Below are 114,059 nucleotides of genomic sequence, written 5' to 3' on the forward strand. Positions count from 1 at the left end.
TCCCCGATCGTGAAGAGGAGTGCCGGGACATCCGGCCCGATATGGACGATCTGCACACTTACATCCTCTCTGAACAATCCGGGAAGAACAAGCCAGTCGCCGGCACCAAATTCCCTCCAACTCTCACCTTCAAGGAAAAAATTCGCTGTCCGATCCACGCCATCCACAAAGATTCTGGTCTTTTCAAAAAAGAGCGTATCCCCTCCACGGTTGATCAGAGTCAGGTTCCCGGAATCATTATGGATATCCACCCGGAGCGCCGGCACCTCCGCTGGAGGTCCCTGGGAGAGGAGGGCTACCGAGACGATCCCGATGACGAGAATGATGAGGGATGTGAGGATCAGCGTGCCGACCAGTTCTGAGGCAGCGGTGGTCGAGACACTATTTCGGGATTGCATCATCTTTCATCGGCATTTATGGGTAAATAGTCGTTGTTCCCTCTTTAATCTCATCTACTTTCCCTATAAACCGAATTGGCTTACCCTGCTCTGAAGGAAAGTTCAGAATAAGTAACGTCGGCTCTGCAGGCCTGATATTAATAAACTCATAATTATTATTGTTGACCTGATCTACCTTGGTTTCGTTCTCGACAATCAGTCGTGTCTGGCTGCCTCCCCCTGTTCCAACTGATTTAAATCTGAGTGTTGACTGGTAATTGGTAAATGATGTGATCCAGCTGTCAACAAGGTATCCTGAAACGAGGATATTATTAACATAGATTTCCGTTGCATCGCCTGAGAACGACCATCCCTTATTACCGACAGAGAAGATATCCGCAGATCCCTGATTGACATTCCTGAAAAATATCGATACGGCATCTCCAAGATTGAGATTCATCTTCCCGGTTGTACTGCGTATGAGATAGGAATTCGTACTATTGATGGTGATATTAACCCATCCGGTAATATAGGTCTGTCCGGTCGGACCCCGTTCCAGCCGTGTAAAATAGACCGCATCATTATCAAGCTGGTCAGAGAAATAATCAACATAATTATCCTCCAGGTATTCCTGGGCGTATTCATCGAGCTCCTCCTGTGTACACCCTCCTCCCGGACCTGGTGTCGGTGCTGGTCCCGGTGTGATTGGGGGGGCGCCGGGAATAATCCTGATTTCTCGAATCAGATTCTTCTGCCCTCCCCGAAGGGAAATAAGTTGTATCCTTTCAGGCTCCTCATTAATACCTCCGATACTTCTCCTTTCACCTATTCTCCAGAGCGGCTGCACTTCTTCGAAGTCTTTTGGATCTGGATCGTTATCTAGCAAAATCTGAAACTCACCACCCACCATATCATCCCCACCATCATGGTAAAGATAGAGTGTGCCATTATCGTAGCTGGCAAGTACATTTAGCTCCTGAAGTTGGACAGGGGGTGGCTGGGAGAGAAATCCGACCCCAATAATTGCAACTGCAAGGACAACCAGGGAAACGAGAAGGATTGAGCCTACCAGTTCTGATACCGCATCACTCTTTCTCATCATTCTGCTCCAGTTGCAACAGACTGTAATGACACGTTATAACGCACTGTTCTATAATGTATTCCGGTGGTCAATTGTGGGTCAATACTGACAATTTTGATGCTTTGGTCAAGGGTAATGGGACATTCAGACTCTGTTAATCCAGCCTGAATCCGCTCCTCCCGAAGAGTTTTCCACCAACCTTCTGCATCCTTCAGATCCGTGAGGTAGAACTCAATCCTTACATCCGAATTTGATAGAGGCTCATACTCAATAACGGAATCAAGCTCTGTGTCAATTCGCACGGGCCCCTGGCCACTGATTCCAGCCCTGCCGCCTTCAACAACCTGAATAACTGTGATGTAAATATCAATCAAGCCGGCATCTTTTTTAAAGTTAATTAACGGGGCAACACGGCTAACCGTTCCAATATTTGGCTGTTTTAAAAATACGCCCCCCATTTGATAGTAATATGTTTGTGAAACCCAGTAATTATTCGCAGTTTCATACTCCAGTCTTCCCAATGAAAAATTGATTGATTCACCATCAACATGTATCTCAATACGCTCTTGCCCGCCGTCTGCATCATAATTCCGAACCGCAATCCCCCCCGTCGATCCTATCGGGCGCATCAGCGGCATAAATAACCCCCCTGCCTGTGTCGCCCCCCCCTGCGACCCGAGCACCAGGGAATTTGAAAAGGTCATCCCGGTCAGTGCCTTATCCTCCCCATGATTGATCCAGAGCGAATCTGCCGTCACCTTATACTGCGTAAACCAGTCACGGACATAATTCATATGCTCGATCTCCTGCTGCCGCCCCTCTGCCGGGATGACATACGTCATCCAGATCGAGAGAAATATCGTTATCAGCGCGAGGATCAGGATAAACCCGATAACCTCTGAGAGGGCATCATCTGCATGTCGTCTATCGGACCGGTTCGGTCGCCTCAGCATAAAGGTAGATGGCATCATAATTATTAATAATCTACTCATCAGGGCCATCAACCAATTGCCTCGCCGGTTACTGTTTTACTCCCCGGCGCACAATAGTAATGAGAACTTCATGAATCCATCTCCGACAGACCACTATCCAGAGAATCCATCCGAAAACATCATCCCTGATCTCCCAAGTGAGGGCTGCATCCTCTGCCACCATGGTGCCAAGCTCGTCCTCTTCATCACCGGCCTATGTGACCGGACCTGCTGGTACTGCCCCCTCTCAATCGAACGAAAAGATCTCGATGTCATCTTTGCAAATGATCGGGAGGTTTTCTCAGATGCCGGAATCATCGCAGAAGCAGAGGCGATGGATGCCCTTGGCACCGGGGTGACCGGAGGTGAGCCGCTCCTTGTCCGTAATCGTGTCGTCTCATACTGCCGGCTCTTGAAAGACCACTTCGGATCCGATCACCAGATACATCTCTATACCGGCCGTGCCCCGACAGAAGCGGACCTCTCTGCTCTCTCAGGAATTGTCGATGAGATCCGGATGCACCCGCCGTATGAGGTCTGGGATCATATCATGGAGACCGATTACCCACAATCCGCACGCCTCGCAAAAGAGATGGGATTTGCCATCGGCATTGAGGTACCTTCCCTTCAGGGGATCGGCAATCTCAAACCGATGCTCCCGCTCCTTGACTTCTTCAATATCAATGAGCTCGAATGGGGCGAGACCTGTGCCGATGAGATGCGACGGCGGGGAATGGAGCCGACTGATGATCTTCATAATGCAATCGAGGGTGCTGCCGGGTGGGCAGAAGAGATCACCGGCGATCCAAAGGTCCATTTCTGTTCATCAGGGTTCAAGGACTCTGTCCAGCTTCGGATGCGTCTCATCCGGATCGCAACCATGACCGCCCGCCCCTTCGATGATATCACCGAGGATGGCACCATCACCTATGGGATCATCAGATCTGATCGAGACCTGACAGAGATCATCGCGGAGTTTGATGATGAGAGTTATGAGATGCAGCAGGATGGCAGTTGTGAATGTGCATGGTGGTTACTGGATGAACTTACAGAGGTCTCAGGACTTGATCTCTCTATCATCGAGCGGTATCCGAACAAGGGGATGATCGTTGAGGTGAACCCACTGTGAGTCTCCGATCACTCCTGGAGCCGGTCTACTATCGAATCCTCAGGAATAGCCTTACCCATATCCCAAACCATATCGCCATCATCCAGGATGGAAACCGGCGGTATGCAAAGGAATTAGGACTCAAAAATGGCTATGGGCATCGTCAGGGTGCGAACACAACCGAGACGATGCTTGACTGGGCACGGGAGTTTGGGATCAGACATATCACTCTCTATGCCTTCTCAACTGAGAATTTTAAGAGAAGCGAAGAAGAGCTCGCTGAACTCTTTGCCCTCTTCAAGGATCGTTTTCTGAAGGTCCTCACTGACGAGCGTGTGCATAAAAATAAAATCCGTGTCAGGATGGTTGGTGATAGGTCACTCCTGCCTGATGATCTACTTACATGCATAGAAAATGCAGAAGAAGCGACAAAAGAGTACAGTAATCACTTTCTGAATGTTGCTGTTGCCTATGGTGGGAGAAATGAGATCGTCCATGCTGCCCGTCGGCTGGTTCAGCGGGTGAAGGAAGGGGGGCTGAGACCTGATGAAATCACCCCGGCCATGGTTGAGGCAAATCTCTATGGGGGTCTGGGGCTTCCGCCGGTTGATCTCATCATCAGGACGGGGAACGATTTCCGGACATCCAATTTCCTCCCCTGGCTTGCTAACGGCAATGAATCGTCCGTCTATTTCTGTGCCCCGTACTGGCCGCAGTTCCGAAAGATTGATCTCCTCAGGGCAATCAGGGTCTTTGATCAGCGGAGGAGCTCATGCTCCAAATCTTCTTGTTCGTGACTGGTAATCACGGAGTGCCCGTAGAAAATCCGTCTTTCTGAAGAACTTCCAGTTCATATCAAGGAAGAATAGTTCTGAATAGACTGACTGCCAGATGAGGAAGTCGGTCAGATGGCTCCCCCCGGTCTTGATAATGAGATCTGGTGCACATCTGAAGGTGAGGTGCTCCTCGATCATCTCCTCGGTGACATCGCATGGATCCACTCCCTCTTCTGCTATCCTCCGGATACTCTCGGTCACCTCCCATCGACCACTTTTCCCGATGACGACCATGACACAGAGCCCTTTTCCAGCCTCAACATACTCTTCATCCTGGTGAAGGTGAAGATGGGCGATCTGTGAGATCTTTCTGATCTCCTCAATAAATGGCTCACAGGATGTGGGATCCTCAGTATCGATATGAAAAGTCACCATCCTGATGCCTGTTACTTCAAGAGACCATGAGACGATATCATAGATCCGTTCCGGGGCTGATATGAGATCATCGATCGTGAGCATGAAGCAGATCTCGGATGGAGCCGTTGTGAGATTCTTCAGGAGCAGATATTCATAGATTTTATGTATCATCGGCAGAAGTCCATCAGTTCATTAATTGATTTGGTATTCAGAATATCATCAGCCCTGCACCATCCCCTCCGTGCCGTCAGTACCCCATAACGCATATGTGCATATTCCAGAGGTCGGTGGGCATCAGTTCCTATGGCGATCGTAACTCCTAACTCTATTGCATTCTTCAGATAAATATCATCAAGGTCGAGCCTGTAAGGTGAGGCGTTCAGCTCCAACGCCGTCTCCGTATCCCTGGCAGCTGCAAGTATTCTGGGCATATCAATGGAGGACGGTTCTCTCCTCCCGATGAGCCGGCCGGTCGGGTGACCGATGATATCGACATGCTCGTTCTCCATCGCTGTGATCATCCGCCTGGTGATACTATCTGTATCCTGATGGAGCACTGAATGGATTGAGGCGATGACACAGTCGAGATCAGAGAGTACCGCATCCGGAAGCCCAAGGCGCCCGTCTGATAGAATATCCACCTCGATCCCCTTCAGGATCTGGCATGTATGATCCCTGTTGACAATCTCAATCTCATGATCCTGTCTCTTCAACCCCTCTGGTGAGAGGCCGCGTGCAACGCCGAGAGATGCTGAATGATCTGAACAGAGGATATATTCATAGGAGAGTTGATCACCAAGCCCTGCCATTTCGCTGATGGTCATTGTTCCATCCGATCCGGTCGAATGTGCATGAAGATCTCCTCGAATGTTCTTCAGCTCGACAAGAAACGGAAGTGTATCAGATTCTGCCCTGGCGACCTCCCCACGGTCCTCGCGAAGTTCAGGGGGGACAAAGGAGAGGCCGAGCCTTCTGAAGACCATCTCCTCGTCAGGACACTTGATGAGTTCCTTTGTTCTCTGGTCAAGGAGGCCGTATTCATTCAGTCGAAGCCCACGGGAGATTGCCCTTTCCCGAAGCCGGATGTTAAACTCTTTCGATCCGGTGAGGTAGAGGAGTGTCGCACCATACTCTGCAGGGTCTGCAAAACGGATATCGATCCTCTTTCCTTTAAAGAAGATCGAAGTCTTTTTCATACCCTCATCGATCATCTCTGAAGCAATCTCTCTCAGCCTGGGGTTTACGGATACCGCCGGATTGGTCGTGACAATGTCGATATCTCCTATCGTACTCCGTCCTCTGCGGAGCGATCCCGCAAATGAATACCTTCCAGGGGGGAGGACTGAAATAATCTCTTCTCCGATCGCTTCTGCTTCTGAGAGGAGCATTCTTCCGGATCTGTTTTTATGGACGGCGATAGCACGGAGAATCTCTTCTTCCTTCTTATCACCGAGCCCTCTGATCGTCCGTATCCGGTGACTCCGGGCTGCGGCCTCCAGCTCCTGAATCGAGGTGATATTCAGATGTCTCCAGAGTTTCTGGACAGTTTTTGGGCCAATTCCATCGATCTCAAGAAGCTCCGGAAGCTGTGGGGGAATCTTCTCCATCAATGATTCAAGCTCATTGCAGGTACCGGTCTCAACGATCGAGATGATCGCATCAGCGATGCCTTTTCCGATTCCTCTGACCTGCAGGAGATCAGCCCGGCTCATACTGCTGATCGGCTGAAGTGACTGCCGCACCGCTTCCGCCCCCCTCTGATATGCTCGGATTTTAAAGGTGTTTTCATCCATGATGAGGAGCAGCTGCGCAATCTGCTCAAGCTGATCGGCGACTCCGGCGTTCTCACCCCGTCCCATGATGGGTAATTGACAGTTTTAATTAATAGAATCATCCATTTGACGTCCGTTCAACATAAGATGATATGTCAATATGCGATTCGATAGAGAATTTCTATGGTCGCTTATTCCGTTCTCTTCAAAAGGTTTGTTAAAGATTGAATAGTATACATTCATCATCAAATGTACAGCTACCAGTTTGGTATCCCGGCACTGGATGAACAACTCGGTGGTCTTGTATCTGGTGCGAATGTCCTGATACTCGCTCCCCCGCTCTCCGGTGCTGAGAGAATTGCATATAATCTCTCCTTCCCTGCAAAGGGTGAATACTGCGTTCTGTTATCTGCGGATGAACGGGCCGCCGAGGTTGCGAACTACTTTAAACTGAATGGAACCGAGAGACGATCACTTGCAATAATTGACGCTATTACAAAAAGCGATGCCCCGAATGTTCCTGATACCGAAAGGATGAAGTTCATCGCCAGCCCGGTTGACCTCACCGGGATTAGCATTAAGATGAGCAAGGTCTTCTCCGGCATTGTGGATGAGAGCCTGAAGAACCCGACTCCGGGTGTTTTTCCCCCGCCGATACGGTTCTGCATTAACTCACTCTCGACGTTTCTGATGTACCGAAAGCTTGAGGTGATGTATCAGTTTCTCCATGTCATCTCAGCAAAACTGAAAAAAAATGAGTGGATTGGATTTTATGTCCTGAATAATGAATCATTTGATGCACGAACCATCTCAGTCATCAAGCAGCTGATGAATGGTGTTGTTGAGGTGAGGGAAGGAGAGAAGAGTTTTGAACTTCGGGTGATTGGTCTTGGGGGGCGAATGACCCCGTGGCTGCCCTATACATTTGATCCCAATGGGAAGCTGGTGGTGGAAGGATGATATATACCGGTATAGACGCGCTTGATGGGCTATTGGAGGGGGGTGTACAAGATGGAAGCCAGGTCCTCTTTGCAATAGAACCGGAGGCGGATGGTCAGCATTTTATGATCACCATGCTTCATACAGCAGTTGTTGCAGGAAAAAAAACACTTGTTGTAGCTCCATTCACACGTAAAGACGCTTACCTTGTTGAGGTCGCTGCCCAGAGCCGGTATCACCTCGACTGTTACAAGGACCTCATATGGTACATTGATATGACTGAGGTCGAAACGATCACAGAGTCACATCCGGATCCAGAGGGTCGAAAACAGGTCTGGATTGATAGGATCCAGAATCTTGTCAATCAGGAGAAGATTGAAGTGATCTTTGTGTATCTGGATCTCCTCTCGGATCAGTTCGGGTTTGACGGTGCTGTCTCCATATTTCAGACAAAACAGTTTGATCATCCTGTCACTGTCATTTTTGAATATTTCAATCTTTTCGGGACAGAGATGCTGGACACCCTGATCGATGAGACCCCTTTCAATCTTGTCGTCACCCTTCATGCCGGATCCGGCATCGTCTCATTCTTTAACTTCTTCTCAATCCATACCGTCTCATGGCTCTCGCTCCCGTCCCGTTCCCTCCCCTATGTCGCAACTGAGGGCCATATCATCCCATATATTCCAAAGATCGTCGTCACCGGCCCTCCGGATACCGGGAAATCCACATTTGTCAGAAATGTCTCAGAGGCGGGGATGTCGGTCGATCGCCTTGGCCTCCTCGGAACGCCGACAACGGTTGCCCTTGATATCGGACATATGGCAAGTAAGGGTTTTGACATCAACATCTATGGCACCCCTGGCCAGGAACGGTTTGATCCGATCATCCCGCAGCTTGCCAGGAATGCGATGGGGGTCATCCTGATGGTCGATGTCACACGACCTGATCTGATGCCCCGGGCCAGGGAATTAAAAGGAATTGTCGAAGGGAATACTGTTGTTCCGATCATCGTTGTTGCAAATAAGGCGGATCTCACTTATTCGGTGACAGAAGAGATGATACGATCAGAACTACAGATTCGGGATGACACACCAGTATTCTTTATATCTGCCATCGAGCGAAAGCAGTGTCGTGATGTCATCAACTCGATGGTTGATCAGATAACGAAATTTTCATTCTGAGGGTATTCAATGTTGACATTCATCGGACTCGGGCTCTATGACGAAAAAGACATCTCCTGTAAGGGTCTCTCTGCAATCCGTACAGCCGACGCGGTTTTTCTTGAGTATTACACATCCCGGTTGATGGGAACCGATATCCCTTCGATGGAGGCACTCTATCAGAAAAAAATCCACCTCCTCTCCCGGGAGGATGTCGAACAGCATCCCGACCCCATCCTCGATGCTGCTGCAGTGGGATCTGTTGTCTTTCTGACAGGAGGAGATACGATGGTCTCAACAACACATGCTGATCTCCGGATCCGTGCTGCGGAGCGGGGGATCCCCACGCAGATCATCCATGGAGCTTCTATCTCAAGTGCTGTCTGCGGCCTCTCCGGCCTTCAGAACTATCGCTTTGGAAAGTCCTGCTCTCTCCCCTTCCCCCATGGAAGATGGATGCCGACGACACCCGTTGAGGTGATTGCCACAAACCTCGCCCAGAATCTTCATACCATCGTCTATCTTGATATCCAGAATACGCGGTACATGCAGATACCTGAAGCGATTGTGATCATCGAGGAGATAGCTGAAAAGAAAGGGATAGAGATACCGCTGTATGTCGGGATAGCCCGGGCAGGGTCTGATAATCCGGTTGTCCTGGCCGGGGGAGCTGATACGCTCGCCTCATCCGATTTTGGTCCCCCCCTCCATATCCTGGTGGTTCCAGCTGAGCTGCATATGATGGAGCGTGAGTTTCTGGAACGGTTTGCCGGTCTTGCCCCATCACCATGACCTCCCCTCTTCTCTCTCTCTTTGAAAGGTATACGCAGGCACTTGAAGATGCAGAGCCTCTTCCGCCCTCTTCATCTCCTTACAGGGTTGTTGCAGATCAGATTCTGGAGATGGCCTTGGCGTACCAGAGTGATGGGAAGATCTTCCTTCGGTCCGATGATCCGGTTAATGCGCTTGCCGCCTGGTGTTATGGTTACGGATGGCTCGATGCAGGCCGGTATCTTGGTATTATATCAGGATCTGATTTATTTCCGGAGATCAGCCTCCTGCATGGGACCATACCAACATCAGATCATGACAAACTCGATGAGAAGCGATCACGGTATCAACGTATGATCGCTTCTGCGCTCACCTCAATTGAGCATGCTCCGGATGAATCAAGCTTTTTATCGTCCGTATCCGCTGATATAAACACAATTGCAATAGAGTGGTTAAAGGCAGGAGAGTTGTGTATTATTGAAGGAAAATCTGAATCAGCGCTTGCTGCCTTCAGTTACGGGTATGGCTGGCTTGATGTCGGCGTCCGGGCCGGACTTTTTCGGATTACCGGAGATCGACATCTTTTCACAGCCTGAATTCAGAAGATGTTTTTACTTTGTCGCCTAATCGTTGAGGAAGACATTCGATCATTTTGGTAATGATACATGAATCAGCAGCATAAAAAATGGATCTGGATCTCTGTCGGCCTCAGCACCGTCTTCCTTCTGGGCTTACTGTACTTCACTTATGATGAATCGACATTTATCGCTCTCCAGAACCTTAGTCTGACGATCCTTCTGCTGGCGCTCTTCTGTCATCTCCTGGCCCTGCTCTGCTGGTCACTTCGTGTCAAAATGATGAGTTATTCTCTTGGCTATCATGTCGGCTTCCTCCATTGTTTCAATCTTGTCTGTGCAAATCTTCTTGTGGCGGCCATCACCCCGTCCCAGGCAGGAGGCGAGCCTGTCCGGATTCATGAACTCTATCGGGCTGATGTCAAGCTTGGGGATGCAACGGCAATTGTGATCATGGAACGGGTTCTTGATGGGATCGTCCTTGGTCTGGGTGGTGTCATCTCTCTCTTCCTTCTTGGCAGTGTCTGGCAGTCAATTGATCTCCCCCCGGCTCTTACCACGCTGATATATCTCAGCTGGTTCCTCGTGACGATATGTCTCGTCATCTTTGTCATATCTGTCAGAAATCCGTTCTTTTTGAAACGCCTCATCAGGGGTATCTCCCGTCTCCTGACGAAAAAGTGGGATCTGGCACGTGTCGAGCGGTTTCTGGAGAAGGTCGATCGAGAGGTTGATAACTTTCACTATAGCCTTGGTAAATTTATTGGACGAGGAAAATTTGGTCTCTTCATCGGTCTCATCATGACCTGCTTCTTCTGGTTTTTCCAGTTTATCATCGCTTCCATTCTTCTCATCGGACTTGGAGTCGGGCCCCATTATCTGGAATCTTTCGTCTCACAGCTGATCATTGCCGTCATCATGATGATTCCTCTGACTCCTGGTGGCGCCGGTGTTGCCGAGGTCTCCATCTCAACGGTGTATGGCCTCTTCATCAGCACGTCTGTTCTCGGTGTTTTCGTCCTTCTCTGGCGGTTGATCCTCTATTACCTGAATATAATCCTTGGTCTTGTTGCAAGCCTCATCATTGTGAGGCGTGAAGTTGGCTCAATAGAGGATGACCAACAACTTCATAATACCTGACCGCATCTGAGACGGTATGGAGCTGGTCACCTGTCAGGTTCAGGGAGTCTATTTCGCAAGTAGCGAATTTGGGGTGGCTCCGGTTGTTCTTCTTGAAACTCCCGAACATCTCTATATACCCATTTTTATCGGAATATATGAGGCAATATCTATCAATAACGCACTCAACGGGCCACGCTCTGCCCGGCCGATGACGCATGATCTCTTTGCCGACACCCTCCAGCAACTTGGGGCTACAATTCGGGAGGTTACAATTGATACGCTTGAAGATGGTGTCTATTATGCAACAATCTCCCTGGATTTTGGATCAGGGGATCTCTCTATTGACTGTCGCCCAAGTGATGGGATCGCCCTTGCCGTCCGGTTGCAATCTCCGGTTCTGGTGGATGATATGCTTTTGAAAGATGCAGCAGTACCATCTGATATGTTGCCGGAGATGCGTGATATCGACGCAGGTTTTGGATAAGAAAAAGAGAAGATGATCTCAGTGGATCATATCAGTCATGAAGATTCATTCCGGCTCTTCGTTTTGATAATTCTTCTTTAATCAGGTCAAAATGTATGTCTGCCGCCTTGAGGCTCACCATAAGGTGAAATATGAGATCCGCCGCTTCTGAAACGCTCCGTTCGGCATCACCGTTTTTAATGGCAAGGATATATTCGACTGCCTCTTCTCCTACCTTCTCGAGGGGTTTGTCAATGCCCTTTTCATGGTAAAGGAGAGTTCGGACGTATGATCGTTTCTCATCTGAACCTGCCGCCCGCTCTTCTATAACCTTCCAGAGCTCGTCAAAGATATCAGGCTGCATGCTCTTCCTCAACTGATATCTCACCGTAATCTGGTCCAAGGAACCTACGGGTGATAATCCGGGCTTTTTCTATAGTGCAGCCTCCTTTACCAATAGCAATACCGACATCACTTTTACTTCTGACGGTGATACCAATTCCATTATGCTCATTTTCTGAAAGATGTACAGCGGTCACTTCTGCTGGTTTGAAGATGTTTCTGATAAACTCAGTCGGATCTTCTGTATACTCGACCATTTCAATCCGTTTACCAAGTACTTTCTGCATTTTTCTGATATTGTCGCCATGCTTTCCAATAGCGATCCCCATATCCCCCGGTTGTATAATATATATCACGCGATCAAATCGGTCATCGATGATACAGTCGATTGCAGTTGATTTGGTGAGGATACGGAGCTCTTCTATATAACGGCGTTCTTTAAAACTTATTGTACGCTCCATTGTTCTATCCTGGTTTTTCTATTGAATAGGTACCTATTGTAGATCAGAGCCATTAAGCATTTGTATTCATCTGGTGCTATTCGATGGTATATCACACCACATTAACTATGGTTTTCACCATGAGCAGATTCCTTCAAAAATAGGGAGAGGGGTGGACAAATACCCAGCTCTTTAACAGAGATATGTTATAGAGACAGTCGCTGTAACCTTCACTTCACCGGGTTCAATCGGAGTTTCTGCCCTCTCCACTGCTCCTGCGGCCATCATACTGTCGTACATCCGGTTTGCAACCGGGTAATATCCCCCACCAATGGTCACTTCCTTCACATCCCGGACAGTAAGGCCGAGTGCCGCTGCAACAACATCAGCGTCGGCACGTGATTCAGCAACCGCATTCTGCAGGGCTGCAGCTCTCAATGCCTTCTCCTTCTCGTCACTTAACGTAAATGAGATATAATTTACATTATTTGCCCCGTTCTCAACGGCAATATCGATGATCTCGCCTGCACGGGTAGTATCCTTCAGTGTCACGAGGAGTGTATTTGTGACCCGGTAGACCTCAATCTGTTCTTCAGCAGGGAGGCGCATCCCTGTTTTGGGATCGACGCTCTTGCTCACCTTATAGATCGAATACCCGGTTGTTTTCATATCCTCACTTGTCAGTCCCGCACGCTCCAGTGCATCCATCGCGCTGCTCATCTGGTTGGCGTTATCACGCTGGGCTACCCTGACATCGGCATGCTCGGTTATGACGGCAAGGGATATCTCCACACGATCCGGGGTGGTGACCACCTCACCGTTACCCTGAGTGTGGATGAGACGTTCGTTCGAATCGACTGCCGCAGTTACCGGCAGGGTGACAATACTGATCACCAGAAGGATGATCAGCACTGGAACTAATGACTTCAGCTGCATAGCGATCATACAATCAACGGCTCTCGTATATGATATAGGTTCCTTATACTGCGAATAAATTTGAAGTTAAATGCGGAAAAAGACATTAAATGGGCTTATTTCTCTTCTGCTATCAGTATGATGATCTATATTCATCTACAAGAAGATAAACGTAATAAGCAGAGTCATATGCAGGATCTTATCGCTTTCTTCACTCTCGGTCTCATCATCGGGCTGACCGGAACCCTTGCTCCAGGCCCCACATTGATCGGCACCATCAATGAGGCGGTTGCATCAGGATGGCGCGCAGGCCCCCTCGTTACTATTGGCCATGCGATCGTCGAGATCGGAATTGTGCTTCTTATCATCGGAGGTCTTGGCTCGTATATCGGTTCAGTGACAGGACTTATCAGTCTCTTCGGTGGGCTGGCCCTCATCATCTTCGGGTACCTGACGCTGACTTCTGCACGGATGGCTGTCATACCCACAGCCGATGCCGGGATCAGCACCGGCCGGCCGATCATTGTTGGGATGCTGACGAGCATTTCTAATCCCTATTTCTGGATCTGGTGGCTCTCCATCGGGGCGGCTCTTCTCTGGAGCTCACTTGAAGCAGGTCTGATAGCGGGGGTCTTGTTTATCGCCGGCCACTGGGTGGCGGATATCGGCTGGCTGACACTCGTATCAGCAAGCATACATAAAGGAAGATTCTTCCTTTCAGAAAGAGAATATCGTCTGATCCTCTCAGCATGTGGTTTTTTCCTGCTGATCTTCGGATTCTGGTTCCTCTTCAGTTTCTTTACATTGCCTTCCTCCGGCTAAGTCCGAAGGAATTCCTGCATTGTTGAAAAAAATGTGGAATTAATGGTACATGCGGTACAGTTCCCACTCATCGATGACAGTCCCGTTTGGAAGGATAGCAACGCCATACTCGCCATCAGGCCCTGATCGTATCTCATATTCGTAGCCGAGTTCTTTTACAAAGAGTGCGGCAGGGTTTGGCATTCCAATCATTCCACTCGCTGCCTCTTCGATGGAGATGATGGTGATTGGCTGGCCCCACTGCTGGATGGTGACGATATCCCGCTCAATGGTGCCGGTAAAGGAAACATGTAATCCATCCACCTTATGTTCATCGGCAAGATTCAGTGGGAGATACTGCCCCCCTTCATCTGCGATGATCCCATAAAACCCGCCTTCAAGATCAATATAGGTGATTGTACCTGTTCCTGCGATGATATCCTCAGACTCATGAAGAGATATCGCGATGATCTCAACCGGTTCTCCCCACATATAGATCGTTGCTACATCCTGTGGCTCTGCTTCAAAGGAGACCATGAGTCCATCCACCTCAAATCCTTCATCAAGGTTCAATGGAAGATACTGTCTGCCATCTTCAGCGACGATTCCATAGAAGCCACCCTCAAGATCAATATAGGTGACAACACCCGTCGTTCTGATGTACTGCTCTTCCTCCTCTTTGACGATACTGGTGATCCAGAGTGGCGTTCCCCACTGCTGTATCGTTACCAGATCATCTCTTATCTCCCCGGCAAAGAGGACGTCTGTTCCATCAACTTTGAGCTCCTCAGGGAGGTTTGTGGGGAGGTACTCTGTTCCATCATCGGCAATGATTCCGTAGAACCCGCCTTCAAGATCGATGTATGTCACAACACCGATACCACTGACCTCAACGGGCGGCTCTTCTGTGACACAGCCTGAAGCAAGGAGGAAGCAGGCTGCCAGAACCACAACCGCTCCAACAATAATTTTTCCTCTCATATCTATCATGAGGAGGATGGTTCTTCTGATAATAAATATATGCCTTTAACTGCGACCATTTCCGCAGTTATCCGCGTATATTCAACGAATTACAAAATTATAACTCATTTGTTGTATCAAATCCTCTCCACAGTCCATAGCTCCTGGCAGTCATGAGGGCATCATCAAACTCTTTCGGGGTTATCCGGCGCTGAAGAGATCGATACCTCTGATCCATGCTCTCCACCCGGAATGCCGGTCGGTACTGTGGCATGATATTCAGATATGCATCTGGTGAGATCTCTTCTGCGATGAAGGCGACCACCTCCCGGGTCCCGGCGAGATCATCGGGGAGTACCAGGTGCCTGATAATCATGCCCCGCTCAGCAATGCCGTCTCTGATGACGAGATTCCCCACCTGCCGATGCATCTCTTTCAGCGCCTCATGCATCTTTTCAACATAATCCGGTGCTCCTGAGAGATCATTGGCAATCTTCCCCTCTCCATATTTTGCGTCCGGCATATAGATGTCAATGACACCATCAAGGAGTTTCAGGGTTGTTACCGCATCATACCCCCCGGTATTATAGACGATGGGAATCGTCAGTCCATGACCGGCAGCGATATCAATTGCTCCCAGAATACCTGTGACCTGGTGTGTCGGTGAGACGAGGTTGATATTATGGCACCCCATCTCCTGAAGTTTCAGCATAATCCCTGCGAGTTCTCCGGGGGATATTTCATACCCTCTCCCTTCCTGGCTGATATCATAATTCTGGCAATAGACACAGGCAAGATTACAATGGGTAAAGAATATCGTTCCTGAACCTCTCTTTCCGACGAGCGGCTCTTCTTCCCCGTAATGGGGGGAGAAACCTGAGACGATGAGCCTCTCTCCGGTCCTGCAGAACCCTCTCTCCCCAGCCGTCCTGTCAACATGGCAGGCATGTGGGCAGAGGGTGCAGTCTTTGAGTATCTCTGCTGCTGCCTCTGCTCTCCTCTTCAGAATACCTTCATGGTGAAGATCAGGATATCGTTTCTGCGTCTGGGTATGGATCATCTCTTTCTCCAGGTTTTTGGCCCCTCAATGGTATACCACTACTTTCAGGATGGCTTCTTCAGCTCTTCGTATATCCTCGTTGTATCGATTGCATATATCTTCCTGTGGTGTATACGAAGGTGAATTTTCGTATCTGATGAATTTTTATTGATGATAAGCGTTAATCAACAGAAGATGAACGACTGCGTCAGACAGCTCACCCTGAGAAACAGAAGTACCCGTCGATTTCGTGAGGATCAAAGAATACCGATCGAGATTCTTTACCAACTCATCGATATTGCCCGTTTCTGTCCGTCTGCCAGAAACCACCAGCCACTCAGATATCTCCTCTCTGTGGAGGAGAAAGAGACGATAAAGATACGTTCCTGCCTCTTCTTTGCCCTTGATCTCCCGGAATGGGATGGACCGGCAGAAGGGGAGCGCCCGGCAGCCTATATTACCATAATCGCCGCTAAGGATGCACAACCGGATCCATCAATCGATCTCGGTATTGCCGCGCAGACCATTCTCCTGGCCGCTGCCGAGATGGGCATCGCCGGGTGCATCTTCGGATCGATCAGGCGAAAGGAGCTTGCATCTCTCCTTCGAATCCCGAAAGGCTTTCGGATTCTCCTTGTCATCGCCCTTGGTTATTCGGGTGAAGAGATCCGGATCGAGGAACTGGGTGAAAATGGTGATACCCGGTACTGGCGGGATGACAGGGGTGTCCATCATGTTCCAAAACGTCCCCTTCGGGAATGTATTCTAATGGCGGGTTCTGGCAATCATGTTCCATGAGGGGGAGCTCTATGGTCAGGAACGACAGAAGATGTGTGATGGTCCTGCATCTGTTGCCCGGTGGGGTAGTTTATTAAACTTTATTTTCTAAAAAATATACATCCCAGACAGGTATGGTTTAATTAAAATAAATATTTTATTATAAATGATATCCGGTTAATGAAGTGTTTCCATGAAGAAAGCGGGTCTTCTCATCATCATTCTCAGTGTTATGGTCGTCACCTTTGTCGTCTTAACCAGTGCGCTCCCCACACAACCGGATGGTAAAACAATCTCAAATGGCGATATACAGGAAGATCGTGATCAGTCTCCAGAAGATACCTTCAATCTCACTTCCGTCCTGAAGAAGCTTTTTGGACGAGAGAGCGGAGATGAGAAGAGAACCAACTCATCTGGTTATCATGAGGATATAGATATCTCCCTTACTTCGGCCGAGGTGTCTGATGATGATCGATTTCTTCGGATCATTGGAGAGAAAACATTTTCTTTTCATGTTCTTGCTCTCCACACAATAATCGCTTTAGATCAATCTGATAGTGTTGTGGTTTGGAACAATGCAGAGAAACTCGAATCTCAGGCGATCGAGGTCTGTGACGAAGTTGAAACACTCAGTCTTCAACCATCAAACCTCGATCGGCAGCAGGAATTTGTCCAATGCATGCAGGATTTCATAGCCATCTCGCAAAGTTTGCAGGAGGGAGTGCCTCAGACGGTTCCTGCCAGGCGCGAGATCATTGAAAAACTGTCCGAAACTACGAAGCGGCTCCATACTGTCGGTTCGCCTGCTGATGATATGGTTCAGATGGAAGATAGCGATGATCAGGTATATCACCTCACCTCTCTGGCATCGGTTGCGTCTCCTCTGAGACGTCCGGATGACATCATTGATTGTGGATCTCCATACACCTACCTTGATACGAAAAAGAGCAATGAAATCTCTCTTGTTCCCCGGTACTCGCGGTTTGCTTCAAGTCTCTGGTATGAGACGGTAGCGGGAACAAAGCACCAGAATGCCCCTCCAGGGAAGACATATCTTTTTGTCTTTGTTCATATTGTCCATATGGGGAACTTTGATGGAAAACATTATACCATTCATACCCCGGCACCGTCTGCCTATACACTCCATGGACTTCATGGGACATATAAGCCGCTATTGACCCCAACGTATACTTCTCTGGGAGAGATGTATGTACAGAGAACCCTCAACCGGAAGGAGAACTACCAGAGTTTTCTCGTCTTTGAGGTGCCGGACTCACTCTCACTCTCGGATTTTTATCTCTCGGTATTTCTTGGATCTGAATACGGGACTGTTTCGTGGAATATTACCTAGGGATATCCACAGTCTTCTTTTATCCATGGATAGTGCTAACTGAAGTCTTATATATTACCATGATATATTACTCTCCATGAGCGAAGGGAAGAAGGAGATTCGTGATAAACTCCGTCATAAAAAGGAGATGCTGACCCCTGACGAACGGTTTGAGAAGAGCAGGGCAATTTGCAGCCATCTTATGGAGCTTATTTTACCTGGCGAGACGGTGATGGTCTATACCTCGAAAGAGAAGGAGGTCAATACCGTTCCACTCATCACAATGCTGTTATCATATAGACATCCTGTCATTGTTCCCATCATCCAGAGCGAAGATGTCAGTCTGAGGCTTTCATATCTGGAGAATATGATGGTTCTCGTTCCAAGTACCTTCGGCGTTCCTGAACCGATAGGGAATGAGATACCGGCAGATGGTGCGGATGTCGATACGATCATCCTTCCGATGCTCGGCTTTGACAGGAAAGGGGGACGAATCGGGTATGGTGCCGGATATTATGATCGGTTCCTTGCTCAGTATCCGGATATCAGGAAGATTGGAATTGCATTTGGATGCCAGGAGGTTGATTCGCTTCCTCTGGATCCCCATGATGTCGTCATGGACGCTATCGTGACCGAGGAGGGCGTCGTCTACCGGAGGGTATAATTGATGAAGCTTGGGGAGACGGTGATCCTTGATACATTTGCAGAGGCATTTCCTATCTGGGTATCACGAATCATCATTACTGCAGATACCATTGAGTGGGCGCTTGCAGCTGCACAGGAAGCGACCGGCTTTGCAACCTCTAAGATCTTCTGCCCATGTGAAGCCGGGATTGAAGGGATTGTTCATGATACCCCGGATGGACGGCCCGGCGTCTCAATCCTCATCTCTGCTGAGAAGAAACAGATGCGATCCAATGTGAGTGACCGGATATCGCAATGTATTCTCCCAGCTCCTACGGCATCGGCATTCGATGGCCTCCCTGATGCCGTCGATCGCTTCTATACCCGTATGCACTATTTCGGGGATGGCTATGAGGAAAGATGTATCATCGGTGGGAGAAACTGCTGGCGGATCCCTGTGATGGAGGGGGAGTATATCGGAGAGGAACGCTATGGCACGGTGAAGGGGATCGCCGGAGGCAACTTCCTTGTGATGGCAGAGGATCGGTCGACGGCCCTTGTTGCAGCCGAGGCCGGGGTCCGGGCTATTGACCCTCTCCCTGATGTCATCACCGGCTTTGCCGGGGGTATCGTCGGCAGTGGATCAAAAGTCGGATGCAGAAACTATCGTTTCCCGATGCCCGCAAGTACGAACCATGCCTGGTGCCCGACACTGAGAGGTACAATTCCCGACTCCGAGGTTCCTGAAGGGGTGAACTCTATCTATGAGGTTGTCATCAATGGAATTGGTGAAACTGCTGTAAAAACGGCGATGAAGGCAGGGATTGAATCGGCTGTCGGAGCTGGCGGGATTCTGTATATCGGGGCATCGAACTTTGGCGGGAAGCTAGGGCCGCACCGGTTCAGGCTTCACGATCTCTTCTCTTCAACATAGTGCGCCCCCATCCCCTTCTTCTTTCAAGGCCATATGATGCGATCATTCCGATCACAAATGCCGGGGTGATCCCCCAAATGAGAGCGATGACTGCCATCAGGATCGTCACCGGGTAGGATGGTGACTTGGCCCCATGCTTGCCAAGCTCGATTGCAACAAAGACAAGAAGACCCCCGAAGATGCCATATGGAATTAATGTCAGTACCTCTGGTGGTGCAAATGCAACTGCAAAACCAAGGATAAGAAGGCCGGCAATAATATTTGCCCCACCTGTCCGGGCGCCGAAACGGTACTGTGCGGCAAGGCCCCCGGCTCCATGGCACATTGGAAACCCTCCAAGAGGTGATGAGACGAGGTTCATCACGCCGATCGTCTTTGAAAGTGTGTCCGGTTTCACCTCCCGCCTCAAGAGATCGATGGTTAGCAGTGAGGTCGCAAGGATGGCGTTTCCGAGGGTGAGTGGCATCTGTGGAATGGCAAGATGGATCGCAGCAAAAAGCCAGTCTCCGGTTGCAGGGATGATCAACTCAGGGATTGGGATGCTCCTGAATGGTGGCATCCCCTGAGCCATGACTCCGGCAACCAGTCCGATTCCAATGACGATAAGCGATGATATGTCCGGCAGTCCGCTTCGTGATGAGGCAATGAAGAAGAAGATGACGATCCCGATTGCAACCGCTCCAAAAATAAGATCACTGATGATATATCCAAGAGCGGTCCTGATAAGAATAAGGGCAAGGCCGACCTGTATCCCCCGGATGACACTCTCCGGGACCCATCTCTGTATCCTCTCCATCCCTTTAAGATGGCCGATGATGAGGAAGACAAGACCGATGATGATCCCGGATGCGGCTATCTCTCCCCCAGTCAGCCCTTCTGCTATGGCAATCGCTCCAATTGCCTTCATTGGCTCGATCGGAATGGGGAGACCGTAATAGATACCGGTGATGATGAACCATAGACCTATAAAAACGAAGGCATAGCTGACGTTAATTCCTGTTGCAATCCCTGCGCCGAGGATAATGGGAAAAATTGTCCCGAAGTCCCCGACCGACCCGGAGAGTTCGCGGAGCGAAAAACGGATTTTTTTTGTTGCCTTGGGATCTGGTTGTAATCCGTTATTCGTGGTGTTATCTGCCACATTCTGATATTGTGTGGTGACATGAAAAAGAGTTCGTTATCACCGGGCGGTGCTGGGTATTCAGGTTTTTAAAGGGATAGAAGCCCTCAGTACCTCCATCATCTCCTGTGGAAGTATGTCCTGAGCCATTTCCTGATAGTTTTCATCAATTAATGTAAGGATTATCATGGTTCCTTTTGATGTTGTCGATATCCCCACGCGTTCCACCCGTGTGATCAACCCGTCCCTCTCCATTGAAGCAAAGAGTGGCAGAATGTAATAATGCGGAATTTCGAGATACTCGGCTATCCGTCTTGTTGGTGGGAGATTGATAGACGTGCAATTCCGGGAGAAGCTGATCGTAATGCGTTTCTCCTGTCCAAGGAGGATTTGTATAACTGCATCCAGTATCGTACACTGCTCTTCTGTAATCATAAAAAAAGGTCTGATAGGATGAATCAGGGGCTCTGCCCTATTTCATTTTTCCATGGCTTTCATCCGGCATCTCTTCAAGGTAGACGATTGTTGCTCCAGCATCAGCTGCAATCTGTTCAAGCTCAGTCTTACGGAAATGAGTACCCTCAACCTTGAGCTGGCGCTTGTCTTCTGCCTCCGATGTCACGGCAACCACTCGGAAGCGGGGTTGTTTGACACCCGTTCCGACCTTCTGTCGTTCACGAACATAGATCTTCATTTTTATCACCTCATATCAGCTGATATAACAACTGATATACATTAATGGTATTTATATTTATTTGTATATGGTTGAATATGGGTTGTAGTAATTAATTATTTATATTAATTTTAAGATGCCATGTAAATGTTAAATTTGTTAAATAAACTATATTTACATTTGATGGTTATTTATGGTAGAAGATCAAATAGAATCTCCTCTTCAAGAGAAACAGGAGTACTACAATGACCATCTACATTGGTATTGATGACACCGATACAGAGACATCACGTGGAACTGGACGGCTTGCCCGGTCTATTGCCGATGAACTGGCCCCTGATTATCAGATCATTGGTGTAAGCCGACACCAGCTCTACGTCCATGATGACATACCATACACATCTCACAACAGTGCCGCCGTCATCCATATGGAGAGTCAGGGAAATGGATCGATAAGGAGACTTCATACTCTGGTTAGAGACCTGATGATGTCGGATTTTATAGAGGGGAGCGATCCAGGCCTCTGTATCATTGAGCGATCACGGATTGTAGATGATATCATCTCATTCGGGGGAAGAGCGAAGACCGGAGTGCTGACACAGGATGAAGCCCGTTGGCTCGCCTCCGGGCATCAGATTATCCTTGAAGGTCTTGGTGGGACCGAAGATGGTGTCATCGGGGCGCTGGCTGGTGTTGGCCTTGCCGCTTCGGGAAATGATGGAAGGTACGTTATGAAGGCAAAGACCCGTACAATGACCGGGTCAAGAACTGTCGGGGAACTTCTTGATTGTGGAATCGATAGGATCATCACCGAAGAAGGGGCTCTGATAACGGAGGGGAGGGTTTCAATGAGCAAATTCCCAAAACCTGCTCTCGTTGGCGGACAGGCGGTCTTAATTGTATCCGGATCAGATGGCGTTTATAGGGATCTTGTAGTCGGATGATCACTGCATCTGGTTACACCCCCTCCTGATATTACACAGATCTATATCGGGTCAAGTACCCGGATTGCTGCCTCTGGTATAAGAATGGTAATCAGGTCTCCTTGTTTGACTGCTCCATTCTGTATTAATCCGGAAGGGATATCTGCATGAATCCTGTTACCAGGAAACGATCCTATCACTTCTATCAGGGCGCCATCCTTTCGGATAGAATCAACATTGCAGTCAATAGAGATCGGATTTTGAAGACTTCCATTTTCAAATCCCTTAATACTCATATCTTCTGATCGAATGCCCAGAGCGATCTTCTCACCAGTAAGCCGTTCTGTCTGAATCCGAAGATCATTTCCCCCGAGTCTGATGAGCCCTTTTTTTCCATCTCTCCCTGAGATGACACAATCAAAGATATTTTCATATCCCACAAATGAAGCGACAGTCTTCGTTGTAGGATGATACATCACTTCTTCCTTTGTTCCCTCCGCGATAAGCTCTCCGTCATTGAGCAGGATGATCTGATCGGCAAGGTTTCGGGCTTCACTCCTGCTGTGTGTAACCTGAATGATCGTTACATTCTCTTTCTCCCGAATTAATTGGAGGTCCTGAATGAGCCGCTTTTTTGTGGGTGGATCAAGCGCAGAGAATGGTTCATCAAGGAGGAGAACCTTTGATTCAACTGCCAGCGCCCGAGCAATTGCCACTCGTTGTTGTTCTCCTCCTGATAATGTGGCAGGGTACCTTTCTTTGAGATGGCTGATGTTTAGGAGCAGAAGTAGTTCAGAGACGATCTCTTCAATCTCTCCTTTGGTCTTATGTAGTACTTTGAGACCATATCCAATATTTTTAAAGACGGTCATATGAGGGAAGAGTGTGCTGTCCTGATACACAAGTGCCATATTGCGCTTCTCCGGTGGAAGATCTGTCACATCTCTATCATTACATACTACTCTGCCTTCAGAAAGGATATGCAGACCTGCAAGAGCTTCAAGAATTATGGTCTTTCCGGCCCCGGATGGACCTATGATGAAACACCACGAACCCCTGTGGACCGAAAATGTCACTTTTTTGAGGGAAAAAGCTCCGAGTCTGAGCGTAACCTCTTCACACGCGATCATCGTACCTCCCAAGGAACCTGGTTACACTCCTGACCAGAAGGAAGATCCCAAAACAGATCACAATCATAAGAAATGCAAGACCCTGTGCCTCTGCAATTCCCCCTGTTGTGAATCGATAGTAGATAAGTGTCGAGATAACCATTGGATAATACGCTATTATGATAACTGCAGCAAACTCCCCGATACTTCGCCCCCATGCGAGCAGGGCACCATTGACGATCTCCCGTGTAGCAAGGGGGAGAGTTATTGTTACAAACGCATAGCTGTGTGTTGCTCCAAGAGTTCGTGCGGCGTTCTCCAGATGGACAGGGACTTTTTCAAAACCCTCTCTGACAGCATTCACATAAAATGGAGCGGAGACAAATGTCATGGCTGCGACAATTCCCGGAAAAGCCTCTTCAAAGATGATGCCCACGGCAGACATGGGTGCACCGATTAATCCTTCCCGCATAAACAGGAGGTAAACAAGAATCCCCGCAACTGTATGGGGGAGGATAAGTGGAATATCGACGATACTTTCAATGATGCCCCGAAACCGGGACTTCGTCCGGGCAAGATAATATGCAAGCGGCGTACCAATGAGGCTCAGAATCATGACAGCACACATTCCTGCAAAGATTGTGAGAAAGAGTGCATGGAGCACTGCATGATCTCCAGCAATCCGGAGAAATCTTTCAATATCGTTTATCTGAATCACGGTCAGTGTACCGAGAGCCAGAATAGTAACCAGTATGATTGTAGATCCTGGGATCAAAAATGGTATGAGCGATCTGTCATAATGTCTTCGCCGATGTGGATTACGTTCAACCATCCGGACACCTTTATTGTATTGGTTCAGGCCATGCTTCTCTACCTGTACTGAATGCATCCACCATGAAACCAAGGAATCGTACGGCTTCCTCCTTATTAGGTGCGGTTGAAGGGATGGCTGCAGCATAGACGATTGGCTGTCCTGTCCTGTCCATACCTATGGAACTGAACCGTTGAAAGCCGAGATGAACGGTTACAACCCCATATTCTTCATCATACATTTCAGACGAGAGATCGATCTCCGGGGGCAGATCAATCCAGTGGAGTCCATGCTCCTCTGCTACACTCCGATACTCAAATGCATAATCGATTCCGCCTGTTTCAAGGAGAGAGAGGAGAAAAATACTCCCGTCTCTGATTCTGACTTTGTCACCATCCGGTTGGATCATCTCCGGGAGATGGATGGTAGTTCCAGAGGAGGTTGTTATGATTCTGGGTGGGGGATGAATATGATTTCCAAGCATCTCATCGAATATCTTCTCATCATGATAGTAGTTCTCAGCAAGTTTTACCACCATCAATGCACGATACCCACAGGCATCAAGCATCGGATTTGAAAAACCGATCCGTACATCCGGTCTTCTGAGAATGGTATGCCAGTTCTCATCAGTTATCTCGTCTGCATAAGCGCTTCGCTCCGTATATGCGATTACGATAGCCCCTGTTGCAAAAGGGTAATATTCCTCGGTGAAGTTCCCCAATCCCTCCCCCATCGGTTGAAACATCATATCAGGGATGAGTGATTCGTCCGCAACGACAACAAGATCAGCCTGGCGGCGAAGATCAGTAACCTGGCGAATGACCTGGATACTCCCATGACCATGGATCTGTACATCCACCATCGGGTAAATCTCCTCATATTCCGCTTCAATTGTGGCGAGTGGTCCAAGAGCACTGCCTGCTGCAAATACTCTCAGAGTCGTTTTTTCATCCTGCACTCCGGTACAACCGCTAATCAGAACAATAAAAACCATGAGAAGGAGGATATACCTCATCATCTTATCTTCTCCGGATTTCTATCCTGTCAACCCATTTAACCCAGGAACTTCCTTCGGTTATGACATCGCTGGTATCACTGGTGATGATGAGTCTCAACGGGCCGCCATCATTATATGTGAGTGGTTTTCCATCCTGTTCATATGCGATGATGACACGGAGTGGAGGTGAAGGTATTTCCTTGAGATCTGTGTTAAAAGTGAGGAATCCCGATCCTGAAGCCTGTTCCGTATCAAAAACCCAGAGATACCCATCAGGAGCTGATATATAGAGTAGATCATTTTCGCCTGCTCCTCCGATCAGGTCGAGGAGATCAAGAATATCGACTCCCTTGACTCTGTATGGGCCATATCTGATTCCAACTGTCGAGACGGCGTACGCATGTCCGGTTACAGGCTTTAAAGCCCGAATATCCTCCATTGATAAGAGTATTGTTGATTCTCCATCGGTAAGTGTCAGGTTCCAGGGGATCTCCTCTTCCTGTTCATCCTGATGATCGAGACACCCGGATACAAAGATGGCTCCCAGAACAATGATGATGGTGATGATGAGGGAATATCTCATCTCATCCCTCGTCGTGTATAGAGGATACTGCATCCTGTTATTGCTATGAACACAATGAGAGAACTCATCGGGCTTTGTTGAGCATCATGGCCTGGTTCGCTCTGCAATGACTTGGCAAGAAGCCCCTGCTCGCCCTTATATCCCCCTGAATAGACCCGTATCTCATCCACCCACTTGACTGTGAAGCCATTTGTTGATGGGTAGAGATCATAGAAGTGATGAACCGATTGTGGCATTGTCTTTTTCATGTCATCATTTCCATAGACATGGAGCCCGTCGGTATTTGTTGAGGTATCAGCAAAGAAGACGATCCTCATGCCCGAATAAAAGTCTGGGGGGTACCCGGTTCCCTGCCGCTCACCAACGTCCGGATCAGCTCCGTTATACCAGGTGAGGACAATGGGACCTTGTCGGGGTTCGGGATGATAGACGTTTTCGTACGGAAACTCAACATGATATCCATCCTGTGCACGTACCATAATCTCATCACCCGGAGCTGCCCCCCCGACAAGGTCGCAGAGATCACGAATATCTGTTCCCTTGACCGATCCTTTATCCTTGAAATTTGTGGTCTCCTCCGGATCCCATTTATCTCCATCAAAGACGGGTCCCTGATGATAATATCTTGTTATTCCATCACCGTGGACAGGGAGGTTCTCTTCCATCCATTGGTATGTCACAGTCGTTCTGCTCATTATTTCGTCAGTTTCACTGTTGATCTTTACAACCGTTACTTCGGTTGTTGGCGCTGCCAATGTACCTGTCATACAGAGGGATAGGACAAGGAGGGTTACAACAAGCATTCGATAGATTACTTTCATCATCTTTTTTCACTCCGATTTGTTCGTACAAAGATGCAGATAGCTGTGAGAAGTGCAGCAACAGCGATCCATCCACCAGATGGTGCTTCTACTGCCTTACTCTCCTGTGAGAGGGTAAACATTTCAAAAGTTGTTCCCTCAGGATAGATTTCGAGAATATCTTTATTATCAGGGGAAATGCGGGCAACAGGAACAAAGGCCGCCGTCATCGTCTCTTCAGTTACTGCAATCCGCAGATACCCGAGGGTATGTTCAAGACTGGTGATGTGGCCATCTTCCTTCTCTTCAGTAAGAGAATAGGTTGGTGCTCCACCGGTTCCAATGACGATATACTGTGTATTGTTTATGATATAGCGCTCATATGCATGGACATGAGCTGATACCACCATATCAACGCCATGAGAATCAAATAGTTGTCCCCATTGGTTGCGTATAGCAAGATTTCCTCCCGGGTGGCGTCTGTCGGATGTGTGGGGTGGATGATGGAAGCTGATAATTCTCCACGTAGCCGGCCCCGTTAACTCTGATCTCAGCCACTCAGTCTGTTCGTCCATAACCGGCCATGCCCAGTCATTACTATCAAGAACGATGAGATGGACACCTCCAGCATCGACTGAATACCATTCGGGGATTCCGAAGATATCACGAAAGCGGCCTGGTGGCCCGTCATGATTTCCTATAGTTGGGATGAGTGTCGTTCCGCTGAGATAGGGTTCTGCTACATGGAAAAATTCATTCCATCCATCAGTGTCAGCCTCGTGATCATTAATGAAGTCCCCGGTATGAATGACAAAGAGCAGATCGGGTTCTGAAGCAATTCGTTCCGCAACAAGTCTGTGCCGTTCCATCTGAGTAAAAAACGGTCTCTGAGCCCGTGTATCCCCATAGATGATGAAGGTGAACTCATCATCACCAAATGTTCTGAACTGGTATCCGGGAGAAATTTTATGAGGTGTGCCGATTCGATAATGGTAGGTTGTTGCCGGAGTCAGGTCTGAGAGTAGTACCCGGTAAATCCCATCTCCCACAACGGTACTGTTCTGGCGATGCCATGATCCCGAGAGTGGCTCCTTGGTATATTCAAGCCTGAATGTTTCCTGTTCATTGCTCATCCATGAGATTACTGCCTCTTTTTCGGTCGTTCCTGTTACAAAAGGCCCATAAATATCAGGATTATTATTTGTTAAACCCATAACCGGAACAGTGCATACTATCAGCAAGGATATAATAACGAAGATACAGGTCTTTCTTTTCATTGCGAGTCTCCATTATGCGCCATACAAAGGCTTATTTCTCCTGGCATAACCGTTACATCCCTGATCTTCTCCTTCCCATCATCCCAGACAAGTTTCACACTATACGTTCCAATTCGCATATCGGTGAATGTGTGTGGTGTTCGCTCTCCGGTAAAACGTTCATAGAGGAAGATTCGTGCACCCGGAGGGTCGCTCTCGACACGAAGTGATCCGGATGTATATGGTTGAAGTGACGACCGTATAACTCCTGCAGAATCTCCTTTCATTCCTTTGTAAATCCGAATGGTGCCTTCTGCAGGGATATACCCTGGATTTGAGAGGAGGAACCGGTGTTCACCCTCAGATAATCCTTCAATGGTGGCAGGTGTTGTATGGCCGGTCGGGTTCCCGTTAACGAAGATGGAAGCCCCTTCGGGAGAAGATGCAATGTGAACAGAGTAGAGCCGGGATTCTGGCTTACTTATGACAAATGTTTCACCATCATTAATTTTATCAGGGAGTGTCATGGAGTAATGTTCATCATCAATATTGAGGACAATGAATACCTGTGCTCCTTTGATCTCTACTGTTGCCGGGATGGTGTATGCCGGGTACCGACCGTTCACTGTGAAGGATTTCCCCTCATATTCATCTGATACAAGCGTGATTGTCCTTGTCCGGGTGGGTGCTATGCCATCGATCCTGATTGTATTTATCGAATCAGGATATACCCAGACGAACTGCCTGCCATATAAATCATCAGCTCTTGTTGAACCCTCGGAGGATGAGGGGAGAGCAAGGCTGATTGTATGAGCCCCTTCGCGGAGCCCGTAGACGATGGATGGCGTTATTTGATTTGTTTCTCTGTTGTTGATGAGGATTTTTGCCCCGGGTGGATGGGATTCAATGTAGACTCCTCCGGTTCTGTTTGGCCGGATGATCCCAGATCTCTGCAGGTCTCTGTCATGATTTGCATCGATTGCTGGTTCCTCATGCAGATCGTTCTCAGTTCGATTCTCCTGTTGAATACGATCCTTTCTCTCATCATCAGCGGTTCCGAAGAAGAAGTGAATTATCCTTTGAAAAAAATCAATGATACCTGCGAAGAATCCTGATTCCCACTCTTCTGGTTTCTCCTCTGCTATATCATTCTGTGATGGTGGTTCTCTCAGGGGATCAATAGTTGGTGAGGGTATACCGGTTTGATTGGCTGCCAGTACATCCTGATGTACTGTTTCTGTTGTGTTTATCCTGACATGAAGTGCAATGAAGAGCAGTTCCTCATAATCATCTTCAACAACAACCATCTCCGTGACATTTTCATACCCTTTGAGCATCAGGGTAATATTCTGTTCTCCGACCGGGATGTTTTCAAGAGTTGCCGGGGTCTGCTTCCCTGTACTATTATCATTGAGTATGATCGTTGCGTTTGAGGGTGTGGATCTGATCGTTATATACCCTGACTGGCGCAGAAGATCGAAGTGAATCTGCTCTGTTTGTTTTGCTGCGATCCTGACCCATGCATCATCAGGGCTTGCATACCCCTCAAGTTCAACACGTACAGGAATGTAGCCGACTTCGATGCTATCGATCATTGCCGGAGTGGTGTAACCTGTCGGCATATCATCAACAACGATCAATGCCCCCTCCGGATACGATGTGACCATGATGCTCCCGGTGGGTTCCTGATTGCTGTTGATGATGATCTCACTGATGTACTGGACAGAGAGGCCGGTTGTGGTCGGGTAGATGCCGTTGAAATAATACCAGTACTCCTCAGGAAAGGCGGCTCTCATATCAGAAACCCCGAATGCATGAACGCCCCATGGATTCGTTGATGTATCTGCAAAAAAGATCAGCCGCATACCGGTTCGATAGTCTGGCACATATCCATCCTCTGCATGGTACCATGTAATTCCCATGGGTCCCTGTCGTGGTTCCGGATGGTAGATGTTTCCATATGGAAATGTTCTGCGAAGTCCATCCGATGCCCGGAGTGTTACTGTTTCTCCTTCGGAAACTCCCCCTATGAGGTTACAGAGGTCCCGGAGATCTGTCCCTTTCACTGCCCCCATATCTCTTTCAAGGACATTCGTATCTTCCTCCGGGTTCCATCGATCTCCTTCAAAGACCGGACCCTGATGGTGATAATGGGTGGCACCATCGCCAAGAACCGGCAAATTTGCCTCCATCCAATGAAAATCTACTGTCTTCTCATCGAGTATGGTAAAGCCATCTGCAGCATACCGGGTAAGTTTCACTTCTGTTGTTGGGGCTGCTGATATAACAGTAATCAGTCCTAGGCAGAAGAGGATGATGATATAAATCTTCAGGGAGTTTTTTTCCATTATTCAAAGCTCCAAAAAAAGGATTTATCTCTTCTTCATAATGAAGAAAAGTCCTATGACAGCAATGGCAATTCCTGCGATTATATAAGGAAGCGGAAGATCTCTGCCGGTGGGTTCTGACCCTGATTCACTATCTGGTGAGGATACTACTGGCAGAGGTGTTGTCTCCTGAGTCCCCGGAGTGGGCTGATCCTCAACTGGAACCGGACCCGGAGTGATCGTTGCCCCGGGAGTGAAGACAAAATCTGAGGTTGCCTGTGTTGATGAACTTCCTCCTCCTCCCGTTGGCGGGGATGGTGGTGATGGGGATCGGACTCCGGTTAATGCGAAGATTGAAAGTCCTTCAGGTGAATCTGCCTCAAAGATATAATTGCCGCCTGGATCGTTTCCAATGTACCGCGTCATCAGTGATGAGGTTGACCCTGTATCTGATCTTCTCATGATAACAACATTATCAACACCCCCCTGTGCAATAACCCATGAAGGGCTCACAACCATCCTTATTGTTGCGGATGTTATTGTTCCCCCATCCGCTACGTTATCGATACCTGTCTTCTGGATATTAACAACAAATGCAATATCATTAATCTCTTTAGCGGCATTTTGAGCTGTGAGCAGAAAAGCGCTATTGGCGGCGGGATCCGGGTTTTTTGAGATGGTTCTGGTTATCTGTGCTGTCGGATCAGGGAATTTCTCCATTCCAATATCAAAATCGATGCCCGCAATCTCTCCATCCAGCGATGCTGTTAAACGGCTGCTGACCGCTCGTACATCGGTTATCGTTCCTCGAACGATCGATCCACTTACCTCCGGTGGTTCGGCTGTCTGTAACCTGATGCTCTCCCATCCGCCACCAGGATTCTCCAGAAGAATTGCATTTCCATCAGTCGTTACAGTTCCTGTTGTGGTTTGTTGATTGATCGCAACAATCTGTTCCCCTCCTGACTCTGTTGTTTCAATTGTGCCGATCTGAAAGGAATTATCCCCTGAGCCGACAGGTGGTACCTCTCCACCGGAACTATTGAAGGTCAGGGCAAGCTCCATCACTTCCCCGCTGCTGAAGGGTATCTCCTGGCTGGCTTTGAGGTCTCCTATCCAGAATGTAATTAGAGGATTAATTGTAGCGATGAGATCTTCTTCAGTTGCCGCAACGATCAGACGCTCACCAAAAATCCCTGTCTCTCCAAAAATACCTCCTTGTCTGGTTGCGATCGATCCTCTCTCATTATAATTGATTTTTGCGGTAATCAGTTCCTCTTCAGGTACAGCTATTCCGTCAAGTGTTGCTGTTCCAAAAAATTCCACAGGTTTTGGTGGAACTGCACCAACTGTTCCAATCAGTGTAAGAATAAAAAAAATGGTGAGGATTGTTTTTAGATCCATGTTTGTCCGTCCTATGTTGAGATTGCGGCAAGTTCGCCACTACTCTTCAGATAGATCCAGTATCCGTTCGTCGGATACAGGAGCCGGCCATCGCTGTAGCTTCCAGAACCCTCTCTGATGATCGCAGTAGCATATCTCTGTTCGCCTGCATCGTACCCGATGGTCTGTGTCCATGCGTCTCCGAGGGAGAGGAATGTGTCACGAGCGGTAGCCGGCTCAATATCGGTAAAACCAACTGCGTTCCACCCTTTCTGAAGCTCTATCGTTGGGGGTGTCATGAGTGGCTGGTTCATGAAGGTGAGCGGGATCTCTTTCCCCTGTGTGCTGTAAATCCAGTACCCTTTCAGTGGTGTAATAAGATCTGTCTCGCCCAGCGCCTTCCAGGTTTTAAATACTGCATCATATTCAAAGATACTGTGATCTCCTGTGTCTACCTCAGCAAAGATCGATGCTGTGTTGTTTCCCGAATCAAGGCGTTTTGGTACAGAGATGAAGTTCCACCCTTCCTTGAGATGAATAACAGCATCTCCTGACACTGGTTCGGGGAAGGTGATTTCAATCTCATCGATACTCCCAACTCTCTGGCGACCGGATGTCAGATCTGATCCGACGAGACGGAGTGGCCAATATTGATCTGAGAGTGGCTGGCCATTTATTTCATCAGCGACGATGATATTGTTGTTCCGAGCAACGACCGTGCTGTGGAATGTTGCAGAAAAGTCATCCTCAGTACCTTTTACTCCATCGGGACCATAATCTATGACGGTGACATCATATCCAGCTACCGCAAGATCGTCGCGGAATGGATCTGATCCATAATCATGTTTATTTTCATCATCAACCCACCCGACAAGTGTCCAGAGAGGCATACCCGACCATTCGTTCCCATCATTATCGATCCATGTGGCGAGGTGTGAATCCCCGGCCATCGCACAGGCCTTTCCTGCTTCAAAGTATGCTCTTTCAATGGTGTCGGTGATGGCCCCCGTCAGGCGGAGTGTCCAGTCTTCACGTGTTCCGGTGTGAATCTCTATCGTGACAATATTCTTATTCGAACATCCGGCTGCGGATGGATACTGGATTCCACCACTCCAGAAGTAATGCCAATATTCTTCTTTCAGGGTAGCCCGCATGTCATCCGCACCAAATATACCATCTGGTGTGTTGAAGAAGAGCCGGTATCCATCTTTATAGTCCGGCACATACCCCTGACGTTCGGTCCACCAGGCGACGATTGCCTCACCCTGTCGCTCCAGCGGAGAGTTGAGGTTTGTATCATCGAGTTTCATCACATATCCATCAGATGCTCTGAGGATAATCTCGCTTCCTTCCGGTGCTCCTCCGACGAGATCGACGAGATCTTTAATCGATGTTCCCCGAACGACCTCATCAACCTTGTTTGGATTTTTATCTTCAGCGGGGTTCCAGAGATCATCAGGATCGAAGGTTGGACCCTGGAATCTGAGTTGGACACCGTCTTCTCCGCCATATACATGAAGGTTCTCCTTCATCCAGAGATAGTCCTTTGTAACATCATCCAGAACGGTGACACCATCTGCTGCATACCTTACAATCCTGATGGATGGTGCTTCTGTTGGTGGTTCAAATGCTGTCAGTTCGATTGTTTCAATATTCCCGACACTTAAACTGCCGGTTGCCCCCTCGCCAACGAGCCGAAGCGGATAGCTGTTTCCTTCGATCGGCTCGCCATTGAGGAGATACGCAACGATGTAGTCATTCTTGTTATTTGCGATATTCTGACTTGTGAAATCCTTGCTGTATGGGGATGCTCCTCCGGATGAGACGATAATTGTATATCCATCTGTGGCAAGCCCTTCATTGAAGGCATTTGTGCCAGTCATCAGGTCATCATCAACGATACCCGCGAGCCTCCAGAGCGGAATACCTGTCCAGATATCCTCTCCATCACTCCAGGTTTCGCTCATCGTCTCAGCCATTTCAGTAAAACTGCTTTCTGAGATCCTGGCTGAAATCTTATCCCCTTTCAGGGTTAGTACCCATTCATCCTCTGCCGGCTCCTCCGGAAGGCCATTGATGGTGATGGATGCAATCGAACCTATACGTTGCCCGCCACTTGTCAGGGCTGAGCCCTGGAGCCGGAGTGGAAAACCATTATCCTCGGCAAGGGGTGCGGCATTCATCATATTGGCAACGATAAATCCATCACTTCGTGCAATATCAGCACCATTGAACTCCCTTGAAAAACCATCCTGAGCAGTGATAGTTACAGTATAGCCGGAGGCACGCTCATCATTGAATCTCCAGTGATTCGCGCCATTGTAGTCATCAACGACGGCAAGAAGATACCAGAGTGGCATCCCGGTCCACACCTGATCCTGAGTGTCGGTATACATTCCGGCATGGCCGCAGGCAACTCCCTCTTCAAACTCTGACTGAGAGAATGAGCGGCTATATGCACCATTCAGGGTGATTGTCCACTCTGTGGTTGGAACGGGCAGCCCGATAAGCTCGATGGTAACTATATTTCCAATCTTCTGGCCGCTTGAGACGTCAGATCCAACCAGCTGGAGTGGGAAACAGGGTTTTGCCTTCTCTCCAATAGTTGCAGGGAGTGGCTCGCCGTTTAATGTATTTGCAACGATGATATTATCGTTCCGTGCGACTGTGGCACTCTGGAAGTTGATCGAGTATCCGTCGCCTGCAATAACCTTGACTGAATAGCCTTGAGCTGCAAGCTCATCATTGAACGCGTCACTGCCATGTGAATTTTCATCATCGACATATCCTACCAGCCACCATAATGGCATTCCGGACCAGACGTTCCCATCATCGTCAGTATAGGTTGCGACATGAGGGTTTGTCTGACAATCTGTTCCTGCCTCGAAATAGGTTCGATGAATGATCTCTTCCCGAGCTCCTTTCAGAGTGAGGATCCAGTCTTCTGCTGGTGGCTCATCGACAGAGATCTCCATCCGGATGTATGCTTCAGCTGTTTCAAAAGAAAGTGGCCTGACACCGTAAAAAAACTCGACGATATCTCCATCTTCAAGAGAATAGATGTTAAGTCCGTCGTTTGCGGAATTACCCCAGTCATCGAGTGTGTATCCATTGACGGCACATTCCCAGGTTCTGGTCGGTCCGTCATCAGGTCTTTCATAGAGATAATCTTCTATTCCATCAAGAAGAAGGATTCCTCGGCTGCTGATTGCACGATCGTTGATAGTAAGGGGAAATCCGGTTGCTTCAAGTGCGCCAAGTGGTGTCAGCCTGCTAATCTCGTATGATTCTCCTGATGTTGCACGTACATTCACCGACTCGTCTGAGAGCTCCATTGTTCCATCAAAGAGGATATCAGTTTCATCATCCGGTGGAGCTTCTTCATTGCTCATAATCCGGATTTCACTGATATATTTCACTGAGAGTCCGGTTGTTGTCGGATAGATGTCAAAATAATGCCAGTACTCCTCGGGGAATGTCTCCCGCATATCATTTACACCAAAAACGGTATCATCTGCGAAGAAGACAAGCATCATTCCGTCACTAAAGTCCGGAACATATCCGTCACCTGCACGGTACCATGTAATACCTATCGGTCCCTGCCTGGATTCCGGATTATAGACGTTGTTATATGGGAAATCCTTGGAGAACCCGTCGAATGCACGAACCCTGACGGTTTCACCATCGCTCATACCTCCGGCAAGATCGCAGATATCAGCGAGATCGGTACCCTTTACCGCTCCCTGATCCCTGAGGTTGACATCCTCCCCGGGATTCCAGGGGTCCCCATCAAATACAGGCCCCTGATGGAAGTAACTGGTCTCTCCATCTCCAAGTACAGGAAGGTTTGCTTCCATCCATTCATAATCGACGACCGTTTCGTTGATGATCGTCGTTTCGTCAGCTGCATACTTGATAACCCGCAGCTCGGTCGTTGCTGCCGTGACAGGTGCGATGATCAGCCCTATCATCAACAGAATCAATAGTATTCTGTAACGATTCCCAAAATCAATCATTTCATCACCAGACTGTCTAATATGACCTTTTGAGGGTCTTTTTTTAGATGTTTAATTGAATTATAGATCGGATGATTTAAATAATTTTTATTAAATTAATTAATTTTGTAAATTTAGTTAACTTAACATATTATACTAAATAATATGTTTACGTTTTTATTCAAATATATTCCTACAACACCGAGCGGGTTATTCATATTCAAAACCTAATGAGTACTAAATCGAGGTGATCAGGTATGCATCGAAGACGTGAAATTGAATCAAAACTGAAGGGTGAAACCCTTGGGCGAAGAGGATTGCTCAGGAGATATGAAGGGCGTGAGCAACTCAGGATAGCACCGAATGTGAATGTTGTTAAGATTGGAGGACATGGCATCGTCGATTATGGAGCACCGGTTCTAAAGCCCCTTGCTTCCGAGATCGGTGCACTTTCCCGTGATCATCAGATGCTAATTGTGACCGGTGGCGGAGTGCGGGTTCGGCATATTCTGGATATCGGTCTCGATCTGGGGATGCCGACCGGTGTTCTGGCCGAACTATCCGGTAAGGTAAGTGAGCAGAATGCCATTATGATGTCCGTTCTTCTCTCTGAATATGGGGGTGCCAGAATTCATTCCCCTGATCTTCTTGAGCTTCCAATGCTCCTGAAGATGGGGATCCTTCCTGTAACGCATGGCACTCCACCCTACGGACTATTTGAATCTCCCCCGGACATTGGAATGATCCCTCCCCACCGGACAGATACTGGTGCCTTCCTCATTGCCGAGGTTCTTGGGGCAAAATCCTGTATTCTCATGAAGAATGTTGATGGACTCTTTACAAGCAATCCACTGACTGACCCTCATGCAGAACTGATCGAAGAGATACGTGCATATGAGATTCTTGATATGGAGATGGATGATCTTGTCCTTGAAGAGAAGGTTGTTGAGATGCTTCCGCATGCAAAAGCCGTTCGTGAGATCCAGATCATTAATGGGCATCTCCCAGGTATGCTGACACGGGCACTGAAAGGGGAGCGTATCGGGACTATCATAAAAGCATAAAATAATTATCATTTTTTAAATCATTAATACTGCCGTTAAAGGTAATTTAGTTTAATTAATTTGATGTACTCTATCAAAAATAACAATCTTTATATTATTGTTACTTCTAATACATTCTCGTTCACCATGAATTGTAAGGGTTTTATACTTATAGGTGCCTTGATTATTTCCGGGCTCCTTGTTGCAGGATGTGTTGACAGCGAGACACAGCCCGGAGTGCCCGAAGAGCTCCGGATCGCAACCACAACCAGTCTCTATGATACCGGGCTCCTTGACCATCTCCAGCCGATCTTTGAGGAGAGATACAATGCAAAACTGCTGATCGTCTCTGCAGGGACCGGCAAAGCACTTGAATACGGTATGAGAGGCGATGTTGATGTGATGATGGTTCACGATCGAGCCCGTGAAGATACCTTCATCGCAGAAGGCCATGGTGTGGAACGCCGTGTCATCGCGTACAACTACTTCGTTATTCTCGGCCCTGAGTCAGATCCTGCCGGGATTCGTGGAACATCACCCGAAGAAGCATTCCGGACACTTTTTGAACAGGGAACTGCCGGAGAATCAGGTATTGCTTTTGTCTCCCGTGGAGATGAGTCAGGTACTCACGCAAAGGAGAAGGCGATCTGGAGATCTGCCGGATATGACTATGCAACCGATATCCAGAACTCCGGGATATGGTATGTCGAGGCAGGACGTGGAATGGGCGAAACCCTGGTGATGGCAAATGAGAAGGAGGCATATACCCTTTCAGATAAAGGAACTTTCCTTGCATACAAAGGAGATCTTGGGATCGTTCCGGTCGTCGATGAAGGGGAGATCCTTCTGAATGTCTACTCCACCATGCTGATCAACCCCCAGACACACACCGGGATTGATACCGATCTTGGAAAAGCATGGATCAACTTCCTCATCTCAGATGAGGCTCAAGAGGAGATTGCGACATTTGGTGTCTCCGAGTATGGAGAACCCCTCTTCTTCCCTGCACAAGGCAACTGGGAGAGAATGGGTGTTCCACAGTCTGAAGTGACAGAGCCGGTGCTCTGATAACACTATCTTTTTCTTTGCCATCGGCGTAGTAAACAGGGATTACCTTGTATGAATGAGATCATCAGCGGTTTCCTCACCGCTCTTCACCTGATCATCACACTTGACCCCGGGGTTATCGAGATCTCGATCCGGAGCATCCTGATCTCGCTCTCTTCAACGCTTATTGGAGCCTTGATTGCAGTTCCTATCGGGGCGACAATTACCTTCTCTGAATTTACCGGGAAGCGTTTCCTTGTCAACATTATTCAGACCCTCTATGCTCTCCCAACGGTTCTTGTCGGCCTATTTGTCTTCCTGCTGATATCACGTGCTGGTCCACTGGGATTTATGCGCCTTCTCTTCACCCCGGAAGGGATGGTAATTGCCCAGACAGTTCTTATTCTGCCAATCCTGGTTGGCCTGACGATATCTGCTTTAAAAGGTCTCGATACGACGATTCTTGATACTCTTCGGTCTCTTGGCGCAACAAAGATACAATTTCTGCGTTCAGTTGTAAAAGAAGCACGTTATGCTATTATGGCCGCTGTTGTCCTCGGTTTTGGTCGCGCTATCTCTGAAGTTGGTGCCGCGATTATGATCGGTGGAAATATCCGGGGACATACCCGTGTCCTGACGACCGCGATCTCACTTGAGACATCCATGGGAAACCTGGCCGTCTCTATTGCCCTGGGTATTATTCTTCTCATGATAGCACTTGTGATCAATCTCCTCCTTGCAGTTGTGCAAAACCGGTGATACCATGCTTGAGATACATAATCTGTCAAAGCAGTTTGGTGATTCAGAGGTGCTGAAAGGGGTCTCGCTGAAGGTTCCGAAAGGAGAGATATTTACCATCATCGGACCTTCCGGGGCCGGGAAATCAACACTTCTTCGCCTGATAAACCTCCTTGATACCCCGACCGAAGGAACCATCCTTCTCGATGGTACGGATATTCATAAAGAGAAGAATATGGCGGTCAGACGGCGGATGGGGATGGTCTTTCAGAAACCGGCGATCTTTAACCAGTCCGTTTATGAAAATGTCGCTCTCGGTCTTCGTTTCAGGCAAATTGATGAAAGGGTTATCCGAAAGAAGGTTGCTGATGCGCTTGCGATCGTCGGCCTCACCGGTTTTGAAGAGAGGAAGGCAAAAACACTATCCGGGGGTGAGATGCAGCGGATCGCTCTTGCACGTGTCCTCGTCACCGATCCTGATGTTCTTCTTCTGGATGAGCCTACCGCAAATCTTGATCCCGTCTCTGTCAGGGTTATCGAAGAGCTTGTGCAACGGATTCATCATGAGTTTCAGACGACGATTATCATGTCAACTCATGATATGTTCCAGGGACAGAGACTTGCCCATCGTATCGGGGTGATGATAGATGGAAAATTCGCACAGTTCGGCACACCACGCGAGATCTTTACAACTCCGAATGACAGATTTGTGGCACGATTCGTTGGTATTGAAAATGTCATTGAGGGTAGAATCATCTCTAAGGATAGGGGCATAGCATTTATTCAGGTTGGGCGAATCACCATTCAGGCACTATCTCCTCTCCCAGTCGGAACAGATGTCACCATCTTCTTCAGACCTGAGGATGTTGCGATAAGTTGTTCTTCATCCCATGCAGAAAGTGTACGTAATGTATTCCCGGGGCAAATTGTATCCATTACGCCCATGGGCCCATATAATCGCATTATTGTTGATTGTGGGGTGAAGATCATTGCGATGATAACGTACATGGCAACTGAGGATCTCGGTTTGAAGGAAGGATCTGATGTCTGTGTCTCATTCAAGGCAACAGCGCCTCATATTCTTGCAGCAGAAGAGTGATGAATAATCAGCCCTTTTTCCTCAGGATATAGTATCAGTACTCCCTACCCACGAATCGATATATGCTTATCTTAGAAGATGTAGGGTGAAGGGTTATATAATCTACAAATACATTTCTTTATATCAATGAAACGATACCCGTCATCCAATTGGATTGATGATTTCCCTTACGATGCCGTGATTTGGTTTTGCAAAGGGTTAGGTATCATACCTTCGTGTGTACTTTCAGTCCTGATGGACTCCCATACAGGTCTGACCAGTACCTGGTGTCAAAAAACTACGATATTATCTTACTGATGAAAGAGAGGAGATTGTGGATGGCAGAAAAAAAAGTCTGGATAGTGGAAGATGAAGCGATAATCGCAATGGATCTGAAGAGGCGCCTTCAGGGGATGGGGTATACCGTTCTTGGAATATCCGGGTACGCCGAAGATGCCATCGAGAAGATACGGGAATATACACCCGATCTTGTCATGATGGATATTATCCTGAAAGGTGAGATGGATGGTATCACTGCGGCAGAGATCATCAGACGTGAATTACATATTCCTGTTGTCTATCTGACAGCATATGATGATGAGAGCACGGTTCACAGGGTTGAAGAGACAGAACCCTTCGGCTATATCATCAAGCCTTTTGAAGAGCAGAATCTCAGGATGGTCATTGAGATAGCTCTTCATAAGGAGGTCGAAAAAGAGCTTGAGTTCTTCGCCCAGGAGGTTAACCAGTACGCTCAGGAGCTCCAGAATACAACGAATCTTCTCTCGTTTTCAAACAGGAAACGTACGGTCATTTCCGAGATTACCCTGCATGATATTCTCAATAAGATCATGACAATCCAGGGCTGTCTTGATCTGGCTGCGGATAAGAAGGTGGATAGTGAACTTGCCGGATACCTCAATGAGATGCAGCAGGCGGTCACCGACATACAGAAACTGATCCGCTTTACCCGGGAATACGAGAAGCTCGGTGCAGAAGAACGCACCTGGGTTCCGGTCTCAGATATCATAACAACAATCTCCGATGAGCAGCTCCCCATCCGGAACCACTGTTCTCCCCTCTCAATCTTCGCAGATCCGATGCTGGAGATGGTCTTTGCCAATCTGATGGATAACACCCTCCGGCATGCCGAAGGGGCAACTGAAGTGAATCTCAATTGTGAAACCAATGATGAGGGGCTGCTGATCATCTGGGAGGATGATGGAACCGGTATTCCGGAGGATCAGAAGGAGAAGATCTTTGAGAAGGGTTCTGGAAAGGGAGATGGCTTTGGGCTCTTCCTCGCCCGAGAGATCCTCTCGCTCTCCGGTATTACAACAAATGAAACCGGGATGCCTGGAAAAGGGGCAAGATTTGAGATTATGGTTCCAAATGGGGCATGGAGGATTGAGAGCGGAAATGAATAGGGGTTTTCATCCCTCCCTCTCTATGGGATAAAATGAATTCCATGTTGTAGCAGTTAACGAAAGGTGCGCTTCATGACAGGATACGGGCTGCATGACTGATCCGCCGTCAGCTCCCTTTGAAGATTGCTTCTGGCATTCCTGGCTCTTGTAGGATCCTCTTCTGGAAACTCCCACAACGGACCACCGCTAACAAATGTCAAGGCGCAGCCTTTAATGAGGAAATACAATGAAAATAAGGAAGCCTCAGCCGTGATTTGAACACGGGACCTGCTGATTACAAATCAGCCGCTATGCCGGGCTAAGCCACTGAGGCAAAAGTGCCTACAACAATAGTCCTTCCTCCTTAAAAAGTCCTTCGATACGGGACTATCCGATGATGGAGAATATCAGGATCGATAGGACGAATGCGAGGATCAGCATCCCGAGGCTGAGGGGTGGAATGAAGATGAGCAGGACGTTGACGGTACTTGCAAACTGGACGATCCGTTGTGATCCAAAGATATTCAGCTTCTCACACCAGGTCGTCGCCCCGGCCACTTCAGCGGGTGTGAGGTCCGCAATCGCCTCGATAACTGCTGCCCGGACATGTGGTATCACCAGATCCGAAGGCACCGCAAGTCCGATCGGGTTCTTTCCACTGATTGTATTGACGACATGGGAGTCTGTTGTCATGATCTCGGCATCATCCACAAGATCAGTAATTGCGGATTGAATCTCCTCCCGCGCCCCTTCATGCATATTATTCCCATCGAAAAGTACATACGCGGTCTTTTGATTACCAACTGCTGTTATGAGTACCTGGACACCCAGGTCCCCAAACCCCTCCTCTCTGCTGAATGGAAGGTCTTTATGCGATATTCCAACTGATAGTGGTTCCATTGGCAGGCTTGCTGCCTCTTCAAGTGCAGCGAGTGCAGCACGATAATACTCTGTACCGATGAGGGTCGCCGGAAGGACCGGGGAGGAGAGATCGGTCATACAGTTATGGGCATCCACAAAGACGACGTCCCGGAACCAGCGGTGCCCCTCTGCCATGATCGCAATGCCGATATTATAATCAATATCTTCCGTTCTCTCCGGTGAGCGGGTGCTCACCATCATCACCGCGTCAGTGAATCGCTGCGTCAGGATCTCGACACTCCCATGCCTTGTCCGCAATGATTTCGATGCTCCCTCTGCGAAGGTGAGGTCGCGGAACGAACTCTTTAATGCCGTTGCAATCTTGGCAGCTTCATCCTCAGAGACGAGATTGAAGTCATGAGTGGCGCACCCATGGGTGATGAGGACCTCCTCATTAAAACTGTCATGGAGCATCTTTGGGAGGTTTGCACTTCCTATCTCCCCCATCGGGCCGGGATGGACATTGGGGGCGGTAATAACTGCATTGGGACGTCCCGACCGCGAAAAAATGATACTCGCCTGGGGGACCGTCACTTCTTCTCCGATATCCCGGAAGAACCCCTCAAGTGTCTTTGATCCATCGGTCATGTGCGCAATCAGAGCATTGAGAAAACTGAGTCCTGATACTCCGAATGATCGTTTTAGTGGATGGTCGATGAGCCAGATGAAGATTGAGCTCCCAATCCCGAATATCAGAAGAAGGCTGATTGCCCACCAGAGGAACTCAGATCCGAAGTACAGATATCCCGCACCAAGCCCTGCAAGACTCTGGAGCGCTGAAGGCACAATCATTCTGTGAAGCCGGTAATCAGCAATAGCAACGAGAACAGGCATCCTGAGTGAGAGGACAACTCCCAGGCTGCCGGCATACGTTATAGGAAGGAGAAAGCCGGATTCAGAACCGATTGCGGCAAGAGCAGTGACAATAATGCCAAGAATAACCGATGCGAACGAGAGGAGGCCTGATCGGTTCCAGCTGAGCTCCTTGCCGAGGAGCCGGACAAGCGGTCGTGTCGTGAGGAATGCGACGACGGCAGGTAACGTAAAGGCGATGGTTCCAAAGAATAATATAGGCTCTTTTGTTCTGAGAAGGGCAAGGTCGATCAATAGCCCAAGAGCAATGATGATAACAAGAGATCGTGGCCATGAGGGGGCGGTAAAGATAAACCGTGATAACCGCTCCATGCGGATGTCTCCCCGCTCCCTCATCTTTACCACAATCCGTCCAGAATAAGTTCACTTCTGCCAGGAGAGATGTGCCGCTCCTCCTCTTTCCAATGGATGGGTTCGGAGTAAAACGGTGCATTGAGGGTGAGTGTCTCGTACTCTCCCCCTTCTCCGGCGATGTGGATTCTGTTCTTCGATGAAATCCTTTTAAGGCGAGCTATCATTGTATCGTCGATATGTACCCCAAGGAGATCGTCACCAAGCCCATCTGCGGCGCAGACGACGATGATCGCATCCAGTCGCTTTGCGACCTGTTCCATGATCCACTCGGGATCTCTCTGCCAGAGTGGAGCGAAGATCTCGAGGCTGAGCGCCGACGCGATCTCCCCGACTCTCTCATACTGGTACCTGGATGCTATTGCACCTGCGATCAGGCCGGTGATTGGGAGTTGTTCAAGACCACTCTTCAGATCCGCAAGCTCCTCCTCCTTCCGCCCATGTGACCGTATCTCAACATACTCCATCCGACCCCGTTTGGCAATCAGCCTGACTGCATCAAGATTTGATGAATGGAACATATAGGAGTCGGGATTCTCAGGTCTGACACAGACGATATAACCGACATCAAACCCTTCATCAATGGCCATCTGGATTGAGAGGACCGAATCCTTTCCACCTGACGTCAGCGCCGCATACATGGAGACTCACCCAAAGTAGGTTCTGTATCGTTCTTGCATTCTATCCCATGTGGGAAGATTCGTCTGGCATCCGGCAACTTCAATAACAAATGAAGAGCAGACTGTTCCAATCCTGCAGCAGTCAGCAAGTGAGTGTTTCTTCTGGTATGCCGTCAGGAATCCTGCCCGGTATGCATCTCCGGCACCGGTTGGATCAACAAGCTGAACAGGGACAGATGGTATCTCAAGCATCCTGCCATCCTCATAGAGCCTGCTCCCTTCTTTTCCTCGCGTAAAGATTGCAATTGGTACGCGGGAGGCCAGCTCCTCCTCGGAATGGGAGAGCACCTCTCCCATAATCTCCGCTTCGAATCGGTTTGCGAAGAGAATATCAATCGAGTTGAGGAGGTCTTCAAACTGCTCGGCAGTATACTTGTGAATATCCTGACCTGGATCAAAGGATGAAAAGCCTGCACGCCGGGCAACCCTGACATTGTATGACGGATCAGCGGTAGCCATATGAACGAAGTCAAATGAAGGGGGATCTGCTGTTGTAAAGGCTTCTGATGCCCCCCATTCAAAGAAGGTTATCTGATCCTCATTTTCATCAGTGAACATACAGGCAAGCGGGGTATGGGTCTCCTCCTCGATATAGAAATACCGGCCGACCTTGTGTGCATCCAGCCATGTGTCATACTCTGATCCTGTGAAGTCTCCTCCAACTGCAGATACAAGGGTTGCTTCCTCGCCAAGTTTTGCGATACCTACTGCGATATTTGCAGCTCCGCCTCCGAAGAAGATCTGGTGATTCTGGATCTGCGTCGATGTATTTCTATCCGGGAGACGGGAGACACGAAAGATATGATCTGTTGCGGTATGGCCGACAACATGAATCATATCTCTATCACATCCACAATCTGGAGTGGAATCTCACGGAGTGCCTTTCCGATAGTTGACTTCGCTATCCGTTCGGCATGCTGGCGTGACTCCGCCTTGAAGACCTTCATATCAAGAGTCAATCCCACAAGTGCAGTATTTGCAACCATCAGGGCGTTATTAAGTTCTTCCTCACAATTTGGACAGGAGGTTGCACCAATCTCGACTTCGACAAACTTTGCCGTCGGATTGAGTCGCTTTCCTGCTTCACTGATGGCAATTCCGATCGCATCATCGATGGTCTTTACATCCTTAACGATCCATGCCGATTCGAGCATCACATGATAGTCTGCCATGATATTATCTCCATTACCAAAAATCTTCATGCAGGTGTTCGTGAGGAGGCATCCGCTCAGGAGATCCTGCCTGCTCCCGTGCCTCCCCGATCAGGAGCAATCCGATGGGGCGGGCGTGTTGCGGAATGCCGAGGAGTTCACGCACCTCATCTTCATCGAATGCCCCTATCCAGCATGTTGCATATCTGAGTGCATGTGCTGCAAGCATCATGTAGGTTCCTGCAATTGTTGCATCCTGTACCGCATAGAGGATCCCCCGTTCACCATAGCGGGACATTGATCTGACATAATTGGCACAGATGACAATGACAGTTCCCGCTTCTCTGATGAACTGCTGGTCAAATGCAGCATCCGCTAACGCTTCGAGGAGATCTTCCTGCTGACATACGATCAGATCCCATGCCTCACGATTCCCGGCGGTTGGGCAGGTCGTTGCCGCTTCAAGAAGATATCCAATCTCCTCCCGTGAGATCTTCTTCCCGGTATAGCTACGGATAGAACTTCGGGATTTTAAAAATCCAAGGAATTCAGAGGACTCCATGTTTACTGAGTACTTCCCATGCACTCTGGGCTACTGTCGTTGCTGCTGAGATACCTTCACCTGCCCGCTCGGTTGCAAGACCAAACTGGCTACTCTCGGTGAGGCTGATCATCTCTGAGAGTGCATTTGCAACTTTTTTAAATTCATTATTTCCTGTTGCCGCAGCAGCAGTCTGTGCATCTGCACGAAATTCTTCAATCACTGCGATGAGCATTCTGCTTGCACCCGCTCTTTCTTCTTTTGGATAGTCCGGCAGGCTCATGAGCATCTTTGAGATCGAGATTATCCCTGCCTTCTGACGCTCAGCATACTGCCATGAGAGAACTGCTTTCCTGAGATCCATATGGATATACAGGTGACAAAAGAATATAAAAAGGTAGGTAATCTAAAATTACCGTCTGGATTTCTGTTTTGCGCCCATCATCGTCTTCTTCGAGCGACGAATGTGACGGCGGACACGTGGATCGGCAAGTTTTGGTCCTCTCCCACGGCGTCCCTGCTGTGCGGTATTCTCCATCCTCTGCTCAAGCTTCTTGACGATTGCGTTCCTCTTAAAGCGCTGGTTTGGCCCTGGCTTCTTCGCCTCACCACTCTTCTGCGGAACCAGTCGGATCTGGCCCTGGTTTCCTTTTATCTGGTGCCAGTTAATACTGCCTGTCTTTCCCATGTGAAACTCCCTATAATCATCGTTTGGTATTTTGATAAAGATATCCCTTTACAACATCTCTTGTATGGATCGCTTCAGAACATCCGCAACGACCTGCCCATCGATCCTGCCGCGAACCTCTTTCATAACCACACCCATCACCGGACCGAGTGCAGCATCTCCACGCTCACGGATGAACTCCTGCCTCTCGTCGACGATCCGCCTGACGATCTCTTCAAGATCAGCGACTGAAAAGACAGGGCCGACCGAGGCAACAGCGCCCTCCAAATCTGCTCCCCCTGCACGTGCACGCAGAATATCGGGCATAGCCTCCTTTGCAACGGATCCAGCATCCACACGCTTCAGGAGCTCGAGGATCTCCTCATCCGGGATCCCTCCACAGTCGACTCCGTCCCTGGAGAGCTCCCTGAGGGTTCCAAAGAGTGTTCTCGCCACAAGTGATGGTTTGATGCCGGTCCCGACCGCCTCTTCAAAGAGGGTGAAACGTTCAGAGAATGCAATCTGCCGCGCAACCGCTTCGTCGATACCATACTCATCTGCATATCGTCGTGCCTTCTCTGAAAGAAGTTCAGGAAGGGTGATTCCATCCACCATTTCGCTGGTGATCTCCAGGGGCAGAATGTCTGTCTCAGGATACATTCTGGCTGCCCCGGGAAGCGGCCGCATATATGCAGAACTGCCTTCAGGGAGCATCTTTCGCGTCTCCTCCGGAATGCCTTCGCATGCCATCCGGGCACGTTTCAGTACAAGGCGTATCGCACAGGATGCCTGGTCGTGTGAGCCGGAGACGATGACGACGCAGTCATCCGGCCCGGCTCCACACCTCTCCCGGAGGGCTGCCACTTCTTGCTCAGTGACACCATATGCCGGCAGCTCGTCGGTATGGAAGATCCCTCCCACACCACACTTCTTTGCATAATCCGACATCTCGCTCCCAAGACGCCGGCCGGGCTGGATCTCCCTGCCGACCAGCCCTGCGAATCCGGTGAGGCTCGCTCCCATGATACACGCTGCCTTCTTCAGGATGGATGACTTCGTGGATCTGAAGAGGTCGGTGAGATCGATACCGTCCTCAGGAATCGCTGCACCGCGCCTGATCAGCTCATCACGAATTGCAAGAAGATGCACCTGCCGCTGCACCTCACGGGATACCACCTCAGGGATGAGATCGAGCTCCTGAACACCTTTGATCTCGATCCGTGCACCTTCCCGTATCGATATGTTGACATCCTGCCGAATTGTGCCTAATCCTCGTTTCACCCTCCCGGTGGAACGGAGGATCATACCGATATATGCAGCCACATCCCTGACCTCCTCCGGGGTATGCATGCAGGGGGCTGTTGTAATCTCAACAAGCGGTATGCCCAGACGGTCAAGGGAGAAGGTTGCAGCTGTCACCCGTTGAGCCGCCTCTTCTTCAAGGCAGAGAGATTCGATCTGACAGGTGCTGCCAGCGACCCCATCAACGGCGATAAGCGCTGTTCGCTGGAATCCTGTTGTGTTCGACCCATCGATGACCATCTTCCTCATCGTGTGCACCTGCCTGATCGGTGTCATCGAGAGGAGTCTGGCAATGGTGAGTGCTATCTCAAGCGCCTCCGGGTTCATCGGCGTCGGTGGCTCATCATCATTTTCAATGAGGCAGGTGCTATCATATGTATAATATCGGAAGAAGCGCATCTGCTTCATCTCTTCTTCTGCAGCACGATCGATAGTTCCCATCTCAGAGACCGTTGCTCTCAGATACCGCTGTATCTCTCCATTTCTCTCTTCAACATTTCGAAGAAGTGTTGGACAGCGGCAAAAGAGCTTCTCTTCTGTGTTGAGCTGCTGATGGATCTCAATCCCTGCCTTCAGGCCAAGAGCTTTATAATCCATGAGCTGACCTCCTGTTGATCTCACCTTTCAGATTTGCCTGCATCATCCTCTTAATCTCATCGGGTTCATCGGTCTGACCAAGAACCCACATCAGCTTGACGAGGGCGGTCTCCGGGAGCATATCCTCCCCTTCGATCACACCTGCAGCCATAAGATCTCTTCCGGTATCATAGACACGATCACAGACACGGCCCCGGAGGCACTGTGTTGTCATGACAACTGTCGTGCCGTCTTCAATGAGTTCCCGAATAATGCCGATCAGCTCAGTACTGGTATGGCCAAGCCCGGTCCCGGTGATAATAATCCCCCGGCAGGAGCGGTACCCTTCAAGGATCGCCGGTGACATTCCTGGATGAAATGAGATGAGGCTGCAACGCTCTTCGAGCCTGTCTGCGAGAGATGCCTCATTCGAAGCACGTCGTATGGCATCACGGTCTGTTGATACCAGAAGGTTCGGATACGTTACTGTTGCAATCGGAGGGATGCCGATGCTCTGGAATGCATCCCGACGTGAGGTGTGCATCTTCCGAACGCGTGTCGCACGGTGAATGGCACAGATATCATCGTTTGCTGTTGCATGCATACAGACGGCAACCTCCCCGAGATCTGCACCTGCAGCAGCAACGCTGCAGAGCATATTCATTATATTGTCGCTACTTGGGCGATCTGCTGAACGCTGTGATCCAACGAAGATGACAGGTACCGGGGTGGTGAGCATGAAGCTCAGAGCTGAAGCCGAATACGCCATTGTGTCCGTTCCATGGGTGACGATGACACCGCGTGCCCCGTTGGTGATCTCCTCATAGACCGCACGCGCAAGATCCATCCACATTGATGGCTGGATATTCTCTGAAAGTGTCGTGAATGGTTGCCTGGTGCGATACTGGCCGAGTGCTCCGAGTCGTGGAATTGCCCGGATGATCTCTTCAGCATTTGACTGGCTCGTCACTGCACCGGTCCGGTAATCAACACGGGATGCAATCGTTCCTCCCGTTGATATGATGGAGAATAACGGAAGGTTCGGATTCTGGATTACATCAGGGGGCGATACTCTGTTCTGATCACCTGCACCGATGAATTGTATATCTGATGCCGTCACTCCGATATTGTACCCGGACTTCAGTTTCACAACCGCCATTCCCTCTCTTTCCGCGATAAAGATACCCTCAGTCTCTTCTCTCCCTGGGGAGCAGAGAACCCGATCTCCGGCCTTCATTCTCCAGCCAGCCTCCGTATTATTGTCATCAGCTTCTCTTCTGCCTTGTGTAGTGCATTCGTATGCATGGTGATCATCTTTTCACTCTCTATGAGGGCCTCTCTCCGCCTGAGGATTGCCTCCTTTATAACACCCGGGGCTGGGCCGCCGGGAATCTCTTTTGCAGCGACTACCATATCGGGATCGAGGGCCTGGCTGATCCTCTCCCCGGATAACCCTCTCTCAATAAGGGAGATCCCTCCCATCTCGCGACCTGCTTCTTCCAGTGTTGCAAGGGTGATCTCACCAGAGCGGACTGCACGGCCGACGATGTTGTGAGCAGTCCGGAATGGCAGGCCAAAATCCCGCACAAGCGTATCTGCAAGTTCTGTTGCCGTGGAGAAACCACGGTCGCTCTCCTCCCGCATCCTTTCCGTATTGAAGGCTGCGGTCTCGATCATCCCGGCGAGGAGATCAATACTTACAGCAGCATCGTCGATCCCTCTCCAGAGATGGGGCGTCAGGGTCTGGAGATCACGGTTATAGCTCATTGGAAGTCCTTTGACGGAGACGACCACTGCCTGAAACGCTCCGGCAACCGATCCTGCATGGCCTCGCATGATCTCCGCACAGTCCGGATTCTTCTTCTGCGGCATGATGGAGCTTGTCGAACAGTAGGTATCGTCAAGCTCAACAAATCTGACGAAGGCGCTGCTCCAGAGGATCAGTTCTTCGCAGAAACGGCTTACATTTGTCATCATCACCGTCAACGCAGCGAGAATTTCAAGCGCAAAATCCCTTGCAGATACGGCATCCATCGAGTTGCCGAGGATATCATCAAAACCAAGGAGATCAGCCGTCATATATCGGTCGATTGGAAAACCGGTCGATGCAAAGGCCGCAGATCCAAGGGGTGATCGGTTTACCCGTCGGTATGCATCCGAAAGCCGCTCAGCATCCCTGGAAAAGGCCTCTTCATATGCGAGGAGGTGGTGGGCGAGGGTCGTGGGCTGGGCATGCTGAAGATGGGTGAACCCCGGCATAACTGTTCTGGTATGCTCTTCTGCAATTGTGATCAGGACCTTCCTGAGCATCGAGAGTGAGTCAAGAATTTTCAGTAGATCTTGTCGTGAACGAACCCTGAGACATGTTGCAACCTCATCATTTCGTGAACGTGCCATATGAAGGCGGCCACCGGCCTCGATCCCTGCTTCAGCTATCAGTTCCCCTTCAATACCTGCATGAATATCCTCAAACCGCTCATCGAATGCCTCTTGTGGAATTCCATTCCTCTTCATTTTCAGGAGAGATCGGGCAATCATCCCTGCCTGTTCTTCTCCAATCAGATTCTGTCTGACGAGCATGGCGAGATGGGCCATATCGACGAGGAGATCTGCATGAGCTATTTTTCTGTCAGCATCCATTGACGAGAGATAGCCGGCAATCTGATCATTCCGTTCACCAGAGAGCCTTCCTTCCCGTATCTGGTCATGTCGCATCCTGTTCCTCCTGTAGAAAGATGGATCGTTGGATCTGATTATCTCTTCGTACGGATTATATCTCAGGGATTCAGGCTATATGGACGTATATGGGTCATATAATGTCTTTATGTATAATTTATGATCATTATTGTGTCTTTTAAGCACTATTATTCCTCAATAGCAATATATTATATAGTCCTCTTTACGATTCCTATATATGAAGCAGATAATGCTTGTATCTCTGGCGGTGCTTCTCGGATTGACACTTCTTATTACAGGATGTGTTGATGAAGCGCCGGTGCAACCTCCAAACGGAGCAAGTGAAGTCGGTATTATGTATACCGCAACCGGACAGATGCCTGTTCTTCTCTCAACAGGCCAGATCGACGGGTATATGGTATGGCAGCCATTCGTCTCGGTTGCCGAGGTCTCCGGCATAGGGACTGTCGTCAGTTATTCTCAGGATCTTCCGCCTGCCGGAACCTGGACAGATCACACCTGTGATGCCCTCTCTGCACGCGAGGACTTCATTGCTGCAAATCCTGATCTTGTAAATGCGATTGCCGCACTGCTCATCCTCTCAGGCGACTATGTCCAGGAGAACCCTGATCGTGCCGCCGAAGTCTCTGCCGACTGGCTTTTTGGCGGTGGAGATATGACTTTTGGCGATGTCAAGGTCAGCTCACAGGATGTACTGGCCCACTCCATACCAACGATCCGGTTCTCGACCGAGCCATCTGAGGACTGGCTGCAGAGCAATGATCGGTTCATCGAAGCTCTCCGGGATATTGGGTATCTGACAGGAAGCCTCAAAGACGCATCACCTGGTGAGGTCCGTGATACACTGTATGACTTCTCCCATTACGAAGCCGCACGGGCGATGGTCGATGCAGGCGAGATCACAACTCCGGAAAAGCGTACCAGACCTATGTCAATAGGCTACCTCCCATCTGATCATGATGCACCCCTCTTTGTAGCTATCAAGGACTGGGAGCATTTTCATGAGAACTTCGGCATCGCCCTGAAGCCACGGACAACGGCCCCCGGTAAGGTTGATGTCGCGGATCTTATCGTCAATGGCGAGATCATCACGGAAGTCAGGCTCGTTCAGGGTGAAGGTGGGGCCCAGCTGATGACCCTCATGGGAACAGATGCTATTCAGATGTCCTATGCAGGCACCCCACCGACCATCTCTGCCGTCGACAAGGGAATGCCTATTAAGATCCTGCTTCCAACACAGAATGAAGGATCAGGGCTCGTTGTTGCGGCATCTGCTCCGGTCGATGACTGGGATTCGTTCATCGCATGGGCTGATGCACGATCCGCTGAGGGTCGGCCACTCAGGATCGCCGCACCAATCCGTGGCTCGATCCAGGATGTGCAGATAAAATATGCACTCCAGGACAGTGGTTTGGTGGTGAAAGAAGTCTGATGAGATGGTATCTAAAAGTAATACCCCCCCTTTTTCTTCTCCTTGCATGGGAAGTCGCATCGATTCTGATCAACAATCCGTTCATCCTTCCAACGCCCACATCTGTTGCTTTGGTTCTTCTTTCACCAATGGCAGATATCCTTGGAAGCGGGAGTATCATCGATAATGCACTCCTATCGATATGGCGGGTTATTCTCGGTTTTGGTCTTGCCGTTCTCTGCGCGGTACCGGCAGGGATCATCATCGGACGGTACAGAATAATAGATGAGCTTGTCAACCCGCTTATTCAACTATTTCGTCCAATCCCTCCCCTTGCCTGGGTACCGCTCGCCCTTGCATGGTTCAAGATCGGCCTTGCCTCGATCGTCTTCATCATCTTCATCGGCTCATTCTTCCCGGTTTTGATAAATACCATCGATGGTGTGCGTCGTGTGAACAGGACATGGATCGAGACGGCCTTGATTTATGGTGCCAAGGGGTGGAAACTCCTTGTCTATGTCATCATTCCCGCCGCCGCTCCGGCCATATGGACCGGTCTTCGGGTCGGTTTTGGTGTTGCATGGATGTGTGTTGTTGCCGCAGAGATGTTGCCGGGCACAAACTCAGGAATCGGTTACCTGATCATGTACTCCTACAACTGGGGGCAGGTGCAGGTGATCATAGCAGGAATGATAGTCATCGGTATCATCGGAATTGGTGCAGATCTCCTCTTCCGAACAATTGAAAAGAAGAAATTCCAATGGCAGGAGATGAACAGATGACCGTTGTTATCCAGGATGTCGGGAAGATCTTTGAGACACGCACACGGGAACCTGTTACTGCACTTGGTGGCATCACGCTTGAGATTCAGAAGGGTGAGTTTGTAGCTATCCTTGGCCCCTCCGGCTGTGGGAAGACGACCCTCCTTCGTATGATTGCCGGCCTTGATACGCCGACCACGGGGTCGATCCTTGTTGAGGGGAAGCCGGTTACCGGGCCGGACCCCCGGCTTGCCATGATATTCCAGGAGTACTCACTGTACCCCTGGCGCACCGTCCGCGCAAATGTAGCTTTCAGCCTCCAGATGCGTGGAGTGGCGAAAGAAGAACGCGATACGATCACCGATCGCTTCATTCGGCTTGTCGGCCTTGATGGGTTTGCAGATAGCTATCCATATGAGCTATCAGGGGGAATGCGTCAGCGTGTTGCGGTGGCACGGGCGCTTGCAACCGATCCTGCTGTCCTTCTGATGGATGAGCCCTTCGGAGCCCTTGATGCCCAGACTCGAAACCGGATGCAGAAGGAGCTTCTGGAGATCTGGGAAAATACCCGGAAAACCGTCGTTTTTGTTACTCACAGCGTGGATGAAGCGGTGTATCTTGCCGATCGGATCATAGTCCTTTCTCCCCGGCCAGGTCGTCTGTCGGCGATATTTGATGTACGTTTTTCACGGCCTCGTGACAGGACAAGCGTTGAGTTTGCATCGCTCCGTCGTGATGTCCTCGAATTGATCGATCAGCTTGAGGAGAGTCAATAACTTTTATACCTTATACCATCCATTTTATTAAGCACGTTCTGATAGCGAGGAGTTTTTTAGCATGGTACGAAAGCCAGCAAAGATGTACAGGTCGATCTCAAAGAAGGCATATACGCGCAGGAAATATATGGGTGGTGTCCCAGGTCTTAAGATCGTCCAGTTCGATATGGGCAATCTTAAAGAAGAATTTCCAATTGCCCTTCACCTCGAGGTGGAGGAAGCATGCCAGATTCGTCACACCGCACTTGAGGCGGCACGTGTCAACATGAACCGCCGTCTGATAAAGGAAGTGGGTAGGAGCAACTTCCACCTTAAGCTCCGTGTCTATCCGCACCATGTTCTCAGAGAGAATAAGCAGGCGACAGGAGCCGGTGCAGACCGTGTTTCGGAAGGAATGCGTCTTGCCTTTGGGAAAGCTGTTGGAACAGCAGCACGTGTTCAGGAGAGGCAGCGTGTCTTCACTATCTGGACATCACCCCAGCATGTGGACAAAGCAAAGTATGCCCTCCTTCATGGTGGACACAAACTCCCCACCCCTATCAGGGTGGTCATTGACAACTAACCCTAAATCATACTTTTTTCCATCCATTCTGTTTTATCTTCTCTCCCGTTGATATTGCGGTATGGATGCCCATGGAGTGGAGACGCTCAGAAAAGCCTTAGTGGATGCAACTCTTGCCTGTATCCATGATGCTGAAGTTCTTCTGCCAGCTGATGTGAAGAGGGCGATTGATGTTTCATACGAGGCAGAAACCGATCCGGTGGCCCGTGGAGAACTTGAGAATATCCGCGCAAATATACAGACTGCTGAACGTTTGGATCTTCCTCTCTGCCAGGATACGGGGATCGCCGTTATCTATGTAACAGTTCCTGAGAATTTCACACTATCACGGGCAGAGCTATCTTCTGCCATCAGGGAGGGAGTCCGCAAGGCGACCGAAGCGGTACCTCTTCGGCCAAACGCAGTTGATCCGCTCACCCGGGAGAACAGTGGTGACAATACCGGGGTTGAGATCCCGCCGATTCATTTCAGTGAAGGCCCTGAACTTACCATTACCGTCCTTCCAAAAGGGGCAGGCTCAGAAAATGTCTCAAGGATCGGAATGCTTCTTCCCTCTGAGGCAGGTAAGGTTATTTCATTTGTTGTTGAAACTGTCCTCCTTGCCGGCGGGAAGCCCTGCCCGCCCGTTGTGGTTGGCGTTGGTATCGGCGGAACCTTCGATCTTGCTGCAGCATTGGCTAAGGAGGCGCTTCTCCTCCCCATTGGGATGATGAACTCTTTTGAATCAGAGATCTGTGATGCTATCAACACGCTTGGAATCGGCCCGATGGGGCTTGGGGGAGATACGACTGCCCTTGCGGTGAAGGTGAAGAAGGCCCACTGCCACACCGCATCGCTTCCGGTTGCGGTGAATATTCAGTGCTGGGCGTGCCGGAGGGCGACACGGGTGGTGACCCCATGAATTTGAGGACACCACTTGGAACGGAGGTTCTCTCGCTTCATGCGGGAGATCGGGTCTTCCTCTCCGGAATCATCTATACAGCACGGGATGAAGCCCATCTCAGAATGATGGAAGAGGGTATTCCCTTTGATCCAAAAGGCGCAGCGATCTATCATTGCGGCCCGGTGATACAGGGGAAACAGATCATTGCAGCCGGGCCGACGACATCCGCACGCATGAACCGTCTCACCGGATTCCTTCTGGATTCCGGTGTCCGGTGCCTCATCGGGAAAGGTGGGATGGATTCCGGTGTCCGGGATGCACTTCGCGGCCGTGCAGTCTACCTCGCATTCACGGGTGGATGTGCTGCTCTTGCCGCCTCCCATATGAAGCTTCAGGGGGTACACTATCCGGACCTCGGCATGGCCGAGGCGGTCTGGATCATCGAAGTGACCGACCTTCCGCTCGTTGTTGGCATTGATGCGCATGGTGGGGATCTCTTCTCAAGGATCGGTGATCGTGCAGGTATGCGTTTTGAGGAATGGAAGAAGAGTTCCCGGTTGCAGGGATGAGTACCGGGGGCAAGTGCTTATTGATAATCATTAACAATATATACAGGAGGATTCCGTCGCATGAAACTGGTCATCGATGATGTACGATGTAAAGGGTGTAACCTCTGCGTGATGGTCTGCCCGTATCATATTTTCCAGGAGGGACGGCGGCCAAACCGGCGGGGTGTCTTTGTTCCCGAACTCGACCGCCCTGAGCGATGTACAAACTGCCGTCTCTCTCAACTTTACAAACGCCGCCTCTGTGGTGTCTGCCAGACGATCTGCCCTGATCAGGCGATCAAATGGGTCCCGGAGGCAAAACATGAACCTCACAAGGTGGTGATTGAGTATTGACACGTGTTGATTTCATGCAGGGAAACATCGCATCTGCAGAAGGTGCACTCGCCGCGGGATGCCGCTTCTTCGCCGGATACCCCATCACACCGTCATCTGAAGTGGCTGAGCATATGGCACGACGCCTGCCGAAGGTTGGTGGGCGGTTTATCCAGATGGAAGATGAGATTGCGAGTATGGCAGCGGTTATCGGTGGTGCATGGACGGGTGTGCGATCGATGACAGCGACGAGTGGTCCGGGCTTTTCACTGATGATGGAGAATATCGGGTATGCAGCCTTCACCGAGACACCTTGTGTTGTCGTGAACATCCAGCGTGGCGGTCCTTCGACCGGACAACCGACATTGGCTGCGCAGGGTGATATGCTCCAGTGCAGGTTCGGCTCCCATGGTGACTACAGCACCATCGCCCTTGCTCCATCCAGCGTTCAGGAGATGTTTGATCTCACCGTCAAGTCTTTTAACCTGGCAGATCGGTTTCGGGCTCCGGCTTTTCTGATGGCCGATGAGATCATCGGACATCTTCGGGAGCGGGTTGAGTTTCCCGATACCGTCGAGTGTACCCCTCCACGGCCGATCCGCGAGGGTATGCTTCCGTTCGAACCCGAGGAGGATCTTGTGCCGGGTTTCACACCATTTGGCCATGGTCACCGGGTGCATGTCACCGGCCTGACGCATAACGAAAAAGGATACCCGGCATCGACCGACCCGGATCTCCATGAGAGACTTGTTATGCGGCTTATCGAGAAGGTGGAACGTGCCCGCCATGAGATTGCAGACTATGATATCGAGAACCCTGATGCCGAGGTGGTCTTCATCTCGTACGGGGTTCCGACACGCTCTGTGCGTCAGGCCCTCCTGGATGCCCCTGAGGGTCTCTATGGGCACCTGAATCTCCGGATTGTCTGGCCATTCCCAGAGAATCTTCTGAAGAAGTTCCCGAACGCCCGTGTATTCCTTGTCCCTGAACTGAATATGGGGCAGATGGCACGTGAGATAGTACGTCACTGTGATCAGCCGGTCATCTCTCTCCCCCGGCTGGGTGGCGAACTTCATACACCACAATATCTGCTTGATCGCGCGGAGGAGTACCGATGACTGTTGAAGACTGGTTCCGGCATGATCGCCTGCCACACATCTTCTGTGCAGGCTGTGGCAATGGATCGATCATCAACAGCACCCTTGAGGCCGTCGACTCGCTCAACTGGAAGGTAGATGAGACCGTCTTTGTATCAGGAATCGGATGTTCCTCAAGGGCACCTGGTTATATCGTGACCGATTCACTCCATACAACACATGGCCGGGCACTTGCATTTGCGACAGGTGTGAAGATGGCAAATCATGATCTGAACGTTGTTGTCTTCACAGGCGATGGTGATCTCTCCGCAATTGGTGGAAACCACTTCATTCATGCCTGCCGAAGAAATATTGATCTCACCGTCATCTGCATGAACAATCAGATCTACGGGATGACGGGCGGCCAGGGCAGCCCATGTACACCCACGGGAGCCCTCTCAACAACGACACCGTACGGAATGGATGAACCCGCCTTTGACCTCTGTGACCTCGCCACGGCAGCAGGGGCCAACTTTGTCTCCCGCTGGACATCATATCATGTCAGGGAACTGACCCGATCTATCAAACTCGGTCTGCAGAAGCCGGGCCTCTCCTTCATCGAGGTCATGGTCCAGTGCCCCACCAACTATGGCAGGAGAAACAGGCTCCGCGATGTTGAGGCGATGGTCTCAAAGATGCGGGATCATGCCCTCCTAAAAGAGAAGTATGATCGCCTCGTTGCAGAAAGAAAACCGATTCCTGAAGGGAGCTTTGTTGTGGGAACACTGACCGATCGAAACCTCCCGGCCCTTGGAGTGAGACGATGAGACATGAAGTGAAGTTTACCGGCTTTGGGGGGCAGGGTATCATCCTCTCTGCCGTTATCGTTGGTCGTGCAGCAACGATGTATGATGGAAAGCATGCTGTTCAGTCGCAGAGCTATGGTCCTGAAGCACGGGGCGGGGCCTCCTCAAGCACGGTGATCATCAGTGACGAACCGATACAGTATCCGAAGGTTCTTGAACCGACGATCTATGTCATCATGTCGGAGGCAGGTTTTCTGAAGTTTGGCGCTGGTGCATCACCCGAAGCGGTGATGCTCATTGACTCCGGACTCGTTCAATCACGGCCTGAATGCCGGTGTATCGAAATCCCTGCCACAATGAAGGCAAAAGATATTCTTGGTAAGCCGATATTCGCAAACATCATTATGCTTGGAGCACTCGTTGCTGCAACCGGGATCGTCTCAGAGGAAGCGATGCAGAAGGCAGTGCTTGACAGTGTTCCAAAGGGAACTGAGGATCTCAATATGAAGGCGCTTCGCCTCGGTATTGAGATCGCTTCAAATGGAGGTGAATGATGAAACTGCTTGAATATGAGGCGAAAGAGGTTTTTTCACAATATGGTATTACAATACCTGCAAGTATCCTGATTCGATCCCCGGAAGAGGCAGAAGAGGCTTGCCGCTCTGTTGGTGGATCAGTTGCACTAAAGGCGCAGGTTGATGTTGGGGGACGCGGGAAAGCCGGGGGTATCCTGATGGCAACAACAGATGATGCAGAATCTGTTGCGACAGATCTGTTTGGAAAGACGATCAAAGGACTTCCGGTCCGGGAGGTGCTTGTCGAGGAACGCCTCGCAATTGAAAAGGAGTACTTCGTTTCGATCGCGATTGATCGGAGCCGGCGTTCTCCGGTTATACTCTTTGCAGAAGCAGGGGGGGTCGAGATTGAGGCAACCGCCGGTGAGCAGCCTGATGCTGTACGGAAGGCCCATGTCTCACCCCTCTTCTCTGAGGTTCCCGGATTCATCCTGCGGTATCTGACGAAAGGGTGTGAGAAGGAGATTGCACCCGTTATATCTTCGCTATATCGAGCGTTTCGTGAGAAAGATGCTCTTCTTGCAGAGATTAACCCCCTCGTCATCACTCCGTCGGGTGTCATCGCAGCTGATGCCAAACTGATCATCGACGATAACGCACTGACACGTCAGGGCATTACAGAAAACCGTGATCTCACTGAGCGGGAGGCAAAGGCTGAGCAGTATGGCTTCTCGTATGTTGAACTCGATGGAACGATCGGTGTCATCGGCAATGGTGCAGGTCTGACGATGTCAACACTTGACCTGATTGCCCATCATCAGGGATCTGCTGCCAATTTCCTCGATGTAGGTGGGGGTGCCGGTTCTGAGCGGGTTATGCAGGCAGTACAGCTTGTTGCATCTGTTCCGTCCGTCAGGGTCATCGTTGTCAATCTTCTTGGTGGTATCACCCGGTGTGATGAGGTTGCCCGTGGTATCCTTGCAGCAGGCGTCTCCCAGAAGGTGATTGTACGGCTTGCCGGGACGAATGAGACGGAAGGGCGTGCTCTCCTCGAAGGAGCAGGATATATGATGCTGGATACGATGGAAGAGGCAGTTCGTGCCGCGGTATCGGAGGTATCAGCATGATCTATGGTGATAAGCATACCCGTGTCCTCGTACAGGGTGCAACCGGAAATCAGGGTGCATTTCATATCGACCTGATGAATCAGTATGCCCGCAAGGTCGGTGGTGAAGGTATCGTTGCAGGAGTGACACCGGGAAAAGGAGGCCGTGAAGTACATGGTGTTCCGGTTTATGACACCGTCCGTGAAGCAGTAGCCCTGCATGATACCACAGCCTCGGTCATCTTTGTTCCTGCAGGGGCAGCAGCAGACTCGATTATGGAGGCGGCAGATGCGGGCATCGGGACCATCGTTGCCATCACCGAACACATTCCTGTCCACGATGTGATGCGGGCGGTTGCGTATGCGCGATCCTGCGGCTCGGCAGTTATCGGGCCGAACTGTCCTGGTCTCCTCTCCCCGGAGGAATGTAAACTTGGGATTATGCCGGCCCCCCTCTTCAAACGAGGTCCTGTCGGTGTGATATCACGAAGCGGCACCCTCACGTACGAGGTCGTCGATGAGTTATCCCGTGCTGGTATCGGCCAGAGTACTGTCGTTGGTATCGGTGGCGACCCCATCATCGGTGAAACCTTCGTCGATTGTATTGAGCGCTTCAGTGCTGATCCGGAGACAAAGGCCGCAATTCTTATCGGTGAAGTAGGTGGTGCACTTGAGATAGAGGGTGCTGAAGCCGCCCTCTCTCTCGGTCTTCCTCTTGTCGCATACATTGCAGGTGTATCCGCACCAAAGGAGAAGCGGATGGGTCATGCTGGTGCAATCATTGAGGGTGGTGAAGGGGATGCCGAGTCGAAGATCAGGCGGCTGGAAGCGATGGGCATCACCGTTGCCCGTCGCCCATCGGAACTCCCGGAATGTATCTCTGATCTGCTATGAGTAGCCGGAAAGATGATGTACTGATGGCAGCAGCCGTTGAACTGGCAGAATCTGTGGATGCAATTGCTATCCTTTCTTTTCTCGATCCTGCCCCGGTTGAGGCTGATGTACCCATTGTATGGGTCAAGGAGTATCAACCGGATCTGATGATTAAACGGAACATGCAGGAACTTCTCCTTTTCTGCGAACAGCATGTTCTTGATGCCGTTGTCCAGTACCATCTCAGAACAGAGGTATCATCCGGTAAGATTATTGGTGTATTCCCTTTTGCTATTCTCATTTATGATGTAGGAGAAGGAAAGGATTACCTCGATCTTGCCAGCTATCGCGATATCGTTGCACCTGAGATACTTCACTCAGCACTCTCTCTTGCTCTTGAGATTGCTCATGAAGGGAGGGAGGGAAGGAATGTCGGAACCGCTTTCATCATTGGTGATGGCTCATCTCTTCTTTCCCGGTCGCATCAGGCGATATTAAACCCATATGCAGGTCATCCCCTCTCTGTCTGTGATGTCAGAAATCGTGAGAACTGGGAGAGTGTGAAGGAGTTTGCCCAGCTTGATGGCGTTTTTATCATCACGAAAGAAGGGTACATCGTCGCTGCAGGTCGGTATATCGATGCGGATGCACGGGGTGTGATCCTTCCGTCCGGCCTTGGAGGCCGCCATATGGCGACTGCTGCCATTACCCGGGATGTTCCCTGCGTTGGCATTACAGTTTCCGAGAGCGGCGGTCTTGTCCGGGTCTTCCGTGACGGGGTCTGCAGACTGACCCTCAGATCTGAGGTCGCACTAAAAAGATGAACAGTGTTATATCAAATCCGGTCATTTTTTATGTACTGGATGAATCCTGACAGAGGCTTTTTATGAAACGAAACATCAACGTCGTATCACTTACACAGACACCAATTGAAGAACAGCAGATTGAGCTTGTTGAGAGGAAATGCATCGGCCATCCTGACAGTATCGCCGATGGTGTTGCCGAAGCGGTCAGCCGTGCGCTCTGCTGTGAGTATGAAACATATTGTGATGCAGTACTCCATCACAACACCGACCAGGGTGAGGTTGTCGCGGGTGCCTCAATACCGTCATTTGGCGGGGGAAAAATTGTCCGTCCGATATATCTCCTCCTGACAGGCAGGGCAACGAAGCACTTCGAAGGGCATGTCATCCCAACCGATGCAGTTTCGGTCGAAGCCGCACGGAAATATCTCGCAGAGACACTTCCTACCCTGAATATGGAGCGGGATGTCATCGTCGACTGCAGAATGGGTGATGGTTCAACTGATCTCTGTGATGTTTTTAAAACCTGCGGTCAAAATCTCGTTCCACGCGCCAATGACACATCATTTGGTGTAGGGCATGCTCCTTTCTCTGAAGTCGAGCAGATTATTCTTGCCATGGATAAGGAGATTACGGAAACACTTCGTCCAAAACACCCGATGATCGGCTATGACATCAAGATCATGGGTCTTCGGAATGGTGACAAGATGACCTTCACCATCGCCTCTGCAATGGTTGACCGGTACTGCTCATCCATCGATGACTATGTCAATATGACTGCTGTCATGAGTGAGAAACTCCAGTCAGTTGCCGGGAAGTACACCAGCCGGAAGGTCGAGGTCGCGGTAAATACTGCAGATGATATAGCCAATAATAGTCTCTTCCTTACCGTGAACGGAACCTCCGCAGAGATGGGTGATGATGGTTCTGTTGGTCGTGGAAACCGGATCAACGGGCTCATCACACCGAACCGGCCGATGAGCATGGAAGCTGCAAGCGGGAAGAACCCGATCAACCATATCGGGAAGATCTATAACCTCCTCGCCACCGAGATCGCACAGGAGGCCTGCATGAAGGTCGATGGAATCACTGAGATGTACGTCCGTCTCCTCTCCCAGATCGGCAAGCCGATCGATCATCCCCTCGTCGCCAGTGTCCAGATCATCCCGGAGAAGGGTGTGGATTTCAAGGCAGTCTCCCGTGATGTTGAGGAGATTGTCAATGACAGACTTTCGAATATCTCCAGTATCACCGAGAGGGTAATCAAAGGTGAACTCAAGACCTTCTGATCTGATCAGACTTGCTATCCCGAATAAAGGGAGGATCGCAGATCCGATTGCCGATGTTATTGAAAAAAGTGGCCTTCATATCAATGGCGGCGGTGATCGGCAGCTTATAGCAAAGACGGTGGATCCGCATATCGAGATCCTCTATGTCAGGCCCATTGACATACCTGAATATGTTGCACAAGGTGTCGCCGATATCGGAATCACAGGGCGGGATATGGTTGCAGAGCGGGGCTCAGATGTCGTTGAACTACTGGATCTCAGGATGGGCAAGGCACGGCTTGTCATTGCTGTTCCTGAAGAGTCAGAGTATGTGACGCTGCAGGATCTCAGTGGCAAAAAGATCGCCACTGAGTTTCCTGGCATAACACGCTCTTTCTTCAGCGATCATGGTGTTGATGTCAGCATTGTTTCTGTCTCAGGGGCATGTGAGGCGGCCCCACACCTGGGAATCGCCGATGCCATCGTCGATCTGACGAGTTCCGGAACGACTCTGAAGACTAATCACCTGAGAATCATTCAGGATGTCTTCCATAGCTCAACCTGGCTTATTGCAAACAGAAGATCGCTTCTTGATCATAAGGAGAAGATCGATGAGATATCCCTCGCTCTTGAGAGTGTAATATCAGCGAAAGGGCAGTGTTACCTGATGATGAATATTCAGCGTAACCAGCTCGATGAGATCCGGTCGATCCTTCCCGGTCTCTCCGGCCCGACGGTAATGGAAGTTGCTTCGGATGAAAACCTTGTTGCGGTTCATGCAGTCGTTGCTGAAGAGCGGATTTATCAGTTGATTAATCTTGTTAAACGCGCTGGTGCAAAGGATATCCTTGTCATGGATGTCCAGCGCATGATTCCATGATGCCTATGAAAATATTTCCAGCGGTCGATATTCTGGAAGGGCGGTGCGTCCAGCTTGTTGGTGGAAAGCGGGAGACCGAGAAGGCGTACGGCAGCCCCCTCGCATCAGCGATCAGATGGATTGATGAGGGAGCAACAGCTCTTCACATCATCAATCTTGATGGAGCATTCGGACATGCTCAGGCCAATGTAGATGTGATGTATGATCTCGTCAGATCAACAGATGTGTTTATTCAGCTTGGGGGTGGGATCAGATCCGAATCTGATGCTGCCGGATGGCTTAATCTTGGCGTTGACCGGGTCATCATCGGCACTGCGGCCACTGAGGATCCCGGCATCATCAGGAGGCTTTCAGAGGAGTTTGGATCTGATCGGATTATGGCCGGAGTAGATGCCCGTGGAGGCGAGATTGCAACACATGGCTGGGAAAAGACTGCCGGTGATGTCTCTGTCTGGGCAACACGCTTTGAGGAGGAGGGTGCAGGGTCTCTCCTCTTCACTAACGTCGATGTAGAAGGGCTCTGCGCTGGGATTGCACGTGAGCCGATAGAGAGGGTGATCGGATCAGTGAAGATCCCTGTAGTGGTCTCTGGTGGCGTCTCAACACTTACAGACCTTCGAATCCTTCTTGAACTTCGTGCAGGAGGTGCTGTTCTGGGATCTGCATTATATCAGGGGTTGATCTCACTCCCCGACATTCTGAAGGAGATACAATGAGAAGAGCAGATATCAGTCGCAGCACAAAAGAGACCCGCATCTCTGTAAGCTTTGATCCTGATGGTGGTCCCGTATCGATTGGAACCGGACTTCCTTTTCTCGACCATATGCTTGAGTCGTTCGGCCGGCATGGTCGCTTTGGCCTCTCCGTTGCAGCTGAAGGGGATCTCCATATCGATCCCCATCATACGGTTGAGGACACAGGGATCGTCCTGGGAATGGCAATACGGGATGCGATAGGAGATGGAAGAGGAATTGGCCGGTTTGCTGATGCGGCCATTCCCATGGATGAAGCCCGTGCAACCGTCCTTCTTGACTGTGGCGGAAGGGGTTATCTCGTCTTCGAAGGCCATTTTAGCGGAAATGAGACCGGCGGGATCCCAAATGATCTCTTTGAACATTTCTTCTCGTCACTTGTCCACCAGGCTGGTATCACAGCCCACATCTCTTTCATTGGACGATCAGATCACCATATCTGTGAGTCGATCTTTAAGGCATTCGGGATTACCCTCAAACGGGCACTTGAAAAGAGTGGCGATGATACAGAGATCCCGAGTACAAAAGGAACGTTTTAACTTTTTTTAAAAGAGGGAAGATTTAAGCCTCGCTCTTTGCTGCGAGTTCGATATCTTCCTCTTTAATGGTCTTTCTTCCTGCGTGAAGGGCATACTGGTTTGCCTTCTTCGTCAGTTCAGCAATATAGGCTTCAGCCTTCTCGACAAGTGCATCTGCTGCATCGCTTCCGACGCGTTCTGCACCATTCTTCTTTGCAATCCTTACTACGGCTGCGATTGGTAGGTCTGCCATGTAATTTCCACCATTGAAAGAGTATATTGTTAAATATTTATAGCTTTCGGAAAAAAAGCGATTTTTTAACTTCCATTCCCCTGTTCCTCTGCATTATATGGTTATTCATCACATTGAATATAAAGAATTGAAAAACTTCTAAAAACACTCTATTTATTAAAAAAGGCTTAATAAACATCTATTTTCTTCTGATGAGATTTTTGGCCAGTCTGATTGCATTTCCAAAACTCTCTGTTGCGCGCGAAGTATCCACGAATGGTACATCGATATTTACGACAGGTGCGCCATGTCCGGTGCCCGATCCAAGGAGGATGAGGGTACGGAAGATCAGGTTTCCGGATATCCCATCCGGAGCGATGATGATACCATATTCTCCGACAGCATCTTCGATCAGAATTTCACAATGATCTCCTCCTGTGAGTCGGGCAATGAGTTCTGCTTCGGCAAGGCTCCGGTCAACATCCGGATTACGGCCGAGATCACCAAGTCGTCCGCCGGAGAGTATGGCGACTCTTCTGTTCATGCCAATCTGTTCAGCGAGTCTCTTCGCGCTTTGAACAAGATTGATTCTGGATCTGATGGTTGATCCCTCATCGATACCGACTGGTGTAAGCAGAAACTTTCGTCCATCAACTGTTTCCAGAAGAGCGATTCGTTCGAGATGATCGACACCTGATGCATCCCTGAGATACCTCAGAGTGGAGTTTGCTGGCAGTGTTCCCCTGACGGCACCATCAATCTGACCCTGCATCAGGGCATCGATCAGATCGCTCTCAGGACTGTCTGAGAGCCGGTATGTGATGCCTGGAGACGGTTCCATTGAGCGGGGTGCAAAGACGATCACCCTGGTGCCCTCTGCCGCTGCCCCCTCAACGGCGTGAATCAGATGCTCATTGGGCTCGGCCAGTCCGATACCGATCTGTATCATATCTGGTTACATCCATCGAAGATGCCGATAATTCCGTCAACCGAAAAGTCAAAGACGCTTGTCTTCTCTCCCTGATATGTCACGGTCAGCTCCCTCCCATCGGTAACTGTTCCAATCACCTGTGCAGCCATTCCGGCTATCCGGAACCGTCTGCACACTTCATCGACATGTTCCTGGCTGGATGTTAGAATAAAGCCCATACCCGGATACATTCTGACCCAGTGTTCGAAGGTGATGCCATGTTCATGAAGGTCAGGCATGGGGATTGCATGAAGATCAACGATGGCTCCCTTTTTACTCATCTCAAGGAGCATTCCAAGTGTTCCTATGACACCCGGATTTGAGATGTCCTTGGCAGCGGTGACGAGATTATCCTCCCCAAGACCCTTCATCACATGTATTTGTGTTCTGAGTGTCTCCCCCTCTTTCATCGTAACGGAATCCCAGTTCATTGCACATGAAGGGTGAACACGGCCTTTTATATCAATAGCCGCGATAATTGCATCCCCTGTCTGCGCCCTGTCACTGTAAATAATCTCATGTAAGCGGGCGGTTCCAAGGATTGCTATATCGATGACATTGTAGGGTGTATTTGGGTGCAGATGACCACCAACGATTGGAACATTAAATCGTGCGGCTGCATCGGCCATGCCGCGTGTCACCTCTGCCATCAGCTGATCATCGGTAAAGGAGAGAATATCGACCATTGCCAGGGGTTCACCCCCCATTGCGGCTATATCATGGATATTAACAAGAACAGCGCAGAACCCGGCCCAGTATGGATCTGCCTCCATTAATTTATTCCATATCCCGTCTGCTGCGAGAAGGAGGCCGTTTTCTCCCTGGCGTATGACAGCTGCATCCTCCCCAAACGATGCAACGACATCAGGTCTATCGAGTCGTAAAGAGCGAATAATCTCACCGATGGCGTGTTTTCGTGTCACGCCTTCGTATTCCCTTACCGCTGTTGCTACTGATTGAGTGGAGCAGTTCTTTGCCACAATAAACACCAATATCTGATTAGTGACTATGGTTTCTGCCTCATCTGAGATAATGTATTTGTTCTAACATTGTGATGATCTCACAAGCTATTTTTTATCAGCCCCTCTATAGATCATGACCATGGACTGGGCAGAGAAGTACCGGCCACAAAGGCTTGCAGATATTGTCGGCAACACGTCTGCAGTTCATCAACTCCTTGAATGGGCAAAGGACTGGACATCTGACAGGAAACCTGTTCTCCTCTATGGCAAGCCTGGTATCGGAAAAACATCAGCTGCATACGCTCTGGCCCGCGATCTCGGATGGGAGATTATTGAACTGAATGCAAGCGATCAGCGGACAAAAGGTGCAATTGAGAGAATAGCCGGGAGCTCAAGTGTGACTGCCAGCCTCTCTGGTGCCTTGCGAAGACTGATCCTCCTTGATGAAGCCGATAATCTTGAAGGGAATGCGGATCGCGGAGGGGCAAAGGCGATAGCTGATATCATCCGGCATTCGAGACAGCCGATCATTCTGATAGCAAATGATGCCTATGGGGTTGCCCCCGAGGTCCGAAAACTCTGCGAACAGGTACAGTTCCGGGCCGTTCCTGCCAGGTCACTTGCCCCGTATCTCAGAGGGATCTGCGCGTCAGAAGGCTTACAGTGCGATGAGGAAGCGATTCGGATGATCGCTGAAGATGCTCACGGGGATATCCGTTCAGCCCTGAATATGCTCTTTGGAACATCAATAGGCAGGGATCATATCGCCCCCTCAGATCTTCATGCCTATCAGAAAGACTCCCGCTCGAGCATATTTGATCTCATTGCAAAGACCATCTCAGGTTCGTCAGATGATCAGCTCATTCGTCTATCACGTGAGGTTGAAGATACACCTGATGCGGTTATCCAGTGGATCGAGGCGGCAATCTCTCAGCACCGTGAAGGGTGGCGCCGGGCATCCGGACTCACTCTCCTCTCCCGCGCCGATCTTTATCTTGGCAGGACCTTCCGCCGTCAGTACTATACCCTCTGGAGGTACGCGTCTGCAATGATGCTCATCGGATCAGCAACTGTTTCATCCGGGAGTGGGCTCCGGCCCAGGCTTGCCCCTCCCGGACGGTGGCAGAGGATGGGGCAGGCGCGCAGACAGAAACAGGTACGCCTCTCTCTTGAGAACCGTCTTGCAGAAGCATATCATATTCCTCAAAGAACCATCTCTGAAGAGTATCTGACACTCATCTCGAGAATTGCTGATGATAATCCATCACAGTGTGTTCGTCTCCTGAATCTTGATGCTGACCAGCTCGGTCTCCTGATACATGATAAGGTGCGTGCAGGGAAGATCATCAAAGAGATGGAAAAACAGGCGAAAGACGAAGAGAAAAGAAAGAAGGGATCTATAAAGGTAAAAGAGGAGAAAAAAACCCTGGAGGAGAATCCGTCTTCAGAGAGAAAAGTTCCTGAAAAGAAGCCACCTGCTCAGTCCACCCTTTTCTCCTTCTGAGATCTTACATAACGGCGGAGGATAACACCACAGTTGATGATCTCCCCCCCATCTGCATAGATCTCGCATCCAAGGTGGTAGACGAGAAGATCGGCTCCAACCACTGTAGCAACCCTGATGAGATCGGGCATCATCTCGATTCCCGGCCTTATTGCATAGATACAGTCGGCTTCCTGATAGAGATGAAAATTTGGTTTCTCAACATCATCGATGGCCACATCTATTTCATCCGGACCAGAGATCGGTTTAATATCAATACAGAGGACTGATCTCCCCATCTCTTTGAGAATTATAGCGGCGGTAAAATTCTCTCCCGATCCGACTTCTACGGTTTTATTGTATTTTTTTCCAATATAGCGGCCGATACATTGTTCAATATGTTTATACCCACTCATTTCCAATCTACAGGTATGGGGATCCTGATCTATTGGGATTATCGGTCACCGGATGGTATCCAGACTCCGGTGCACCGAATAATCTCAGGCCTGATCGGCTGTCCTGTTGACCTTATTCCTGGAGATCTCTTTCCTCTTGATGGGTATCATCGGATTCGGCGGCAATATGATGCCGGTCGGGTTCTCAACAGGATTGGTCTCTTCAAACGTATGCATACAATTGACAATCCGTTTCTTCTGGTGATACCTGATGATCTCTACAGCGAATCTTCAGATTTTGTCTTCGGCCTTGCACGCGCATCAATAGGCGCTGCTGTTGTATCGACAGCACGACTTGAGAATGAATATTACGGTCTTGATGATAATACAGGCCTCACCATCGATAGGATCGCAAAAGAGGGTTCGCATGAGATCGGCCATCTCCTCGGCCTGGGGCATTGTACAATCCCTGAATGCATCATGTTCCAGCCTGGTACCAGGGATGAGCTGGATCGCAAGCAGAAATGGTTTTGTCCGACATGCCGGTCTCAGCTTCCAGGCATCTGATCGTCTGATCTCTGAATACTTTTCCAAAGGTTAATCTCCAGAACACAGTATATATACAGTAATTCTGTTATTGAGGGTTGATTTTGGGTCAGAAGAAAGTTCCATGGCATGCTATCTGGGGGTATGGTGCGCACATCAAGTCAACCCCCGGGCTGTTATATGTTCAGAAACGTTCGATACAGTCGAGCTATCCTCTGCAGGATATTAAGCATCTCCTGCTTGTCGGAGGGCATACTATTCAGACCGCAACAATCAATCGTCTCCTTGAAATAGGTTCATGGATATCGTTTTTTGATGCACACGGAACCCCTCTTGGAACGCTGAAGCCATTTGGCGGGGCAGGGAACGAGGAGGTATCCTGCCTTCAGGCGTCTATACCGTCGCACCGGTATGTGGTTGAGTTTGCAGCATCCTCAATGCGCTCACGGCTTTTATGGTTAGAAGAGCTGGATGCCAGACACCCCTCTGGTCTCTTCTACCGTGGAGAGCAGGATGTACTCCATCAGGCATTACATGAGATAGAATTCCTCGTCAGAATTGAAGAAATTCGTAGAATTCATGCATTATCGACGACCATGTACTATGAAATCCTCTCACGGATCGTTCCGGGGGAGTTAGAGTTCCGAAGAAGGACACACCGTCCTCATTTTGATCCGATTAATGCCATGCTTTCATTTGGATATGCCCTTCTCTTTGGAAACGCCTGTGTTGCTATCATTGGGGCACATCTCGATCCCGATCATGGTCTTCTTCATCAGGGAGGGGGTGGCTTTGTCTATGATATTATCGATCCATTGAAGAGATCGATGGTAGACTCTGTTGTTTTTGATATAGCACAAAACTCGGAGGTATCAGGAAAATACGAATTAAGCCAGACAAGATGTGTTCTTGGTGACGATCTCATCTCTCTGCTTCTCGAAAGGCTCTATACAACAATCAATCAGAAGGTGATCGATGAGAATGTCTATACATACCTCCAGTCTCTTAATGGAGGTAATTTTACTGTCTCCTACCCGTAAGTAGCTCTTTTAATGGAAAAGTCAGGGAAAATAGTGTCAATGTATTGATGTACTTCAATATCCCTGATTATTGCACGTGGGCATCCATAGAGCATTGATACAAACTTTTCAAGAATCACATCATCCCCTGTTGCAAGAATACGGACTTTTCCGTCGGTGAGGTTTTCGACCTCCCCGGTCACACCCAGATTTGTTGCGATATGTCTGGCACAGGCACGAAACCCGACTCTCTGCACTTTTCCTGAAATAATGAGTTCAATCGTCTTCATGGATATACCACAGGATGTATGGTAGCACCATCCTGGTTTATCTCTGCTTTGACATAGTGTTATTCTATTTTATATCCGGGGTTTGAAATTCCTTCATCATCCATCTCCTGGATCAGCTGCATCGCAACGTACAACTCACTGATCACCTCATCACGAACTTCCGGGGTGATAATATTGGTTGCGGTTGCCATTGCCATATCGAAGAGAGTGCCTCCGTGTTCATACTCCCCGTTTACAAATGAGACGAGAGCGAGATCACAGAGGATATATGCGCGTCGGGGAAGGGGACGAATGATACTTGCTTCACGTATGGCCTGTTGTATAAGCCGTTCTACCCTTCTGCTCTGTGACCGCCGACGGATAAGCATAGCTATTCCGAGATAATATTGTGCACGAACACCCCTGTCATGAATTTTTTGAATTTTTCGTTCAATGAGGGCGTTATCTGCTACACGCCCTCCTTCATTCAGATGCTGTTCAAGGAGTATCCTGGGTATATCGGTCTGGAGATCTGTCGAGCCGAGCATTACCATCAGACCGAGGTCTTCTGCGATACTGATTCTGACAGTTTCCTCAGAAATGCTCTCCAGTAACTCGATGATCAATTCACCAATGTGGTTCTCCTGGCTTGAACTATATTCATTGACAAGATGTGTGATAATCCGTTTTTTTATCGTTGCTATGATGAAAGGAACTTTGATGCTCTCACTTGCCTGAATGGCTGAGCGGATACATGCTTCTTTATCCTCCCAAGGCATCTGAATCTCAGAAGAGAAGGCAAAATCAATAAGCAACGTTGCCCGATCATAATGGATGGGAATGGCATGCATCTTTTCATATGCTTGTTTAATTAGCCCTCTCTTCTTTGAAGCATCAGAGGTTATTTTGAGCACAGGAATTGTTGCATAGACATACTCAATCGGATCTGTTATATCATGGAGCAGTTTTTCGGGATCCGGAAGATCACTTGCCTCACCGAACATCTCTGTATATGCAACGATGGCTGTTGCGAGTTGTCGTCGTGCATGGTCTTTTGTTTCCGGTGAAACCTTTTGTATGCGGTGTAATGCTTCGACGATACACTCTCTGGAGGAGAGAGATTTCATCTCAGTCAGGAGGACCGCACTCCTCGTCAGAATCTCATGTGCCTCTTCTGGATCAAGTTCATCGATGCCATATCGAATCTGAAGGAGGATTTCCCCTGCAGTAGTGAGTTCTCCTATTTCGAGGTGGGCCTGTGCGCTATCGCAGAGTCTGATGTTTCGAGCGAATGGATCTTCAATGGCTGATACTATCTGCCTGATAAGTCCAAGAGCTGTTCTTGATTGTGATGTTATTGGGAATGATTGTATGATGCTGGCAATCGTTTCATAGGGATTGCTCATATTCATATCAATCTGGTGGGAAAGTGGACGAAGCCTGGTTGAACACCTTAGAATAATCGTCCGTCGATTGATGGGATCATCCACCTCAAGAATTAACATTGATATAGGGATGATGTATGGACCTGGATCTGTCTTCTGACTGTAGTCAAGAATAATATCCGTGCCGATGGTGATACTCCGTGCCTGATCCTGTGGTGCAATTTCATCTCGAAGAATTGATAGTGCTGTCGAGAAGGGCTCCAATGCCCATTCAAGTGACTCGACAGATGTGAGAATTACCGGTTGTTCGAGGCGCTTACATCCGATGGTGATATATGTGCTGATACACGACTCCAGATGGTCTCTTCTTTTTTTGGTGTCATGTACCGTTTTAATCATCTCATGTGCGTTTATCAGCGCTTCAGTTGATGACATCTCTCTGGCGAACTGTATCATCCCTTCGATGATCGTATCAACAGCAATTGCTTGAAACTCTCCAGTAAGGAGATCTTTCCACCATGTATTTACGCGAACCAGAAGGTTGAGGTCTCCCTGAACAATGGCAAGTGAGGCTATTTCATAAATAATATGGACAATTGCATCTGATCGGGTCTTTTCATCGTTTATCATACACCCGATGGCTACTGCATGCTGGATAATGTCCCGGTTTGCCTCATTGACCCCTTCCCGTGCGATTTCGATAATTATCTGAGCGATAGACTGGTCCTGCTTCATTGGATCTGTTATATGTTGTACCAGATCAAGGAGCGAGGCAGTATGCTGGTGAATAAGAATCTCAGTATCTATAAGTGAAGTGAGAATGTTGATAACAGCGTCATCAGGGGAGGAGTGAAAGGAAGATAGGTGAAGGAGTGTCTTCTTCTTATCTTTAAATGCATATATTCCATCGTTGCTGAGATATGCTTCCTGAGATGTGACAATCAGATAATTGAGTAATTCCTGCTGGCCGGAAAAGAGTGGAAACAGGAGTTCTTCTGCATATGTAAGATCGCCATCCTGGATAGATTGTTTGAGAAGAATTGTTGCTGTTTGCATCCCCTTCCCTGTCAATATCTCTCCTCCATTAATGATTCGTGCAAAGAGGAGGTATGCCTCTTTCATATATCCGGCAGCACTTACCTTTTCGATGAAGTGAAAGATTGAACGTGTTGTTGAATCGATGAAGGGTTTATCAGCAATAATCTGGTAGATCTCGAATAATTGTTCATTACGGGGGGGGTACGTCTCCTCTGCGACAGCAATCTGGATAAGCCTTCTCAGCTGCCCGTCTCCATACGGGGTCATATCTGTTTTCATCTCAGAAAGGAGTGCATCAAGGATATAGCCAGCCGGGTCATCTCCAATTTCCTTGAGCATGACTGCTACTATCTCCTCATGGTACTCATGGGCCATATCAAATAGTGTCTTCAGATCGGTTTTCAGACTTTCATTTTTCCGCTTTTTTGCTATCAGAACTGTTGTAAAAGCTGAAATATATTCACTTCTGCTATCCGGCTTTATCTCTTCAAAATAGTTACGGATGAAGCCGTTGATATCAACGAGGTGTTCAGCCCCTTCCCATGTGGCGATACGTTTGAAAATTGTTTTAAAGGCTTCTTCTCCAAGACCTTTCTGCGGTATTTCTGTCGCCCGATGAAAAGCTTCATCAAGGATTTTTTCATCGCCGTTTGAAATACCGATTGTTGCGAATGCATCAATAATCTGAAGATTCAGGGACGATTGTGTACTCATCTCACGAATCTCTTGGATCATTTCTGAACAGAGAATCAGGAGATCGCGATCCTGTATGGATGCTGCATACTGGGTGAGACCCGGTATTATCTTTTTTATGGCCTCAGAACGGTTTTTCTTGAAATCGATAGCACGAATGTATCTAACACCCTTCGTAATAAGGGTTAAATCGCCTCGATCCTTTCCCACATCAATAAATCGTTCCCCGATGGAAGCGACATAATTCGATCTCTGACTTTTTCGTTCGATGAGGTCAAGAAGTCGATCCGAACGCTCAAGCCACCGATTATCATATGAGCTGAGATATTCTTCTACACAATGGAGCGCTATGTCCCCTGGATTTTTAATTTTTCCTTCTATTCCAAAATCTAAAAATTCCGGCTTCTTTCTTTCAAAAGCAGCTTTGAGGAGGATATCAATATATTTTTCGAAATATTCGCTGCGCTCACGTTTTACTGGTAATGTCTCTATTTCCTGTAGAAAAACTGAGATCCCGTCAATATCTTCGTTCTCTATTAAGGAATAAATGGCGTCCGAAGAATTATCCGGGTTATCTTCATTGGTAAACATTTAACTAACGAGTAATTATGTAAATGTCATCATTCTTAAAGATATTTATTTAGTTCTTTAAGGGTATATTAGTTCAAATGATTTCTTTTGAATTTTACCATGAGGTATGTATTAATTATTCAGTATCTCAAGGATTATTTTCTTCATATCTTCAGCTGTTATCGGATTTTTGGATTCCACATAAAGTCTTACAAATGGTTCGGTTCCCGATGGCCGGAGGAGTGCCCATGCGTCTTTCCACCGTATATGGATGCCATCCGTTTCATCAAAAACCGGGCTATCGGGTGCATGCTGCTGTACTTTCTTTATGAGTGCATCCGGATCATCTGTATATATCTTCTCCTTGAGCATGGTGTACGATGGAAGCTTTTCTGTAAGCCTGGAGATGGGTACGGCAGATTCTGCGATAAGGGCAGCCATCGCGGCGGCTGTCATCCCCCCGTCACGACAGAACTGGTGATCCGGGAAGATGAGTCCTCCATTTCCTTCTCCTCCAAAAGCAACTGGTTGCCCTTCTGCGATATATCTCCGCATCGTTCGGGCGACATAGATACTGCCGACCGGTGTTGCGATGGTTGTGCATCCATATGTGGAGGTGACATCAGCGATCAGATCTGATGTGCTGACGGGGGTGATGATCAGGCCGGGCCGTTTTTTACAGGCTGCTCCGGCAAGCATCGCAAATGTTACGTTTTCATCAATAAAAATCCCCTTTTCATCGACAAAGACTGCCCGGTCGGCATCACCATCATGGGCTACACCGAAGGCTGCACCTGTTGCACGCACCATCTCAGAGAGTGGAGCCAGTCCCTCAGGTGTGGGTTCAGGGAGGCGTCCCGGGAATGTGCCATCGAACCTGGCGTTGATGGTATGGATGGTTGCCCCCATTCTTCTCAATATTTCTGGTGTTGTGGCGGCTGCGGGCCCTGAACCCGGATCAACAACAATGGTCATCCCTTTGCAGATCCTCTCCGGGAATTGTGTAACGATTGAGGTGATGTACTCCTCTACTCTCTGGCGCTCATCGGTCAATCTCCCGATGTTTCTCCAGTCTGCGATGGTTGCCTCCCGGGATTTGATAAGCGCCTCAAGCTGGATGGTCCGTTCATCACCCATCTCCGTCCCATCTCCTTCGATCACTTTTACACCATTATATTCAGGGGGATTGTGCGACGCGGTGATCATTGCCCCTCCGTCATAATGCTCTCTGACAAGATACTGGAGTGCGGGTGTGGGGAGTATACCAACATCGACTACATCACATCCGGTAGACAACAGGCCGGCCCTCATCGCTGCAGCAAGTGCCTCTCCGGAGGTTCTGGTATCGCGTCCAACAGCGATTGTCCCCCGAACCATTGTGCCGAGGGCTGATCCGATTCTCATGACGAGTTCGGGATTCATTTCTGTTCCAATAACGCCCCGGACACCATTGGTTCCGAAGAGCTCTTTTAATTTTTTTTCATTCTCCATCTTCTGGCTCCATTGTATTTTTTGCTGCCTGACTGTCTGGTGTCGGACGCTCAGCACGCTCCTTTAAGAGGACATTTGCTGAGTCCCCAAGTCGCCGCATTATTTCTGTGATCCGATCCTCAATCTCGATCTCGTCGTCAATCTCTATCGAGGTTCCTTCAACCTCAAGGAGGAAACGGGCGATCTCACTTGATTCAAAGAGGATATCATCAAGTTCGTCGAGGGTGAAGAAGCCGCACATTGCTCCATAAAAGAAGGTTGCTCCGGATTTTCGTACTTTTCGTTTGAAGGCTGTGCGTGCCTGATTTACCGCCTGTGGCGAATAGGGCTCCTCCATGAACGGAACGAGCTTTGGGAGGTTTTCACCGATGAAGGTCATCTCTGCACCTGCTGTGGTTTTAAAGTCCGAGCAGAGGCGTGCGATAGCCCATTCACGTGCGGTGATATAGGTGTGTTTCCTTAGAAACTGGTTGACTTTCCGGTATGTTGCACCATCGACTTTGCGGAACTTCCTGTATTTCGAGATCTCCTCGCTCCGATCATCGCCGCCAGGATCGCTTCCTCCCTCTGAATAGCTCATTTCGTTACCTCGTTTGTCTTCTTCCCGCATGAAGGTTATCTGTTTGTACCTGCCCGGTTTTCTCTCCGTTCCTCATCCTGTATTATTCATATGCCAGGCCCCTCATTTGTTCCATTGTAACGTATAGCATCATATGGTTTATAGATGGTGGTTTGTCTCTCTTTTTTGATCTCCCTCTATCAAAGAAAGGTCCGATCTCATGATCCGGATCGACGGTGGTGCTGATCTATGGGGGTATTAGGGGCTTTGGTCTGGCCGGAATCTGGTGAAGGATCGGTATCTCGATATTAGTCTTTTCTTGCGGGATTGGATTGTGTCGTCAATGTTCTCAGAGATCAGACCCCCATCGACTCAAAGAAGACGCTATTGACAGGTATCGTTCACCGCACTCCGATCATGACGAAATATGGGGGGAATCAGGCCGGAAAGCAACCCGTAGTCCGATCTTCTGCTCAATCAACAGATTCGAGGAGGTGGTTATCTGATTCGATTCGATTATGGTGGGGGGAGTTTCTATTCCTGAAACATCCAGGTACTTCCATGGGACGTCTGGATACGGTTGCCCTGCCCATCATCAGAAAAGAATCCTCTGAAATGGTGGATTTCCGGAAGATGTCATCATCAGGCGGGAACAGGGTTGTTAAATTCACACATCAGATGGTCTCTTCTGAATGTGAATAGCGATTATGATCGGGTTTTCATAGGGTCTTTGAAGAGTGGTGGACGAACCACCCTCCTGTTCCCCTCGGTTGTATCTGATGCACTGCCATCATTCTCGCAGCAAGGCATCTTTTCCTAGAAGGGAAATAAAAAAATGAGGGCTCAAGGCCAGAAGGCTCTATCCTGCTGTTCACTGTGGGGAGTGTTCATGATCGGGGGGTTTCTACCCCGATGGCGTCCCTTCTTTTTGCCCGTCTCATCCTACATTGCATGGGATGATACGTTCATCGGAATTTGTATGCTGTCTGGTGGCTCTCATGGATAATATCCAGAAATAAGTGGGGGCGTATACCGCCGTCCGGGCTCCTGCTGTCCCGTGTGATTATCGTACACATCTCTTCTGGCCCCCAGGTGGGCGTATAAATGCGGTAGTGAGGGTTAGGGCCCTGGTGGTGGGCGTCAGCCCTTCAGGGGTGTCTGTTCATCAGAATAAAAATCTCTTAGATGATCGCACTCTCTGTACGTCTGGTCCGGCCGGATTGGGGGCTTCGGTCGTATCTGTTCTGAAATGGAACGGGCTACTTTGTTATGGTGGAATAATGGTGGGGAAACGCTTCAGGTGACTGATGGATTATTCCGATCTCAGTTCGATACCGACTGCGTGATCGTGATCAGGTTTTCTGTGTGGAGGATGTCGTTATTCCGGGGGATCTATGTGGCTGGTCTGGGTTTCTCAGGCCTGATCTGATCTCACATTGCGCAGAATTGCTATTCTGCGCAAAAATAACAACAAATTTCTACTGAAAAATTAAGCTTATATTAGGTTTAATTTCCCAAAATATCTCTAACTTATGGTTTTTTAAGTTCATGTCTGTCTCTTCGTATCTTCGACAGATTCTGTCTGTTGATCTCTCTGTACCATGGTTGTCCTTGCTGGCTATCGGTCATTCCTGTGGAATCAGATCAGCTGACGGGTATATAAAGGATCGCTATATTGTCGATATAATCGATCATTGGGTGCAAAAGGTATCATCATAGGGCCCTTCCTGAGATCATTGCTATATGGGGTGATATGAGGGTGATCTTTTTGGATCCGCGGGGTGGGCTGGTATGGTTCTCTCCTCAGATCCTGTGTTCGGTTCAGTGCGATCTTCGGGGTCGGTCTTCACCTGGGGGTATCATTCCGATCGTTCTGCCGTAGTGAAGGTGAGATCATGGTGCAGTGATAGCTATGCCTCTCTATTATTCCCGGCTGCGATGATGGATATTATTGGTACCTGTTATTGGGTGGTTGTTTGGCATTCTGGGCAACTTTCGGTCTGATACTATAGATGCGAGATGAGGCGGGTGTTGATCGTTGAAAACATGATCCATTGATCTGGGCGTGTGGAGAAATGATGTGGATGAGATGGTGTGTGATATGTTTACCTGATGGGTGCAAATGGGGGTGTCGCTATCAGCGGGTGTCAGATCTCCTTAACGATTCTCCCTGGACTTGGATTGACGATTTTTTTATTGGCAGGGGCTGTTGTCGGGAATGGTTGCCTGACTTCATATCTGCTCTTCGGGTCGGGGTGAGTTATCTGGTTGGAGTTGTGTCTTTTGTGATGTCTCACGCGGCATCTCCGTCCTGAGCCCGGCTGTCTTTGATTATAAGGGGTCCGATGATCTCCAATTGTAATCGTAAGCCGCTGGATTTCGCAAACATACGTGTTGGGATTGCAGAATCGTGGTCTTTGTATTCTGATGGTTTCAGGGCGGTGTTCCCGGTTTGTTCATATCGTTGTTCCTTCTCTGCTCTTCGGATCCTCTCCTGTTAATGATCTGAAAATTGCCTTGTTTTGTGCATTATTGGTGGGATGAATGTTCGTGCATCTACGAAATATATTACCTATAAACCATATGATGCTATATCTATGAAAATGCACTTTATCATCATTTCTCGGATCTTCTGGCCCTGATTCGGCACTGTGGATGAACCTGTACATTCTCGGGAAATTCTGCGCAATATTTTAATCTACGAAGAACCTACTCTTTGTATGGCCCCCCGCCAGCGCACGCTCTCTCTCTGGATTCAACGGTATATCAATCACCTGACGATGCGAAACTACTCAGAAAAGACGCTGGATACTTATCGGAGGGTGCTTCAGGACTTTTGTGCGTATCGCAGCGGTGCTGTGGGAGACGAGGATCCCTCTATTGAAACGGATGGGTATGAAATAACTGACTTTCTGGCACAGGCCTCTGCGATGCGTACACTGTCCGCAACGACGATGAACCGCTACCTCTCTACCCTGAGTTCATTCTTCACGTTCCTTGTCGGGCAGAATATGCTCGAGAGCAACCCGGTTCTCGGAGTGGATCGTCCGAAGATCAAGGATAGGGAACTGCTCTATCTGAAACATAATGATGTCGTCGGTCTCTTACACCGGATCGAAGATGCGCGAGATCGCCTTCTTATCAGGACGATCTATTCGACAGGTGTCAGGGTCTCTGAACTCTGCGGGATTACTATCGAGCATATCGACTTCACTGAAGAGACAATTCGGATCCGGGGGAAGGGAGGAAAGATCAGGACAGTCTTCATCGATCCGGAGACTCTCAATGCCATCAGATCCTTTATTGCAGGCAGGGAAGATGGCCCTCTCTTTGTTGGGCAGAAGGGTGCTCCTCTCTCCCCACGAACGGTCCAGCACATCTTCCGGAAGTACGCCCCTTCCGGCATTACCCCACACAAGATCCGGCATAGCTATGCCAGTGAGCTCTACCGGCGATCAAAGAACCTCAGGGTCGTCCAGGAGAACCTCGGTCATTCCTCTATTAAGACGACAGAGGTCTACCTGCATACTGATCTTGAGGAGCGTCGCCGGGTCTATCAGGAGCACTTTCCGTTATCTGAGTCGACCACCTTGGACTGACGTCGCCGGCCTCCCGACTCTGATCGTAAAAAAATCTATTCTCTTTAAAAATGGTTTTATTTATCCATCAGAGAGGAGCACACCGCCTTTTGCGATACTATCGCGGGGGAGCTCTTCAAAGAGAATAATGATCGCAGATGCATCAATCCCGAATGTCTCAGCAACCGTCTCTGCAATCTTTGAGGCAACAACACGTTTCTGTTCAGTTGAGCGCCCTTCGGCCATCTGTATGGTTATTACAGGCATATGTATACAGATGAGGAGTACCGATAAAGGTATTTTTATTTGATATGGGTCAGTCTATCTCTATTCTCTGTTTCCTCACCACTTTCTGCTCCGCCTCCCGTCTTTGACCCACCTGATCGTTGCAGACTGGATATAGAGGCCAAGGAGTGCACAGATGAGCCCTATCACTGTGAATGCGATGATGGAGCGGACACCTGCATCTGCGGCAATCGGGAAGTCGGGAACATTGCTGATAGAGAGGAGATAACTGCTTGCCCCATAAATGATCGTCCCGATTGCACCGATGAAGAAGGGGAGGATAACAACTCTGCCGAGGTTCTCACGGTCATTTAAGATACAGTCGATGATCTTTCCACCCATCGCAACAAGCCCTGCCCCGACAAACCACCATACTGATCCAAATATGAAAGCAGCGATAAAGAGGAGTAATCCTGCTTCTTCTGAGAGTGGATAATAGACGAGGAGGCTTGTGAGGCCCATGATAATACCAACAATGGAGATGAGCGCTGCTGAAATATAGGCCACAAAGCTGAAACTTCCCTTCTGAAATGATTGCTGCAGACTTGAAATGAGGTACCCAAAGAACTCATCGATTCCAAAACCCTTGAAGAGGAGATAGGTTCCAACAGCTCCAACAACGATGAAGGTGGCCATATCGGGTCGTCCAACCAGGTATGCAGCAGAGTAGAGCAGCATCGCAAGGCCGATTGGAACCAGGACGACCCGGGAGATCTTCGGATCATCAAGGAATTTCTTCAGGATGTAATATGTCCCCTCAAGGTTGGGCATCTGCGTGACGATCACACGCCGTACACTCTCTACAGGAATTCGTGACTGGATGATCGGGAGGACATAGTCATCCTCTGCGCCATCTGAGACGAGGATACAGGCATTAACACCTGTCTGTCTGACGATCTGGGTGATGGCATCGCCTATCCGCCGATCCCCCTCCAGCATATTCATATGGTCTCCTCCGATAATGGCGATGACGACATCTTCTCCTCTTTCCAGGAGGTCATCATAGGTCTTCACTGCGGAGAAGATTGCATTTACATCGGAGTCTTCAGGATCGACGAGTCCCAGTCTCGTTGCTGCCTGCAATGCCGCCTCTCTTCCGACTATCGGGCTTGCTATCTGAGCTTTATACCCGATGTCATCGTCGCGGTCTATGGCAAGAACAAGTGTCTTTCTCGTCTCCATTACAGATTAGATCAACCTATAAGGATAATAAGGTTATTTTTGCAGAATTTTTGAAAATCCTCTGACACAACCTGGTGATCCGGGGGTGCCCAACCGGATTCCCTGAAACAAAAAAAATTAGATGAGTTTTGATCTCTGAAGGAGGAGGAGGTCGTCAGTTGTGAGCTTTTCACCACTCTTGAAAGAGTTGAATATCTTCTCTGCTTCCATCCTGACGGACTTATTCTCTTTCACGGTTTTTACCTTCTTGGTCTTCGTCCGGACGCCGCTGATGACCTTATCATAATCGCGGAGTTCCTTCTGACACTCGATGAAGGATTTATGTTCTGCATCAGCAGATTCCTGTGCTTCAACAAATGCGCGGTGTCGGGCATCAGCCTCTTCACGTGACTTATCGGCCTTACGATAGCATTCTACCATCAGATCATGGTGCTGCTGTGCGAGATCGGCACTCTCCGTCACCTTGATATGGAGGTCTGAAGCGGCTTTTCTGAGATCCCTGGCGTCCTGCAGTTTTCCACGGATTTCTTTGTTCTGCTCAAGTTCGGCTTCCTGTTCCCGAACCTGCTGTTTCATCTGCTTAATCTTCTCAACGAGATCGCGCTCTTTGTCGGCACTCATCGCCTCGGTCTGCTGTTTGAATTCCAGAAACTCTATCTGCCGCTGGATATCCTTGACCTGGCCTTTCTTGATGTTGCCATGCTCTTTTTTGTACTCTTCAAGTTCTTCGAAGAGCACATTGGCCTTCTCGTTGAGTTCGTTCCGCTGGTCCTTCAGGGTAGAGACATCCTTGTTGCTCTTATCCCGAAGTTCTTTATGCTGCTGAGCCTCCTCAACAAACTGGCGCGTCTGGTTGTTCAGCTCATTCCGCTCGCGGGCATACTGGCTCGCGAGAGCATTGAGTTCATTCCTTCGCTCCTTATGCTGTTCAGATTCAGCGAGAATAGTCTTCCTCTTGTCTATGAGATCATTCAACATGCTCAACAATCCTCAAATGTCGATACAATTGCTTCTGGTGGCGATGTTCAGAGAACCATAATGAAGATCGAACTTTGGTATGGGTTTAATGAGAGAAAAAACAGATAAGAACGCGCCTACGTGATGCTGCAGGTGGATCATCATATTCAACCTCCGATACCAAAGTCATGTCTCTTCTCTTAGGTGCGAACACTCGCCTCTGCCAGAAGTATTGATACGACTTTCTATAAGAAATGGCTTAGAGTGGTATTAAAGATTTCGTAAAAGCCGGGTTGACGGTGGTCTTCCCGAAAAAAGTGAAGGTTTTGGTTACATTACCCAGTCTACAAGGCTTCCTGATCGATCGTCAGGACGCCTTCCTGCTGTCCGAAGCGGCATCTCCATCTTTCTATTGCCGGTTGATTGGGCTGAGAGGAATGGTCTGCCTCCGAGAATCTGTGGGCTCTGCACACCGGTCATGATAGCCATGACACGAATCTTTCCTTCATAGTCGTTCCTGACGCGGGCGCCCCAGATGACATCGGCATGTGGATCAAGCTCATACGTCAACTGGCTGGCAATCTCCTCTGCATCATGGAGAGTGAGGTCATTTCCCCCCGTGATATGGATGAGACATCCGGTTGCCCCACGGTAGTCGATATCGAGGAGCGGGTGGTCAAGGCATTCGCGGACGACACTTTCTGCTTTATTCTGCTGTTTCGTCTCTCCAACGAGCATCACTGCGAGGCCACCCTTGCTCATGGTTGCCCGCACGTCGGCATAGTCAATATTGATGAGTGATGGCTCGGTAATCGTCTCGCTGATCCCCTTTACCGTTTCTGAGATGAGCTGATCCATTACAGAGAATGCCTGGCCGAGCGGAAGGTTTGGAACAAAATTCTTCAGTCTGTTGTTATCAAGGACGATAACAGAGTCCGCGGCATTCCGGATGGCTTCAAGCCCCTCCTCGGCTTTGAGCATGCGCGCCTTTTCGACCTGGAATGGATAGCTGACCATCGCAACGACGATCGCACCCTGTTCCTTTGCAATCTGAGCGACCACTGGTGCAGATCCGGTACCTGTTCCTCCTCCCATACCTGCAGTGACAAAGACGAGATCTGCCGATTCGAGGAGCCCCTCAAGTGTGGGGCGGGCCATCTCTGCTGCGCGTTTCCCCACGTCAGGGAATCCTCCAGCTCCCAGACCTTTTGTAAGTGATTTGCCGATCAGAACGCGTTTATCCGCCTGAATCATGTCGAGGTGCTGTTTGTCGGTATTAATAGCGATCGTCTCAGCGCCTGCCACCTGCATATGGTGAAGCCTGTTGACGGTATTATTACCGGCGCCACCGCAGCCGATGATAACAATCCGCGGGTTGCCAAGCATCTCATCATCATCAATAATTGATGATTTTACACGGTCTTTTTCAATTTCTGCATTTTTAAGAGCTTCATTAATTATCGTCTGCATCTTATAACCCCTCTCTCTCAATATTAAACGATGTGACCTGATCGCTCTCCCGCATTACCCGATCTCCATGTCTTGATAAGAGCTCCCGCACTGCATATCGTACCGCTTCTGATACTGTTGGGAATTCGCCTGCTGAAACAAGTTTTTCCAGCATTTCGACCTGTTGCCTGGGTAATCGAATGGTGATCCTGTCCATCTTTCACCTCTGTCAGACATATGTCATATATTGCTATGACATATGTCCGACATTTAGTGTACATTTGTCTGATGAAGGAATCAGATGGTTTTAGATATATCGCAACTGCATATATAGTTTATGAATTTGATCTGAGCGAGGAATTACGTGGCTTTTCAGAACTGTTTTATTAGAATCCATACCAACAATCTTACGTATTATCCAGTGACTTTCTCTTTAATTTTTTATATTAACGGGTGATTATTCCGATGAAACCACAGAGGCTACCACTGAAACAGAGGCATGGAGGGGTTATCCGACGACTTCGTGCAGATGGAGCGGGAGAGGATCTCATCGACTTCAGTGCCAGCATGAACCCATATCCCCCCTCTATAGACTGGAAGCCTGAGTTATGTGATATTCTGGATTATCCTGATGATACCTACATTGAACTGAAAGAAGCGATCGGATCTGCCTTCTCGCGTGATCCCTCAGAGATAGCGGTGGGTAATGGATCAATTGAACTGATCAGGATCTATGCCCAGGTTTTTCTTTCACCCGGATCTGGAGCATTGATCGAGTCACCTACCTTTGGGGAGTATGCCCAGTCCGTTCTCCTTGCTGGTGGAAAGCTGGTCAAAGAGCCTGAAGATGCCACAGTTCGATATCTCTGCAACCCCAATAACCCGACAGGAAAGCTGCTTCAGAGAGAGGATGTTCGAAGTATCCTCCATGACTGTAAAGAGGCTGGCTCACGCCTGTTTCTTGATGAGGCATTCATCGATCTCGCTGATCCGGATGAGAGTATGTCGGATCATCGTGATTCCGATCTTTTTATCCTCAGATCCCTCACAAAAGCATTCTCTGTTCCTGGAATCAGATTCGGATTTGGGTTTTCAGATCCTGAAACAATCGAGGCTATCGAGACTGCCCGTCCGCCATGGACGGTTAACCGATATGCGGAAACATATGCAATTGAAGCCTTGCGCCATCTTCCTGATCTTGAACGTTCACGAAGGCTTATCGCAGAGGAGAGAGCTTTTCTTTCTGGATCGATACGATCCCTTGGTCTCTTCTGCCACCCGTCCTCGGTGAATTATCTTCTTGTTGATACCGGCAGGGATGCCGGCGAACTTCAGCATGCCCTCCTCAAGGCAGGCGTCCTTGTTCGGGACTGCACTTCTTTTGGCCTTCCCCAGTCGATCCGGATCGCCGTCCGACGTCATGAAGAGAACACTGTACTTATTGAGGCATTATCTGCATGCATGCACTGATTATGGCGGGGGGGGTGGGATCCCGCCTTGGAATGGGTGAAAAACCACTCGTCTGCATTGCCGGCAGACCGATGATCCAGTGGGTGATTGATGCATTTTCATCTGCGGGGTTCAGTCCTGTCGTTGTCTTATCCTCAAAGACGCCGTACACACGCAACTGGTGCCGTGTACATTCCATTCCTTTCATCGTCGCAGATGGGGGTGGCTACGTGGAAGATCTCATGTATGCTGTAAGGCTCTTGGAGGAGGAGGGGCCGGTCTTTACATCCGTCTCGGATATTCCCTGTATCTCGGTCGGAATTATCCGCGCGGTATATGAGACCTATTGTAGATCCGGGATGGAAGCCTGTTCCACCTGGGTTCCTGTTTCACTCTGCCGGGATATCGGCACAGAACCGCGCTACCAGTTTGAGATAGAAGGCGTCCCTTCGAGCCCTGTCGGGGTCAATATATTACAGGGATCAAAGATTGGAGAGGTTCAGGAAGAGCTTTGCCTTCTCCTCCATGAAAAGAAGCTTGTATTTAATGTTAATACACGATCAGAGCTTGCCCTCCTCGAAAATCACTTTCAATCAGTATTTTTTTGACTGCTTTCCCCCCTCGTGTACTATTTAACGAAACCTGCTGAGTACTAGATATGGACCATTCACGGGAGATAGAACTCGAAGGTCATATCATCGATTCGGGGATTATGACACGGGTATTTGATCGTGTCATGGATATGGGCGGCGATTTTGAGATCATCACCTTTGAGGTGGGGAAAAAGAAAAGAGATCCCAGTTATGCCCGGCTTCAGATTAGAGCGGATTCGGAAGAGCAGCTTCAGTCAATAACAAGTGAGCTTCACCGGTATGGTGCCCGGCTGATTGATCTGGATAATGTCAGGCTGATGCCTGCAGAAGCTGATCGTGTCGTTCCGAAAGGATTCTACTCGACGACGAACCATCCGACCTCTGTTCGGTACCGGGATGAATGGATCCCTGTTGAGCATATCGAGATGGACTGTACAATTGTCGTAGACGAGGTGACCGGGCGCGCCTTCTGCACACCACTGTCAAGACTAAAGAAAGGGGATTCTGTTGTCATTGGTGAGGAAGGTGTCAGAGTCGTCTATCCGGAGCGGCCACGTGAAACCGGTATGTTTGAGTTCATGCACGGTCAGGTCTCTTCCGAACGACCAAGTGCTACGATCGTCAGAAAGATAGCAAAGGAACTTCTGAAAGTCAAAGCTGCAGGCCTGAAGGTCGGCCTTGTCGGAGGTCCCGCTATCGTTCATACCGGGGCTGGTGATGCGCTTGCCACATTGATCCGCGAGGGGTACATCGACATTCTCTTCAGCGGAAATGCACTTGCCACTCATGATATTGAGTACAATCTCTTTGGTACCTCTCTTGGTATGAACCTGAAAACCGGCGAGCTTATCACTGGTGGCCATAAGCATCACATCTATGCCATCAGTGAGGTGATGCGTGCAGGTTCAATCGCTGCCGCTGTCGAGAAGCACGTCATCACCGGTGGTATCATGTACGAGTGTGTCAAGGCAGGGATCCCCTATATTCTCGCAGGATCAATCCGGGATGACGGCCCGCTCCCTGATGTGATCACCGATACTGTTGAGGCACAGGATCGGATGCGCGAGCATCTGGAGGATTGTGGGATGGTACTGATGATTGGGACGCTTCTTCACTCGGTGGCAGTAGGAAACTGCCTTCCGTCCTATGTGAAGACGATATGTGTTGATATCAACCCGGCATCGGTAACAAAACTGATGGACAGGGGAACGACTCAGGCGATAGGCGTCGTTTCAGATGCCGGCACATTCATACCGGCTCTCCTCGCAGCACTCAGTCAAAATATTAACGGGTGAGTGGCATACACCAGGGCATCTCATGCTCTCTGATATACTGCCATTCTTCCCTGCATCCGCACTCTTTTTCAAATGCTCTTCTGATCAGATCACGATCAAAGCTGAGCGAATACTCATCGATCGCCTTCTTAATATCCCGATCACAGTCCCCGCAGTTGTGTGGTCCCCGGATATACCCTCCCCCGACCGGGTCACAACTGACCTTCTCATCGGTTGAGAGGAGTATTTCAAGTGCACTCCAGAGATAGGGGGGGCGGTATGCTCCTTTTTTCCAGAGGTATTCAAGCTCCGTTCTCCTTTGGACCGTACAGAGGTTCATTGAAATAAGATCAGCATAGGGTGCAGCCTCGGTAATGGAGGTCTTCATATCAGCGACAGCCTCACTCTCGGTCAGAAAGAGCGGCTTTAACATAAGATATGCCTTGACGCCGACTCCCGCATCCCGGGCGATGGTGGTTGCGCTGATGAAATCGGCAAAGGTGAATCCTTTATCGATAGATTTCTCTCTGATGCTGTCATTCGTCGTTTCGAGGCCCATTGCAACATAGAGGGGCATCTCATGACTGCCGTTATCGATTCGATCAAGAAACGATCGTACCACATCATTTGTAACGTACTCCGGCCTGGTCTCAGCAATGACAATCTTTCCCCTGATGAGAGCGCCGAGGCGGTTTCGTACTTCAGAAGGTACTTCCACCGGATCAAAGAAACTGCCTGATGTGAATATCTTGACAAGGTCGTATGAATCGGATCGATAATTATCTTCGATCCACTGAATCTGGGCGAGCATCCGGCTGGTGAGCTCTTCTTCAGTCATCGCCGGGTACCGTTCGAAACGGTATCCGCACATCCTGCACCTGTTAAAACTGCATCCGCCGGATCGCAGGATGATGGTGAGTGTCTTTCTGATCTCGCCCCCGATGAGGTCTTCTCCCATCCATGAGGCAAGCGGTTTTTCTTCTCCACGGGATACCATTAACACCACATACTGATGATATCTCGATCATGAAAAAGATCGCACTCATGGTCATCCTGCTTATGCTCTGTGTCACGAGTGTTTCGGCCTACTCTTTTCAATTTATTGGTGAGCCGAGAGACTCCGGTAGTATAACGAGATATGTCGGAGAAACATTCATTCTGGAGGGAGTTTCGCCGAATATCCCTCCCGGCATCTCCATGACCCTGCATATCAGCGGTCCGGTAAGTTACTCGCGGGAAATTCCTTTTGTGATCCAGTCTGATGGTTACTTCTCAGTTCCTTTTGAGACGACGGGACTGCGGGAGGGTCCGTACCGGTTTGAGATACGACAGAACCCGAATTATCCTCTTGGATCCGGGCGCAACTGGTTTATCCTCAATCTTATTGATCGCAGCCTTCTTCTGAGGGCGGGCTCGCCCCTTTCACAGGAGTACACCGGGCGGCTCACTGTTGCCGGGACTGTGCAGGATCTCGGTACTGACGGGGTTGAGCTGCTTGTCACAGGACCTCCAGGAACCGTCTTTGGACCTGAATGGATTGCAACTGACAGTCAGGGGAGGTTCTCAAGGACTATTATGATCAATGAGGGTGGGATATATACCGCACGGATCTCGGATCGGAGGGGGCTGATTGGGACTCTTCGATACGATGCCTATCAGGAGACGGTCGTGACCCCGGTGCCGACGAGCCCGCCGGTTTCAGGCGGGGTTCTTTCAGCCAGCGCATCCTCCTCACGTGAGAATCCCGCGTACTTTGAAGTCAGGACGCAGAGGGGCCCGGTGACTCTCAGCACCTCGCGGGGGGTAGACTGGGTTGTTGAATATATCGATGAATCCGGTAGGATGCATATCGTCAACACGTTCGGTCCGGATCGGGCTGAGAGTGTCAGCTTTGAGGGATCTGGAGGCACCATCTACATCAGAATATACCCGACAGGTCCTGACTCTGAGCGGGTCTTCCTGTATGGTGAGAACGTCGCGTCCCTTTCAGTCAGCGATACCATCACTGCCAGGTTTGAAGATATCCCGGAATCGGACTTCGTTCCAGAAGAAGAGGCTCCTGTATCGATTATTGTGCCATTTTTTGCTCTTGCGATAATCCTCTTCGTGGTGGCGAAGAAACCATAATCTCTTATTTCATCACAGCATATATGTAAGTAGGCCGGGGTAGTCTAGTCCGGAAAGGCGGTGGCCTTGAAAGCCACTGGTGTCTCACCTCGGGAGTTCAAATCTCTCCCCCGGCGCCATTTTCACAATCTCTTCTCCAACATCTGGTCACATTCGTTCTCTTTATCCCTTCTCAGATACAAAAGAAGTATACGTGACAAATCATGTGTATCGCAGTGCCTGCAGAAGTAATAGAGATTCGTGACGGAAACCTTGGCCTGGTTGACTTTGGTGATCTTCAGCATGAAGTGCGGCTGGATCTCGTTGATGTCAAAGTGGGTGAGTTCGTCCTTGTCCATGTCGGTTTTGCCATCCAGCGGCTCTCCCGTGAGGAGGGGCTTGAAACTCGTGAACTGTTCCGGCAGGTCTATGAGGCTATGGGATCCTGATGCATGAATATAGCATAGCATACGACATCTATGCGACGGCCAGAAGAACAGCTCTTGATCATAATGCGACTGTTGTTCGCCGAATTACCGTATCGTTTGGCGAGATGGCGATGATCAATCCAGAACAGGTCTGTTTTCTCTTTGGTGCCATAGCAGAGGATGACCCGCTTCTTTCTGGTGCAGAACTCGTCTATGAAAAAGTCCCTCCCCGTACACACTGCTCCTGCGGTTATGAAGGGAGTGAGATTTATGTCTGCCCGGAGTGTGGAACACTTCCTACGATCGTCTCTGGAAAAGAGATCGTTGTGAAGAATATCGAGATAGACAATGGTGAGTAAATTGAATGTCAATCTGATGCATGGAGCTGGCGGAGAGGTGATGGGGGAGCTCCTGAAGACGCTCACCGCCTTTAAAAATAATAATGCAGGTGGCCTGGGCCTTGAGTCACTTGATGATGGCGCAGTTATTCCGGTTAATGGGACAAATATTGTACTGACAACTGACTCGCATGTTGTCCGTCCGATCTTCTTCCCTGGCGGTGATATCGGCAGGATCTCTGTCTGCGGAACGATTAATGATCTAGCAGTGATGGGCGCACGGCCCATCGCCCTCACCTCTGCTATGATAATTGAGGAAGGGTTTGAGATTTCCGGTCTTGCCCGAATCGTCGCCTCCATGGATCAGGCCCTCGAAGAGGCAGGGGCAGCAATCGTGACCGGGGATACGAAAGTTGTTGAGCGGGGCTCCCTCGATGGTATTATTATCAATACGGCCGGGATCGGTATTGCAGACCGGCCAGTACGTGACAGTGGTCTGAGAGAGGGCGATCAGATCATCGTCTCCGGAACCCTCGGTGATCATGGTATCTCCATTCTGGCATATCGTGAAGGGTTTGATCTCGGTGATCAGCTCAGGTCCGACGTGGCACCTGTCTGGGGAATGGTGGATCTCGCACTCCGCGCTGGTGAGATCCATGCAATGAAGGATCCGACACGTGGCGGATTTGCCGCTGCCATCAATGAGATGGCACGAAAGAGTGGCGTTTCTATCCTCCTTGATGAAGAGCAGGTACCGATTCGTCAGAGTGTCCGCTCTGCAGGCGAGCTTATGGGTATCGACCCACTTCAGGTTGCAAATGAGGGGAAGGTCGTGATGGGCGTTCCCGCAGCGGATGCAGAGGCCGTGCTCGCTGCCATCAGATCTCATCCTCTCGGTCGTGACGCATCGATCATCGGTGAGGTCGTCACAGGTTCTGATGTTATTATGAGGACGAGCATCGGCGGTGAGCGGTTCATTGAGCCGCCACTTGGTGATCCGGTACCACGGGTATGTTAGATCTCGTCCTCAGGAACGCCACCCTCCCTGAGGGGAGGGTGGCTGATCTCTCTTTTCAGAATGCAAGACTGGTGCATATCGGCAGTGCCGGCAGATCAGATCAGGAGATTGACTGTACCGGCCTCCTCTGTATTCCGGCTGCAACCGATATTCATGTCCACATGCGGGGCGGAAGCCAGTCTGCCAAGGAGGACTGGCGAACCGGTTCGATGGCCGCCCTTGCAGGTGGTGTCACGATGGTTGTGGATCAGCCAAACACCATTCCACCTCTTCTGAATCAGGAACGGTACTTAGAACGGGTTCGGGAAGCGAAGAAAGATTCCCTCTGCTCTTTTGCTATCAATGGCGGTATATCTCCCGGTGTTGATCCGCTCCCCCTCTGGAGGGCGGGAGCGATGGCCTTTGGTGAAATCTTCGCTGCACCTTCCAGCTATGGTGATGCACTGACACTGGAGGAACTGAAGCAGGCCCTCCATGAGGTTCATGCCTTTGGGGCACCTGCAACAATTCATGCAGAGGAGGTAAGCCCCGGTACTCCGGACTCACTTCTCGCTCACCATCATATACGATCCCCCGAGGGGGAAGTCAGGTCGCTTCAGCTGATACGGGATATCCTTCCCCCGGGGATGAGGCCTCATATCTGTCACATCAGTTCACCCGCCTCTCTCCCGGTGGCTCCGGGATCAAAGGAGGTGACGCCCCATCACCTCTTCCTCTCGATCGAACAGTTTACTCCTGATGATACCTTCGCAAGGGTGAATCCCCCTCTGCGCCCCGAGTCAGAGCGGCAGGCTCTCTTCGCTGCATGGGACTCCATCGACATCATCGCCTCGGATCATGCCCCTCATACGAGAGGGGAGAAGGCGGTAGCGTTTGCGGATGCCCCGTCCGGCCTGCCGGGTGTCGAGACGATGCTCCCCCTCCTGATGAATGAGGTGCGAAAAGGAACCATTACGCTCTCTTCTGTTATTGAAAAGACCTCTGTCGCCCCATGCAGGGTTCTGGGCATCCTGCCTGCCGGTTTTGCACCGGATCAACGGCATGACTTTGCCTTCTATCCGATGCAGGCGGAGTCGATCAGATCGGAGAACCTCCATTCACGGTGTGGGTGGACACCATATGAGGGAATGGTCGGGGTCTTTCCCGAACTGGTCATTCAGTATGGGGAGGTTGCGTACTATCACTCAGAGTACGCAGGTATCCCCGGCCGCTATCTCGCAGGGAGGGGTTATCAGGTGGGAGAACAAATACAATAGTGTGCCAATATATGCGCATTCATAGGTCCCCGGGTGATCAATGTGACGTACGTCATGAGATGAGCCACGGGACAACCCGTCTGCGCGACAGGCACCGCCCGGTGACGGGTTTGATATGGGAGGGACGGCAGAAGCCACCGATGACCTCTATCAGTTATCACCGGGCGACACCTACCCTCAGATGAGTATGCCCTCTTTTACCGATGCAATCCGCAAGGTCGGTTCCGGTCTACATATCAGCTGTGAAGTGCAGGCTGGTGGACGGGAGAATCTTTTCCCGTCGGGATATAATTGTTGGCGAGGAACAATTGGGATCACCATTACAGCCCCACCCGTCGATGGCAGAGCCAATGCCGCGATCATCCTTCTTATAGCAGATGTGATGGGGGTACCACGCTCATCGATCAGTATTGTTTCCGGACATCACTCAAACAGGAAGGTGATCCGCATCGATGGATTGAGTCTCTCCGACTGTATACATACTCTCGATCCACTCTTTGAATGATATTTATTATTTTGGATTGTTTAAAATATATATTTGATTTATCTTTACGGGTTACTTTAAGTAATCGTAACTCTTTATAGATATCACCTATGATCAGGCAGACAAATAAGAGCATGATCGATGGGGGTGCGATTCCATGTATTCACCTGATACGACTAAGTATCTTATTCACATTCATCTTGAAACAGAGGGGGTGGTCGAAAAACCCGATGTAGTCGGTGCCATATTTGGCCAGACTGAAGGGTTGCTCGGCGAAGACCTCGATCTCCGGGATCTCCAGAGGACCGGACGAGTCGGACGGATTGATGTCCAGATAATCAGCAGGAGGGGAGAGACCACTGGTGATATCTTCATAGCTTCTTCTCTGGACAGGGCAGAGACTGCTATTCTGGCTGCATCACTTGAGACGATCGACAGGGTTGGCCCCTGTGTATCTCATGTCCGCGTGGAGTGTATCGAGGATATCAGGGTTGCCAAACGAAAGAAGATCATTGAACGGGCAAAGGAGCTTCTCCTTGATGCCTTTGATGAAGACTCAATTGATTCCCAGGATCTCCTTGATGAGGTACGCGAATCGATACGGATTGAGAAGATTCGTCTTATTGGCGATGATCGTGTACCGGCGGGTCCGAATGTCGAAGACTCTGATGCGATCATCATTGTTGAGGGTCGTGCGGATGTCCTGAATCTCTTGCGGTACGGAATTAAGAACAGTGTCGCGGTTGAGGGAACAAATGTACCGGATATCGTCGTCTCTCTCTGTGAAAAGAAGACAGCAACCGTCTTTCTGGACGGGGATCGTGGAGGAGAGCTGATCCTCAGGGAGCTTCTTCAGATAGCAGATATTGACTTTGTCGCGTATCCGCCACGGGGAAAGAGCGTTGAGGATCTCAGCAGGAAAGAGATCGTCAAGGCTCTGCGGAACAAGGTTCCGGTTGAGTATGTTCGCGATAATATTGAGCGGGAGGCACGGCGAAACGGATCAAACCAGGATATTCGTCCGACTCTCTATCCGGATCCCCCGCTCCCCCCGGAATCTCCGCCTGTTCAGGAGTCTGATGATCCATCACTCCTTTTCAGTCCCTCTGATGAGGCGGGCAATGGTCTTTCAAGCCTTGGCGGCCATATCAGGGCGATAAAGGGAAGCGGGCTCTTACGGGTTCTTTCACCGGATTTCTCCACTCTTGGTGATTATCCTCTTGAGGCGTACAAAGAAATTCTTGAAGAGTTGAGTGGGGAGACTGCCGGGATAATCATCGATCAGCCGGTCAATCAGCGAATTCTTGATCTTGCAGCAGAGAAAGGTCTTGAGTTTATAGCTGCCCGGGAATTCTCCGGGATCGTCAAGAGACCTGCAACAGTACGTATGGTAAAAATATAGAACTATTTAAATCTTTTTTTTTGATCCATAGGCTTTTATTTTTAGCATCCCCACCGTACTACCTGGTGACATGTATGCACAAAGATGAGTTGATCGCCCTCCATCAGATGTTGTCTGAAATTAAAATGCACTTCGAAGAGCTCCATAAGGAAATACAATTCTCGGATTATAATGCTCTTAAGATCAACCCCTCACATGTTCATAAGAGTAAACTTGAACATAAATATGCCATCTTTATCCTTGCTACCGAATTAGCAAATGCTATGAGTGATGTTGATTTTGCCTCTTCAGGCCGGATTTCAACGCGAATGAAAGAGCTTGCTGAGCGGACATTAAAAGAGATTGAGTGTGCTCAATGAGCAACCGGTCTGGTGAGCGGTGGTAACTCTTCTATCTCATTTTATTCTCTTCTGAAACCAAATATTCTGCAAGGAGCTCTGGTATTGGAGCAGCCATACAATGCCAGTTTGGTGTTCCGTTTACCTCCAGGACGGTATAGCCGTCTTCAGTTTTGAGGAGATCGACACCACAATAATCTATTTGGACTGCCCGGGCTGCAGCCTCTGCAATCTCCCGCATCCTGCTATCTATCTCAACCGGAGTGCCAACTCCTCCCTGATGAATATTATGGGTCAGGTGCGGGGATTGCCGGTAAATAGCACCCGCTGCTTTGTATCCTATCACAAAGATACGGAAATCCCGATCATTTCTGATATATTCCTGAACATAGTAAGGTGGATCTGCGAGATCCCCAATATCAGAGAAGAGAAAGATGCCATCCCCGTCAAACCCGTACACTGGCTTATAGACGGCTTTTCCATGTCTCTGGAGAAATGTATCGACATGTTGCCTGGATGCGGTAAAAAGCGTCTCTGGGGTTGGCACATCATGGTGTGTGAGGAGGGCTGAGGTGAGTACCTTGCTCGCACAGGTTGCAATCGCTTCCGGTGTGTTGACAAGTCGGTTTTTCAATGCAAGGGCCTTTATGAGTTCAAACTCGACACCGTCCTGACGGATTCCACAGATCCAGATGAGATCATTTCTGTATTTGATTGAGAAAGGGTCCAGATCCCGTAATAAGAGGATCTCATATTCTGCGCCCATAGCTTCAAGAGCGTTAATGACCATCTGCGTGGAGTTGTCATCCTGGGTATCAGTCGGTTTTGGAACAATTCGAATCATTGTCTTCTACTCAGTCGTTATTTAAGGGCAATGCGTGTTTTTTCCAGACCTCTTCACGCCAGACAGGACCGCTGTTGTATGTGCAGAAGGGGATGATCCTGCCATCCGGAGTGGCATAATGGATACAGCAACGGCTCACTCTGTCAAGATCATAATTATGATTGTCCATGAAATGCATCGTGCCGATGAAGAGTGCATTCCAGTGGAACTTCCGAAGTGCATCGAAGTTCTGATGGATCAGTGCATCTGCAATAAGTCCATGGAAATCAATTTTAAAGTTGCTATCCTGATTCAGGGATTCCTTCAAATTCCTGACCCCTTCTAGAAGTGCACGGTATTTGTTGATACAACCTCCCTTCTTCATATTGTCAGAAATCATCTCAATGGATGAGAAGAACCTGTCTACATCAACCATTCTGTTGACAGGAACCATTTCATTTTCAGTGACAAAGAGGTATGTGGCTGCGCCACAATGAGGGTGAGCGGTAAACTGTATCTGTGGACGATCTGTATATGCCTTCACCAGGTCAATGATCGGCCCGACGCAGGGGATTGGATAGAAGTCACGAGCTTTCAGGATACCTTCGGTCTGATCCTCAATATCATGGAGGAGGTCAGGTATGGTAATACGTTCCTTCAGCATCTTCTCATCGGTTGCGGCACCGGTAAATGCAACAGGCTGGAAATTTACCCCTCGAATAACATCAACGTTTTCGGCGGCAAATCTGATAATTGCACCAGCCTCATGGTCATTTTTCCCGCCGATTATTGTGGGGACGAGCACCACACCGATCTTTTCTCTTCGGCAGTTCCCGATTGCTTTTTTACTTATCAGAAGAAGGGGATTTGTCTCCCTGGTAACCCCATCAAAGTGGAGGTATATCGTTGAAACTCCGGCTCGTTTCAGTTTCCCGGCAAGGAATTCATCCTGTGCGAGTTTGATGCCGTTTGTTGCGACCTGAACCTGTTTGAATCCCAGTTCCTTGGCCATTCTGATGATCTCAGGGAGATCTTCACGCATCGTTGGTTCTCCTCCGGATAACTGAACGGCTGGGGGGGGAACGGGTTTCTGATCTCTGAGGCGACGGAATATTGCAATGATCTCGTCAAATGTCGGCTCATAGATAAAACCACACGCGCGTGCATTTGCAAAACAAAAGTCACAGTTCAGATTACATCGGTTTGTAAGATCAACATTGGCAAGAAGTGTTCCTGAGTGGTGTTTTTCACAGATGCCACAGTCGAGAGGGCACCCTTTGCTCTCTTCCGGCTCTTTTGTAGTGGTTATTCCCTCTCCGATGGTATTATACGTATCAAACCGGCGAAACATTTGGGCATCAGACCAGTAGAGCGACCTGAAGGGGCCATGTTCCGGACAGATACGGTGAATCCAGATCGCATTGTCCTCTTCAATGAGATCTGCATCAATCACCACTCTGCAGACAGGGCAGATGCTTTTTGTTCTTTTTATCTTCATTTTTCTATCACCGGTACGTCTCTGCAATGTAGTATGGGATACAGTATTTTTAAACCTTCCACCATAGTACTTGGTATATGAGCAGTATCAGTATCGATTCGCTCCTTATTATCCTTATTTCCGCGCTTTGGGTGATGCTGCCAGCATATGTTCCAAACCCGGTAGCTGCGGCAACCGGTGGTGGATACCCTATTGACGGGGGGCGGTACTGGCGTGATGGACGGAGAATTTTTGGCGATGGAAAGACATGGCGGGGTCTCTTCATAGGTATTGGTGGTGGCCTGTTCATCGGCTCTCTCCAGATAGCGGTTCAGTCATATCCGGCTCTTTCGTCTCTTCCTGAGCATACCCTGCTTTCTGTACTCCTTCTTTCTGCCGGAGCTCTCCTTGGGGATCTTGGAAAGAGTTTCTTAAAAAGGAGACGAAATCTTGAAAGGGGAGCCAAATGGCCTGTTGCTGATCAGTATGACCTTGTCATCGGGGCGTCTATCCTGCTGGTCCTCTTCAATCTCTCATGGATTATATCAACTATCACTCTCCCGATAGCTCTGGCAATTCTGATCATCACCCCACTTCTTCACCGTGGGGCAAATCTTCTTGGCTATGCACTTGGCATTAAAGAGGTACCATGGTAATAGATCTCCGGGAACTTCTCATCAGGTTCCGTGCAGTTGAGTTTGGGGAATTTACCCTTGCTTCCGGACAGAAGAGCTCATATTATGTGGATGTCAAGCAGGCTGTGACCCAGCCTGAACTTCTTTCTGCTATCGGCGCGATCGTTGCAGAAGAGTATGACTTTGACTGTATCGCAGGTGTTGCCGTTGGGGGTGTTCCCCTGGCTGTTGCCGTCTCCCTTGCCTCCGGGAAACCGTATGCGATCATACGTGCAACCGGAAAAGATCACGGGAAGGCAGATACCATCATTGGTAGTGTATCAGGAAAGCGGGTTCTTCTTATCGAGGATGTGACGACATCAGGTGGATCTGCCGTGTATGGTGTTCTTGAATTACGAAAGGCAGGAGCAATAATTGATCAGGTGGTGACGATCGTTGATCGTGAGCAGGGTGCAGAAGCATCGCTTGCTGAAGATGGAATTTCGCTCTTACCTCTGCTCAGGGTGAGCGCACTCTTTGAGTGATATTATATTAGTAGGGGTGTGTCAAATACATGACCATGCAGTATCTGGTTGTAGGCGGTGGTGGACGGGAGCATGCACTGGCCCAGGTGATCTCATGCGACCCTGAGGCCGTCCTCTATGCCGTAAACTCGAATAATAATCCTGGTATCGCTTCGCTCTCCAGGGAAACCCTGGTAAAAAAAGAGACTGATACGGATGCTATCGTATCCTATGCAAAGGAGAAGCGTATCGACTACGCTGTCATCGGACCAGAAGCGCCGCTGATGGCGGGTCTTGTCGATGCGCTTGCAGAGATTGGTATTGGTTGTCTTGGCCCCACACAGGCAGCAGCGCGGATAGAGACAGACAAAGCGTTCTGCCGGCGGTTAATGAAGGAGTATCGCGTTGATGGCCTCCCCCTGTACAGAATTTTTCATGATCATGATGATGCTGAAACATTCATCAGGGATCATGGAGAGGATCTTGTCATCAAGCCGATCGGCCTGACCGGTGGGAAAGGCGTCAAGGTGATGGGTGAACATGTTGATCAGGCCGGCGCAATTGAGTACATGCGATCCATCGAAGGCGGTGTCGTCATTGAGGAGCGTCTCCTTGGTGAAGAGTTTACGATGATGGCGTTTGTTGATGGCCGTTCACTCATTCCAATGCCACTTGTGCAGGATCATAAACGGGCATTCGAGGGGGATACCGGCCCGAATACCGGGGGTATGGGGTCGTATTCACTTCCTGATCACACTCTCCCGTTCGTCACCGATGCAGATTATGCTGCAGCCCTTCGGATCATGCATGATGTTGTTGCTGCACTCGACCACTCAGGTACAACCTACCAGGGTATCCTGTATGGCCAGTTTATGAATACCGCAACCGGTCCCAAGGTTATCGAATTCAATGCCCGATTTGGCGATCCCGAGGCGATGAACGTCCTATCGGTCCTCTCGTCCGGCTTCACTGAGATCATTGCCCGGGTTGCTGATGGAACGCTCAGGCAGTCTGATGTCCGGTTTGATCCGATGGCGACGGTCTGCAAATATGTTGTTCCAGCAGGATACCCGGATACTCCTGTGGCAGGAGATGCTATCGGCCTTCCAGCTGCATATGATGCACGCCTCTACTTTGCCAATGTCCGACAGGAAAATGGGACGATATATACACAGTCCTCACGTTCTCTTGCATTTGTCGGTATCGGGGATACCCTTGCAGATGCTGAGCGTTCTGCTGAGTCTGCGGCATCCAGGGTTACCGGAAATATACGGTACCGGTCAGATATCGGAAAAGAGGAGATCATTGCCCGCCGAATCGCCCATATGAAGGAAATACGATGAAACAGACAATTCTCTCAATTCTTGATCTCACAGCAGATGAGATCGATACCCTTCTTGATGATGCGATCCGCCTGAAGAAGGAGCGTGCTGACGGGGTGGCTCACCACCATCTTGATGGAAAGACCCTCGGGATGATCTTTGAGAAGTCATCGACGAGAACCCGCATCTCTTTTGATGTCGGGATGTATGAACTGGGAGGGTATGCCCTCTATCTCAACCCCCGTGATATGCAGCTTGACCGTGGTGAGGCGATCCCGGACACCGCCCGGGTCCTCTCACGGTACCTCTCAGCGGCGATGATCCGGGCGAACTCCCACGGATCTATTGAAATCTTCTCGGATTATTCGACGATCCCGGTCATTAACGGCCTCTCTGATAAAGAACACCCCTGCCAGATTCTTGCCGACCTGATGACACTGAAGGAGCGGTTCGGTGACCTCTCAGGTCTCCATCTAGCGTGGGTCGGGGATGGCAATAATGTCTGTAATTCACTGATTCTTTCAACAATACTGACCGGGATGAAGGTCTCTGTTGCTGTACCGCCCGGGTATGAGCCGGATCCGGATTGTATCAGGCGTGCTGAAGCCAGAGGGAATGTTACCTTCCATAAAACTCCGGAGGAAGCGGTGGCAGGTGCTGATGCAGTATATACGGATACCTGGATCTCAATGGGCAATGAGGATGAACATGATGCACGCCTGAAGGCGTTTGCGCCGTACAGCGTCACCAGCGCGCTCATGAGCAATGCTTCAGAGGATGCAGTCGTCCTCCACTGTCTCCCGGCACATCGCGGCTTAGAGATCACAGATGAGGTGCTTGATGGTCCGCAGAGTGCCGTCTGGGATCAGGCAGAGAACCGGCTGCATGCACAGAAGGCTCTTCTGGTTGCTTTGATCGGAAAAAGAGATTAATTAATAAACTTTTTTAGTTCCTCAAACATGTACGCCTCAACGCGTACAATCTCATCCTTCTTCCCACGGAATGCAAGGAGATCACGTTCATCTCCTTCCATGTTGGCGAAATAAAGAGGTTCACGGCGGTTTACGATCTCAACATCAAAGTTGGTTGCGACGTCGCGTATGATCGTTCTTGGTACTCCTGGTGGAATGATCAGGTCAAATAATTCTTCTTCTTCCATTGTTGGCTATCTCCCGATTTTGATCCTTTTGCTCATAATACATGGTCCTCCACGAACTCCGCCGAGAGGATTTTTCGGCTTTCCAAGGGAGTTCATACATCGTCCCATTAATGCGGCGCCGCGTGCCAGACCATCATCGACAAAGACAAGGTGGTCGATCGGATCGGAGAAGATTTCACGTTCGGTGATCCCTTCAACGATATAATCAGGCTTCTTTCCTGATATCACCGCCCGGCCTGTAAAGCCGATTGACGCATTCTCAGGTACCATCTTCTGTTCGATACAGATATCGATCATCCGCAATGCCATTCCGGCACAGACGCGATCGATCACCTCTGTCACAACAGGCAACTGGTATTTCGAATAGATCTCCGCACCAATCTTTTTGAGGTTGTCGATCCCGTCTCCATCAACACCGCAGTCACATCCGATCAATACGACCCCGGATTTCTCTGCAACATCCGCAAAGACCGGCACTCTGCCAAAACGTTTCCGATCAGATGGTACAACCCTGATGTCGATATGATCATGGCAGAGATCAACATACTCGTCTATCACTTTCTTATTCCTGCCAAGATTGAAGCGGCCACCACTGAATCCCTCTCCAAAGATGTCAAGTGCTGTTCCGGTTTTCTCCTGGACAAGACCTGTTCCCCGGACGATGGCATCAGGTATTGCGCCGGCAAGACCGCAGAAGTTCCCGATGGTCTTTGCAAATGGATTCTCAGCATCCCGGGAGACATCGCTTGTGATCCTTCCATCGAGGGTTGTTCCAAAATCAAGCGATAAACAGGGGTTTCTGAAGTCTACCGGTGTCCATTTCGCCCCCTCCTTGATCCCGGCCATGGCAAGCTCCCCCTCCATCTCGTTTGCCACCATTTCAACGCCGGTACTCCCGACAGGGGGGAGGACGCCCGCTACTGCACCGGTGAAGACGAGACGATCGGCATAGCTTGCTTCCCGAAGCTTTTTTGGAAGATTGTCAATCGACATCGGGGGGGTCATCTTCCGGGGAGGGACGCCCGCTTCCAGGCATCCGTTTGCAAGTGCGATGATGAAATCACCTATCTGTTCGGGCGATTCCATCGCCGCAACGACGCCGGTACTCCGCACAACAAAGTCGAGATCATCTTTGATGCTCAGGTTTGCCTCTTTATGGCACTGGATGAGCGTATCACGGACGAGTTCTGTGACCGACTCGCGTGTCAGTTTTGTCCCGTCAAGCGTTGCTCCAAAGATCTCCTCCCCCGGCTTTGGCGGCCGGACATCGCGACTCATACTCACCGTTTTATTGATCACATAGCAGGATCCGGTCTCCAGACTCGTTCCCGTCAGAATACATTTGGTTGTGGTATTTCCCATCTCGATGGATGCGACGATGAAGTACGGCTTGTTCTTATATTCTGGTATCACCATGCCGGCACCATGGGATATCGATGGTGGGGGCGGGCTATGAACGATGTGTGGTTTCTTCCCAAAGAATCGCTTCAAAAAACCGGCGCACATACTAATCGATACTCAAGGGAGAACAATATATCTTTCTGTTTCATGTTCAATGCAAGTCAGAATACTATCGTACTGAATATCAGAATGCATCCGATGATAATAGGCTGATGGATGAGATAGATGATAAGGGTGTTCCGGCCGATGAAGGCGAGTGTCTGTACCGGTTTACTCACCTCCCTTTGTACAATCTTCTCTGTATATCGGATGGATCCGGCTCCGATTCCAAGGAGAATAAGAGCAAACCAGGGGATGATCGGAAGATAGTCGAGGCTATACAATCCAGGGGTATGTATGCCAAGGGGGATGAGGTAGTCGGGGCCGGCAACCGGGTAGACCAAAGCCCAGATGATCAGGATCAGCGCCGCTGGAAGGATATTCCATCTGCCAAGCCTGAGAAAGGGAATAGCAAGGATCGTTCCTGCACCAATGAGATGCAGGATTCCCCAGATGATGAACCCCTCATGTGGATAGATCCATGTGGCAATGGTAATACCTGATGCGATGAGAAGGAGGAAGCCACCTCTGCGGAGAAGCGCTATGGTTACATTGTAATTATTACGCTTTCTTTTCAGTGATTCTACCTTCAGATGAAGTGATATTCCGGCAATGAAGATGAAGGTGCCAGCTATGGGAATTGCCGCATACCACATATCCGGATGGATGGTGTAGATCCCAAAATATGCGAGATCAAAGAGGATATGGTAGATGATCATCAGGGTGAGGGCGATTCCACGTGTGGCATCAAGAGCACTATCCCGGACTGCACCCAACCCCATAGGCGAAAGATCTCTCTGTATAGTGGTATAAAGTACTCTCTCTTTTGGAAAAACAATCCGGTGCTGAGGGGAAAATTAGTAATCATCTCAGGAGAGATGTTGTAGAAGAGTCAGATGCATCTGAAATCCTGCCCGAAAGGGTATATGATCGAGACCCACCGTGCGGTTTCTCCGGAGTCGACGCTTGAGAGAGTGGAGCCGCTCCTTCCAAAGGCCGGTATTACACGCGTTGCTGATATCACAGGTCTTGACCGTCTTGGTATTCCGGTCTTCTCCTGTATCCGCCCGACGGCAGCGGGTGGTGCCATATCTGTCTATAATGGGAAAGGGGCAACCCCGGTTGCCGCGCGGGTATCAGCTATCATGGAAGGGATTGAACGGTGTTCTGCTGAAATGGAAGCACCACCGGTCACTATTGCGCGGTATTCGGATCTCGTCTCCAGACAGCCGGCGGTCAATCCGGTGGATCTGATCCTTCCCACGGGCGCTGATCCGGATGCCCCTCTTCCCTGGGTTTCAGGATATGATATTCTCAGGGAAGAAAAGGTTCTCCTCCCGGCACATGCCGTCCACCATCCGGTTGCAAAAACCTGCAGCCCTCTCTTCAGAACAAATACGAACGGGATCGCCTCAGGGAACACCCTTGAGGAGGCGATCTTCCATGGCCTGATGGAGGTGATCGAGCGGGATGCCTGGTCGATCGTTGAAGCGACACGGTATACCGGAGAGCGGATCATCGATATATCTGATCCGATGAGCATGGAGATCATCGATCGCTTCTCTCATGCCGGAATTGATCTCACGATCCGCGATATCACAAGCGACATCGGAATACCTACCTGTGCGGCTGTGGCAGATGATACTGTTCTCCTGGATCCCTCCCTCCTTGTGACGGGGATGGGGACGCATACAACACCAGAGATCGCAGTCCTCCGTGCCCTCACCGAGGTTGCGCAGAGCCGTCTTACTCAGATCCATGGAGCGCGGGAAGATACGGTCGTTGCTGATATGCGTCGGCAGATAGGCTATGAACGGACGAAGAGGCTCAACGGCTACTGGTTCCGTGAGAACGGGGATATCAGGTTTTCATCCCTTCCAACCTATACGAGTGATGATCTCCTTACCGATATTCGTCATGTCTGTTCAAAACTGAATTCTGCCGGATATGATCGTGTGATCGTCTCTGATCTGACCCGGCCTGATATGGGTGTCCCGGTGGTCCGGGTTGTCGTGCCAGGTCTTGAGGTCTATGCGATGGATCAGGAACGAATAGGAGAGAGGTGTAAGCATGCCAGGCGCAGTCGTCTTCCTCGGTCCAAGCCTGCCGCATGAGGAAGCACGGGCGATCTGCCCGGGAGCAACGTTTCTCCCCCCTGTCCGGCGGGGTGATCTCCTTGCCGTTATCGAGTCTGATGCATCTGTCGTCTGTATCATCGACGGGTACTTCTTCCAGGATGCAGCGGTCGGTCACCGTGAGATCCTCTCTCTCCTGAAAGCCGGAAAGAGGGTGATCGGCGCATCAAGTATGGGGGCGCTCAGGGCCGCAGAACTTGATACCCTTGGGATGGAGGGGGTAGGCCTGATCTACTCGCTGTACCGGGATGGAAAGCTCATATCGGATGATGAGGTGGCACTTGTCTTTGATCCCGAGTCCTGGTGCCCCCTCTCTGATCCCCTCGTCAATATCAGGTGTACCCTCCGCCTGGCAGAAAAGGAGGGGATTATTACACAGGATGAGCGGCAGTTGCTTCTCCGCACCGCCATCGATCTCTTCTATCCTGAGCGGACATATGACCGGATAGCCGGTATGTTATCTTCAGACAGGAGAGGCGCTTTTGTTGCGTTTACTGAAAGATCAGCAGTTGATCAGAAACGGGGTGACGCGATCGAAGCATTGGAGCGGGTTGCGGCAGTGATCGGATAGCATTAAGTCGGCGTTCCCACAATGATCTTCCCAGGCTTATGATTACCGTACAGGAGTATCTCAGAGAACATGGGTGCGATGAGGATCTTGGCCGTCTCATCTCTCTCATTGCAGACCAGGCAGATCCGATCCGGGGCGCTTTCATCGCAAACCAGAGCTATGCAACGACCCTCAACTCATCGGGTGAGGTTCAGGCGGAACTGGATGCATGGGCAGATGACCATCTGATCAGGGTAATGAAGGGATCAGGGCTCGTCTCCAGGATTGCTTCAGAGGAGCAGGATGAGGTTGTTGAATGCCCCGGGAGCTGTTCAGACTATACGGTCGTGATGGATCCTCTCGATGGCTCGTCACTGATTGCTGTCAATCTCGCGGTCGGATCAATCTTTGGTATTTATAAAGGACCCATCCTTCAGAAGGGGCGGAATCTCGCCGCCGCCCTCTACCTTCTTTACGGACCGATGACGACCCTCACCCTATCCATCGGATCTGGCGTTGCTACTTTTGCACTCGCAGATGATGGCCGCTTCCTCCTGATGGAGGATGGAATCCGTATGCCGGAAGGGAGTATTTATGGGAGCGGCGGTACCCGGCCTGAGTGGACCGGGAAGCATACCGCGTTCATCACCTCAATTGAGGATGGCGGGGGGAAGGTCCGGTACTCGGGATCCTTTGTTGCCGACTTTCACCAGATCCTGAAGTACGGGGGTCTCTATGCTTATCCGGCGTCCAGAGGGAGACCCGAGGGAAAACTCAGACTCGTCTTTGAGGCGCAACCGATCGGTTTCCTCGCCATGCAGGCAGGGGGGAGGATCAGCGATGGCTTCACTGATATCCTCGATATTCTTCCTACCGATGTTCATCAGAAGATCCCGATTTATGTCGGGAGCAGGGGTCTCATCGAGCGGCTCGAGTCGATGGAGGAGTAGCTGGTAATGGCTGACCCTCTCTCCTGTACCCTCATCTCCGCCCGCCTGGGCGGGTTTGCGGGTGTACACCGTGCACATCCCGGGATGCTTGAGATTGCAACACGGCTCCTCAGGAAGGAGGAAGGGGGGGTGATCATCGACTCATTCGTCTTCAGGTGTGGTGATGCGGTTGCATTTCTTCTGATACACCGGGATTCAATGGATCATCTTCAGGATCTGGTTGCCAATGTCATCACCTCGTGCAGGGAGTATCTTGACAGAAAAGGGATCTCATCTGGGATCTCTGATCCCCTGTTCGCCTCTGCCAGACTGACATTTTCTGAGCGGGATCGGGAGACCATCCTCGTCTTTCTCTCTGATCTCCCGTCCATCGACCTCTATAACCTCCATCTCTTTCGGATCTTTGGAGACCCCTTCGGAACAACCAGGCTGGTGACCGAGGATGCGCTCCGTGAAGGGTTCGTCTTCCACCTCTCCGGGGATGGTGTCGCCAGTCTGCCGGAGGATACCTATCGCCTCTTATCGTTGATACGTAAACCCCGGGATGCCAGGGTTCTCAGGATCAGCCGGAGGGACGGGGAGCCTGCGGCATCTGTTACCACTCCTCAGGAAGCCGGATCAGCCGGGCTGATCGTCCGGTCGGGGGGGATCTTCCCCGATCCCGGTGAGATCATCGAGCCCTTTTCGGTACCCTGCATGGTCCGATCTCCCGGAAGAACGATGATGCCTCTTCTCCCGGTCTCTCTCTGTGATGCCCAGGGGTCGCGTTCAGGTGGCCCTCCACGGATCGTCTCCCTCGGCTTCTCGATTGCGGATGGCCGGCTGGTCGGTCCTGCTGATTTCTTTGATGATCCGGCCCTTGATCAGGTACGGCGGCTCGGTGCTGATATAACCGGATACGCCCGATCACATGGGCCCTTTGATCCATTTCTCTGAGATCTCATGAAAAGCTTAATCTGTGTAGGATCCCATATTATCCATAATGGTCTCAAGTATCGTGTTGCCGATAAAAAAAGTCAATTCTCTGGTTGAATCCCGGATTATCGTTGAAATTAAGGATGATGGCCGGAAATTTCAGGGAAGGCTTATTGCAGTCGATGAATACCTGAACCTCCATATGGAGGATGCGACAGAGATCGCAGAGGAATCCAGGGAGAGAAACCTCGGCTGTGTCGTGATCCGCGGGAACAACATACTGAGTATCGCACCAGTTCTCTGAGCTTATGACTGACGAACTGTTCGACGAAGCACTCCGGGTGATCCAGTCGAAGAGTGACGGAGTACTCCAGAGTGAACTCTGGAAGCTCCTTGATGTCGATTCGAGGAAGTGTTCCCGGATTGTCAAGCGGCTCGTTGACCTGGGGATGGTCGAACGGCACGAGTTTCGAAAAAACGGAATTAAGACATATCTTCTCAAATCCACAAAGAAACGGGTGATTGATCCCCTGCTTTTAATGGCAGGCGATCATCTCGTCCCCTGTGTCGGATGCGAACGTGAGTGCACTGTTGAGAGCTGTGAACTCCTCCTCGACTGGATGTACGAGCTCGCTGTTTCTGATTTCGAGGAGTGATCACCTCTTTTTTTGGATCAATTGATCCCGGATAAATATCCGGATTGATAATAGTATGGGGTGAATCAACCCGTCCCTGAGGAGGGGGTCTGCCAGATCCATGCGGTGATGCTCCTTGTTGCCATCACCGTCATACTCGCCCTTCTCCTCCTCCTGATGCTCCATATCCCGCTCTGGCCATCCTTTTCAAAGGGGCCGCCGGAGATATTTGCGATCACCGAGCTGAAGCATCATTGTGAGACCGGAACACTGAATTATGACAGCAGGGTGACGATTATGCATGCCGGCACTGCCGTCTACCGGAGTGATGATCTCAGGGCAGAGATCTTCGTCAATGATCAGCCGACCCATTCAAATATCATGACGATGAATTCGCATCTGTTCATAGCATCGTACCATATCGGTGTGCAACGCCTCTGGGGCATCGGTTCGACGGGGCACTACTGGTATCCGGGAGCGCCTATCTATCTTGATCTGACGGATGGCACCTTCAGGCCTGGTGATCTCGTCAGGCTCGATGTCTATCATAAGGAGGATGGGGGCATCATATCCCGGTCTGAGATGATCGCATGACTGATCGTGCGATGAGCCGTGCAACCCTGACCGGCTCCGGCACTTTTCCGTCAAGAGTGATCTGGTTTATGATCTGTTCAGCGGTAATCCGGGAGATGCCGGCTCGCCTGAGATAGACCGTATGGCCGGTATGGAGGTGGACGGGATCCCGTTCCCGGAGTGTTTTATATGCGGCAAATCTCTCTGCATCGCCGGGGAAATGGTGCCGGAGTGCATCACATAACCCGTCCGACTCCTCATAGGTTATGATGATAACAGGCCGGTCTGTTGTCTGGCTGATGATCTCGGGATTGATGATATTATACCAGGCGATCGCGGCCCCTGAGATGAGGATAAGGTTGATATCTGATCGGTTCAACGCCTCATAGAGCCGTATGATGGCATCTGTTGCATCCATCCCTCCAACAGTGATGGTTTCCAGTGCGGCACCATCGATCCGGAGATCCCGCCGCATCACGATCCCTGCCAGGATGGATCGTTTGCTTCCCCTGAAGCTCTCTGCAATGCCGAGAATCCGGGTGCCGGATTTTTCAGGATGCATGAAAGCCATTATCAGAGTGGACTTATTAATTATTGTACAATGGCCATCGAGAGAGAGGATGTCTGCATCCTTATCCCCACACTCAATGAAGTTCTCACCATCACCCCCCTGATCCAGGACTTCAGGGAGATGGGTTTTGACCATATTTTTGTCATCGATGGGAACAGCACGGATGGAACTGTCCAGGCGGCTGAGGCTGCCGGAGCCCGCGTTGTGCGTCAGTCCGGGAAGGGGAAGGGAACTGCCATCATCGAGGCCTTCTCATTGATTGAAGAGCCCTATATCCTGATGCTGGATGGCGATGGAACATATGCGCCATCTGATGCAGATCGAATGCTCGCCCCGCTTGACGAGGGGGCCGATCATGTCATCGGTGATCGCCTCACCGCCTGTGATGAGGGGGCTTTGACCCGGCTGAATCACTTTGGGAACCACGTCATTAATGTCCTCTTCAAATGGGCACATGGCGCGTATCTTCAGGATATCCTCTCCGGCTACCGGGCCTTTACACAGGAGTCCCTGGAGAGGCTCAATCTGAAGGAGACCGGATTTGAGATCGAGACTGAGATCGCCGTCGAGGTCGTCAGGAATGATCTGAAGGTCGTCGTTATTCCGGTGAGCTACTGCGAACGGCCCGGCACGCCGACGAAGCTCCATCCGTTTCGTGATGGCTATAAGATCATCAGGACGATCTATCGCCTTGCCAAGGTGGCAAACCCCCTCTTCTACTTCGGCCTGATCGGTATGCTCCTTACGGTAGCAGGCGGACTCCTCGGCGTTTATGTCGTCTATGAGTGGTTCCAGAATATCGAACGGATCCCGATGACGATCCTGACGGTCCTCCTTATCATGGCCGGGCTGATGATCACGATGTTTGGACTCCTCGGCGATCTCTTCCTGGCGTTTCACCGTGAGACGACACAGGAGCTGAAAAAAGTGCGGGAAGAGCTTGAAAAGCTCAAGAGAAAGATGGAGTGAGCCTGCCCGCATAGAAGAGGACACGGGTGGCATGCTCTGTTAAGGATGTGTAGAGATATGCTTCATCCAGTGTTTTTCCTGCGGCAAAGGTTCCATGGCCTTTAGCGAGAACGATATTCGTTTTTTTCAGGGCGGAAGCGACATTCTCTGCAAGCTCTTCTGTTCCCGGTTTTCCTGCAATGACCGGGATCTCCGGAGCAAGCATCATCCCTTCACTATCCTGTGGGATGATCCAATCCAGCAGGAGGGATGCGGCGACAGCACAGGATGGATGGGCATGCACGATGGCCCTATGCGGGGTATCCCTGTAGATCGCCTGATGGACCCGGTACTCGCTTGAGGCGTCTTTTGGAACCTCTTCTCCATCCTGGACGAAGATGAGATCACCTGGTTCATCCAGATACGATCCGCTCCTGGTAATCAGGTATCCTTTTTCTGTTCTCACACTCATATTTCCAAAATTGCCACCGACCAGACCCTCCACAAAGAGTCGCCGGCCTATCCGTTCAAAGCTGGTATGTTGCATGGTGTACACTTCTTTGCTGTACAATGTTCTTTTGCATATTCGACGATCTGACCATGACAGGATCTGAGACGATTGTTGTCATGGTCCAGGAGTTTCAGAAAGAGTCTTCTGAGATCTCTATCCGGGAGGGTGATCCCGGCACACCGGCATATCTTCCTGGTATAGGCATCGATGACGAATGTTTCCCGGAAGAGACCATAACAGAGGATACTGTCTGCGGTCTCTTCACCGACACCATTTATTGTAAGGAGTGCCTGCCTGAGTTCATCCGTTGGCATCTCTTTGATCGTCTCGCCCAGGTCGTGTATGATGAATCTGGCGAGCCTCCGGAGCCGGGCTGTCTTGATGCGGTAGAAGCCGGTGCACCGGATACAGGCTTCGATCTGCTCCGGGTCTGCAGTACAGATCGCCTGGAGGTTCAGAAGGTTGGCATCTGCCAGGTTTCTACATGCAGATCTGACATTCTCCCATCGTGTCTGCTGGGTGAGGATTGCGCCGATGACGACCTCATCGAATCCGGCGTTCCACCAGTCGATATATCCGTATCTTTCATCAAAAAAAGAAATGAGATTGTGTAATCTGTCTCTCTCACTCATCAGATTAGCGGTTTCAAGAGCTCCATGAGACGGCCCGCATCTGTTACTCCCTCGAGTTTATGCATAACAGCCCCATCTTTTTCAATGATCAGTGTGGGAACGACCTGAATCTGATACTTCCCTGCGAGATCCATGTGGTGATCGACATCGAGCTTTTTAATCTCAACAGCATCTCCGAGTTGTTTCCCTACTTCTTCAATATACGGAGTCTGCATCTTGCACGGTCCACACCAGGTGGCATAAAAGTCAATAAGAACTGGTCTGCTCATGGAAATACCTACTCGTACAGTCGATGATAGGGGTAATAAAGATTACCATTTCCAATTATTTCATCGAGGTAAATTATATATAAATAAGAATGCGTATCATTCATTTCGAGGTATATCATGGGAACAAAAGGAAGAATGATTGTCGGTATGAATGTTGATGAGCTTATTATGCTCCTCAACCGTGCCCTCGCTGATGAATGGCTCGCGTACTACCAGTACTGGATCGGATCAAAGGTGATAACAGGGCCGACGAAGGATGCAGTCATCTCTGAGCTGACACTCCATGCGACCGAGGAGCTTGGTCACGCCGATCTCATCGCAACCCGGATCGTGCAGCTTGGGGGGACGCCGGTCCTTGAGCCGAAGGCATGGTATGAGAAGACCAACTGCGGATATGAAGCGCCCACAAACCCATTTGTCAAGGAGGTGCTTAAGCAGAACATCAAAGGAGAGCAGTGCGCGATCGAGACCTATAATAATCTCCTCTCGATTACGAAGGATTCTGATCCGATCACCTATACGATGGTGTTAGGTATTCTGGCAGATGAGATTGAGCATGAGGAGGATCTCCAGAGTCTGCTTGAGGATCTGGATGCCATTATCCGGGATTGAATGGTGATCTTCTTTTTTATTTTTTTTGAGTTTGAAGCCTTTTCCCCGGATCTGACCTGAAAAGATGGAGAGGAAATCAGATCAGGTTTGTGAACTTTGATCGGCTGATGGGTAGCGGAGATTCAGATCAGATGGCGAATCTCATCTTCCGGTAGTCCGGTGATCTCTGCGATCTCACCGATGGACATCCCAAACGCCTTCATCCTCCGGAGAATTGTCCGCCGCTCCTCCACCTTACCCTCTAATTTCCCTTCAGCCTTCCCTTCAGCCTTCCCTTCAGCCTTCCCCTCCGCCTTTCCTTCAGCTTTCCCTTCAGCTTTCCCTTCAGCTATTGCCTCTGCCTTCAGCTCAGCGGTCCATCGTTTTACCTTTTCTGCTAACATAGTCTCCCCACAAAACGGATTTGGTAGTGGTTTATATTCATCTGTCTTTAAGGTATTCTCAAAGAATAGCGAGAAATCGCCTCGCAGAGGATCGAGTTTTGGGTCCTTTTTCATCCATGCGTTCAGCCTCTGGCCAAGAAGGAAGAGATCATCATTTCCGGATGACTGCTCAAGGCCAAAGAGGCTTGCAGCAAGATTTCTCGTTTCGACGAGATGATGCAGTGAGAGCCGCAGTTCGTCTACCACAAGATACGGAACCGACGGCCGGAACCTGAGGATGGGATCCGGCATCAGGATGTTTGCACCGATGTCATCCGGCACGTTCCAGGGACTCTCCCCATTATAGAGGACGATCGGAAGGATCCCCGGCAATGGTCTTCGTGCTGAGTGCCTCCCTGTTCGTATCAGATCCTGCCAGAGGAGCGCCATGTAGGACATGATCCTGATCGGCATCGTCGGATCGGGCGTGGATTGGAACTCTATTAAGAGGTAGATGATCAGCGTCCGGTCATCGTACCGAACACTCCAGATACAATCGTCTTCACGATCCCTGAGATCATCAGTCACATAGCTGCCATTACACCGCTTCAGTGTCGCAAAGTCACAGGACGAGGCAAATTCAGGATGAAGAAATCCGGAAATGAGGTCTGCCATCATCTCTTTGTGGCTGAAGAGGCGTTTATACGAATGATCTGAATCTGTGATTGTTCCCAACTCCCTTGTTCTCTTCTGGAAGGTCATCAATGCCCGGGAAGACTCCCTTTGTATCCCTTGGTGGCAGGAAGGGGCCGAGACACTGATTATTGAGTAATCTGTCGGATCCCCTCATAATGGTCGGGAGCGGGGGGTGAAAGTGAAGATGGCTTTTCAGCCGATCTCTCTTCACCTTCGCAAAAGGAGAACTGTAATGAAATCACCAGCGAGCATCGCAAGGGAGGGGACTGCAGGCAGGTACCTCACCTGGATGCGATCGCCATACCGTTTGGGATCAGCACCATCGTCCCGATAGGACGTACAGCAGCTTGATGGATGCAGCACGGGCGATTGTTCGATGCAGCGTCTGGAAGATTGAGGGGATTGGACTCTGATGGGTGGTGGTATCCTTTGAGAAGAGCATACTGCTATCAATGAAAACCGGATGGCACGTTTCAGATATTGGTACTGGTATTGATATGGAAAGTTATCAGACCTGTATTCCTGCGCGGGTGAGTGCATCCTTGATGGAGGTGAGTTCCTTTCTGATCTCCCTGAATTCGTCATCAAGGTATGAACGGGTGTCTTTCCGGAGGTATGTGATCTCATCCCGGGTATCTCTTCCGATCTCGAGCATCTGATCCTGTTTGTTGAGCATCTGACCCTGTTTATCCAACATCTGATCCTGTTTATCCAGAGTCTGATACTGCAGGTCTCGGGTTGACTTTGAGACTTCGAGAGTCTCATGCATGATGGTGCCGGCATAATCAATCCGTTCAAATAGCTCATCCTGGATATCCCCCCGGATAATAGTGAACTTTGGAAACTCGCCGGTTGCCTCCTGCCAGGTGACGGTACAGGAGGTGACTTCAATTGGGTACCTGACGATATTGATACCTTGAATCAGCTTCTGGAGGAGATCTTCTCTTCCTTCGGCAATGATCTCAACCTCCCCGGTATCAAGATTCCGTACATGCCCGGTAATCCCTGTCCCGAATATCTCTTTCCGGACATGCTCCCGGAACCCGACCTTTTGAACATAGCCATCAACGATGACATGGATACGCTTCATTATACCTTCTTATGGAGATGGGAGATGAAATAGTTTCTTCAGCGCGGGATGAGGGATGCCTGATATGGGCATATACAGCGATTCAGTGTCATCCGGGCCTGAGGCTGCCAGGATAAGAAACATCTCGAGTAGCGGGCATACATGATCCACACAACCGGTTAATCCGAAGACGGCTCATGACCATTATCACCTCTCCTTGAGAGCCTCTCCTTCGTAGAATCCCGGTTCTCCCGGATCTCTATTTGAAGCATATCGAGGATCCCTGTCTGCCCCAGTCGTCCGGCAAACTGCCGTATGTCACCTCTCTTGCGCCTTATCAGATATGACCCCTCCTCTGTCTCTGCTCTATGGTGGGAGCTCTGTCATCGCTTTCATCTGTTATCTCTTTCATACCGATCTCTGTTGTCGCATCAATAGTCCTTATACGCAGTTTTTCCTGGTCGGATGCCAACAATAATGATCTGATAGTCGGGACATAGTTCAAAAATGATACGCCATGTTCCAACTCTTAGCCGGTATGTGTTCTGTACCCCTTTCAGTTTTCGTATATTGAGATCAGGAATGAATCCTTCCTTTCATTGCTGAAGTCGGGTATGAATGTGCGTATGATCGGGTTCCTTGATTCATTCAAGATCCCGTATTGCCTGCTTATCCAGAAATACTCTATATTTCATGGAGTATCAGAGTTCCTTTACTCTTACGATCCTGATACTCCTCAATGAGGCGGATCTCATCATCCTCTGGCTCCACTTCTCCAATGAGCCGGGTATCGATGATACTTTCGATCTTTTGAAGGATGAAAAGCAGATCGCTCATCTCGCTTTTAA

General features: G+C 49.7%; 122 protein-coding genes and 2 tRNA genes (2 of these 124 cut by a window edge). 65 read left to right on the forward strand and 59 right to left on the reverse strand.

Annotated features, from left to right (window positions below; genetic code table 11):
• The 3 genes in view from RJ53_RS00315 to RJ53_RS00325 are tightly spaced (at most 13 nt apart) and all read right to left on the reverse strand, a layout consistent with a single transcriptional unit that may run on beyond the window.
• Window positions 1–401, reverse strand: the beginning of a protein-coding gene (locus tag RJ53_RS00315) for a PKD domain-containing protein (protein WP_246495899.1). The gene continues 1,141 nt to the left of window position 1, outside the view; the window shows 401 of its 1,542 coding nt (coding positions 1–401); it begins with the start codon at window positions 399–401; its stop codon lies beyond the left edge, outside the window.
• A 13-nt stretch (window positions 402–414) separates the two neighbouring features.
• Complete coding sequence (locus RJ53_RS00320) at window positions 415–1,479, reverse strand: type IV pilin (RefSeq protein ID WP_211529616.1); 1,065 nt, start codon at window positions 1,477–1,479, stop codon at window positions 415–417.
• Window positions 1,476–2,300: a hypothetical protein gene (locus RJ53_RS00325; RefSeq protein ID WP_246495900.1), complete on the reverse strand. Its 825-nt coding sequence runs from the start codon at window positions 2,298–2,300 to the stop codon at window positions 1,476–1,478. The genes RJ53_RS00320 and RJ53_RS00325 overlap by 4 nt, the downstream gene beginning before the upstream one ends.
• A 220-nt stretch (window positions 2,301–2,520) precedes the next feature.
• Here RJ53_RS00325 and RJ53_RS00330 point away from each other — a divergent pair, with 220 nt between their 5' ends.
• On the forward strand, window positions 2,521–3,558 hold the full coding sequence (locus RJ53_RS00330) for a radical SAM protein (RefSeq protein ID WP_211529618.1): 1,038 nt from the start codon (window positions 2,521–2,523) through the stop codon (window positions 3,556–3,558).
• Complete coding sequence (uppS, locus tag RJ53_RS00335) at window positions 3,555–4,334, forward strand: polyprenyl diphosphate synthase (RefSeq protein WP_211529619.1); 780 nt, start codon at window positions 3,555–3,557, stop codon at window positions 4,332–4,334. The genes RJ53_RS00330 and uppS overlap by 4 nt, the downstream gene beginning before the upstream one ends.
• Here uppS and RJ53_RS00340 read toward each other — a convergent pair.
• Entirely contained in the window at window positions 4,308–4,901 is a 594-nt protein-coding gene (locus RJ53_RS00340) for an undecaprenyl diphosphate synthase family protein (RefSeq protein WP_211529620.1), read from the reverse strand. The two genes, uppS and RJ53_RS00340, sit on opposite strands and share 27 nt — an antisense overlap.
• The gene (polX, locus tag RJ53_RS00345; protein WP_211529621.1) at window positions 4,898–6,589 is read right to left on the reverse strand and encodes a DNA polymerase/3'-5' exonuclease PolX; all 1,692 of its coding nucleotides are present in this window, start codon (window positions 6,587–6,589) and stop codon (window positions 4,898–4,900) included. The genes RJ53_RS00340 and polX overlap by 4 nt, the downstream gene beginning before the upstream one ends.
• Window positions 6,590–6,751: 162 nt before the next feature.
• On the opposite strand from polX, the gene RJ53_RS00350 reads away from it, so the two are divergent.
• The 6 genes from RJ53_RS00350 (at window position 6,752) to RJ53_RS00375 (ending at window position 11,556) form a co-directional block, all read left to right on the forward strand.
• Window positions 6,752–7,462: an RAD55 family ATPase gene (locus tag RJ53_RS00350; RefSeq protein WP_211529622.1), complete on the forward strand. Its 711-nt coding sequence runs from the start codon at window positions 6,752–6,754 to the stop codon at window positions 7,460–7,462.
• On the forward strand, window positions 7,459–8,625 hold the full coding sequence (locus tag RJ53_RS00355) for a GTP-binding protein (RefSeq protein WP_211529623.1): 1,167 nt from the start codon (window positions 7,459–7,461) through the stop codon (window positions 8,623–8,625). The genes RJ53_RS00350 and RJ53_RS00355 overlap by 4 nt, the downstream gene beginning before the upstream one ends.
• Window positions 8,626–8,634: 9 nt before the next feature.
• Entirely contained in the window at window positions 8,635–9,396 is a 762-nt protein-coding gene (gene dph5, locus RJ53_RS00360; RefSeq protein WP_211529624.1) for a diphthine synthase, read from the forward strand.
• A complete protein-coding gene (locus tag RJ53_RS00365; protein ID WP_211529625.1) occupies window positions 9,393–9,971 on the forward strand; it encodes a DUF357 domain-containing protein in 579 nt (192 codons plus the stop codon). The genes dph5 and RJ53_RS00365 overlap by 4 nt, the downstream gene beginning before the upstream one ends.
• A gap of 69 nt (window positions 9,972–10,040) precedes the next feature.
• Window positions 10,041–11,090 (forward strand): lysylphosphatidylglycerol synthase transmembrane domain-containing protein, encoded by a 1,050-nt coding sequence (locus RJ53_RS00370; protein ID WP_211529626.1) that lies wholly within the window; start codon window positions 10,041–10,043, stop codon window positions 11,088–11,090.
• A 16-nt stretch (window positions 11,091–11,106) separates the two neighbouring features.
• Entirely contained in the window at window positions 11,107–11,556 is a 450-nt protein-coding gene (locus tag RJ53_RS00375; protein WP_211529627.1) for a bifunctional nuclease family protein, read from the forward strand.
• A gap of 31 nt (window positions 11,557–11,587) precedes the next feature.
• Here the strand turns inward: RJ53_RS00375 and hisE are convergent, their stop codons facing one another.
• From hisE to RJ53_RS00390, 3 genes are all read right to left on the reverse strand, one after another.
• Window positions 11,588–11,899, reverse strand: coding sequence for a phosphoribosyl-ATP diphosphatase (hisE, locus tag RJ53_RS00380; RefSeq protein WP_211529628.1), 312 nt, complete (start codon window positions 11,897–11,899; stop codon window positions 11,588–11,590).
• Complete coding sequence (locus RJ53_RS00385; RefSeq protein WP_211529629.1) at window positions 11,889–12,338, reverse strand: NusA-like transcription termination signal-binding factor; 450 nt, start codon at window positions 12,336–12,338, stop codon at window positions 11,889–11,891. The genes hisE and RJ53_RS00385 overlap by 11 nt, the downstream gene beginning before the upstream one ends.
• A 171-nt stretch (window positions 12,339–12,509) precedes the next feature.
• Entirely contained in the window at window positions 12,510–13,262 is a 753-nt protein-coding gene (locus tag RJ53_RS00390) for an SIMPL domain-containing protein (protein WP_211529630.1), read from the reverse strand.
• Window positions 13,263–13,421: 159 nt separating this feature from the next.
• Here RJ53_RS00390 and RJ53_RS00395 point away from each other — a divergent pair, with 159 nt between their 5' ends.
• Window positions 13,422–14,054 carry a LysE family transporter gene (locus RJ53_RS00395; protein WP_211529631.1) on the forward strand — a complete coding sequence of 211 codons (633 nt, stop codon included), beginning with the start codon at window positions 13,422–13,424 and terminating at the stop codon, window positions 14,052–14,054.
• Window positions 14,055–14,093: 39 nt separating this feature from the next.
• On the opposite strand, the gene RJ53_RS00400 is transcribed toward RJ53_RS00395, so the two are convergent.
• On the reverse strand, window positions 14,094–15,023 hold the full coding sequence (locus RJ53_RS00400) for a putative hemolysin (RefSeq protein WP_211529632.1): 930 nt from the start codon (window positions 15,021–15,023) through the stop codon (window positions 14,094–14,096).
• Window positions 15,024–15,111: 88 nt separating this feature from the next.
• Window positions 15,112–16,053: a radical SAM protein gene (locus RJ53_RS00405; protein ID WP_211529633.1), complete on the reverse strand. Its 942-nt coding sequence runs from the start codon at window positions 16,051–16,053 to the stop codon at window positions 15,112–15,114.
• A gap of 174 nt (window positions 16,054–16,227) precedes the next feature.
• On the opposite strand from RJ53_RS00405, the gene RJ53_RS00410 reads away from it, so the two are divergent.
• From RJ53_RS00410 to fhcD, 4 genes are all read left to right on the forward strand, one after another.
• A complete protein-coding gene (locus RJ53_RS00410; RefSeq protein ID WP_211529634.1) occupies window positions 16,228–16,830 on the forward strand; it encodes a nitroreductase family protein in 603 nt (200 codons plus the stop codon).
• 172 nt (window positions 16,831–17,002) lie between these two features.
• Window positions 17,003–18,160: a hypothetical protein gene (locus tag RJ53_RS00415; protein ID WP_211529635.1), complete on the forward strand. Its 1,158-nt coding sequence runs from the start codon at window positions 17,003–17,005 to the stop codon at window positions 18,158–18,160.
• A gap of 76 nt (window positions 18,161–18,236) precedes the next feature.
• Window positions 18,237–18,803: a 5-formyltetrahydrofolate cyclo-ligase gene (locus tag RJ53_RS00420; RefSeq protein ID WP_211529636.1), complete on the forward strand. Its 567-nt coding sequence runs from the start codon at window positions 18,237–18,239 to the stop codon at window positions 18,801–18,803.
• Between the two features lie 3 nt (window positions 18,804–18,806).
• Window positions 18,807–19,697 carry a formylmethanofuran--tetrahydromethanopterin N-formyltransferase gene (fhcD, locus tag RJ53_RS00425; RefSeq protein WP_211529637.1) on the forward strand — a complete coding sequence of 297 codons (891 nt, stop codon included), beginning with the start codon at window positions 18,807–18,809 and terminating at the stop codon, window positions 19,695–19,697.
• Here fhcD and RJ53_RS11820 read toward each other — a convergent pair.
• Genes RJ53_RS11820 through RJ53_RS00440 form a run of 3 tightly spaced genes read right to left on the reverse strand, consistent with a single transcriptional unit; the run spans window position 19,666 to window position 21,511 of the window.
• Window positions 19,666–20,838 carry a putative sulfate/molybdate transporter gene (locus tag RJ53_RS11820; RefSeq protein WP_211529638.1) on the reverse strand — a complete coding sequence of 391 codons (1,173 nt, stop codon included), beginning with the start codon at window positions 20,836–20,838 and terminating at the stop codon, window positions 19,666–19,668. The two genes, fhcD and RJ53_RS11820, sit on opposite strands and share 32 nt — an antisense overlap.
• 60 nt (window positions 20,839–20,898) lie before the next feature.
• Window positions 20,899–21,252, reverse strand: a complete 354-nt coding sequence (locus RJ53_RS00435) for a hypothetical protein (protein ID WP_211529639.1) — start codon at window positions 21,250–21,252, stop codon at window positions 20,899–20,901.
• A gap of 37 nt (window positions 21,253–21,289) precedes the next feature.
• Window positions 21,290–21,511, reverse strand: coding sequence for a hypothetical protein (locus tag RJ53_RS00440; protein ID WP_211529640.1), 222 nt, complete (start codon window positions 21,509–21,511; stop codon window positions 21,290–21,292).
• Between the two features lie 224 nt (window positions 21,512–21,735).
• Between RJ53_RS00440 and RJ53_RS00445 the strand changes: the two genes are divergently transcribed.
• The gene (locus tag RJ53_RS00445; protein ID WP_211529641.1) at window positions 21,736–22,434 is read left to right on the forward strand and encodes an ABC transporter substrate-binding protein; all 699 of its coding nucleotides are present in this window, start codon (window positions 21,736–21,738) and stop codon (window positions 22,432–22,434) included.
• 41 nt (window positions 22,435–22,475) lie between these two features.
• Here RJ53_RS00445 and RJ53_RS00450 read toward each other — a convergent pair whose 3' ends face one another.
• From RJ53_RS00450 to RJ53_RS00490, 9 genes are all read right to left on the reverse strand, one after another.
• Window positions 22,476–23,543, reverse strand: coding sequence for an ABC transporter ATP-binding protein (locus tag RJ53_RS00450; protein ID WP_211529642.1), 1,068 nt, complete (start codon window positions 23,541–23,543; stop codon window positions 22,476–22,478).
• Complete coding sequence (locus RJ53_RS00455; RefSeq protein ID WP_343221794.1) at window positions 23,530–24,186, reverse strand: ABC transporter permease; 657 nt, start codon at window positions 24,184–24,186, stop codon at window positions 23,530–23,532. Before RJ53_RS00455 ends, RJ53_RS00450 begins: the two co-directional genes overlap by 14 nt.
• 178 nt (window positions 24,187–24,364) lie before the next feature.
• Window positions 24,365–25,351, reverse strand: a complete 987-nt coding sequence (wtpA, locus tag RJ53_RS00460; protein ID WP_246495901.1) for a tungstate ABC transporter substrate-binding protein WtpA — start codon at window positions 25,349–25,351, stop codon at window positions 24,365–24,367.
• Window position 25,352: 1 nt separating this feature from the next.
• Entirely contained in the window at window positions 25,353–25,913 is a 561-nt protein-coding gene (locus tag RJ53_RS00465) for a molybdopterin-dependent oxidoreductase (RefSeq protein WP_211529644.1), read from the reverse strand.
• Complete coding sequence (locus tag RJ53_RS00470) at window positions 25,910–26,737, reverse strand: argininosuccinate synthase (RefSeq protein WP_246495902.1); 828 nt, start codon at window positions 26,735–26,737, stop codon at window positions 25,910–25,912. Before RJ53_RS00470 ends, RJ53_RS00465 begins: the two co-directional genes overlap by 4 nt.
• A complete protein-coding gene (locus RJ53_RS00475; protein ID WP_343221795.1) occupies window positions 26,734–27,990 on the reverse strand; it encodes a metallophosphoesterase family protein in 1,257 nt (418 codons plus the stop codon). Before RJ53_RS00475 ends, RJ53_RS00470 begins: the two co-directional genes overlap by 4 nt.
• Window positions 27,987–30,317: a PEGA domain-containing protein gene (locus RJ53_RS00480; protein ID WP_211529646.1), complete on the reverse strand. Its 2,331-nt coding sequence runs from the start codon at window positions 30,315–30,317 to the stop codon at window positions 27,987–27,989. The genes RJ53_RS00475 and RJ53_RS00480 overlap by 4 nt, the downstream gene beginning before the upstream one ends.
• Window positions 30,318–30,341: 24 nt before the next feature.
• Window positions 30,342–31,700, reverse strand: a complete 1,359-nt coding sequence (locus RJ53_RS00485; RefSeq protein WP_211529647.1) for a hypothetical protein — start codon at window positions 31,698–31,700, stop codon at window positions 30,342–30,344.
• An 11-nt stretch (window positions 31,701–31,711) separates the two neighbouring features.
• Window positions 31,712–35,695: a molybdopterin-dependent oxidoreductase gene (locus RJ53_RS00490; protein ID WP_211529648.1), complete on the reverse strand. Its 3,984-nt coding sequence runs from the start codon at window positions 35,693–35,695 to the stop codon at window positions 31,712–31,714.
• Window positions 35,696–35,931: 236 nt separating this feature from the next.
• Here RJ53_RS00490 and RJ53_RS00495 point away from each other — a divergent pair, with 236 nt between their 5' ends.
• The 5 genes from RJ53_RS00495 (at window position 35,932) to RJ53_RS00515 (ending at window position 41,007) form a co-directional block, all read left to right on the forward strand.
• Complete coding sequence (locus tag RJ53_RS00495) at window positions 35,932–36,738, forward strand: amino acid kinase family protein (protein WP_211529649.1); 807 nt, start codon at window positions 35,932–35,934, stop codon at window positions 36,736–36,738.
• A 159-nt stretch (window positions 36,739–36,897) separates the two neighbouring features.
• Complete coding sequence (locus RJ53_RS00500) at window positions 36,898–37,785, forward strand: substrate-binding domain-containing protein (RefSeq protein WP_246495903.1); 888 nt, start codon at window positions 36,898–36,900, stop codon at window positions 37,783–37,785.
• Window positions 37,786–37,836: 51 nt separating this feature from the next.
• Window positions 37,837–38,523, forward strand: coding sequence for an ABC transporter permease (locus RJ53_RS00505; protein WP_211529651.1), 687 nt, complete (start codon window positions 37,837–37,839; stop codon window positions 38,521–38,523).
• 4 nt (window positions 38,524–38,527) lie between these two features.
• On the forward strand, window positions 38,528–39,601 hold the full coding sequence (locus RJ53_RS00510) for an ABC transporter ATP-binding protein (protein WP_211529652.1): 1,074 nt from the start codon (window positions 38,528–38,530) through the stop codon (window positions 39,599–39,601).
• 317 nt (window positions 39,602–39,918) lie between these two features.
• A complete protein-coding gene (locus RJ53_RS00515) occupies window positions 39,919–41,007 on the forward strand; it encodes a hybrid sensor histidine kinase/response regulator (RefSeq protein ID WP_211529653.1) in 1,089 nt (362 codons plus the stop codon).
• A gap of 239 nt (window positions 41,008–41,246) precedes the next feature.
• Here RJ53_RS00515 and RJ53_RS00520 read toward each other — a convergent pair.
• The 11 genes from RJ53_RS00520 to argH all read right to left on the reverse strand — a co-directional run bounded on the left by RJ53_RS00520 (window position 41,247) and on the right by argH (window position 50,763).
• Window positions 41,247–41,320: transfer RNA gene (locus RJ53_RS00520), tRNA-Thr, on the reverse strand.
• A gap of 53 nt (window positions 41,321–41,373) precedes the next feature.
• Window positions 41,374–43,092 carry a DUF2070 family protein gene (locus tag RJ53_RS00525; RefSeq protein WP_246495904.1) on the reverse strand — a complete coding sequence of 573 codons (1,719 nt, stop codon included), beginning with the start codon at window positions 43,090–43,092 and terminating at the stop codon, window positions 41,374–41,376.
• Between the two features lie 26 nt (window positions 43,093–43,118).
• Window positions 43,119–43,772: a diphthine--ammonia ligase gene (locus RJ53_RS00530; RefSeq protein ID WP_211529655.1), complete on the reverse strand. Its 654-nt coding sequence runs from the start codon at window positions 43,770–43,772 to the stop codon at window positions 43,119–43,121.
• A gap of 6 nt (window positions 43,773–43,778) precedes the next feature.
• Window positions 43,779–44,648: a carbohydrate kinase family protein gene (locus RJ53_RS00535; RefSeq protein WP_211529656.1), complete on the reverse strand. Its 870-nt coding sequence runs from the start codon at window positions 44,646–44,648 to the stop codon at window positions 43,779–43,781.
• Window positions 44,645–44,983, reverse strand: a complete 339-nt coding sequence (locus RJ53_RS00540; protein WP_211529657.1) for a DUF555 domain-containing protein — start codon at window positions 44,981–44,983, stop codon at window positions 44,645–44,647. The genes RJ53_RS00535 and RJ53_RS00540 overlap by 4 nt, the downstream gene beginning before the upstream one ends.
• A 13-nt stretch (window positions 44,984–44,996) precedes the next feature.
• Window positions 44,997–45,524: a nitroreductase family protein gene (locus RJ53_RS00545; RefSeq protein WP_211529658.1), complete on the reverse strand. Its 528-nt coding sequence runs from the start codon at window positions 45,522–45,524 to the stop codon at window positions 44,997–44,999.
• Complete coding sequence (locus RJ53_RS00550) at window positions 45,511–45,867, reverse strand: hypothetical protein (protein ID WP_211529659.1); 357 nt, start codon at window positions 45,865–45,867, stop codon at window positions 45,511–45,513. The genes RJ53_RS00545 and RJ53_RS00550 overlap by 14 nt, the downstream gene beginning before the upstream one ends.
• Before the next feature lie 48 nt (window positions 45,868–45,915).
• Window positions 45,916–46,191, reverse strand: coding sequence for a DUF5350 domain-containing protein (locus RJ53_RS00555; protein WP_211529660.1), 276 nt, complete (start codon window positions 46,189–46,191; stop codon window positions 45,916–45,918).
• 48 nt (window positions 46,192–46,239) lie between these two features.
• Window positions 46,240–48,069, reverse strand: coding sequence for a Glu-tRNA(Gln) amidotransferase subunit GatE (gene gatE / locus RJ53_RS00560; protein WP_211529661.1), 1,830 nt, complete (start codon window positions 48,067–48,069; stop codon window positions 46,240–46,242).
• Complete coding sequence (gene gatD, locus RJ53_RS00565; protein ID WP_211529662.1) at window positions 48,059–49,285, reverse strand: Glu-tRNA(Gln) amidotransferase subunit GatD; 1,227 nt, start codon at window positions 49,283–49,285, stop codon at window positions 48,059–48,061. Before gatD ends, gatE begins: the two co-directional genes overlap by 11 nt.
• The gene (gene argH / locus RJ53_RS00570) at window positions 49,282–50,763 is read right to left on the reverse strand and encodes an argininosuccinate lyase (RefSeq protein WP_211529663.1); all 1,482 of its coding nucleotides are present in this window, start codon (window positions 50,761–50,763) and stop codon (window positions 49,282–49,284) included. Before argH ends, gatD begins: the two co-directional genes overlap by 4 nt.
• A 199-nt stretch (window positions 50,764–50,962) precedes the next feature.
• Between argH and RJ53_RS00575 the strand changes: the two genes are divergently transcribed.
• The 17 genes from RJ53_RS00575 (at window position 50,963) to hisB (ending at window position 64,636) form a co-directional block, all read left to right on the forward strand.
• Window positions 50,963–52,177: an ABC transporter substrate-binding protein gene (locus RJ53_RS00575; RefSeq protein ID WP_246495905.1), complete on the forward strand. Its 1,215-nt coding sequence runs from the start codon at window positions 50,963–50,965 to the stop codon at window positions 52,175–52,177.
• Window positions 52,177–52,938: an ABC transporter permease gene (locus RJ53_RS00580; RefSeq protein ID WP_211529664.1), complete on the forward strand. Its 762-nt coding sequence runs from the start codon at window positions 52,177–52,179 to the stop codon at window positions 52,936–52,938. The genes RJ53_RS00575 and RJ53_RS00580 overlap by 1 nt, the downstream gene beginning before the upstream one ends.
• On the forward strand, window positions 52,917–53,693 hold the full coding sequence (locus RJ53_RS00585) for an ABC transporter ATP-binding protein (RefSeq protein WP_246495906.1): 777 nt from the start codon (window positions 52,917–52,919) through the stop codon (window positions 53,691–53,693). Before RJ53_RS00580 ends, RJ53_RS00585 begins: the two co-directional genes overlap by 22 nt.
• 61 nt (window positions 53,694–53,754) lie before the next feature.
• Window positions 53,755–54,255, forward strand: coding sequence for a 50S ribosomal protein L16 (locus RJ53_RS00590; protein WP_211529665.1), 501 nt, complete (start codon window positions 53,755–53,757; stop codon window positions 54,253–54,255).
• A 61-nt stretch (window positions 54,256–54,316) separates the two neighbouring features.
• A complete protein-coding gene (locus RJ53_RS00595) occupies window positions 54,317–55,156 on the forward strand; it encodes a fumarate hydratase (protein ID WP_211529666.1) in 840 nt (279 codons plus the stop codon).
• Window positions 55,153–55,707, forward strand: a complete 555-nt coding sequence (locus tag RJ53_RS00600; RefSeq protein WP_211529667.1) for a FumA C-terminus/TtdB family hydratase beta subunit — start codon at window positions 55,153–55,155, stop codon at window positions 55,705–55,707. Before RJ53_RS00595 ends, RJ53_RS00600 begins: the two co-directional genes overlap by 4 nt.
• A gap of 60 nt (window positions 55,708–55,767) precedes the next feature.
• A complete protein-coding gene (locus tag RJ53_RS00605; RefSeq protein ID WP_211529668.1) occupies window positions 55,768–56,040 on the forward strand; it encodes a 4Fe-4S dicluster domain-containing protein in 273 nt (90 codons plus the stop codon).
• Window positions 56,037–57,137, forward strand: a complete 1,101-nt coding sequence (locus RJ53_RS00610; protein WP_246495907.1) for a 2-oxoacid:acceptor oxidoreductase subunit alpha — start codon at window positions 56,037–56,039, stop codon at window positions 57,135–57,137. Before RJ53_RS00605 ends, RJ53_RS00610 begins: the two co-directional genes overlap by 4 nt.
• Window positions 57,134–57,922 carry a thiamine pyrophosphate-dependent enzyme gene (locus RJ53_RS00615; protein ID WP_211529669.1) on the forward strand — a complete coding sequence of 263 codons (789 nt, stop codon included), beginning with the start codon at window positions 57,134–57,136 and terminating at the stop codon, window positions 57,920–57,922. Before RJ53_RS00610 ends, RJ53_RS00615 begins: the two co-directional genes overlap by 4 nt.
• Window positions 57,919–58,455 (forward strand): 2-oxoacid:acceptor oxidoreductase family protein, encoded by a 537-nt coding sequence (locus tag RJ53_RS00620; RefSeq protein WP_211529670.1) that lies wholly within the window; start codon window positions 57,919–57,921, stop codon window positions 58,453–58,455. The genes RJ53_RS00615 and RJ53_RS00620 overlap by 4 nt, the downstream gene beginning before the upstream one ends.
• Window positions 58,455–59,543 carry an ADP-forming succinate--CoA ligase subunit beta gene (gene sucC, locus RJ53_RS00625; protein WP_211529671.1) on the forward strand — a complete coding sequence of 363 codons (1,089 nt, stop codon included), beginning with the start codon at window positions 58,455–58,457 and terminating at the stop codon, window positions 59,541–59,543. Before RJ53_RS00620 ends, sucC begins: the two co-directional genes overlap by 1 nt.
• Window positions 59,540–60,415, forward strand: coding sequence for a succinate--CoA ligase subunit alpha (gene sucD, locus RJ53_RS00630; protein ID WP_211529672.1), 876 nt, complete (start codon window positions 59,540–59,542; stop codon window positions 60,413–60,415). Before sucC ends, sucD begins: the two co-directional genes overlap by 4 nt.
• A complete protein-coding gene (locus tag RJ53_RS00635) occupies window positions 60,412–61,218 on the forward strand; it encodes a DNA integrity scanning protein DisA nucleotide-binding domain protein (RefSeq protein ID WP_211529673.1) in 807 nt (268 codons plus the stop codon). The genes sucD and RJ53_RS00635 overlap by 4 nt, the downstream gene beginning before the upstream one ends.
• 62 nt (window positions 61,219–61,280) lie before the next feature.
• Window positions 61,281–62,486 (forward strand): methionine adenosyltransferase, encoded by a 1,206-nt coding sequence (locus RJ53_RS00640; RefSeq protein ID WP_211529674.1) that lies wholly within the window; start codon window positions 61,281–61,283, stop codon window positions 62,484–62,486.
• Window positions 62,467–63,345 (forward strand): ATP phosphoribosyltransferase, encoded by an 879-nt coding sequence (gene hisG, locus RJ53_RS00645; protein ID WP_343221796.1) that lies wholly within the window; start codon window positions 62,467–62,469, stop codon window positions 63,343–63,345. The genes RJ53_RS00640 and hisG overlap by 20 nt, the downstream gene beginning before the upstream one ends.
• 5 nt (window positions 63,346–63,350) lie before the next feature.
• On the forward strand, window positions 63,351–64,061 hold the full coding sequence (gene hisA / locus RJ53_RS00650; protein ID WP_211529831.1) for a 1-(5-phosphoribosyl)-5-[(5-phosphoribosylamino)methylideneamino]imidazole-4-carboxamide isomerase: 711 nt from the start codon (window positions 63,351–63,353) through the stop codon (window positions 64,059–64,061).
• On the forward strand, window positions 64,058–64,636 hold the full coding sequence (gene hisB, locus RJ53_RS00655; RefSeq protein WP_211529675.1) for an imidazoleglycerol-phosphate dehydratase HisB: 579 nt from the start codon (window positions 64,058–64,060) through the stop codon (window positions 64,634–64,636). The genes hisA and hisB overlap by 4 nt, the downstream gene beginning before the upstream one ends.
• Before the next feature lie 22 nt (window positions 64,637–64,658).
• On the opposite strand, the gene RJ53_RS00660 is transcribed toward hisB, so the two are convergent.
• The 3 genes from RJ53_RS00660 to RJ53_RS00670 form a co-directional block, all read right to left on the reverse strand.
• A complete protein-coding gene (locus RJ53_RS00660) occupies window positions 64,659–64,868 on the reverse strand; it encodes a histone family protein (protein ID WP_211529676.1) in 210 nt (69 codons plus the stop codon).
• A gap of 178 nt (window positions 64,869–65,046) precedes the next feature.
• Window positions 65,047–65,796 carry a methanogenesis marker protein Mmp4/MtxX gene (gene mtxX / locus RJ53_RS00665; protein ID WP_211529677.1) on the reverse strand — a complete coding sequence of 250 codons (750 nt, stop codon included), beginning with the start codon at window positions 65,794–65,796 and terminating at the stop codon, window positions 65,047–65,049.
• A complete protein-coding gene (locus RJ53_RS00670; protein ID WP_211529678.1) occupies window positions 65,793–66,797 on the reverse strand; it encodes a methanogenesis marker 2 protein in 1,005 nt (334 codons plus the stop codon). The genes mtxX and RJ53_RS00670 overlap by 4 nt, the downstream gene beginning before the upstream one ends.
• 121 nt (window positions 66,798–66,918) lie before the next feature.
• On the opposite strand from RJ53_RS00670, the gene RJ53_RS00675 reads away from it, so the two are divergent.
• On the forward strand, window positions 66,919–68,283 hold the full coding sequence (locus RJ53_RS00675) for a replication factor C large subunit (protein ID WP_211529679.1): 1,365 nt from the start codon (window positions 66,919–66,921) through the stop codon (window positions 68,281–68,283).
• On the opposite strand, the gene RJ53_RS00680 is transcribed toward RJ53_RS00675, so the two are convergent.
• The gene (locus RJ53_RS00680) at window positions 68,259–68,678 is read right to left on the reverse strand and encodes a UPF0146 family protein (RefSeq protein ID WP_211529680.1); all 420 of its coding nucleotides are present in this window, start codon (window positions 68,676–68,678) and stop codon (window positions 68,259–68,261) included. The genes RJ53_RS00675 and RJ53_RS00680 overlap by 25 nt on opposite strands.
• Window positions 68,679–68,693: 15 nt before the next feature.
• On the opposite strand from RJ53_RS00680, the gene RJ53_RS00685 reads away from it, so the two are divergent.
• Together RJ53_RS00685 and cas1 are read left to right on the forward strand one after the other, a co-directional pair.
• Complete coding sequence (locus RJ53_RS00685; RefSeq protein ID WP_211529681.1) at window positions 68,694–69,224, forward strand: archaemetzincin family Zn-dependent metalloprotease; 531 nt, start codon at window positions 68,694–68,696, stop codon at window positions 69,222–69,224.
• Window positions 69,225–69,307: 83 nt separating this feature from the next.
• Entirely contained in the window at window positions 69,308–70,243 is a 936-nt protein-coding gene (gene cas1 / locus RJ53_RS00690; protein WP_246495909.1) for a CRISPR-associated endonuclease Cas1, read from the forward strand.
• On the opposite strand, the gene RJ53_RS00695 is transcribed toward cas1, so the two are convergent.
• The 4 genes from RJ53_RS00695 to RJ53_RS00710 form a co-directional block, all read right to left on the reverse strand.
• Window positions 70,234–70,512: an acylphosphatase gene (locus RJ53_RS00695; RefSeq protein ID WP_211529683.1), complete on the reverse strand. Its 279-nt coding sequence runs from the start codon at window positions 70,510–70,512 to the stop codon at window positions 70,234–70,236. The two genes, cas1 and RJ53_RS00695, sit on opposite strands and share 10 nt — an antisense overlap.
• Window positions 70,513–70,571: 59 nt before the next feature.
• The gene (locus RJ53_RS00700; protein WP_211529684.1) at window positions 70,572–73,628 is read right to left on the reverse strand and encodes a hypothetical protein; all 3,057 of its coding nucleotides are present in this window, start codon (window positions 73,626–73,628) and stop codon (window positions 70,572–70,574) included.
• A 681-nt stretch (window positions 73,629–74,309) separates the two neighbouring features.
• Window positions 74,310–75,668, reverse strand: coding sequence for a phosphoglucosamine mutase (gene glmM / locus RJ53_RS00705; RefSeq protein ID WP_211529685.1), 1,359 nt, complete (start codon window positions 75,666–75,668; stop codon window positions 74,310–74,312).
• Window positions 75,658–76,248 (reverse strand): DUF5806 family protein, encoded by a 591-nt coding sequence (locus tag RJ53_RS00710; RefSeq protein ID WP_211529686.1) that lies wholly within the window; start codon window positions 76,246–76,248, stop codon window positions 75,658–75,660. The genes glmM and RJ53_RS00710 overlap by 11 nt, the downstream gene beginning before the upstream one ends.
• 2,699 nt (window positions 76,249–78,947) lie before the next feature.
• Here RJ53_RS00710 and xerA point away from each other — a divergent pair.
• Entirely contained in the window at window positions 78,948–79,826 is an 879-nt protein-coding gene (xerA, locus tag RJ53_RS00715) for a site-specific tyrosine recombinase/integron integrase (RefSeq protein ID WP_211529687.1), read from the forward strand.
• A gap of 60 nt (window positions 79,827–79,886) precedes the next feature.
• Here the strand turns inward: xerA and RJ53_RS00720 are convergent, their stop codons facing one another.
• The 5 genes from RJ53_RS00720 to RJ53_RS00740 all read right to left on the reverse strand — a co-directional run bounded on the left by RJ53_RS00720 (window position 79,887) and on the right by RJ53_RS00740 (window position 83,895).
• A complete protein-coding gene (locus tag RJ53_RS00720; RefSeq protein ID WP_211529688.1) occupies window positions 79,887–80,072 on the reverse strand; it encodes a tautomerase family protein in 186 nt (61 codons plus the stop codon).
• 75 nt (window positions 80,073–80,147) lie between these two features.
• On the reverse strand, window positions 80,148–81,272 hold the full coding sequence (locus RJ53_RS00725) for a DUF373 family protein (protein WP_211529689.1): 1,125 nt from the start codon (window positions 81,270–81,272) through the stop codon (window positions 80,148–80,150).
• A 117-nt stretch (window positions 81,273–81,389) separates the two neighbouring features.
• A complete protein-coding gene (locus RJ53_RS00730; RefSeq protein WP_211529690.1) occupies window positions 81,390–82,250 on the reverse strand; it encodes a coiled-coil protein in 861 nt (286 codons plus the stop codon).
• Between the two features lie 309 nt (window positions 82,251–82,559).
• The gene (gene ftsZ, locus RJ53_RS00735; RefSeq protein ID WP_211529691.1) at window positions 82,560–83,699 is read right to left on the reverse strand and encodes a cell division protein FtsZ; all 1,140 of its coding nucleotides are present in this window, start codon (window positions 83,697–83,699) and stop codon (window positions 82,560–82,562) included.
• A gap of 1 nt (window position 83,700) precedes the next feature.
• Window positions 83,701–83,895: a ribbon-helix-helix domain-containing protein gene (locus RJ53_RS00740; protein WP_211529692.1), complete on the reverse strand. Its 195-nt coding sequence runs from the start codon at window positions 83,893–83,895 to the stop codon at window positions 83,701–83,703.
• A 248-nt stretch (window positions 83,896–84,143) separates the two neighbouring features.
• Between RJ53_RS00740 and RJ53_RS00745 the strand changes: the two genes are divergently transcribed.
• The 3 genes from RJ53_RS00745 to RJ53_RS00755 are packed head-to-tail and all read left to right on the forward strand — an operon-like array spanning window position 84,144 to window position 87,015.
• Entirely contained in the window at window positions 84,144–85,148 is a 1,005-nt protein-coding gene (locus RJ53_RS00745; RefSeq protein ID WP_211529693.1) for a pyridoxal phosphate-dependent aminotransferase, read from the forward strand.
• Complete coding sequence (locus tag RJ53_RS00750) at window positions 85,136–85,735, forward strand: NTP transferase domain-containing protein (protein ID WP_211529694.1); 600 nt, start codon at window positions 85,136–85,138, stop codon at window positions 85,733–85,735. Before RJ53_RS00745 ends, RJ53_RS00750 begins: the two co-directional genes overlap by 13 nt.
• Window positions 85,736–85,785: 50 nt before the next feature.
• Entirely contained in the window at window positions 85,786–87,015 is a 1,230-nt protein-coding gene (locus tag RJ53_RS00755) for an ornithine cyclodeaminase (protein WP_211529695.1), read from the forward strand.
• Here RJ53_RS00755 and RJ53_RS00760 read toward each other — a convergent pair.
• Window positions 87,005–87,991 (reverse strand): archaeosine biosynthesis radical SAM protein RaSEA, encoded by a 987-nt coding sequence (locus RJ53_RS00760; RefSeq protein WP_211529696.1) that lies wholly within the window; start codon window positions 87,989–87,991, stop codon window positions 87,005–87,007. The two genes, RJ53_RS00755 and RJ53_RS00760, sit on opposite strands and share 11 nt — an antisense overlap.
• A gap of 29 nt (window positions 87,992–88,020) precedes the next feature.
• Here RJ53_RS00760 and RJ53_RS00765 point away from each other — a divergent pair, with 29 nt between their 5' ends.
• The 9 genes from RJ53_RS00765 (at window position 88,021) to RJ53_RS00805 (ending at window position 94,385) form a co-directional block, all read left to right on the forward strand.
• Window positions 88,021–89,121: a hypothetical protein gene (locus RJ53_RS00765; protein ID WP_211529697.1), complete on the forward strand. Its 1,101-nt coding sequence runs from the start codon at window positions 88,021–88,023 to the stop codon at window positions 89,119–89,121.
• 33 nt (window positions 89,122–89,154) lie between these two features.
• Window positions 89,155–89,240: transfer RNA gene (locus RJ53_RS00770), tRNA-Ser, on the forward strand.
• A gap of 84 nt (window positions 89,241–89,324) precedes the next feature.
• The gene (locus tag RJ53_RS00775; RefSeq protein ID WP_211529698.1) at window positions 89,325–89,549 is read left to right on the forward strand and encodes a HypC/HybG/HupF family hydrogenase formation chaperone; all 225 of its coding nucleotides are present in this window, start codon (window positions 89,325–89,327) and stop codon (window positions 89,547–89,549) included.
• Window positions 89,549–89,887, forward strand: a complete 339-nt coding sequence (locus RJ53_RS00780; RefSeq protein WP_211529699.1) for a hydrogenase maturation nickel metallochaperone HypA/HybF — start codon at window positions 89,549–89,551, stop codon at window positions 89,885–89,887. The genes RJ53_RS00775 and RJ53_RS00780 overlap by 1 nt, the downstream gene beginning before the upstream one ends.
• 1 nt (window position 89,888) lies before the next feature.
• The gene (gene hypE / locus RJ53_RS00785) at window positions 89,889–90,884 is read left to right on the forward strand and encodes a hydrogenase expression/formation protein HypE (RefSeq protein WP_211529832.1); all 996 of its coding nucleotides are present in this window, start codon (window positions 89,889–89,891) and stop codon (window positions 90,882–90,884) included.
• Window positions 90,878–92,140 carry an amidohydrolase family protein gene (locus RJ53_RS00790; protein WP_211529700.1) on the forward strand — a complete coding sequence of 421 codons (1,263 nt, stop codon included), beginning with the start codon at window positions 90,878–90,880 and terminating at the stop codon, window positions 92,138–92,140. Before hypE ends, RJ53_RS00790 begins: the two co-directional genes overlap by 7 nt.
• 115 nt (window positions 92,141–92,255) lie before the next feature.
• Window positions 92,256–92,645, forward strand: coding sequence for a DUF167 domain-containing protein (locus RJ53_RS00795; RefSeq protein ID WP_246495910.1), 390 nt, complete (start codon window positions 92,256–92,258; stop codon window positions 92,643–92,645).
• A gap of 136 nt (window positions 92,646–92,781) precedes the next feature.
• A complete protein-coding gene (dnaG, locus tag RJ53_RS00800; protein ID WP_211529701.1) occupies window positions 92,782–94,026 on the forward strand; it encodes a DNA primase DnaG in 1,245 nt (414 codons plus the stop codon).
• A gap of 74 nt (window positions 94,027–94,100) precedes the next feature.
• Window positions 94,101–94,385: a UPF0058 family protein gene (locus RJ53_RS00805; protein WP_211529702.1), complete on the forward strand. Its 285-nt coding sequence runs from the start codon at window positions 94,101–94,103 to the stop codon at window positions 94,383–94,385.
• Between the two features lie 31 nt (window positions 94,386–94,416).
• Here RJ53_RS00805 and RJ53_RS00810 read toward each other — a convergent pair whose 3' ends face one another.
• Both RJ53_RS00810 and tes read right to left on the reverse strand, forming a co-directional pair.
• Window positions 94,417–95,208 (reverse strand): ATP-grasp domain-containing protein, encoded by a 792-nt coding sequence (locus RJ53_RS00810; protein ID WP_211529703.1) that lies wholly within the window; start codon window positions 95,206–95,208, stop codon window positions 94,417–94,419.
• 10 nt (window positions 95,209–95,218) lie between these two features.
• A complete protein-coding gene (gene tes, locus RJ53_RS00815) occupies window positions 95,219–96,685 on the reverse strand; it encodes a tetraether lipid synthase Tes (RefSeq protein WP_211529704.1) in 1,467 nt (488 codons plus the stop codon).
• A 134-nt stretch (window positions 96,686–96,819) separates the two neighbouring features.
• Between tes and RJ53_RS00820 the strand changes: the two genes are divergently transcribed.
• From RJ53_RS00820 to argF, 4 genes are read left to right on the forward strand one after another with little or no spacing between them, the layout of a single operon-like run.
• Window positions 96,820–97,320 (forward strand): CDP-2,3-bis-(O-geranylgeranyl)-sn-glycerol synthase, encoded by a 501-nt coding sequence (locus RJ53_RS00820; protein WP_246495924.1) that lies wholly within the window; start codon window positions 96,820–96,822, stop codon window positions 97,318–97,320.
• Window positions 97,314–97,823 carry an orotate phosphoribosyltransferase gene (gene pyrE / locus RJ53_RS00825; protein ID WP_211529706.1) on the forward strand — a complete coding sequence of 170 codons (510 nt, stop codon included), beginning with the start codon at window positions 97,314–97,316 and terminating at the stop codon, window positions 97,821–97,823. Before RJ53_RS00820 ends, pyrE begins: the two co-directional genes overlap by 7 nt.
• A gap of 29 nt (window positions 97,824–97,852) precedes the next feature.
• Window positions 97,853–99,145, forward strand: coding sequence for a phosphoribosylamine--glycine ligase (purD, locus tag RJ53_RS00830; protein WP_211529707.1), 1,293 nt, complete (start codon window positions 97,853–97,855; stop codon window positions 99,143–99,145).
• The gene (gene argF, locus RJ53_RS00835) at window positions 99,142–100,056 is read left to right on the forward strand and encodes an ornithine carbamoyltransferase (protein ID WP_211529708.1); all 915 of its coding nucleotides are present in this window, start codon (window positions 99,142–99,144) and stop codon (window positions 100,054–100,056) included. The genes purD and argF overlap by 4 nt, the downstream gene beginning before the upstream one ends.
• Here argF and RJ53_RS00840 read toward each other — a convergent pair.
• The 3 genes from RJ53_RS00840 to RJ53_RS00850 are packed head-to-tail and all read right to left on the reverse strand — an operon-like array spanning window position 100,053 to window position 102,565.
• Window positions 100,053–100,283 carry a hypothetical protein gene (locus tag RJ53_RS00840; protein WP_211529709.1) on the reverse strand — a complete coding sequence of 77 codons (231 nt, stop codon included), beginning with the start codon at window positions 100,281–100,283 and terminating at the stop codon, window positions 100,053–100,055. The genes argF and RJ53_RS00840 overlap by 4 nt on opposite strands.
• Window positions 100,284–100,289: 6 nt before the next feature.
• A complete protein-coding gene (locus tag RJ53_RS00845; protein WP_211529710.1) occupies window positions 100,290–101,789 on the reverse strand; it encodes a methanogenesis marker 14 protein in 1,500 nt (499 codons plus the stop codon).
• Between the two features lie 56 nt (window positions 101,790–101,845).
• On the reverse strand, window positions 101,846–102,565 hold the full coding sequence (locus RJ53_RS00850; protein WP_211529711.1) for a heparan-alpha-glucosaminide N-acetyltransferase: 720 nt from the start codon (window positions 102,563–102,565) through the stop codon (window positions 101,846–101,848).
• Between the two features lie 114 nt (window positions 102,566–102,679).
• On the opposite strand from RJ53_RS00850, the gene RJ53_RS00855 reads away from it, so the two are divergent.
• From RJ53_RS00855 to RJ53_RS00885, 7 genes are read left to right on the forward strand one after another with little or no spacing between them, the layout of a single operon-like run.
• Entirely contained in the window at window positions 102,680–103,897 is a 1,218-nt protein-coding gene (locus RJ53_RS00855; RefSeq protein WP_211529712.1) for a YcaO-related McrA-glycine thioamidation protein, read from the forward strand.
• Window positions 103,854–104,489 carry a TfuA-related McrA-glycine thioamidation protein gene (locus RJ53_RS00860; protein ID WP_211529713.1) on the forward strand — a complete coding sequence of 212 codons (636 nt, stop codon included), beginning with the start codon at window positions 103,854–103,856 and terminating at the stop codon, window positions 104,487–104,489. Before RJ53_RS00855 ends, RJ53_RS00860 begins: the two co-directional genes overlap by 44 nt.
• 38 nt (window positions 104,490–104,527) lie before the next feature.
• Complete coding sequence (locus RJ53_RS00865) at window positions 104,528–105,418, forward strand: class 1 fructose-bisphosphatase (protein ID WP_211529714.1); 891 nt, start codon at window positions 104,528–104,530, stop codon at window positions 105,416–105,418.
• A 6-nt stretch (window positions 105,419–105,424) separates the two neighbouring features.
• On the forward strand, window positions 105,425–106,354 hold the full coding sequence (locus RJ53_RS00870) for a fructose 1,6-bisphosphatase (protein ID WP_211529715.1): 930 nt from the start codon (window positions 105,425–105,427) through the stop codon (window positions 106,352–106,354).
• Window positions 106,355–106,400: 46 nt separating this feature from the next.
• Window positions 106,401–106,637 (forward strand): LSM domain-containing protein, encoded by a 237-nt coding sequence (locus tag RJ53_RS00875; RefSeq protein WP_211529716.1) that lies wholly within the window; start codon window positions 106,401–106,403, stop codon window positions 106,635–106,637.
• A gap of 4 nt (window positions 106,638–106,641) precedes the next feature.
• The gene (locus tag RJ53_RS00880; protein WP_211529717.1) at window positions 106,642–106,989 is read left to right on the forward strand and encodes a helix-turn-helix transcriptional regulator; all 348 of its coding nucleotides are present in this window, start codon (window positions 106,642–106,644) and stop codon (window positions 106,987–106,989) included.
• A 60-nt stretch (window positions 106,990–107,049) separates the two neighbouring features.
• Complete coding sequence (locus RJ53_RS00885; RefSeq protein WP_211529718.1) at window positions 107,050–107,562, forward strand: type IV pilin; 513 nt, start codon at window positions 107,050–107,052, stop codon at window positions 107,560–107,562.
• Here the strand turns inward: RJ53_RS00885 and RJ53_RS00890 are convergent.
• Window positions 107,534–108,103 carry an endonuclease dU gene (locus tag RJ53_RS00890; protein WP_211529719.1) on the reverse strand — a complete coding sequence of 190 codons (570 nt, stop codon included), beginning with the start codon at window positions 108,101–108,103 and terminating at the stop codon, window positions 107,534–107,536. The genes RJ53_RS00885 and RJ53_RS00890 overlap by 29 nt on opposite strands.
• Window positions 108,104–108,142: 39 nt before the next feature.
• On the opposite strand from RJ53_RS00890, the gene aglJ reads away from it, so the two are divergent.
• Complete coding sequence (gene aglJ / locus RJ53_RS00895) at window positions 108,143–109,081, forward strand: S-layer glycoprotein N-glycosyltransferase AglJ (RefSeq protein ID WP_211529720.1); 939 nt, start codon at window positions 108,143–108,145, stop codon at window positions 109,079–109,081.
• Here the strand turns inward: aglJ and RJ53_RS00900 are convergent.
• From RJ53_RS00900 to trxA, 3 genes are read right to left on the reverse strand one after another with little or no spacing between them, the layout of a single operon-like run.
• Window positions 109,062–109,607 (reverse strand): aldolase, encoded by a 546-nt coding sequence (locus RJ53_RS00900; protein WP_211529721.1) that lies wholly within the window; start codon window positions 109,605–109,607, stop codon window positions 109,062–109,064. The two genes, aglJ and RJ53_RS00900, sit on opposite strands and share 20 nt — an antisense overlap.
• Window positions 109,580–110,203: an endonuclease III domain-containing protein gene (locus RJ53_RS00905; protein WP_211529722.1), complete on the reverse strand. Its 624-nt coding sequence runs from the start codon at window positions 110,201–110,203 to the stop codon at window positions 109,580–109,582. The genes RJ53_RS00900 and RJ53_RS00905 overlap by 28 nt, the downstream gene beginning before the upstream one ends.
• Window positions 110,203–110,472: a thioredoxin gene (gene trxA, locus RJ53_RS00910; protein WP_211529723.1), complete on the reverse strand. Its 270-nt coding sequence runs from the start codon at window positions 110,470–110,472 to the stop codon at window positions 110,203–110,205. Before trxA ends, RJ53_RS00905 begins: the two co-directional genes overlap by 1 nt.
• A gap of 117 nt (window positions 110,473–110,589) precedes the next feature.
• Here trxA and RJ53_RS00915 point away from each other — a divergent pair, with 117 nt between their 5' ends.
• Entirely contained in the window at window positions 110,590–111,084 is a 495-nt protein-coding gene (locus RJ53_RS00915; protein ID WP_211529724.1) for a ferritin-like domain-containing protein, read from the forward strand.
• A 122-nt stretch (window positions 111,085–111,206) separates the two neighbouring features.
• Here RJ53_RS00915 and RJ53_RS00920 read toward each other — a convergent pair whose 3' ends face one another.
• The 3 genes from RJ53_RS00920 to RJ53_RS00930 all read right to left on the reverse strand — a co-directional run.
• Complete coding sequence (locus RJ53_RS00920; protein WP_246495911.1) at window positions 111,207–112,181, reverse strand: Rpn family recombination-promoting nuclease/putative transposase; 975 nt, start codon at window positions 112,179–112,181, stop codon at window positions 111,207–111,209.
• A 469-nt stretch (window positions 112,182–112,650) separates the two neighbouring features.
• Window positions 112,651–113,232, reverse strand: a complete 582-nt coding sequence (locus RJ53_RS00925; protein WP_211529725.1) for an acylphosphatase — start codon at window positions 113,230–113,232, stop codon at window positions 112,651–112,653.
• Window positions 113,233–113,895: 663 nt separating this feature from the next.
• Window positions 113,896–114,059: the 3' portion of a hypothetical protein gene (locus RJ53_RS00930; protein WP_211529726.1), read on the reverse strand. 10 nt of this gene lie beyond the right edge of the window; 164 of the gene's 174 nt are visible here — the last part of the coding sequence; its start codon lies off the right edge, out of view — the gene reads right to left on this strand; it ends in the stop codon at window positions 113,896–113,898.

Source organism: Methanocalculus chunghsingensis, assembly GCF_018132105.1.
In the GTDB taxonomy this organism is placed as follows: Archaea; Halobacteriota; Methanomicrobia; order Methanomicrobiales; family Methanocorpusculaceae; genus Methanocalculus; species Methanocalculus chunghsingensis.

Coding starts and splice junctions, on each gene's coding strand:
- RJ53_RS00475 (WP_343221795.1), bottom strand. CDS start 27,990: ATGAAAAGAAAGACCTGTATCTTCGTTATTATATCCTTGCTGATAGTA.
- RJ53_RS00840 (WP_211529709.1), bottom strand. CDS start 100,283: ATGGAAGAAGAAGAATTATTTGACCTGATCATTCCACCAGGAGTACCA.
- RJ53_RS00325 (WP_246495900.1), bottom strand. CDS start 2,300: ATGACGTATGTCATCCCGGCAGAGGGGCGGCAGCAGGAGATCGAGCAT.
- argF (WP_211529708.1), top strand. CDS start 99,142: ATGAAACAGACAATTCTCTCAATTCTTGATCTCACAGCAGATGAGATC.
- RJ53_RS00590 (WP_211529665.1), top strand. CDS start 53,755: ATGGTACGAAAGCCAGCAAAGATGTACAGGTCGATCTCAAAGAAGGCA.
- RJ53_RS00440 (WP_211529640.1), bottom strand. CDS start 21,511: ATGAAGATCTATGTTCGTGAACGACAGAAGGTCGGAACGGGTGTCAAA.
- RJ53_RS00900 (WP_211529721.1), bottom strand. CDS start 109,607: ATGCAACATACCAGCTTTGAACGGATAGGCCGGCGACTCTTTGTGGAG.
- RJ53_RS00700 (WP_211529684.1), bottom strand. CDS start 73,628: ATGAGTACACAATCGTCCCTGAATCTTCAGATTATTGATGCATTCGCA.
- RJ53_RS00340 (WP_211529620.1), bottom strand. CDS start 4,901: ATGATACATAAAATCTATGAATATCTGCTCCTGAAGAATCTCACAACG.
- RJ53_RS00465 (WP_211529644.1), bottom strand. CDS start 25,913: ATGAGATATTCCCTCATCATCACCATCATCATTGTTCTGGGAGCCATC.
- ftsZ (WP_211529691.1), bottom strand. CDS start 83,699: ATGCAGACGATAATTAATGAAGCTCTTAAAAATGCAGAAATTGAAAAA.
- RJ53_RS00685 (WP_211529681.1), top strand. CDS start 68,694: ATGGGGATCCTGATCTATTGGGATTATCGGTCACCGGATGGTATCCAG.
- glmM (WP_211529685.1), bottom strand. CDS start 75,668: ATGGAGAATGAAAAAAAATTAAAAGAGCTCTTCGGAACCAATGGTGTC.
- RJ53_RS00790 (WP_211529700.1), top strand. CDS start 90,878: ATGTTAGATCTCGTCCTCAGGAACGCCACCCTCCCTGAGGGGAGGGTG.
- RJ53_RS00575 (WP_246495905.1), top strand. CDS start 50,963: ATGAAGCAGATAATGCTTGTATCTCTGGCGGTGCTTCTCGGATTGACA.
- RJ53_RS00810 (WP_211529703.1), bottom strand. CDS start 95,208: ATGATTCGAATTGTTCCAAAACCGACTGATACCCAGGATGACAACTCC.
- RJ53_RS00320 (WP_211529616.1), bottom strand. CDS start 1,479: ATGATGAGAAAGAGTGATGCGGTATCAGAACTGGTAGGCTCAATCCTT.
- RJ53_RS00660 (WP_211529676.1), bottom strand. CDS start 64,868: ATGGCAGACCTACCAATCGCAGCCGTAGTAAGGATTGCAAAGAAGAAT.
- RJ53_RS00480 (WP_211529646.1), bottom strand. CDS start 30,317: ATGGAAAAAAACTCCCTGAAGATTTATATCATCATCCTCTTCTGCCTA.
- RJ53_RS00555 (WP_211529660.1), bottom strand. CDS start 46,191: ATGGGAAAGACAGGCAGTATTAACTGGCACCAGATAAAAGGAAACCAG.
- RJ53_RS00635 (WP_211529673.1), top strand. CDS start 60,412: ATGAGTAGCCGGAAAGATGATGTACTGATGGCAGCAGCCGTTGAACTG.
- RJ53_RS00330 (WP_211529618.1), top strand. CDS start 2,521: ATGAATCCATCTCCGACAGACCACTATCCAGAGAATCCATCCGAAAAC.
- RJ53_RS00545 (WP_211529658.1), bottom strand. CDS start 45,524: ATGGAGTCCTCTGAATTCCTTGGATTTTTAAAATCCCGAAGTTCTATC.
- RJ53_RS00680 (WP_211529680.1), bottom strand. CDS start 68,678: ATGAGTGGGTATAAACATATTGAACAATGTATCGGCCGCTATATTGGA.
- trxA (WP_211529723.1), bottom strand. CDS start 110,472: ATGAGCAGACCAGTTCTTATTGACTTTTATGCCACCTGGTGTGGACCG.
- RJ53_RS00585 (WP_246495906.1), top strand. CDS start 52,917: ATGGCAGGAGATGAACAGATGACCGTTGTTATCCAGGATGTCGGGAAG.
- RJ53_RS00890 (WP_211529719.1), bottom strand. CDS start 108,103: ATGCATCCTGAAAAATCCGGCACCCGGATTCTCGGCATTGCAGAGAGC.
- RJ53_RS00370 (WP_211529626.1), top strand. CDS start 10,041: ATGAATCAGCAGCATAAAAAATGGATCTGGATCTCTGTCGGCCTCAGC.
- argH (WP_211529663.1), bottom strand. CDS start 50,763: ATGCGACATGACCAGATACGGGAAGGAAGGCTCTCTGGTGAACGGAAT.
- RJ53_RS00490 (WP_211529648.1), bottom strand. CDS start 35,695: ATGATTGATTTTGGGAATCGTTACAGAATACTATTGATTCTGTTGATG.
- RJ53_RS00620 (WP_211529670.1), top strand. CDS start 57,919: ATGAGACATGAAGTGAAGTTTACCGGCTTTGGGGGGCAGGGTATCATC.
- RJ53_RS00505 (WP_211529651.1), top strand. CDS start 37,837: ATGAATGAGATCATCAGCGGTTTCCTCACCGCTCTTCACCTGATCATC.
- dnaG (WP_211529701.1), top strand. CDS start 92,782: ATGTATTCACCTGATACGACTAAGTATCTTATTCACATTCATCTTGAA.
- RJ53_RS00615 (WP_211529669.1), top strand. CDS start 57,134: ATGACTGTTGAAGACTGGTTCCGGCATGATCGCCTGCCACACATCTTC.
- dph5 (WP_211529624.1), top strand. CDS start 8,635: ATGTTGACATTCATCGGACTCGGGCTCTATGACGAAAAAGACATCTCC.
- RJ53_RS00350 (WP_211529622.1), top strand. CDS start 6,752: ATGTACAGCTACCAGTTTGGTATCCCGGCACTGGATGAACAACTCGGT.
- RJ53_RS00375 (WP_211529627.1), top strand. CDS start 11,107: ATGGAGCTGGTCACCTGTCAGGTTCAGGGAGTCTATTTCGCAAGTAGC.
- RJ53_RS00740 (WP_211529692.1), bottom strand. CDS start 83,895: ATGGACAGGATCACCATTCGATTACCCAGGCAACAGGTCGAAATGCTG.
- RJ53_RS00640 (WP_211529674.1), top strand. CDS start 61,281: ATGAAACGAAACATCAACGTCGTATCACTTACACAGACACCAATTGAA.
- hisA (WP_211529831.1), top strand. CDS start 63,351: ATGAAAATATTTCCAGCGGTCGATATTCTGGAAGGGCGGTGCGTCCAG.
- RJ53_RS00725 (WP_211529689.1), bottom strand. CDS start 81,272: ATGGAGACGAGAAAGACACTTGTTCTTGCCATAGACCGCGACGATGAC.
- xerA (WP_211529687.1), top strand. CDS start 78,948: ATGGCCCCCCGCCAGCGCACGCTCTCTCTCTGGATTCAACGGTATATC.
- RJ53_RS00870 (WP_211529715.1), top strand. CDS start 105,425: ATGGCTGACCCTCTCTCCTGTACCCTCATCTCCGCCCGCCTGGGCGGG.
- RJ53_RS00405 (WP_211529633.1), bottom strand. CDS start 16,053: ATGATCCATACCCAGACGCAGAAACGATATCCTGATCTTCACCATGAA.
- RJ53_RS00415 (WP_211529635.1), top strand. CDS start 17,003: ATGAAGAAAGCGGGTCTTCTCATCATCATTCTCAGTGTTATGGTCGTC.
- RJ53_RS00875 (WP_211529716.1), top strand. CDS start 106,401: ATGGTCTCAAGTATCGTGTTGCCGATAAAAAAAGTCAATTCTCTGGTT.
- RJ53_RS00385 (WP_211529629.1), bottom strand. CDS start 12,338: ATGGAGCGTACAATAAGTTTTAAAGAACGCCGTTATATAGAAGAGCTC.
- RJ53_RS00530 (WP_211529655.1), bottom strand. CDS start 43,772: ATGTATGCGGCGCTGACGTCAGGTGGAAAGGATTCGGTCCTCTCAATC.
- RJ53_RS00445 (WP_211529641.1), top strand. CDS start 21,736: ATGACCATCTACATTGGTATTGATGACACCGATACAGAGACATCACGT.
- RJ53_RS00675 (WP_211529679.1), top strand. CDS start 66,919: ATGGACTGGGCAGAGAAGTACCGGCCACAAAGGCTTGCAGATATTGTC.
- RJ53_RS00525 (WP_246495904.1), bottom strand. CDS start 43,092: ATGGAGCGGTTATCACGGTTTATCTTTACCGCCCCCTCATGGCCACGA.
- RJ53_RS00400 (WP_211529632.1), bottom strand. CDS start 15,023: ATGATAGATATGAGAGGAAAAATTATTGTTGGAGCGGTTGTGGTTCTG.
- RJ53_RS00820 (WP_246495924.1), top strand. CDS start 96,820: ATGCTGCCAGCATATGTTCCAAACCCGGTAGCTGCGGCAACCGGTGGT.
- RJ53_RS00515 (WP_211529653.1), top strand. CDS start 39,919: ATGGCAGAAAAAAAAGTCTGGATAGTGGAAGATGAAGCGATAATCGCA.
- fhcD (WP_211529637.1), top strand. CDS start 18,807: ATGAAGCTTGGGGAGACGGTGATCCTTGATACATTTGCAGAGGCATTT.
- RJ53_RS00485 (WP_211529647.1), bottom strand. CDS start 31,700: ATGGATCTAAAAACAATCCTCACCATTTTTTTTATTCTTACACTGATT.
- RJ53_RS00755 (WP_211529695.1), top strand. CDS start 85,786: ATGGACCATTCACGGGAGATAGAACTCGAAGGTCATATCATCGATTCG.
- RJ53_RS00365 (WP_211529625.1), top strand. CDS start 9,393: ATGACCTCCCCTCTTCTCTCTCTCTTTGAAAGGTATACGCAGGCACTT.
- RJ53_RS00780 (WP_211529699.1), top strand. CDS start 89,549: ATGCATGAATATAGCATAGCATACGACATCTATGCGACGGCCAGAAGA.
- gatE (WP_211529661.1), bottom strand. CDS start 48,069: ATGGATTATAAAGCTCTTGGCCTGAAGGCAGGGATTGAGATCCATCAG.
- RJ53_RS00765 (WP_211529697.1), top strand. CDS start 88,021: ATGAAAAAGATCGCACTCATGGTCATCCTGCTTATGCTCTGTGTCACG.
- RJ53_RS00510 (WP_211529652.1), top strand. CDS start 38,528: ATGCTTGAGATACATAATCTGTCAAAGCAGTTTGGTGATTCAGAGGTG.
- aglJ (WP_211529720.1), top strand. CDS start 108,143: ATGGCCATCGAGAGAGAGGATGTCTGCATCCTTATCCCCACACTCAAT.
- RJ53_RS00355 (WP_211529623.1), top strand. CDS start 7,459: ATGATATATACCGGTATAGACGCGCTTGATGGGCTATTGGAGGGGGGT.
- RJ53_RS00435 (WP_211529639.1), bottom strand. CDS start 21,252: ATGATTACAGAAGAGCAGTGTACGATACTGGATGCAGTTATACAAATC.
- RJ53_RS00845 (WP_211529710.1), bottom strand. CDS start 101,789: ATGTGCGCCGGTTTTTTGAAGCGATTCTTTGGGAAGAAACCACACATC.
- RJ53_RS00695 (WP_211529683.1), bottom strand. CDS start 70,512: ATGAAGACGATTGAACTCATTATTTCAGGAAAAGTGCAGAGAGTCGGG.
- RJ53_RS00535 (WP_211529656.1), bottom strand. CDS start 44,648: ATGATTCATGTTGTCGGCCATACCGCAACAGATCATATCTTTCGTGTC.
- RJ53_RS00915 (WP_211529724.1), top strand. CDS start 110,590: ATGGGAACAAAAGGAAGAATGATTGTCGGTATGAATGTTGATGAGCTT.
- tes (WP_211529704.1), bottom strand. CDS start 96,685: ATGAAGATAAAAAGAACAAAAAGCATCTGCCCTGTCTGCAGAGTGGTG.
- purD (WP_211529707.1), top strand. CDS start 97,853: ATGACCATGCAGTATCTGGTTGTAGGCGGTGGTGGACGGGAGCATGCA.
- RJ53_RS00795 (WP_246495910.1), top strand. CDS start 92,256: ATGGGAGGGACGGCAGAAGCCACCGATGACCTCTATCAGTTATCACCG.
- RJ53_RS00605 (WP_211529668.1), top strand. CDS start 55,768: ATGAAACTGGTCATCGATGATGTACGATGTAAAGGGTGTAACCTCTGC.
- RJ53_RS00540 (WP_211529657.1), bottom strand. CDS start 44,983: ATGGCAGACTATCATGTGATGCTCGAATCGGCATGGATCGTTAAGGAT.
- RJ53_RS00745 (WP_211529693.1), top strand. CDS start 84,144: ATGAAACCACAGAGGCTACCACTGAAACAGAGGCATGGAGGGGTTATC.
- pyrE (WP_211529706.1), top strand. CDS start 97,314: ATGGTAATAGATCTCCGGGAACTTCTCATCAGGTTCCGTGCAGTTGAG.
- polX (WP_211529621.1), bottom strand. CDS start 6,589: ATGGGACGGGGTGAGAACGCCGGAGTCGCCGATCAGCTTGAGCAGATT.
- hisB (WP_211529675.1), top strand. CDS start 64,058: ATGAGAAGAGCAGATATCAGTCGCAGCACAAAAGAGACCCGCATCTCT.
- RJ53_RS00470 (WP_246495902.1), bottom strand. CDS start 26,737: ATGATGAAAGTAATCTATCGAATGCTTGTTGTAACCCTCCTTGTCCTA.
- hisE (WP_211529628.1), bottom strand. CDS start 11,899: ATGCAGCCTGATATCTTTGACGAGCTCTGGAAGGTTATAGAAGAGCGG.
- RJ53_RS00720 (WP_211529688.1), bottom strand. CDS start 80,072: ATGCCTGTAATAACCATACAGATGGCCGAAGGGCGCTCAACTGAACAG.
- RJ53_RS00390 (WP_211529630.1), bottom strand. CDS start 13,262: ATGATCGCTATGCAGCTGAAGTCATTAGTTCCAGTGCTGATCATCCTT.
- RJ53_RS00550 (WP_211529659.1), bottom strand. CDS start 45,867: ATGGATCTCAGGAAAGCAGTTCTCTCATGGCAGTATGCTGAGCGTCAG.
- RJ53_RS00775 (WP_211529698.1), top strand. CDS start 89,325: ATGTGTATCGCAGTGCCTGCAGAAGTAATAGAGATTCGTGACGGAAAC.
- RJ53_RS00600 (WP_211529667.1), top strand. CDS start 55,153: ATGAATTTGAGGACACCACTTGGAACGGAGGTTCTCTCGCTTCATGCG.
- RJ53_RS00450 (WP_211529642.1), bottom strand. CDS start 23,543: ATGATCGCGTGTGAAGAGGTTACGCTCAGACTCGGAGCTTTTTCCCTC.
- RJ53_RS00860 (WP_211529713.1), top strand. CDS start 103,854: ATGCCAGGCGCAGTCGTCTTCCTCGGTCCAAGCCTGCCGCATGAGGAA.
- RJ53_RS00850 (WP_211529711.1), bottom strand. CDS start 102,565: ATGGGGTTGGGTGCAGTCCGGGATAGTGCTCTTGATGCCACACGTGGA.
- RJ53_RS00395 (WP_211529631.1), top strand. CDS start 13,422: ATGCAGGATCTTATCGCTTTCTTCACTCTCGGTCTCATCATCGGGCTG.
- wtpA (WP_246495901.1), bottom strand. CDS start 25,351: ATGATGAGGTATATCCTCCTTCTCATGGTTTTTATTGTTCTGATTAGC.
- RJ53_RS00595 (WP_211529666.1), top strand. CDS start 54,317: ATGGATGCCCATGGAGTGGAGACGCTCAGAAAAGCCTTAGTGGATGCA.
- sucC (WP_211529671.1), top strand. CDS start 58,455: ATGAAACTGCTTGAATATGAGGCGAAAGAGGTTTTTTCACAATATGGT.
- RJ53_RS00905 (WP_211529722.1), bottom strand. CDS start 110,203: ATGAGTGAGAGAGACAGATTACACAATCTCATTTCTTTTTTTGATGAA.
- RJ53_RS00495 (WP_211529649.1), top strand. CDS start 35,932: ATGCATCGAAGACGTGAAATTGAATCAAAACTGAAGGGTGAAACCCTT.
- RJ53_RS00805 (WP_211529702.1), top strand. CDS start 94,101: ATGCACAAAGATGAGTTGATCGCCCTCCATCAGATGTTGTCTGAAATT.
- RJ53_RS00855 (WP_211529712.1), top strand. CDS start 102,680: ATGCATCTGAAATCCTGCCCGAAAGGGTATATGATCGAGACCCACCGT.
- RJ53_RS00865 (WP_211529714.1), top strand. CDS start 104,528: ATGATTACCGTACAGGAGTATCTCAGAGAACATGGGTGCGATGAGGAT.
- RJ53_RS00925 (WP_211529725.1), bottom strand. CDS start 113,232: ATGAAGCGTATCCATGTCATCGTTGATGGCTATGTTCAAAAGGTCGGG.
- gatD (WP_211529662.1), bottom strand. CDS start 49,285: ATGAAGGCCGGAGATCGGGTTCTCTGCTCCCCAGGGAGAGAAGAGACT.
- RJ53_RS00410 (WP_211529634.1), top strand. CDS start 16,228: ATGAACGACTGCGTCAGACAGCTCACCCTGAGAAACAGAAGTACCCGT.
- RJ53_RS00580 (WP_211529664.1), top strand. CDS start 52,177: ATGAGATGGTATCTAAAAGTAATACCCCCCCTTTTTCTTCTCCTTGCA.
- RJ53_RS00760 (WP_211529696.1), bottom strand. CDS start 87,991: ATGGTATCCCGTGGAGAAGAAAAACCGCTTGCCTCATGGATGGGAGAA.
- RJ53_RS00420 (WP_211529636.1), top strand. CDS start 18,237: ATGAGCGAAGGGAAGAAGGAGATTCGTGATAAACTCCGTCATAAAAAG.
- RJ53_RS00710 (WP_211529686.1), bottom strand. CDS start 76,248: ATGAGCTATTCAGAGGGAGGAAGCGATCCTGGCGGCGATGATCGGAGC.
- sucD (WP_211529672.1), top strand. CDS start 59,540: ATGATCTATGGTGATAAGCATACCCGTGTCCTCGTACAGGGTGCAACC.
- RJ53_RS00750 (WP_211529694.1), top strand. CDS start 85,136: ATGCATGCACTGATTATGGCGGGGGGGGTGGGATCCCGCCTTGGAATG.
- RJ53_RS00730 (WP_211529690.1), bottom strand. CDS start 82,250: ATGTTGAATGATCTCATAGACAAGAGGAAGACTATTCTCGCTGAATCT.
- mtxX (WP_211529677.1), bottom strand. CDS start 65,796: ATGATACAGATCGGTATCGGACTGGCCGAGCCCAATGAGCATCTGATT.
- RJ53_RS00880 (WP_211529717.1), top strand. CDS start 106,642: ATGACTGACGAACTGTTCGACGAAGCACTCCGGGTGATCCAGTCGAAG.